103 protein-coding genes and 1 riboswitch (2 of these 104 cut by a window edge) are annotated in these 113288 nt (G+C 71.8%); of the genes, 54 read left to right on the top strand and 49 right to left on the bottom strand.

Annotated elements, in window-relative coordinates; genetic code table 11:
- The 3 genes from IEZ27_RS20565 to IEZ27_RS20555 all read right to left on the bottom strand — a co-directional run.
- On the bottom strand, window positions 1–846 hold the 5' portion of the coding sequence (locus tag IEZ27_RS20565; protein ID WP_189648716.1) for an acyl-CoA dehydrogenase family protein. Its footprint begins 318 nt before the window's first position; 846 of the gene's 1164 nt are visible here — the first part of the coding sequence; its start codon is at window positions 844–846; its stop codon lies off the left edge, out of view.
- A gap of 73 nt (window positions 847–919) precedes the next feature.
- A complete protein-coding gene (locus IEZ27_RS20560) occupies window positions 920–1510 on the bottom strand; it encodes an ACT domain-containing protein (RefSeq protein ID WP_229824159.1) in 591 nt (196 codons plus the stop codon).
- 213 nt (window positions 1511–1723) lie between these two features.
- Window positions 1724–4834: a bifunctional cytochrome P450/NADPH--P450 reductase gene (locus IEZ27_RS20555; protein ID WP_189648714.1), complete on the bottom strand. Its 3111-nt coding sequence runs from the start codon at window positions 4832–4834 to the stop codon at window positions 1724–1726.
- 54 nt (window positions 4835–4888) lie between these two features.
- On the opposite strand from IEZ27_RS20555, the gene IEZ27_RS20550 reads away from it, so the two are divergent.
- Window positions 4889–5446 carry a TetR/AcrR family transcriptional regulator gene (locus tag IEZ27_RS20550; RefSeq protein WP_189648713.1) on the top strand — a complete coding sequence of 186 codons (558 nt, stop codon included), beginning with the start codon at window positions 4889–4891 and terminating at the stop codon, window positions 5444–5446.
- A gap of 71 nt (window positions 5447–5517) precedes the next feature.
- A complete protein-coding gene (locus IEZ27_RS20545) occupies window positions 5518–6678 on the top strand; it encodes a thiolase family protein (protein WP_189648712.1) in 1161 nt (386 codons plus the stop codon).
- A gap of 19 nt (window positions 6679–6697) precedes the next feature.
- Here IEZ27_RS20545 and IEZ27_RS20540 read toward each other — a convergent pair whose 3' ends face one another.
- The 6 genes from IEZ27_RS20540 to IEZ27_RS20515 are packed head-to-tail and all read right to left on the bottom strand — an operon-like array spanning window position 6698 to window position 13791.
- Window positions 6698–6994 carry a hypothetical protein gene (locus tag IEZ27_RS20540; RefSeq protein WP_189648711.1) on the bottom strand — a complete coding sequence of 99 codons (297 nt, stop codon included), beginning with the start codon at window positions 6992–6994 and terminating at the stop codon, window positions 6698–6700.
- Window positions 6995–7012: 18 nt separating this feature from the next.
- On the bottom strand, window positions 7013–8263 hold the full coding sequence (locus IEZ27_RS20535) for a right-handed parallel beta-helix repeat-containing protein (protein ID WP_229824158.1): 1251 nt from the start codon (window positions 8261–8263) through the stop codon (window positions 7013–7015).
- Window positions 8264–8321: 58 nt separating this feature from the next.
- Complete coding sequence (locus IEZ27_RS20530) at window positions 8322–10106, bottom strand: glycoside hydrolase family 13 protein (protein WP_189648710.1); 1785 nt, start codon at window positions 10104–10106, stop codon at window positions 8322–8324.
- Window positions 10107–10110: 4 nt separating this feature from the next.
- Window positions 10111–10950, bottom strand: a complete 840-nt coding sequence (locus IEZ27_RS20525) for a sugar ABC transporter permease (RefSeq protein ID WP_229824157.1) — start codon at window positions 10948–10950, stop codon at window positions 10111–10113.
- Window positions 10947–12515: an ABC transporter permease subunit gene (locus IEZ27_RS20520; protein ID WP_189648709.1), complete on the bottom strand. Its 1569-nt coding sequence runs from the start codon at window positions 12513–12515 to the stop codon at window positions 10947–10949. Before IEZ27_RS20520 ends, IEZ27_RS20525 begins: the two co-directional genes overlap by 4 nt.
- Before the next feature lies 1 nt (window position 12516).
- Window positions 12517–13791 (bottom strand): sugar ABC transporter substrate-binding protein, encoded by a 1275-nt coding sequence (locus IEZ27_RS20515; RefSeq protein ID WP_189648708.1) that lies wholly within the window; start codon window positions 13789–13791, stop codon window positions 12517–12519.
- Window positions 13792–14093: 302 nt separating this feature from the next.
- Between IEZ27_RS20515 and IEZ27_RS20510 the strand changes: the two genes are divergently transcribed.
- The 3 genes from IEZ27_RS20510 (at window position 14094) to IEZ27_RS20500 (ending at window position 17872) form a co-directional block, all read left to right on the top strand.
- Window positions 14094–15587: a glycoside hydrolase family 13 protein gene (locus tag IEZ27_RS20510; RefSeq protein WP_189648707.1), complete on the top strand. Its 1494-nt coding sequence runs from the start codon at window positions 14094–14096 to the stop codon at window positions 15585–15587.
- A gap of 63 nt (window positions 15588–15650) precedes the next feature.
- A complete protein-coding gene (locus tag IEZ27_RS20505) occupies window positions 15651–17006 on the top strand; it encodes a HAMP domain-containing sensor histidine kinase (protein WP_229824156.1) in 1356 nt (451 codons plus the stop codon).
- Window positions 17007–17053: 47 nt separating this feature from the next.
- Window positions 17054–17872 (top strand): SAM-dependent methyltransferase, encoded by an 819-nt coding sequence (locus IEZ27_RS20500; protein WP_189648706.1) that lies wholly within the window; start codon window positions 17054–17056, stop codon window positions 17870–17872.
- On the opposite strand, the gene IEZ27_RS20495 is transcribed toward IEZ27_RS20500, so the two are convergent.
- Window positions 17869–19191: a cation:dicarboxylate symporter family transporter gene (locus tag IEZ27_RS20495; RefSeq protein WP_189648705.1), complete on the bottom strand. Its 1323-nt coding sequence runs from the start codon at window positions 19189–19191 to the stop codon at window positions 17869–17871. The genes IEZ27_RS20500 and IEZ27_RS20495 overlap by 4 nt on opposite strands.
- Window positions 19192–19298: 107 nt before the next feature.
- On the opposite strand from IEZ27_RS20495, the gene IEZ27_RS20490 reads away from it, so the two are divergent.
- The 5 genes from IEZ27_RS20490 (at window position 19299) to IEZ27_RS20470 (ending at window position 25827) form a co-directional block, all read left to right on the top strand.
- On the top strand, window positions 19299–20792 hold the full coding sequence (locus tag IEZ27_RS20490; RefSeq protein WP_189648704.1) for a sensor histidine kinase: 1494 nt from the start codon (window positions 19299–19301) through the stop codon (window positions 20790–20792).
- A gap of 34 nt (window positions 20793–20826) precedes the next feature.
- A complete protein-coding gene (locus tag IEZ27_RS20485) occupies window positions 20827–21492 on the top strand; it encodes a response regulator (RefSeq protein ID WP_189648703.1) in 666 nt (221 codons plus the stop codon).
- 82 nt (window positions 21493–21574) lie between these two features.
- Window positions 21575–23602 carry an N-acetylneuraminate synthase family protein gene (locus IEZ27_RS20480; RefSeq protein ID WP_229824155.1) on the top strand — a complete coding sequence of 676 codons (2028 nt, stop codon included), beginning with the start codon at window positions 21575–21577 and terminating at the stop codon, window positions 23600–23602.
- A 3-nt stretch (window positions 23603–23605) separates the two neighbouring features.
- A complete protein-coding gene (locus IEZ27_RS20475; protein ID WP_189648701.1) occupies window positions 23606–24592 on the top strand; it encodes a glycosyltransferase family 2 protein in 987 nt (328 codons plus the stop codon).
- Window positions 24592–25827: an alpha-2,8-polysialyltransferase family protein gene (locus IEZ27_RS20470; protein WP_189648700.1), complete on the top strand. Its 1236-nt coding sequence runs from the start codon at window positions 24592–24594 to the stop codon at window positions 25825–25827. Before IEZ27_RS20475 ends, IEZ27_RS20470 begins: the two co-directional genes overlap by 1 nt.
- On the opposite strand, the gene IEZ27_RS20465 is transcribed toward IEZ27_RS20470, so the two are convergent.
- Complete coding sequence (locus tag IEZ27_RS20465) at window positions 25811–26977, bottom strand: DUF6716 putative glycosyltransferase (protein WP_189648699.1); 1167 nt, start codon at window positions 26975–26977, stop codon at window positions 25811–25813. The genes IEZ27_RS20470 and IEZ27_RS20465 overlap by 17 nt on opposite strands.
- Window positions 26974–27918, bottom strand: coding sequence for a hypothetical protein (locus tag IEZ27_RS20460; protein ID WP_125639120.1), 945 nt, complete (start codon window positions 27916–27918; stop codon window positions 26974–26976). Before IEZ27_RS20460 ends, IEZ27_RS20465 begins: the two co-directional genes overlap by 4 nt.
- Before the next feature lie 97 nt (window positions 27919–28015).
- On the opposite strand from IEZ27_RS20460, the gene IEZ27_RS20455 reads away from it, so the two are divergent.
- The 3 genes from IEZ27_RS20455 (at window position 28016) to IEZ27_RS20445 (ending at window position 30774) form a co-directional block, all read left to right on the top strand.
- Window positions 28016–28837, top strand: a complete 822-nt coding sequence (locus IEZ27_RS20455; RefSeq protein WP_229824154.1) for an aldo/keto reductase — start codon at window positions 28016–28018, stop codon at window positions 28835–28837.
- Between the two features lie 19 nt (window positions 28838–28856).
- Entirely contained in the window at window positions 28857–29810 is a 954-nt protein-coding gene (locus IEZ27_RS20450; protein WP_189648697.1) for a Gfo/Idh/MocA family protein, read from the top strand.
- Between the two features lie 117 nt (window positions 29811–29927).
- A riboswitch (cyclic di-AMP (ydaO/yuaA leader) is annotated at window positions 29928–30065 on the top strand.
- Between the two features lie 13 nt (window positions 30066–30078).
- A complete protein-coding gene (locus IEZ27_RS20445; RefSeq protein ID WP_189648696.1) occupies window positions 30079–30774 on the top strand; it encodes a CHAP domain-containing protein in 696 nt (231 codons plus the stop codon).
- Between the two features lie 52 nt (window positions 30775–30826).
- Here the strand turns inward: IEZ27_RS20445 and IEZ27_RS20440 are convergent, their stop codons facing one another.
- Window positions 30827–31645: a class I SAM-dependent methyltransferase gene (locus IEZ27_RS20440; protein ID WP_189648695.1), complete on the bottom strand. Its 819-nt coding sequence runs from the start codon at window positions 31643–31645 to the stop codon at window positions 30827–30829.
- A 167-nt stretch (window positions 31646–31812) separates the two neighbouring features.
- Between IEZ27_RS20440 and IEZ27_RS20435 the strand changes: the two genes are divergently transcribed.
- From IEZ27_RS20435 to IEZ27_RS20395, 9 genes are all read left to right on the top strand, one after another.
- A complete protein-coding gene (locus IEZ27_RS20435) occupies window positions 31813–32241 on the top strand; it encodes a YciI family protein (protein ID WP_229824166.1) in 429 nt (142 codons plus the stop codon).
- Between the two features lie 46 nt (window positions 32242–32287).
- Window positions 32288–33526 carry an RNA polymerase sigma factor gene (locus tag IEZ27_RS20430; RefSeq protein WP_189648750.1) on the top strand — a complete coding sequence of 413 codons (1239 nt, stop codon included), beginning with the start codon at window positions 32288–32290 and terminating at the stop codon, window positions 33524–33526.
- 342 nt (window positions 33527–33868) lie between these two features.
- Window positions 33869–35209 (top strand): ABC transporter substrate-binding protein, encoded by a 1341-nt coding sequence (locus IEZ27_RS20425; RefSeq protein ID WP_189648693.1) that lies wholly within the window; start codon window positions 33869–33871, stop codon window positions 35207–35209.
- A 55-nt stretch (window positions 35210–35264) separates the two neighbouring features.
- Window positions 35265–36221 (top strand): carbohydrate ABC transporter permease, encoded by a 957-nt coding sequence (locus tag IEZ27_RS20420; protein WP_189648692.1) that lies wholly within the window; start codon window positions 35265–35267, stop codon window positions 36219–36221.
- A 20-nt stretch (window positions 36222–36241) separates the two neighbouring features.
- A complete protein-coding gene (locus tag IEZ27_RS20415; RefSeq protein WP_229824153.1) occupies window positions 36242–37048 on the top strand; it encodes a carbohydrate ABC transporter permease in 807 nt (268 codons plus the stop codon).
- Window positions 37045–38454: a GH1 family beta-glucosidase gene (locus tag IEZ27_RS20410; protein ID WP_189648690.1), complete on the top strand. Its 1410-nt coding sequence runs from the start codon at window positions 37045–37047 to the stop codon at window positions 38452–38454. Before IEZ27_RS20415 ends, IEZ27_RS20410 begins: the two co-directional genes overlap by 4 nt.
- The gene (locus IEZ27_RS20405) at window positions 38435–39433 is read left to right on the top strand and encodes a LacI family DNA-binding transcriptional regulator (protein WP_189648689.1); all 999 of its coding nucleotides are present in this window, start codon (window positions 38435–38437) and stop codon (window positions 39431–39433) included. Before IEZ27_RS20410 ends, IEZ27_RS20405 begins: the two co-directional genes overlap by 20 nt.
- A 64-nt stretch (window positions 39434–39497) precedes the next feature.
- Window positions 39498–40325 carry an aldose 1-epimerase family protein gene (locus IEZ27_RS20400; RefSeq protein ID WP_229824152.1) on the top strand — a complete coding sequence of 276 codons (828 nt, stop codon included), beginning with the start codon at window positions 39498–39500 and terminating at the stop codon, window positions 40323–40325.
- 17 nt (window positions 40326–40342) lie between these two features.
- On the top strand, window positions 40343–41335 hold the full coding sequence (locus tag IEZ27_RS20395; protein WP_189648687.1) for a phosphotransferase family protein: 993 nt from the start codon (window positions 40343–40345) through the stop codon (window positions 41333–41335).
- Here IEZ27_RS20395 and IEZ27_RS20390 read toward each other — a convergent pair.
- Window positions 41282–43522: a M64 family metallopeptidase gene (locus tag IEZ27_RS20390; RefSeq protein ID WP_189648686.1), complete on the bottom strand. Its 2241-nt coding sequence runs from the start codon at window positions 43520–43522 to the stop codon at window positions 41282–41284. The two genes, IEZ27_RS20395 and IEZ27_RS20390, sit on opposite strands and share 54 nt — an antisense overlap.
- Window positions 43523–43599: 77 nt before the next feature.
- Between IEZ27_RS20390 and IEZ27_RS20385 the strand changes: the two genes are divergently transcribed.
- Entirely contained in the window at window positions 43600–44547 is a 948-nt protein-coding gene (locus IEZ27_RS20385; RefSeq protein ID WP_125639081.1) for a LysR family transcriptional regulator, read from the top strand.
- 68 nt (window positions 44548–44615) lie between these two features.
- Here IEZ27_RS20385 and IEZ27_RS55580 read toward each other — a convergent pair whose 3' ends face one another.
- Window positions 44616–45083: an anti-sigma factor gene (locus IEZ27_RS55580; protein WP_407672844.1), complete on the bottom strand. Its 468-nt coding sequence runs from the start codon at window positions 45081–45083 to the stop codon at window positions 44616–44618.
- A gap of 722 nt (window positions 45084–45805) precedes the next feature.
- Here IEZ27_RS55580 and IEZ27_RS20375 point away from each other — a divergent pair.
- The 3 genes from IEZ27_RS20375 (at window position 45806) to IEZ27_RS20365 (ending at window position 49373) form a co-directional block, all read left to right on the top strand.
- Complete coding sequence (locus IEZ27_RS20375; protein WP_189648684.1) at window positions 45806–47002, top strand: FAD-dependent oxidoreductase; 1197 nt, start codon at window positions 45806–45808, stop codon at window positions 47000–47002.
- A 68-nt stretch (window positions 47003–47070) separates the two neighbouring features.
- Complete coding sequence (locus IEZ27_RS20370; RefSeq protein WP_189648683.1) at window positions 47071–48408, top strand: class II 3-deoxy-7-phosphoheptulonate synthase; 1338 nt, start codon at window positions 47071–47073, stop codon at window positions 48406–48408.
- A gap of 197 nt (window positions 48409–48605) precedes the next feature.
- Entirely contained in the window at window positions 48606–49373 is a 768-nt protein-coding gene (locus tag IEZ27_RS20365; RefSeq protein ID WP_229824150.1) for an SAM-dependent methyltransferase, read from the top strand.
- A 34-nt stretch (window positions 49374–49407) separates the two neighbouring features.
- Here IEZ27_RS20365 and IEZ27_RS20360 read toward each other — a convergent pair whose 3' ends face one another.
- Window positions 49408–50259: a LysR family transcriptional regulator gene (locus IEZ27_RS20360; protein ID WP_189648681.1), complete on the bottom strand. Its 852-nt coding sequence runs from the start codon at window positions 50257–50259 to the stop codon at window positions 49408–49410.
- 26 nt (window positions 50260–50285) lie between these two features.
- Here IEZ27_RS20360 and IEZ27_RS20355 point away from each other — a divergent pair, with 26 nt between their 5' ends.
- Window positions 50286–51707: an MFS transporter gene (locus IEZ27_RS20355; protein ID WP_229824149.1), complete on the top strand. Its 1422-nt coding sequence runs from the start codon at window positions 50286–50288 to the stop codon at window positions 51705–51707.
- Here the strand turns inward: IEZ27_RS20355 and IEZ27_RS20350 are convergent.
- Window positions 51673–52047 (bottom strand): thioredoxin family protein, encoded by a 375-nt coding sequence (locus IEZ27_RS20350; protein ID WP_189648680.1) that lies wholly within the window; start codon window positions 52045–52047, stop codon window positions 51673–51675. The two genes, IEZ27_RS20355 and IEZ27_RS20350, sit on opposite strands and share 35 nt — an antisense overlap.
- Before the next feature lie 165 nt (window positions 52048–52212).
- Window positions 52213–53916, bottom strand: a complete 1704-nt coding sequence (locus tag IEZ27_RS20345; protein WP_189648679.1) for an ExeM/NucH family extracellular endonuclease — start codon at window positions 53914–53916, stop codon at window positions 52213–52215.
- A gap of 174 nt (window positions 53917–54090) precedes the next feature.
- On the opposite strand from IEZ27_RS20345, the gene IEZ27_RS20340 reads away from it, so the two are divergent.
- Entirely contained in the window at window positions 54091–55392 is a 1302-nt protein-coding gene (locus IEZ27_RS20340) for a pentapeptide repeat-containing protein (protein WP_189648678.1), read from the top strand.
- A gap of 82 nt (window positions 55393–55474) precedes the next feature.
- Window positions 55475–56623 carry a DEAD/DEAH box helicase family protein gene (locus IEZ27_RS20335; protein WP_189648677.1) on the top strand — a complete coding sequence of 383 codons (1149 nt, stop codon included), beginning with the start codon at window positions 55475–55477 and terminating at the stop codon, window positions 56621–56623.
- Between the two features lie 42 nt (window positions 56624–56665).
- Here the strand turns inward: IEZ27_RS20335 and IEZ27_RS20330 are convergent, their stop codons facing one another.
- Genes IEZ27_RS20330 through IEZ27_RS20320 form a run of 3 tightly spaced genes read right to left on the bottom strand, consistent with a single transcriptional unit; the run spans window position 56666 to window position 57766 of the window.
- Window positions 56666–57097: an SRPBCC family protein gene (locus IEZ27_RS20330; RefSeq protein ID WP_189648676.1), complete on the bottom strand. Its 432-nt coding sequence runs from the start codon at window positions 57095–57097 to the stop codon at window positions 56666–56668.
- A complete protein-coding gene (locus IEZ27_RS20325; protein ID WP_189648675.1) occupies window positions 57090–57416 on the bottom strand; it encodes an ArsR/SmtB family transcription factor in 327 nt (108 codons plus the stop codon). Before IEZ27_RS20325 ends, IEZ27_RS20330 begins: the two co-directional genes overlap by 8 nt.
- Entirely contained in the window at window positions 57413–57766 is a 354-nt protein-coding gene (locus IEZ27_RS20320; protein ID WP_189648674.1) for a VOC family protein, read from the bottom strand. Before IEZ27_RS20320 ends, IEZ27_RS20325 begins: the two co-directional genes overlap by 4 nt.
- A 105-nt stretch (window positions 57767–57871) precedes the next feature.
- Between IEZ27_RS20320 and IEZ27_RS20315 the strand changes: the two genes are divergently transcribed.
- The gene (locus IEZ27_RS20315) at window positions 57872–58531 is read left to right on the top strand and encodes a permease prefix domain 1-containing protein (protein WP_189648673.1); all 660 of its coding nucleotides are present in this window, start codon (window positions 57872–57874) and stop codon (window positions 58529–58531) included.
- Between the two features lie 36 nt (window positions 58532–58567).
- Here the strand turns inward: IEZ27_RS20315 and IEZ27_RS20310 are convergent, their stop codons facing one another.
- Window positions 58568–58903: a helix-turn-helix transcriptional regulator gene (locus IEZ27_RS20310; RefSeq protein ID WP_189648672.1), complete on the bottom strand. Its 336-nt coding sequence runs from the start codon at window positions 58901–58903 to the stop codon at window positions 58568–58570.
- Between the two features lie 89 nt (window positions 58904–58992).
- Here IEZ27_RS20310 and IEZ27_RS20305 point away from each other — a divergent pair, with 89 nt between their 5' ends.
- From IEZ27_RS20305 to IEZ27_RS20270, 8 genes are all read left to right on the top strand, one after another.
- The gene (locus tag IEZ27_RS20305; protein ID WP_189648671.1) at window positions 58993–60162 is read left to right on the top strand and encodes a cytochrome ubiquinol oxidase subunit I; all 1170 of its coding nucleotides are present in this window, start codon (window positions 58993–58995) and stop codon (window positions 60160–60162) included.
- Between the two features lie 10 nt (window positions 60163–60172).
- Entirely contained in the window at window positions 60173–60937 is a 765-nt protein-coding gene (locus IEZ27_RS20300; RefSeq protein WP_125639032.1) for a cytochrome d ubiquinol oxidase subunit II, read from the top strand.
- Between the two features lie 7 nt (window positions 60938–60944).
- Window positions 60945–62672, top strand: coding sequence for a thiol reductant ABC exporter subunit CydD (cydD, locus tag IEZ27_RS20295; protein ID WP_229824148.1), 1728 nt, complete (start codon window positions 60945–60947; stop codon window positions 62670–62672).
- On the top strand, window positions 62669–64348 hold the full coding sequence (gene cydC, locus IEZ27_RS20290) for a thiol reductant ABC exporter subunit CydC (protein ID WP_229824147.1): 1680 nt from the start codon (window positions 62669–62671) through the stop codon (window positions 64346–64348). The genes cydD and cydC overlap by 4 nt, the downstream gene beginning before the upstream one ends.
- Window positions 64349–64431: 83 nt before the next feature.
- Window positions 64432–65052 (top strand): transporter, encoded by a 621-nt coding sequence (locus IEZ27_RS20285; protein WP_189648670.1) that lies wholly within the window; start codon window positions 64432–64434, stop codon window positions 65050–65052.
- Complete coding sequence (locus IEZ27_RS20280) at window positions 65049–65372, top strand: winged helix-turn-helix domain-containing protein (protein WP_229824146.1); 324 nt, start codon at window positions 65049–65051, stop codon at window positions 65370–65372. Before IEZ27_RS20285 ends, IEZ27_RS20280 begins: the two co-directional genes overlap by 4 nt.
- Window positions 65369–66250, top strand: a complete 882-nt coding sequence (locus IEZ27_RS20275) for an ABC transporter ATP-binding protein (RefSeq protein WP_189648669.1) — start codon at window positions 65369–65371, stop codon at window positions 66248–66250. Before IEZ27_RS20280 ends, IEZ27_RS20275 begins: the two co-directional genes overlap by 4 nt.
- Complete coding sequence (locus IEZ27_RS20270; RefSeq protein WP_189648668.1) at window positions 66243–66983, top strand: ABC transporter permease; 741 nt, start codon at window positions 66243–66245, stop codon at window positions 66981–66983. Before IEZ27_RS20275 ends, IEZ27_RS20270 begins: the two co-directional genes overlap by 8 nt.
- An 82-nt stretch (window positions 66984–67065) precedes the next feature.
- Here the strand turns inward: IEZ27_RS20270 and IEZ27_RS20265 are convergent, their stop codons facing one another.
- From IEZ27_RS20265 to IEZ27_RS20240, 6 genes are all read right to left on the bottom strand, one after another.
- Entirely contained in the window at window positions 67066–68304 is a 1239-nt protein-coding gene (locus IEZ27_RS20265; protein ID WP_189648667.1) for a S1C family serine protease, read from the bottom strand.
- Between the two features lie 745 nt (window positions 68305–69049).
- Entirely contained in the window at window positions 69050–70585 is a 1536-nt protein-coding gene (locus tag IEZ27_RS20260) for an AMP-binding protein (RefSeq protein ID WP_189648666.1), read from the bottom strand.
- Window positions 70586–70714: 129 nt separating this feature from the next.
- Complete coding sequence (locus IEZ27_RS20255) at window positions 70715–71542, bottom strand: MetQ/NlpA family ABC transporter substrate-binding protein (protein ID WP_189648665.1); 828 nt, start codon at window positions 71540–71542, stop codon at window positions 70715–70717.
- Between the two features lie 9 nt (window positions 71543–71551).
- Entirely contained in the window at window positions 71552–72208 is a 657-nt protein-coding gene (locus IEZ27_RS20250) for a methionine ABC transporter permease (RefSeq protein ID WP_125639011.1), read from the bottom strand.
- Window positions 72205–73167 carry a methionine ABC transporter ATP-binding protein gene (locus IEZ27_RS20245; protein WP_189648664.1) on the bottom strand — a complete coding sequence of 321 codons (963 nt, stop codon included), beginning with the start codon at window positions 73165–73167 and terminating at the stop codon, window positions 72205–72207. The genes IEZ27_RS20250 and IEZ27_RS20245 overlap by 4 nt, the downstream gene beginning before the upstream one ends.
- A gap of 296 nt (window positions 73168–73463) precedes the next feature.
- A complete protein-coding gene (locus IEZ27_RS20240) occupies window positions 73464–74261 on the bottom strand; it encodes an SAM-dependent methyltransferase (protein ID WP_125639005.1) in 798 nt (265 codons plus the stop codon).
- Window positions 74262–74300: 39 nt separating this feature from the next.
- Between IEZ27_RS20240 and IEZ27_RS20235 the strand changes: the two genes are divergently transcribed.
- Complete coding sequence (locus IEZ27_RS20235) at window positions 74301–74717, top strand: MarR family winged helix-turn-helix transcriptional regulator (RefSeq protein ID WP_189648663.1); 417 nt, start codon at window positions 74301–74303, stop codon at window positions 74715–74717.
- 86 nt (window positions 74718–74803) lie between these two features.
- Here IEZ27_RS20235 and lon read toward each other — a convergent pair whose 3' ends face one another.
- Window positions 74804–77164 (bottom strand): endopeptidase La, encoded by a 2361-nt coding sequence (gene lon, locus IEZ27_RS20230; RefSeq protein WP_189648662.1) that lies wholly within the window; start codon window positions 77162–77164, stop codon window positions 74804–74806.
- 302 nt (window positions 77165–77466) lie between these two features.
- On the opposite strand from lon, the gene IEZ27_RS20225 reads away from it, so the two are divergent.
- From IEZ27_RS20225 to IEZ27_RS20215, 3 genes are all read left to right on the top strand, one after another.
- The gene (locus tag IEZ27_RS20225) at window positions 77467–78870 is read left to right on the top strand and encodes a sensor histidine kinase (protein WP_189648661.1); all 1404 of its coding nucleotides are present in this window, start codon (window positions 77467–77469) and stop codon (window positions 78868–78870) included.
- Window positions 78867–79523, top strand: coding sequence for a response regulator (locus IEZ27_RS20220; protein WP_189648660.1), 657 nt, complete (start codon window positions 78867–78869; stop codon window positions 79521–79523). The genes IEZ27_RS20225 and IEZ27_RS20220 overlap by 4 nt, the downstream gene beginning before the upstream one ends.
- A 227-nt stretch (window positions 79524–79750) precedes the next feature.
- Window positions 79751–81112 carry a phenylacetate--CoA ligase family protein gene (locus IEZ27_RS20215; protein WP_189648659.1) on the top strand — a complete coding sequence of 454 codons (1362 nt, stop codon included), beginning with the start codon at window positions 79751–79753 and terminating at the stop codon, window positions 81110–81112.
- A 9-nt stretch (window positions 81113–81121) separates the two neighbouring features.
- On the opposite strand, the gene IEZ27_RS20210 is transcribed toward IEZ27_RS20215, so the two are convergent.
- From IEZ27_RS20210 to IEZ27_RS20185, 6 genes are read right to left on the bottom strand one after another with little or no spacing between them, the layout of a single operon-like run.
- Window positions 81122–82693, bottom strand: a complete 1572-nt coding sequence (locus tag IEZ27_RS20210; protein WP_189648658.1) for a fused response regulator/phosphatase — start codon at window positions 82691–82693, stop codon at window positions 81122–81124.
- On the bottom strand, window positions 82686–84371 hold the full coding sequence (locus IEZ27_RS20205; RefSeq protein WP_189648657.1) for an ATP-binding response regulator: 1686 nt from the start codon (window positions 84369–84371) through the stop codon (window positions 82686–82688). The genes IEZ27_RS20210 and IEZ27_RS20205 overlap by 8 nt, the downstream gene beginning before the upstream one ends.
- Complete coding sequence (locus IEZ27_RS20200; RefSeq protein ID WP_229824145.1) at window positions 84358–85350, bottom strand: ATP-binding SpoIIE family protein phosphatase; 993 nt, start codon at window positions 85348–85350, stop codon at window positions 84358–84360. The genes IEZ27_RS20205 and IEZ27_RS20200 overlap by 14 nt, the downstream gene beginning before the upstream one ends.
- Window positions 85347–85742: an anti-sigma regulatory factor gene (locus IEZ27_RS20195; RefSeq protein ID WP_125638978.1), complete on the bottom strand. Its 396-nt coding sequence runs from the start codon at window positions 85740–85742 to the stop codon at window positions 85347–85349. Before IEZ27_RS20195 ends, IEZ27_RS20200 begins: the two co-directional genes overlap by 4 nt.
- Window positions 85739–86104, bottom strand: a complete 366-nt coding sequence (locus IEZ27_RS20190) for an STAS domain-containing protein (RefSeq protein ID WP_221762408.1) — start codon at window positions 86102–86104, stop codon at window positions 85739–85741. The genes IEZ27_RS20195 and IEZ27_RS20190 overlap by 4 nt, the downstream gene beginning before the upstream one ends.
- Entirely contained in the window at window positions 86104–86946 is an 843-nt protein-coding gene (locus IEZ27_RS20185; RefSeq protein ID WP_229824144.1) for an STAS domain-containing protein, read from the bottom strand. The genes IEZ27_RS20190 and IEZ27_RS20185 overlap by 1 nt, the downstream gene beginning before the upstream one ends.
- Window positions 86947–87203: 257 nt before the next feature.
- Here IEZ27_RS20185 and IEZ27_RS20180 point away from each other — a divergent pair, with 257 nt between their 5' ends.
- Window positions 87204–87854: a biliverdin-producing heme oxygenase gene (locus IEZ27_RS20180; protein WP_189648654.1), complete on the top strand. Its 651-nt coding sequence runs from the start codon at window positions 87204–87206 to the stop codon at window positions 87852–87854.
- On the opposite strand, the gene IEZ27_RS20175 is transcribed toward IEZ27_RS20180, so the two are convergent.
- From IEZ27_RS20175 to IEZ27_RS20160, 4 genes are read right to left on the bottom strand one after another with little or no spacing between them, the layout of a single operon-like run.
- Window positions 87851–89851 (bottom strand): APC family permease, encoded by a 2001-nt coding sequence (locus IEZ27_RS20175; RefSeq protein WP_189648653.1) that lies wholly within the window; start codon window positions 89849–89851, stop codon window positions 87851–87853. The two genes, IEZ27_RS20180 and IEZ27_RS20175, sit on opposite strands and share 4 nt — an antisense overlap.
- A gap of 22 nt (window positions 89852–89873) precedes the next feature.
- Window positions 89874–90251, bottom strand: coding sequence for a fluoride efflux transporter CrcB (crcB, locus tag IEZ27_RS20170; RefSeq protein ID WP_189648652.1), 378 nt, complete (start codon window positions 90249–90251; stop codon window positions 89874–89876).
- Window positions 90248–90640: a fluoride efflux transporter CrcB gene (gene crcB, locus IEZ27_RS20165; RefSeq protein WP_189648651.1), complete on the bottom strand. Its 393-nt coding sequence runs from the start codon at window positions 90638–90640 to the stop codon at window positions 90248–90250. Before crcB (IEZ27_RS20165) ends, crcB (IEZ27_RS20170) begins: the two co-directional genes overlap by 4 nt.
- A complete protein-coding gene (locus IEZ27_RS20160; protein ID WP_189648650.1) occupies window positions 90640–91857 on the bottom strand; it encodes an ammonium transporter in 1218 nt (405 codons plus the stop codon). Before IEZ27_RS20160 ends, crcB (IEZ27_RS20165) begins: the two co-directional genes overlap by 1 nt.
- A gap of 226 nt (window positions 91858–92083) precedes the next feature.
- On the opposite strand from IEZ27_RS20160, the gene IEZ27_RS20155 reads away from it, so the two are divergent.
- From IEZ27_RS20155 to IEZ27_RS20115, 9 genes are all read left to right on the top strand, one after another.
- Window positions 92084–93016: an urea transporter gene (locus IEZ27_RS20155; protein WP_189648649.1), complete on the top strand. Its 933-nt coding sequence runs from the start codon at window positions 92084–92086 to the stop codon at window positions 93014–93016.
- Window positions 93017–93025: 9 nt separating this feature from the next.
- Window positions 93026–93331, top strand: a complete 306-nt coding sequence (locus IEZ27_RS20150) for an urease subunit gamma (protein ID WP_189648648.1) — start codon at window positions 93026–93028, stop codon at window positions 93329–93331.
- 31 nt (window positions 93332–93362) lie between these two features.
- The gene (locus tag IEZ27_RS55815) at window positions 93363–93842 is read left to right on the top strand and encodes an urease subunit beta (RefSeq protein ID WP_125638952.1); all 480 of its coding nucleotides are present in this window, start codon (window positions 93363–93365) and stop codon (window positions 93840–93842) included.
- 4 nt (window positions 93843–93846) lie between these two features.
- Window positions 93847–95571, top strand: a complete 1725-nt coding sequence (gene ureC, locus IEZ27_RS20140; RefSeq protein ID WP_189648647.1) for an urease subunit alpha — start codon at window positions 93847–93849, stop codon at window positions 95569–95571.
- A complete protein-coding gene (locus tag IEZ27_RS20135) occupies window positions 95568–96239 on the top strand; it encodes an urease accessory protein UreF (RefSeq protein ID WP_189648646.1) in 672 nt (223 codons plus the stop codon). Before ureC ends, IEZ27_RS20135 begins: the two co-directional genes overlap by 4 nt.
- 27 nt (window positions 96240–96266) lie before the next feature.
- A complete protein-coding gene (gene ureG / locus IEZ27_RS20130; protein ID WP_189648645.1) occupies window positions 96267–96947 on the top strand; it encodes an urease accessory protein UreG in 681 nt (226 codons plus the stop codon).
- On the top strand, window positions 96929–97870 hold the full coding sequence (locus tag IEZ27_RS20125; protein WP_189648644.1) for an urease accessory protein UreD: 942 nt from the start codon (window positions 96929–96931) through the stop codon (window positions 97868–97870). The genes ureG and IEZ27_RS20125 overlap by 19 nt, the downstream gene beginning before the upstream one ends.
- A gap of 132 nt (window positions 97871–98002) precedes the next feature.
- The gene (locus IEZ27_RS20120) at window positions 98003–98602 is read left to right on the top strand and encodes a TetR/AcrR family transcriptional regulator (RefSeq protein WP_189648643.1); all 600 of its coding nucleotides are present in this window, start codon (window positions 98003–98005) and stop codon (window positions 98600–98602) included.
- A gap of 57 nt (window positions 98603–98659) precedes the next feature.
- Window positions 98660–100066 carry an MFS transporter gene (locus IEZ27_RS20115; RefSeq protein ID WP_189648642.1) on the top strand — a complete coding sequence of 469 codons (1407 nt, stop codon included), beginning with the start codon at window positions 98660–98662 and terminating at the stop codon, window positions 100064–100066.
- On the opposite strand, the gene IEZ27_RS20110 is transcribed toward IEZ27_RS20115, so the two are convergent.
- Entirely contained in the window at window positions 100056–101285 is a 1230-nt protein-coding gene (locus tag IEZ27_RS20110) for a cytochrome P450 (RefSeq protein ID WP_189648641.1), read from the bottom strand. The genes IEZ27_RS20115 and IEZ27_RS20110 overlap by 11 nt on opposite strands.
- 136 nt (window positions 101286–101421) lie before the next feature.
- On the opposite strand from IEZ27_RS20110, the gene IEZ27_RS20105 reads away from it, so the two are divergent.
- Window positions 101422–102801, top strand: a complete 1380-nt coding sequence (locus IEZ27_RS20105) for an FG-GAP and VCBS repeat-containing protein (protein WP_189648640.1) — start codon at window positions 101422–101424, stop codon at window positions 102799–102801.
- Window positions 102802–102868: 67 nt separating this feature from the next.
- Here IEZ27_RS20105 and IEZ27_RS20100 read toward each other — a convergent pair whose 3' ends face one another.
- Genes IEZ27_RS20100 through IEZ27_RS20075 form a run of 6 tightly spaced genes read right to left on the bottom strand, consistent with a single transcriptional unit; the run spans window position 102869 to window position 108579 of the window.
- Window positions 102869–104326 carry a sensor histidine kinase gene (locus tag IEZ27_RS20100; protein WP_189648639.1) on the bottom strand — a complete coding sequence of 486 codons (1458 nt, stop codon included), beginning with the start codon at window positions 104324–104326 and terminating at the stop codon, window positions 102869–102871.
- Entirely contained in the window at window positions 104323–105015 is a 693-nt protein-coding gene (locus IEZ27_RS20095; protein ID WP_125638925.1) for a response regulator transcription factor, read from the bottom strand. Before IEZ27_RS20095 ends, IEZ27_RS20100 begins: the two co-directional genes overlap by 4 nt.
- Entirely contained in the window at window positions 105012–105491 is a 480-nt protein-coding gene (locus IEZ27_RS20090) for a single stranded DNA-binding domain-containing protein (protein WP_189648638.1), read from the bottom strand. The genes IEZ27_RS20095 and IEZ27_RS20090 overlap by 4 nt, the downstream gene beginning before the upstream one ends.
- Window positions 105492–105501: 10 nt before the next feature.
- Complete coding sequence (locus IEZ27_RS20085; protein WP_189648637.1) at window positions 105502–106761, bottom strand: ABC transporter permease; 1260 nt, start codon at window positions 106759–106761, stop codon at window positions 105502–105504.
- Entirely contained in the window at window positions 106748–107488 is a 741-nt protein-coding gene (locus tag IEZ27_RS20080) for an ABC transporter ATP-binding protein (protein WP_189648636.1), read from the bottom strand. The genes IEZ27_RS20085 and IEZ27_RS20080 overlap by 14 nt, the downstream gene beginning before the upstream one ends.
- The gene (locus IEZ27_RS20075) at window positions 107485–108579 is read right to left on the bottom strand and encodes an efflux RND transporter periplasmic adaptor subunit (RefSeq protein ID WP_189648635.1); all 1095 of its coding nucleotides are present in this window, start codon (window positions 108577–108579) and stop codon (window positions 107485–107487) included. The genes IEZ27_RS20080 and IEZ27_RS20075 overlap by 4 nt, the downstream gene beginning before the upstream one ends.
- A gap of 176 nt (window positions 108580–108755) precedes the next feature.
- Between IEZ27_RS20075 and IEZ27_RS55000 the strand changes: the two genes are divergently transcribed.
- The gene (locus IEZ27_RS55000; protein ID WP_189648634.1) at window positions 108756–110642 is read left to right on the top strand and encodes an efflux RND transporter periplasmic adaptor subunit; all 1887 of its coding nucleotides are present in this window, start codon (window positions 108756–108758) and stop codon (window positions 110640–110642) included.
- 70 nt (window positions 110643–110712) lie between these two features.
- Here the strand turns inward: IEZ27_RS55000 and IEZ27_RS20065 are convergent, their stop codons facing one another.
- From IEZ27_RS20065 to IEZ27_RS20055, 3 genes are all read right to left on the bottom strand, one after another.
- Entirely contained in the window at window positions 110713–112302 is a 1590-nt protein-coding gene (locus IEZ27_RS20065) for an alkaline phosphatase D family protein (RefSeq protein WP_189648633.1), read from the bottom strand.
- An 85-nt stretch (window positions 112303–112387) separates the two neighbouring features.
- On the bottom strand, window positions 112388–112978 hold the full coding sequence (locus IEZ27_RS20060) for an HAD family hydrolase (protein ID WP_189648632.1): 591 nt from the start codon (window positions 112976–112978) through the stop codon (window positions 112388–112390).
- Window positions 112975–113288 carry the final stretch of a hypothetical protein gene (locus IEZ27_RS20055; protein WP_125638901.1) on the bottom strand. Its footprint extends 508 nt past the window's final position, so the window shows 314 of its 822 coding nt (coding positions 509–822); the start codon falls outside the window, past its right edge; the stop codon is at window positions 112975–112977. Before IEZ27_RS20055 ends, IEZ27_RS20060 begins: the two co-directional genes overlap by 4 nt.

The following is a 113288-nucleotide window of genomic DNA, read 5'->3' as shown; positions in this document are numbered from 1 at the left end:
GACGGCCTGGAAGTCGGCGATGGGCTGCCCGAACGCGGTGCGCCCCCGGGCGTACTCCAGGGCGGCGTCGTAGGCGGCCTGGGCGACGCCCACGGCGCGGGCGGCGATGTTGACGCGGCCGATCTCCAGCCCGCCGAGCACCTGCTGCATGCCGCGCCCCTCGACGCCGCCGAGCAGCGCCGATACCGGCACGCGTACCTCGTCGAGCACGACCTCGCAGGTCTCGGTGCCCTTGTAGCCGAGCTTGGGCAGGTCGCGGCTGACGCCGAAGCCGGGCGAGGCCGGATCGACGAGCAGCACGGACATGCCCTTGTGGGCGGGCTCGGTGATCGAGGTCTTGACCAGGACGGGCAGCGGGTCGGCGTGGCGGGCGTTGGTGATCCAGGTCTTGGTGCCGGTCACCACGTAGTGGTCGCCGTCGCGTACGGCGCGGGTCTGGATGCCCTGGAGGTCGGTGCCGGCGCCGGGCTCGGTGAGCGCGATGGCGGTGCGGCGGGCGCCGGTGGCCAGGTCGAGGAGGTGGCGGCGCTTCTGCTCGTCGGTGCCGTGCTTGGCGATCATCCAGCAGGCCAGCGAGTGGGAGCCGATCGTGCCGGCCACGCCCATCCAGCCGCGGGCGATCTCCTCGAAGACCAGCGCGAAGGAGACCATGTCGGCGGCCAGCCCGCCGTACTCCTCGGGGACGGTCAGCCCGAACAGCCCCATCTGCTTCATCTTCTCGACGATCTCGGTGGGGTAGCGGCCCGAGTGCTCCCACTCGGTGGCCACCGGCAGGATCTCCTTCTCCACGAAGGCGCGCAGGGTCTCGCGGAAGGCCTTCTGCTCGTCGGACAGCTCGAAATCCATGGCCTCACGTCCTCTGCGCGGGAGGGGCGGTCGAGGCTCACGTTATTCGTCTGATGTTTCGAAGGTCAATCGGCTAGGCGCGGGCGGCCAGCTTGGCGACCACGTCCACGATGCGGACCGCGCGTTCCAGCTCGGCCCGGTGGAAGACCGGCCCGCCGGCGCGGGCGACCACGACGTGCAGGCCCTGCGGCACCACGGGCAGCAACATCAGGCGCAGGTCCGCCGAGTCCAGGGCGATCGCGCGCGGCGGCGGCTCGGGCAGGTTCACGACCTCGGGCGCCGCCATCGAGGCATGCCGTACGGCGCCGTCCTCGACCGCGACCGACCATTCGGCGCCGCACAACCCGGGCAGGGCGTCCACCAGCGTGGCCAGCCCGCGGGCCGGTTCCGTCGCCACGTGCATGAGCAGGTCGTAGTCGGGGGCGGAGCCGGGCATGTCGCGGGTGGGCCAGACGCCCTCGACGCGTACGCCCGGCGTCGCCGACAGCCGTTCGCACACCTCCGTCGCGCTGACCGGGCCCGGCCAGGACACGATGAAGTCGTCCACGGCCCGGCCGGTCTCGCGTTCGAGCACGGTGACCTGCAGGATGTCGGCGCCGAGCGTCCCCAGCGCCTTCGCGACCTGGCCGAGGCCGCCCGGCCGGTCCGGCAGCGAAATCCTCACTCGCAGCAGCATTGCCCGTCCCCTTCCACGAAGGCTCCCACAGTGCCGTGGAAAGGTTTCACGCACGTTCCACGGATATGTCGCGCATGCTCCGCCTATATCCCAGAATGAAGCGCTAAGTCCGGGTTGTCGAACTTGGGGGACGGTTTGAGCTGGGGTTTTCCCAGGATCGACCAAGGGTCGACCAGGGATCGACCAGGGATCATTCAAGGATCACGCGAACACATCCTGCTGGTAGCGTCCGTCCGCCTCCAGGGCGGCCAGCCAGGCCGTGCCGTCCTCGCCTGTACGCCGCCGGTGGAGATCAAGCAGCGCCTGGCGCACCGCCGGGGCCATCCGCAGGCCGTCGCCGCAGACGTAGACGTGGGCGCCCTGCTCCAGCAGCTCCCACACCTCCTCGGCGTGCCCGGCGACGGCGTCCTGGACGTAGCGGTACGGATGCCCGGCCACGGCCGAGAACGCGGTGTGCACGTTCACCTCCTCGCGCTCGCCCCAGGCGGTCACCTCCTCGCGGTACAGCCAGTCGTGGTCGGGGTGGCGGCAGCCGGTGAACACCTCGGCCCGGCCGCTCGCCCCGCTCAGCGCCCGCTCCTCCAGGAAGCCGCGCAGCGGCGCGAAGCCCGTGCCGGGGCCGACCAGGATCACCGGGGTGGCCGGGTCGGCGGGCAGCCGGAACGGCGGCGCGGGCACCCGTACGTACCCGAAGAACACCTCGCCGGGCCGCAGACCGGCCAGGTACGCCGAGCACATGCCCTGGTAGGTGCCGCTGCCGGACCAGGCGGGCCCCTCGACCAGCCCGACGGTGAGCCGTACCAGGCCGGGATCGGCCAGCGGCGAGGAGGAGACCGAGTAGTAGCGCGGCCTGATCGGCCCGGCCATCTCCAGGAACGCCGGCAGCGGCAGCTCGACCGCCGGGAACCGTTCCAGCAGGGCGAGCGGTGAGACCCGCTTGGCCAGGATCTCGTCGGCGTAGTTCGCCGTCAGCTCGGCGAGCTGGCCGCGCGTCCACGGGCAGCCGGTGTGCGCGGCCAGGGCCTCCAGGTCGGACCTGGTGGCCACCTCCTGGAGCTCGGCGAACTCGGTCAGCAGCAGTCCGGCCGTCACCGGCGTGTCCACGGGCAGGTGGGTGGCCCCGGCGGCGCGCAGCCGCACCACCTGCTCGCGCGGGACGCGCAGGCAGCGCAGGGCCCACTCGACCAGCTCGGGGTCGTTCTTGGCGAAGACGGCGACGTGGTCGCCCGCCGCGTACGTGACGCCCTCGGGCAGGCGGGCCACGACGGAACGCACGCCGGGCCTCGGGGCCTCGGCCGAGAAGTCCCACAACCCGGCCGGGTCGCCGGTCAGCTCCTCGTTGGACACCACGGTCAGCGGGACGGCCCGCTCGGAGACGACGGCCGGCCTGACCTCGCTCTCACTGAGCACGTCCATCTCGTAGCGCGGCCCGGCCGCCGCCGCCGGGGCGCTGTACTCCTCGGCCAGCGCCGCCCACAGCCGGGCCGTCCACGCCGTCACGTCGCCGTCGAAGTCGCCGTCGGCGTCGGCCTCGCCGCGCTCGACGAGCGGCACCGCACCGGCGGCGGTCAGCTTCTCGCCGGCCCGGCGCGGGAAGTCCTGGTACGTCGGCCACTGCGAGTTGCCGCACCCCAGCACCGCCAGCCGTACGCCGGACAGGTCGGGCAGCTCCTCCAGGGCGTCGAAACGCTGGGCGTTGTCGGGCGCCTTGCCGTTGTAGGAGGAGGCGACCACGACGAGCAGGCCGCCCGCCGGCGGGGTCAGGTCGTCCAGGGTGGTCAGGGTGGTGGCGAAGCCGGACCGGCCGGCCCGCTCGGCCAGCCGCTCGGCGATGTCGGCGGCGGTGCCCAGGTTGGAGCCGTAGGCGACGGTGAGTGGCACGCCGGTGACCGCGAGGTCGTGCTGCTCGCCCTCCCCGTCCCGCTGGACGGCGGCGGCGGTGCGCTCGTGGGCGCGGCGCTCGCGCACCCGCAGGGTGAAGCCGTCGGGCTTGAGGGTGAGCGTCTGCTTGACCTTCATCCGGTAGGCGTCCGGGTCGGAGACCGCGAAGCGGCGCAGGATCATCGCCAGGGCCAGCCGGGCCTCGGTCAGCGCGAACTGGCGGCCGATGCAGGCCCGCTCACCGTTGCCGAACGGCTTGTACGCGGCCGGGTGGTGGGCCTTCTTGTTCTCCGGCAGCCAGCGGTCGATGTCGAACTCCTCCGGCCGCTCCCACGCCTTGGGGTGGCGGTGCAACGACGGCAGCAGCACGGCGACGCCCTGACCGGCCTCGATCTCGTACTCGCCGATCGTGGTGGGCTCGACGGCGCTGACGGTGAAGGCGGGGATCGGCGACCAGACGCGCAGCGTCTCCTCCAGGATGCGGGGGATGACGTCGAGCTTCATGATCGTCTCGTAGGTGGGCGGCTCGTCGCCGGGCAGCAGCCGGTCGACCTCGTCGTAGGCCCTGGCCAGGGTGTGGGGGTCGCGCAGCAGGTTGTACAGGGCGAAGGAGAGCAGGCCGCTGGTGGTCTCGTGCCCGGCGATGAGGAAGGTGAGCACCTGGTTGCGGATGTTCTCGTCGGACAGCCGGCCGCCGGTCTGCGGGTCGGACGCCTCCAGCATGAGCCCGAGCAGGTCCTTAGTGCCGCCCGAGCCGTCGGCGCGGCGCTGCCTGATCACGTCGTCCACCAGGGCGCGCATGGTGTCGATGTCGCGCCGGTAGGCCTCCTCGTGACCGCGCCTGAGCTTGGTGACGAACGGCAGTTGCTGGTTGCGCAGCATGGCCTCGGTCAGCGCGCCGCCCATGGCCTTCAGGAACGGGTGCAGCTCGGGCGAGGAGAAGGAGTCGAAGTGGAAGCCGAAGCCGGTCAGCGAGATCGTGTCCAGCGTGAGCCGGGTCATGTCGTCGGCCACGGGCAGGTCCTGCCCCTGGCGGCCGGCCCATGACGTGACGAGCTGCTCGGCGACCTCCAGCATCTGCGGGTAGTACGCCTTCATCGAGCGCTGGCTGAAGGCGGGCATCAGGATGCGGTGCGCCTGCCCCCACACCGGCTCGTGCGGCTCGGCCGTGAACAGGCCGTCGCCGCCGAAGTCGCGCACGATCGACAGCGGCGGGGTGATGCGCTTGACGAACCTGCTCTCGTCGCACACCTCCGCGACCAGGTCGGGGTCGTAGACCAGCACGATCGTGCGACCGGCGACCTCCAGCCGGAAGATGCCCTCGTCGTACCGCTCGGCGACCTTGACGAAGTGCTCCACGGGCGAGTGGGCGGGGATCTGCAGCGTGTTGCCCACGACGGGCAGGCCCTGCGGGGCGGGGATACGCCTCATGAGTGCTCCCTTCGGGTAGCCATACACCGTATGGCTGACGCTACCATACGCCGTATGGCAGTGAGTGCGCGCAGGGGAGCCCCCCTGAGTCTTGACGAGATCCGCTCCACGGCGCTGCGCCTGATCGACGAGGGCGGCGTCGAGGGGCTGTCGATGCGGAAACTGGCCGCCGAGCTGGACGTCAACCCCATGTCCCTCTACCACCACGTCGCGAGCAAAGAGGCGCTGCTGGCCCGCATCTGCGAGACGATCACCGTCCGGCTGCCGCTGCCGCCCGACGACGACACTCCCTGGGAGGAACAGCTCCGGGCCCTGGCCCTGTCCTACCACCGGCACGCCCAGCAACATCCGGCCATGTGGAGCTATGTGCACAACCATCCCGAGTTCGTCGAGGACCGGCAGCTTCCGCTCTGGCAGGCGCTCTACCGCATCCTGCGCGCGTCCGGGGTGCCCGAGGAGGAGCTGCGGCGTACGAGCGAGGTGCTGCACGCGTTCGTGTCGGGGTTCGTCTTCGCCGAGACGCGCGGGCACGTGACGGGCGCGCCCGAGGAGATCGAGCACACCTTCGACATCGCCCTCGACATGATCATCAACGGCCTGGCCGCCCGGTGACCCCTGCATTGGAAACTCCAACTCGCTCGCGTTAGAGTGAGTTGGAATTTCCAACGGACAGGAGGGCCGCGATGCGCGACGCCGTCATCGTGCAAGCCGTACGCACCCCGATCGGCAAGGGCAAACCGGGCGGCGGGCTGCACGGGACCCATCCCGTCGACCTGCTCGCCCACGCCCTGCGCTCCCTGATCGAACGCAGCGGCGTGGACCCGTCGCTGGTCGACGACGTCATCGGCGGCTGCGTCGACCAGGTGGGCGAGCAGGCCATGAACACCACCCGCTACGCCTGGCTGGCCGCCGGCTTCCCCGACTCGGTGCCCGCGGTCACGGTCGACCGGCAGTGCGGCTCCTCCCAGCAGGCCGTGCACTTCGCCGCGCAGGGTGTCATGTCCGGCGCCTACGACCTGGTCGTGGCCTGCGGTGTGGAGTCGATGAGCCGCGTGCCTATGTGGTCGAACGTGCCGCCGGGCGCGGACCCGTTCGGGCCCTCGGTGGCCGCCCGCTACCCCGAGGGGCTGGTCCCGCAGGGCATCAGCGCCGAGCTGATCGCCGCCAAGTGGTCGCTGAGCCGCGAGCAGATGGACGCCTTCTCCGTGGCCTCCCACACCAAGGCCGCCGCCGCCGACTTCACCGCCGAGACGGCCCCGATCGCCGGCCTGGACCGGGACGAGTCGATCCGCCCCGCCACCACGCCGGAGATCCTGGCCGGGCTGCGGCCCGCCTTCACCGACCCCGGCTACGCCCGGCGTTTCCCGCAGATCACCTGGTCGGTCACCGCGGGCAACACCAGCCCGATCAACGACGGCGCGGCCGCCGTGCTCATCACCAGCTCCGAGACCGCCGCCCGGCTCGGCCTGCGCCCGCTGGCCCGCCTGCACAGCTTCGCCGTCACGGGCTCCGACCCGCTGCTCATGCTCACCGGCGTGATCCCGGCCACGGAGAAGGTGTTGCGCCGCGCCGGGCTCTCACTGTCCGACATCGAGCTGTTCGAGGTGAACGAGGCCTTCGCGAGCGTCGTGCTCGCCTGGCTCCAGGAGACGGGGGCCGACCCGGCCAAGGTCAACGTCAACGGCGGCGCCATCGCCCTCGGCCACCCGCTCGGCGCCAGCGGCGCCCGCATCACCACCACGCTCGTGCACGCCATGCGTGACCGCGGCGCGCGCTACGCCCTGCAGACCATGTGTGAGGCGGGCGGCCTGGCCAACGCCCTCGTCCTGGAACGCACCCCCTGACGCCGCGCCGACGACCCGGTCAGGCGGCGTCCCATACGGCTTCGAAGGCCGCGCGGGTGATCTCGGTCAGCTCCCAGATCTCCAGCGGCTGGTCGGTGAGGAACCCGTGTTCGTCCTGGAGCCGTTCCCACCAGTAGCGGTGGGCGACGCGCTCGGCGTCGACCTCGATCTGCCTGATCGCCCAGTGGTCGCCATCGCCCTCGACGCTCTCGAACAGCCAGACGCGCCCGCCGGGGCCGGCGGTGTGCCAGAAGCGGTGGGGCACGTCGGCCTCGGCGAGCTGCCTGACCAGCGGCAGGCGAAGATCCGGAACCATGCCCGGTAGGCTACACCGCTATCGCTGGTAGGCCCCGGCGTCGGGCGACGCGGGCACCGGCCTGCCCAGGATGTCCTGGCCGGGCGCGGTGCCGCCGTACCAGGTGGGCGACAGCGGCAGGCCGCGGCCCAGCGCCGGGGAGCCGGGCCGCAGGCGCAGGTCGGTGCGGGAGACGAACAGCGGGTCGGCCTTGACCGACTTCGGGCCCAGTTTGAAGACCAGCTTGCGCCCGAAGTAGACGCTGCCGCCGTCGTCGGCGCCCTTGCCGTCCTCCCAGCCCGCCTCGCCGCCGACCGCGATCACGTTGTTGCGCAGTCTCAGGATGGACGGCGAGCAGCCGTCGTGACAGGACCAGCCGATGGTGTCCTTGGCCGGCAGGTAGACCGAGTTCTGGACCGCGATCGTGCCCTTGACCGGGCCGACGACGTGGCCGGGGCCGCGGGTGATGAGGAAGGAGCCGCGGCTGCGGCTGGAGGTGACGACGTTGAAGGCGAAGATGTTGCCGGTGGCGGTCTTGCCCTTCTGGGCGCCGAGTTCGGTGAAGGTCTCGTTGTCGCGCGAGATGTTGTGGGTGATCCGGTTGCGGTCGCCGTTGAAGATCTCGACCGCGGCGCCGTCGGTGCCGTAGTCGTGGCTCTTGGCGTAGCTGCCGGTGATGGTGTTGTGGGTCACCAGGTTGTCGTCGCCGTTGAGCAGCACGCCGAACGCGCCGGAGTCGTTGTCGCCGCCCTCGTCGTTGACGCTCATCCTGTTGTTGCCGGTCAGCGTGCTGTCGCGCACGGTGTTGTGCGAGCCGGACGGCGTGACCCACACGCCCGCGACGTTGCCGTCGGACTGCACGCCGGTCAGCACGATGTGGTGGCCGCGCAGCGCGAACCCGGCCCACCGGCAGCGGGAGGCGCGCAGGCCGCTGATGCGCCAGTAGGCGCCCTTGGCGACCACGCAGTCGCCTTCGTCGCCGCTGATCCTGGCCATGGCGCCGGCGCCGTGGGAGGTGATGACGATGGGCCGGTTGGCGGTGCCGTTGGCCGTGAGCATGAGCGGGCCGGTGAAGCTGCTGCCCCGCTTGAAGCTGACGGTGTCGCCCGGCTTGAGGTCGGCGGCGTTGACCTTCTCCAGCGTCTTCCAGGGCTTGTCGGCGCTGGTGCCGGCCGCGCCGTCGTCACCGGCCCTGGAATCGACGTAGTAGATCGTGCCCGCCCTGGCCTGCGCGGCGGTCGGTACGGCGGCCAGGAACGAGACCGCGACGGCTACGGAGAGCAACCTCATGCGCGCACACCACTATCTTGATGAAGACGGAACGGGGCCGAGGCATACCGTAGCGTGATCAGCGTGTGATGCGCCACACACTCAGTGAAGGACCGTCCCCCGGGATCACGTCGCCGTCTGGAGCGTTGTAAACGCCCTGGGCCTGCGCGCCCATGGACAGCGCCGGACCGGGCGCCCGCCGTACGCACACCAGCAGCGACTCCTCGTACGTCTCGCGCGCGAAGACCAGGCAGTCGGCGTCGGCGTGCAGCCAGCGCAACCCGCCGTGCCGCAGCGCGGGCTCGGCGCGGCGCAGCCCGAGCAGGTCCCGGTAGGCCGCCAGCGTGTCCAGGTCCTGGTCGTGCGGCCGGTTCCAGGGCATCGGGGTGCGCGAGTGCTCCCCGTTGATCCCGGTCAGGCCGAACTCGCTGCCGGCGAAGACCATGGGCGTGCCGGGCAGCGTGGCCTGGAGGCCGAGGGCCAGCAGGTGGCGTTCGCGGGAGCCGGTCACCGTGCGTATGCGCGGGGAGTCGTGGGAGTCCAGGAGCTGCCAGGAGTGGGTGAGCGAGCGCCAGGACATGTGCGAGGCGAAGGCCCTGAACGTGGCCACGGTGTCCAGGCCGTCGCGCTCGGGCACGCCGCCCGGCACGCCGAGGAAGTGCGGCAGGTCCAGCTCCGGGCCGCGCAGCCAGGCCCACACCGGGCGGGTGAAGCCGCCGTAGTTCATGGTGCCGTGCCAGCCGTCGCGGTCGAGGTCGTGGGAGGCGTCGTGGTTGTGCTCGGCGATGAAGGCCGCCTGCGCGCCGAGCTGCTCGCGCAGCATGGCGGCGACCTCGTGGTTGTGATCGTCGCGGCCGAGCCGACCGGTCATGTTGGCGACGTCGACGCGCCAGCCGTCCAGGGGGCCGAGCCACTTCTTCAGCACCGCGCGCATGCTGGAGCGGACCAGCTCGCTGCCCCAGTTGAGCTTGGGCAGCGACTTGACGCCCCACCAGGACTCGTAGTCGCCGGTGTGGGGGTCGAAGTAGAACATCTCCCGTTCGAGGGCGTTGACGTCGGAGACGGCGGCGGTGAACCATTCGTGCGCGTCGCCGCAGTGGTTGGTGGTGATGTCGCCGAGCAGGCGCATGCCGCGCGCGTGCAGCGCGCCCGCGAGCCGGTGCAGGGCCTCGTCGCCGCCGAGCAGCGGATCGACGTGCTCGAAGCTCGCGGCGTCGTAGCGGTGGTTGGAGCGGGCCGGGAAGATCGGCGTCAGGTAGACGGTGTCGGCGCCGAGGCCCTGGATGTGGTCGAGGCGGCGGGTGATGCCGTCGAGGTCGCCGCCGTAGAACTGCTGGGCGGTGCCGGGGCCGCTGGGGATCACCGGGTCGCGGTCCCAGTCGCGCGGCAGCGCCCAGTCGGGCAGGTCCGGCATCGGCCCGGAGCGCTCGAACCGGTCGGGGAAGATCTGGTAGACGATCGCGTCGGACATCCACGAGGGCGGCGCCTGGTGGCAGACCAGGCGGAAGTCGCCCGCGTCGGTCACGTCGTGGGCGACCGGCCCGGCCGCGGTCAGCCAGAACTGGCCGCGGCCGGTGTGCAGCAGGAAGCGGTACGGGGTGACCGGGTTGACCGCGGTGACCTCCGCGTGCCACCACACGTCGTCCGCGCCGTATCCGCCGACGCGGGCGCCGGTCCTGGACTCGTCGACGCGGGCCTCGGTGTAGCGGGGCTCGCCGTCGCAGACGGTACGGACGTGCACGCCGGTGATCCCGGCGGCCCGCGGCGCCCGCAGCCAGAGGGTCACCCGCGAGCCGAGCGCCGGTTCCCGGCTGGAGACGTAGAGAGCTGAGCCGTCGTGATGCGGCTCGCCGACAAAACGCATGAACCTATCCCTTGACAGCCCCGGCCGTGAGCCCGGAGACGATGTACTTCTGCAGCCATAGGAACACGCTCACCGTGGGTACGGCGGTGAGCAACGTCGCCGCGGCGAACATCCCGAAGTTGGCGTTGCGGTGGTCGCCGGCGATCATGCCGTACATGCCGACGGCGAGGGTCTTGCTCTCGGGGTCGCGCAGGAACACGTTGGCCATGAGGAACTCGCTCATGACGCCGATGAAGGCCAGCAGAGCGGTGACCGCCAGGATCGGCGTGACCAGCGGCATGATGACCCGCCAGAAGATCTGCGCGTGCGTGGCGCCGTCCACGGTGGCGGCCTCGTCGAGCTCCTTGGGCACGGTGTCGAGGAAGCCCTTCATCAGCCAGGTGTTCACGCCGAGCGCGCCGCCCAGGTAGAGCAGCAGCAGTCCCCAGACGGTGTTGAAGCCGAACGCCGGGTACAGCTCGGTCACCCTGGTGAAGATCATGAAGATCGTCACGATGGCCAGGAACTGCGGGAACATCTGGATGAGCAGCAGCGCCAGCAGCCCGACCCGGCGGCCGGCGAAACGCATGCGGCTGAAGGCGTAGGCGGCCAGCATCGACAGCAGCAGGCTCGCGAACGACGAGACCAGCGCGATGAACACCGAGTTGAAGAACCACCGGCCGAACGGATAGCTGTCGGAGGTGAGCAGGTTGACGAAGTTGTTCGGGCTCGCCCCCGACGGCAGCAGGTCGGTGGAGGCCAGCGTGCCCATCGGGTTGATCGCGGCCGAGACCACGAACAGGATCGGGAACAGCGCGAACGCGCACACCAGCAGCACGAACACGTGCCGGAGCGCCATCCTCATGCGTAGACCTCCTCCTGCCTGCGGGTCCGCCGGAAGGCCACGGCCGAGATGACCGCCACGATCGCGAAGATGAACACCGAGATCGCCGCCGCGAACCCGAACTGCGCCCCGCCCGCGCCGAACGCCAGCCGGAAGGTGTAGGTGATCAGCAGGTCGGTGGCCCCGACCTGGGGGCTCTCGGCCGGGAACGGCCCGCCGTCGGTGGTGAGCGCGATGGCGTTGAAGTTGTTGAAGTTGAACGCGAACGACGAGATCAGCAGCGGCGTCAGCGCGACCAGCAGCAGCGGCAGCGTCACCCGGCGGAATGCCTTCCACGGCGTGGCGCCGTCGATGGAGGCCGCCTCGGTCAGTTCGCGCGGGATCGCCTGGAGCGCGCCGGTGGTGACCAGGAACATGTACGGGAAGCCGAGCCACACGTTGACCAGGATCACCGCGAAGCGGGCGGTGGCGGGTTCGCCGAGCCAGTCGACGCTCAGCCCGAAGAACTGGTTGATCAGGCCGAAGTCGCGGTTGAACATGTCGCGCCAGACCAGCAGCATGGCGAAGGCCGGCATCGCGTACGGCAGGATCAGCGCGATCCGGTAGGCCTTCGTGCCGCGCATGCGCGGGTGGTGCAGCGCCAGAGCGACGGCCATGCCGAGCGCGAACGTGCCGGCCACGGAGGCCAGCGCGAACACCAGGTTCCAGCCCAGCACCCCCGCGAAGTAGCCGGAGATGGTGGGATTGGTCAGGACGCGGGTGAAGTTGTCGAGGCCGACGTTCACCTGCCAGCCCTGTGCCAGGTGGTCGCCGTCGGCGTTGACGAAGTAGCCCTGGGCCTCGTCGGCCTTCCAGGTGCCGCCGTCGCCCTGGACGCAGTCGCAGGCGGCGTCGTAGACCAGCGCCGCCTTGCCCTCCACGGCCCGGCTCAGGCCGTTGGCCTTGATCACGCCGCCGGGCGTCGGCACGGACAGCGCGGAGATCTCCGGGCCGCGGGCGGCCGCCTCGGGGGCCTTCAGCACGGTCACGCCGGGGGCCGACACCACCTTGCCGGTGACGCCGACCTGGGCGCCTTCCAGCGGGGTGAGCCCTTCGGGGGTGCCGAGGCGTACCTGCTTGGTCTTCGGGTCGACCAGCAGGAACACCAGTTCGTCGCCGCGCAGCGCGGCGGTCAGGCCGTACTCGGGCGAGCCGGGGGCCTGGCGGACCGAGCCGGTCTCGATGGCGGTGACGGCGGCGGCCTTGTCGCCGCGGTGCCCGTCGCCGAAGTTCGTGAACGCCGTGGTCACCGTGTAGAGCACGGGCAGCACCTGGAAGGCGATCAGGAAAACGGTGCCGGGGACGAGGTACTTGCCCGGGACGAAGCGGCGGGTCAGGTAGAGGCCGGCGATGGCCGCCGAGGCCAGCCCCAGCAGGGTGAGCGAGACCCACGAGCGCGTGGCGACCAGCGGCGGCACGGCGTAGAGCAGGATCGCGGCGGCCACGGCGAGCACCGCGATCCTGCTCACCACGAACGCCGTGGTGAGCTCCCGGCGAGGCCGCGGGGACGGGGTGGTCCCCACGGCCTCGTGCATGTCCAGTGACATGTCAGTTCTTGAGCGCGCCGTCGATGGCCTTCTGCGCGGCCGCGGCGGCCTTGGCCGCGTCGCCGCCCTTGACCACGGCCGTCTCGGCGATGCCGAACGGCTCCCAGATCGCGGCCATCTCGGGGATGGCGGGCATCGGCATGCCGTTCTTGCCGGCGTCCATGAACTTGACGGCGTCGGGGTCGGTGGCCTGGACCTCCTGGAGCGCGGCGGTCAGCGCCGGGGGCCGGGGGTCGGCCTCGTACAGGGCCTTGGCGACGTCCTTGTTGGTCACGTAGTTGGCGACGAACTCCTGGGCCAGGGCCTTGCTCTTGCCCTTGGCCGCCACGAAGAAGGACTGGACGCCGACGAACGGCGTGGCCGGCTTGCCGTCCTTGAACGCCGGGACGGGCGTGATGTCGTAGGAGATGCCGCCCTTCTTGACCTCGCTCATGGCCCACGGGCCGGAGATCAGGTAGGCGCACTTGCCGGCGGCGAAGTTGACGATGTAGTTCTCGTTGGTGATCGACGTCTTCAGTGCGCCGTCACCCTTCTCGCCCAGGTCCTTCAGCTTGCCGAACGCCTTGACCGAGTCGTCCGAGCCGAGCAGCACCTGCTTGGGGTCGGGGTCGCCGGCCGGGGTCGCGCCGAACAGCGCGCCGCCGCCGGAGGCGAAGATCGGGTAGACGTGGAAGGCGTCGCCCTTCTGGCCGACGGGCAGGCAGAGCACCTCCTTGACCTTGCCGGCCTTCTTCAGCTCGGCGCCCTTCTCGATCATCTCGTCGAGGGTGGCGGGGGCGTCGGGGGCGAGCTTGGTGTTGCGGATGAGGGCGATGTTCTCCACCGCGTACGGGGCGCCGTACACCTGGCCGTTGAAGGTAACCGCCTTCATGGCGATTTCGGGGAAGGCGGCCTTCTGCTCGTCGGTCAGGGTGACCGGGTCGATGGCGCCGTTCTGGACCAGGTTGCCGATCCAGTCGTGGGCGCCGATCATGATGTCCGGGCCGCTGCCCTGCTGCGAGGCGGTCAGGAAGGTCTGCTGGTTGTCCTTGCTGATCTCCTTCACCTCGACGGTCACGCCGTTCTCGGTGCCGAACTGGTCGGCGAAGGGCTTGAGTGGCTTGACCCGGTTGGTGTCGGCCCAGATCACGAGGGTGCCGCCGCTGGTCGCGGGGGCGGACGACGAGGCCGGGCCGCTCGGCTGAGCCGCCGGTGCGGGCGCGCCGGAGTCACCACAAGCCGTAGCGGCGAACGCGAGGGTGGAGAGGGCGGCCACTCCCAGAACCCGTACTCGCATGAGACCTCCCGAGGTCATGGAGGAGCGGCGGCGCCTGCGTGCGCCGCCGCCAAAGAAGATCGTTATTAACCGCTTTCACGGCTTACGTTTCCGGGACGTTAGCGGCTCTTTGCAAGAATTGGAAGAACTTGCGAAAGAGCGTTACCGGAACCACATCCGACCCGTGACCCGCTGACCTCGTCCCCACGGGTGATCACGGCCTGACGAGCAGTTTGCAACTTTCCGAAACTTGCACTTGACCTGTCGCAAGCGCGCGCGACATCCTGCACCAGACATCACGGACATCCGGGGGAAGGAAAGCCATGCTCGGCAACGACGACTGGTGGCGGGACGCCGTCGTGTATCAGGTCTACCCCCGGAGCTTCGCCGACGCCGACGGCGACGGCACCGGCGACCTCAAGGGTGTGCGGGAGCGCCTGGGCTACCTCGCCGGGCTGGGCGTGGACGCGATCTGGCTGAGCCCCTTCTACACCTCCCCCATGGCCGACGGCGGCTACGACGTGGCCGACTACCGCGACGTGGACCCGATGTTCGGCTCACTGGCCGACTTCGACGCGCTGGTCGCCGAGGCGCACGACCGCGGCGTACGGGTGATCGTGGACCTGGTCCCCAACCACTCCTCCGACCGGCACCCCTGGTTCCAGGCCGGCCTGCGCGACCGCTACGTCTTCCGCGACCGCCCCAACGACTGGGAGTCCATCTTCGGCGGCCCGGCCTGGACCCAGGTCGAGGACGGCCAGTGGTACCTGCACCTGTTCGCGCCCGAGCAGCCCGACCTCAACTGGGACAACCCCGAGGTACGCGCCGAGTTCCGCGACATCCTGCGTTTCTGGCTGGACCGGGGCGTGGACGGCTTCCGCGTGGACGTGGCACACGGCATGGTCAAGGCCGAGGGGCTGCCCGACGTGGGCCCCAAGGAGGGCCGGCAGGCCGAGATGCTGGGCGACGAGCGCGTGCCCTACTTCGACCAGGACGGCGTGCACGACATCTACCGCGAGTGGCGGCCGATCCTCGACTCCTATCCCGGCGGGCGCATGGCCGTGGCCGAGGCGTGGGTGTCCTCGCCCGAGCGGCTGGCCCGGTACGTGGGGCCCGACGAGCTGCACCAGGCGTTCAACTTCGAGTTCATGATGGCCGACTTCCACGCCAAGTCGTTCCGTACGGTGATCGAGAAGTCGCTGGCGGAGGCCGAGCTGGTCGGCGCGCCCACCACCTGGGTGTTGTCCAACCACGACAAGCCCCGCCACGTCACCCGGCACGGCGGCCTGGCCCGCGCCCGCGCGGCGACGCTGCTCATGCTGGCACTGCCCGGCTCGGCCTACCTCTACAACGGCGAGGAGCTGGGCCTGCCCGAGGTGCTCGACCTGCCCGACGAGCTGCGGCAGGACCCGGCCTTCCGGCGCACCGGGGAGAGCCGCGACGGCTGCCGGGTGCCGGTGCCGTGGACGAGCGCCCCGGGCTGCGGCTGGAACGACCCGTGGCTGCCGATCCCGGAGTCGTGGACGTCGCTGTCGGCCGAGGCCCAGGAGCACGACCCCGGCTCCACGCTGAACCTCTACCGCGCCGCGCTGCGGCTGCGCAAGGAGCACCCGGCGCTCGGCGGCGGCACGCTGAGATGGCTGGAGGCCCCCAAGGACGTGCTGGCCATCGAGCGCGACCCGGGCCTGGTCGTGGTCCTGAACACCGGCGAGGAGCCGATCGCCCCGGTCGTTCCCGGTACGGTGCTGCTCGCCAGCGGCCCGCTCGCCGCCGACGGCTCGATCCCGCCGGACACCGCCGTCTGGATCCAGCGCTGACGTTGGGGGAACCTTTCCCTTAACGCGGCATTTGGCGGCAATTACGGTTAGTAGTCTCGGGGAGTGTCACCCCTGTGGGCCCGCTCCCTGCGCGGACGCGTCACCCTCATCGCGACGGCGGTAGCCGCCCTCGTGCTGATCCCCGTGGGCATCGCCGGGTGCATCGTCTCGCGGTCCCTGGTGACGGCCGGCGTCTACCGGGACACGCGGGACACCGCCGAGCGCGTGGCCTCCGAGATGCGCGCCGGCGGCCTGCCGCAGGGCTCCACGATCCCGGTGCCCAATCCGTCCATCGACCTGATCCAGGTCGTCGGCGCCGACGGCCGCGTCCTGGCCAGCAGTGACGCGGCCAGGAACCTGCCGCCGCTCAGCGACGTGCGGCCCACCGCCGAGAGCCGGGTCGTCAACACCACCAACTGCCTGCCGACCGAGTGCATCCACCTGTCGGCGGTCAAGGCCGGCACGTCCCCGGACTCCCCCATCGTCTACGCCGGGCGCAGCACCCCCGAAGTGCTGGCCTCGCAGACGCTGGAGGTGATCGTGTTCTCCCAGGTGGCGGCGCTGATCGCGCTCACCTCCTGGGCGACCTGGCTGGTCACGGGACGCGCGATGCGCCCGGTGGCCACCATGCGCGCCGAGCTGGACGCCGTCAGCGCCGGCGACCTGAGCCACCGCGTCAGCCAGCCGGGCGGCGAGGACGAGGTCGCCATGCTGGCCAAGGCGATCAACAACACGCTGGCCCGGTTGGAACGTTCCGCGTTGCAGCAACGCCAGTTCGCCTCCGACGCCTCGCACGAGCTGCGCACCCCGATCGCCGGGCTGCGCGCCCAGCTGGAGAGCGCCCAGCTCTACCCGGAGGACACCGACGTCGAGGCGCTGGTGGACAGCGCGCTGCGCGACACCGACCGGCTGGAGGCGATCATGACCGACCTGCTCCTGCTGGCCAGGATCGGCTCCCGCGTGGACGTGGCCAGGGAGCCGGTGGACCTGGCCGACCTGGTACGTCAGGAGCTGGCCGTACGCAGCGACAAGCTGCCCACGCGCCTGGAGCTGACCGAGGGCGTGGTCGTCGAGGGCGTGCGTCTGCAACTGGCCAGGGTGCTGACCAACCTGCTGGACAACGCCCAGCGGCACGCCGAGACCCTGGTGAAGGTCGTGGTGACCAGGGAGGCGGGCCCGGCCAGGGGCGGCACGGCCGTCCTGGCGGTGGAGAACGACGGGCAGGAGATCCGCGAGGCCGACCGCGAGCGCATCTTCGAGCGCTTCACCCGCCTGGACGCCGCCCGCAGCCGCGACTCCGGCGGCACCGGGCTCGGCCTGGCCATCGCCAGGGACGTGGCGATGGCCCACCGGGGCAGCGTCCGCGTGGAGGACCGCCGGGGCGGGGCGCGGTTCGTCCTCAGGCTTCCGGCCATCTGATGCCAGAAGCGTAGATTTCCGGCGACCGATTAGTGGATCATGCTCGCATGACGCGAGAAGCGCCCCGCGGCGTGGACCCCCACATCCCCAACTCCGCGCGCATGTACGACTACTTCCTGGGCGGGAAGAACAACTTCCCGGCCGACAGGGAGCTGGCCGAGCTGGTGCTGAGCGCCATGCCGGAGGTCAGGGACGGCACGCGGGAGAACCGGCTGCTGATCGGCCGGGTGGTCCGCTACCTGTGCGACCGGGGCGTCACCCAGTTCCTCGACCTCGGCTCCGGCCTGCCCGCCGCGGAGAACGTGCACGAGGTGGCCCTGCGGCTCGTACCGGAGGCCCGGGTGGTCTACGTGGACAACGACCCGGTGGTGGCCGCCCACGGGCGGGCGCTGCTGGCCGGGCCCGAACGGGTGGTGATGCTGCACGGCGACGTCCGGCGCCCGCAGGAGGTGCTGGACAGCCCCGAGGTGCGCGGGCTGCTGGACCTCGACCGGCCGGTCGCCGTGCTCATGATGTTCCTGCTGCACCTGATCCCCGACAAGGACGACCCGTACGGCGTCGTGGCCGCCTACCGCGACGCGCTCGCGCCGGGCAGCTACCTGGCCATTTCGCACGCGGGCAGCGACCACGCCCCCGAGCGGGTGGCCCGCGTCCGCGACTTCTACCGCCGGGCCAGCACGCCGTTCTGCCCGCGGCCCGGTGAGAAGATCGCCGCCTTCTTCGGCGACTTCGAGCTGATCCCGCCCGGTCTGACCACGGGCAAGGGGCCGGAGATCGGTTTCCCGTTCACCGACCCCGCGAGCCCGGCCTTCTACGACGAGGACTTCGCCCGCATGGGCTACGCGGGCGTCGGCCGCAAACCCTAGACGCGTACGACCTCCCGTTCCGCCTCGGGCTCGGGGCGGTCGTCGTCGAGCAGCGTGGACTCGTCGAACGGCGCCCGCCCGGCCAGCACCTCGGCGGCGCGCTCCCGGTCGAACTCGCCGGTCCAGGTGCCGACCACGACGGTGGCCACGGCGTTGCCCGCGAAGTTGGTCAGCGCCCTGGCCTCGGACATGAACCGGTCGATGCCGACGATCAGGCCGACGCCGTCCACGAGTTCGGGGCGGTGCGACTGCAGGCCGCCGGCCAGCGTGGCCAGGCCCGCGCCGGTCACGCCCGCGGCGCCCTTGGAGGCCACCATCATGAACAGCAGCAACGAGATCTGCTCGCCCACCTGGAGCGGCGAGCCGGTCGCCGAGGCGATGAACAGCGTGGCCATGGTGAGGTAGATGGCGGTGCCGTCGAGGTTGAAGGAGTAGCCGGTCGGCACAGTGATGCCGGCCACGGTCCGGCTCACGCCGAAGTGCTCCATCTTGGCGATCAGCCGCGGCAGCGCCGTCTCCGACGAGGACGTCGACAGGATCAGCAGGAACTCCCGGCCGAGGTAGCGCAGCAGCGACCACAGGTTGATCCGGGCCACCAGCCACAGCAGCGCGCCCAGCACCACGCCCACGAACAGCAGGCAGGTGACGTAGAAGGCGATCATGATGATGGCCAGGCTCTTCAGCGCCTCGATCCCGGTGGCGCCGACGACGGCCGCGATCGCCCCGAACGCGCCCACCGGCGCCGCCCACATGACCATGGCGAGGATTCGGAACACGAGCCGCTGGACGTGCTCGACGCCGCGCAGGATCGGCGTCCCCCGCTCTCCCATGGCCTGCAGCGCGAACCCGGCCAGCAGCGCCACCAGCAGCGTCTGCAGGACCGAGCCCTCGGTGAAGGCCGAGACCAGGGTGACGGGGATGATGCCGAGCAGGAAGTCCACGCCGCCGGTGGCCTCGCCCTTGGCCGCCTCGGCCTCGGCGGCCTGTTTGGCGGCGTCGGTCAGGTGCAGGCCGGAGCCGGGGTCGATGACGTTGCCGACCAGCAGCCCGATGACCAGGGCCACGGTGGACATCACCAGGAAGTAGCCGAGCGCGAGGCCGCCGACCTTGCCGACCTTGGCGGCCTGGCGTACCGAGCCGATGCCGAGCACGATCGTGCAGAAGATGATGGGGCTGATCAGCATCTTGATCAGGGCCACGAACCCGGTGCCGAGGGGCTTGAGCTCCTTGCCCGCGTCCGGCCAGACGAATCCGACCAGGATGCCGAGCAGGACCGCGCCGATGACGGCCAGGTACAGGTAACGAGTGTGATCACGCATGGGGGGTTCTCTCCACCGCTTTGGAAAAAGGGGCTGGCCGTGCGACTATGCGCCTCACTGTGACCCACGTCACGATTGAGTTCGTTTCGTTCACGCAAGGGGGCCTCATGCGCCGCTGGAGCCTGGCGGGCCAGATGCTGGTCCTGCAGCTGCTCGTGGTCGCGGTCGCCGTGACGGGCTGCGCGGTGCTCGCGCTCGTGCAGGCCCAACGCCTGCTCACCGAGGAGGCCGGCGCCACGGCCAGGGCCGTGGCGGTCGGTGTGGCGGCCGCGCCCGGCGTGGCGGCGGCCCTGGACGACCCGGAGCCGACGCTCGCGCTGCAGCCGTACGCCGAGCGCGTACGCGAGCGGACGGGCGTCGACTTCGTCACCATCATGAAACCGGACGGCACCCGCTACACCCATCCGAACCCGGCCGAGATCGGCCGGCGCTTCCTCGGCCACACCGGGCGGGCGCTGGCCGGGGAGACCTTCATCGAGACCTACACCGGCACGCTCGGCCCCTCCGAGCGGGCCGTGACGCCCGTGTGGTCCGGCGGCCGGGTGCGGGCCCTGGTCAGCGCGGGCATCACGATCGACCGGATCAGCGCCAGGCTGCGCGGGCAACTCGTGTGGGGCGGCCTGATCGCCGCGCTCACGCTCGGCCTGGGCGCGGCCGGGACGTGGCTGGTCACCGTACGGCTGCGCCGCCAGACCCACGGGCTCGGCCCGGTGGAGCTGGGCCGCATCCACGACCACCACGACGCCGTCCTGCACGCCGTACGGGAGGGCCTGCTGCTGGTCGGCCTGGACGGCACGCTGACGCTCTGCAACGACGCCGCCAGGCAGCTCCTGGACCTGCCGCCGGACGCCGAGGGCCGGCACGTGGCCGAGCTGGGCCTGTCCGGGCTGCTGGAGGGCCACGAGGAACGCGTGCACCTGGCCGGCGACCGGGTGCTGGCCGTCAACAGCGCGGCCAGCAGACTCGGCACGGTGGTGACCGTACGCGACCACACCGAGCTGCAGGCGCTGGCCGGGCAGCTCGACGCCGAGCGCGGCTTCGCCGACTCGCTGCGCTCGGCCGCGCACGAGGCCGCCAACCGGCTGCACACCGTGATCACGCTGGTCGAGCTGGGACGCACCGAGCAGGCGGTCGCGCTGGGCACGGCCGAGCTGCGCGCCGCGCAGGAGCTGACCGACCGGGTGGTCGGCGCGGTACGCGAGCCGGTGCTGGCCGCGCTGCTGCTCGGCAAGAGCGCCGAGGCGGCCGAGCGCGGCGGCGAGCTGCTGCTCACGCGCGACAGCGACCTGGACGACCTGGGCCTGGACCCGCGTGACCTGGTGACGATCGTCGGCAACCTGGTCGACAACGCCCTCGACGCGGCCACCAGGGTCGAGGTGCACCTGAGCGCGGGCGAGGAGGGGGTGGTGATCAGGGTGGCCGACGACGGGCCGGGGCTGACCGCGCCGGAGGCGTTCGCGAAGGGCTGGACCACCAAGGGCGACGGCCACGGGCTCGGGCTGGCGCTGGTCGGGCAGGCGGTGCGACGGCTGGGCGGCACGATCGAGGTGGCCGGGTCGGCGTTCACCGTCCGGCTCCCGGTCCCGGAGCGGGTGCGATGAGCCGGGCGGGCGCGCCGATCCGGGAGCGGGTGCGATGATCTCCGTGCTGATCGTGGAGGACGAGGAGATCACGGCCGCGGCCAACCGGGTCTATGTCGGGCGGGTGCCCGGCTTCGAGGTGGCCGGGGTGACGCGCTCCGGCGGCGAGGCGCTGCGGTTCCTGCGCGGGCGGCCGGTCGATCTCATCCTGCTCGACCTGTACCTGCCCGACATGCACGGCCTGGAGGTGTGCCGCGCGGTGCGGGCCGGCGGGCTGCTGTGCGACGTCATCGCCGTCACCTCCGCGCGCGACCTGGCGATGGTGCGCTCGGCGGTGTCGCTGGGCGTCTCCCAGTACCTTCTCAAGCCGTTCACCTACGCGACCCTGGCCGAGAAGCTGGCGCGTTACGCCCGGTTCAGGCAGGACACCGGCACGATCGTCGCGCAGGGCGACGTCGACCGGGTGCTCGGCACCCTGCGCGGCACCTCCGAGCTGCCCAAAGGACTGGCCCGCGACACCCTCGACGCCGTCTCGGCGCGGCTGCGGGAACGGCCCGGCGGCAGCTCCGCGCAGAACGTGGCCGAGGCGGTCGGGGTGTCCCGGGTGACCGCCCGCCGCTACCTGGAACACCTGGTGGAGCAGGGGATGGCGGTCCGCGTCCCGCAGTACGGCGGGGTGGGCCGGCCAGAGTTGCTCTACCGGATCCCCATGGAAAGTTAATGGCGGTGACGCTGCCCGTTCAATCCGGCCCTCTAGCTTCTGGGTGCGATCCGATGCACTGAGGAGAAGACACTTGCGAGTCTTGGCCGTTGTTCCCGCCCGCGGAGGTTCGGCGGGCGTACCCCTGAAGAACCTCGCCCTGGTCGGGGGCGTCCCGCTGGTCACCCGCGCGGTACGGGCGTGCCTGCGGGCCGAGCTCGTCGACCAGGTCGTGGTCAGCACCGACCACCCGCAGATCGCCGAGACCGCCCGCAAGGCGGGGGCGTCCGTGGTGGAGCGGCCCGAGGAGCTGAGCGGCGCGACCGCCTCCAGCGAGTCGGCCGTGCTGCACGCGCTCGACGCGCTCGGCGAGGACCCCGAGGTGGTCGTGCTCGTGCAGTGCACCAGCGCGTTCATCGACCCGGCCGACCTGTCGGCCGCCGTGCGCAAGGTCCTGGACGGCGAGGCCGACTCGGTCGTGTCCGGGCTGCCGACGCACGAGTTCCTGTGGACCGCCGCCGGCGCGGGCGTCAACCACGACCCCGCCGTACGGCAGCGCAGGCAGGACCGCGAGCCCGAGTTCCGCGAGAACGGCGCCTTCTACGTCATGCGCACCGCCGGCCTGCGCGAGCACGGTCACCGCTTCTTCGGCGAGGTCGCCGTGCAGCCGGTGCCGCCGCAGCACGCCATCGAGGTCGACAACCCCGAGGACCTGGAGCTGGTCCGCGCCCTCGCGCCGTTCATCGACCAGCCCGAGCCGATCGACGTGGACGCGGTCATCACCGACTTCGACGGCGTGCACACCGACGACCGCGCCTACATCGACTCCGACGGCCGCGAGATGGTGCTGGTCAGCCGCTCGGACGGGATGGGCGTCTCGCTGCTGCGCCGCTCCGGGGTCAAGGTGCTGGTGATGTCCACCGAGCAGAACCCGGTCGTGGCCGCCCGCGCCCGCAAGCTGGGCGTGCCCGTCCTCCAGGGCCTGGCCGAGAAGCGCACGGTGCTGCGCGACTGGCTGACCATCGAGGGCCTGGACCCGGCGCGCGTGGCCTACGTCGGCAACGACGTCAACGACCTGGGCCCGATGGCCGAGGTCGGCTGGCCGATCGCCACCCCGGACGCGCACCCGCGCGTGCGCGCCGCCGCCCGCGTGGTGCTGACCAGGCCCGGCGGCTCCGGCGCGGTGCGCGAGCTGTGCGACCTGGTCGTGGCCGCCCGGCCCGAGGCGCCGGTCGCCGAGGCCAAGGTCCGGCCGCGGCTCGGCCCGGTCGCGATCGGCGACGTGCTGGTCGGCAACGGCGAGCCCGTGTACGTGATCGGCGAGATCGGCATCAACCACAACGGCGACCTCGACATCGCCCGCCGCCTGATCGACGTGGCGGCCGACGCGGGTTGCCAGGCGGTCAAGTTCCAGAAGCGCACCCCCGCGATCTGCGTGCCCGAGGAGCAGAAGGGCCAGATCAGGCAGACGCCGTGGGGCGAGATGACGTACCTGGAGTACAAGGAGCGCACCGAGTTCGGCCACGACGAGTACCGGCAGATCGCGAAGTACTGCGACGAGCGCGGGCTGCACTGGTTCGCCTCGCCCTGGGACGTTCCGTCGGTGGAGTTCCTGGAGAGCATGGACGTGCTCACCCACAAGATCGCCTCGGCCAGCGTCGCCGACCACCAACTGCTGCGTGCCCTGGCCGCCACCGGCAAGCCGCTCATCCTGTCCACCGGCATGTCCACGCTGTCGGAGATCGACCAGGCGGTCGAGATCCTGGGCACCGACCGGCTGATCATGATGCACGCCACCTCCACGTACCCGCTGCCGCCGGAGGAGGCCAACCTGCGCACGATCACCACGCTGAAGGAGCGCTACGGCGTGCCCGTCGGCTACTCCGGGCACGAGCGCGGCCTGCAGATCTCCCTGGCCGCGGTCACCCTCGGCGCCGTGTGCGTGGAGCGGCACATCACGCTCGACCGCACCATGTGGGGCTCCGACCACGCCGCCTCCCTGGAGCCGTCCGGCCTTGAGCACCTGGTACGCGACATCCGCATCATCGAGCAGGCCATGGGCGACGGCGTCAAGCGCGTCTTCCCCGGCGAGGAGGCGCCCAAGGCCCGGCTGCGCCGGGTGACCGTCTGAGTCATGACGCCGACCACTCTCTCCGTCGTCGTGCCGGTGCGTGACGGTGAGCGCTTCATCGCCGACGCGCTCACCTCACTCGGCCGCAACGCCCGGCGCGACTTCGAGTTCATCGTCGTGGACGACGGTTCCGTGGACGCCACCCCGGACATCATCGCCGACTTCGCCCGCGACCTGCCCGGCCTGACCGTGCTGCGCAACCCCGCCCCCGTGGGGCTGGCCGACGCCCGCAACACCGGGCTGTCGGCCGCCTCGGGGCGGTACGTCACGTTCATGGACGGCGACGACTGGCTGGCGCCCGGCTACCTGGCCGGGCTGGTGGCGGCCATCGACGGGCTCGGCTGCGACTTCGTCCGCGTCGACCACGTCCAGGTGGAGGGCCGCAAACGGGTGGTGCACCGGGCCCCGCTGTCGCGGCGCGGCGTGGTGCTCGACCCCCGCGGGGCGATCCTGCCCGCGGGGATGCGGACCATGGTGGACTACCCGTACGCGTGGGCCGGGGTCTACCGGCGTTCGCTGCGGGACCTGCTGCACTTCCCCGGCTCGCTGCACACCGCCGAGGACCGGCCGTGGATCTGGCGGCTGCACCGGGAGGCGGCCACGTTCGCGGTGGTGTCGCTGGCCGGGGTGTTCTACCGGCGCCTGGTGTCCGGCTCGCTAACGCAGGTCGGCGACGAGCGGCAACTGCACTTCTTCGACGCCTTCGAGCTGGTCCTGAAGGACCTGGAGCCGGAGTTCCTGCCCAAGGCGGCGCGGAACTTCTGCGCGCTGCTCGCCCACCACCTGGAGCTGGCCGGCCGGTTCACGCCCGCGCTGCGCGCCCGCTTCGAGGAGCGCGGCGCGCAGATGGTCCGCGGCCTGCCCGCCGAGCTGGTGGCCGACGCGGTGTCGCGGATGGCCGTCGAGCGGGAGGCCGCGCTGCGGGCCCTGGTGCCCGACATTCCCCCCAGCCCCCACGTCCGGATCCGCCGGGATCGGGAGGACTCCTGATGAAGGTCTTCTACGCCTCGACGCTGTTCGGCGCGATGTCGCTGGCCGCGGCCATCGACGACGGCCGCTTCGGCGACGGCCGGCGCGTGCTCCTCGTGTCGAACAACGCGGCGATCCCCGAGGTGTCGGTGCCGCTCGACAACACGCCGGGCTTCGCCGTGTTGCGCTCGCGCTTCGACGAGGTGCACTCCTGGAACGAGCTGATCGCGCCGCTGCACCCCTCCGACTGGCGGGCGCGGGTCATCGAGGTGCCGATGTTCGAGCGGCTGATCCGCTCGTACCTGGCCCTGGACGAGGTCGAGGAGCTGGTGCTGGAGTCGATCGCGGTGCCGCCCGCGCGGACGATCGCCGGTCTGGTGCGCGACTGCCCGATCACCGTCTACTCCGACGGGCTGATGAGCTACGGGCCGACCCGCGACCCGCTGCCGGCCGAGATCTCCCGCCGCATCGAGCGCCTGCTCCACCTGGACCTGGTGCCGGGCCTGACCCCGCTGCTGCTCAGCGAGTACGGCGTGCCGCCCGTCGTCCTGCCGGGCGAACGCTTCCTCTCGGTCGTACGCGAGGTGGCCTCCACCGCGCCCGACATGCTCGCCGGGCAGGCGGTCATCCTCGGCCAGTACCTGTCGGCGCTGGAGATCGTCACGCCGGAGGAGGAGGCCGAGCTGCACACCGCGATGCTGCGCGCGCTGGTCGCCCGGGGCCACACCAGCGTGGTGTTCAAGCCGCACCCGGCGGCCGGACGCCGGCACGCGCAACTGCTGCGCGCGGCGGCCGAGCCTCTGGGCGTACGGCTGACGGTCGCCGGGGAGAGCGTGCCCGCCGAGGTGTGCTTCGCGGCGCTGCGGCCCGAGCTGGTCGTGGGCTGCTTCTCCACCGGCCTGATGACCGCCCGCCGCTACTTCGACCTGCCGGTCGCCTCCTTCGGCGCGGACCTGGTGCTGGACCGGCTCACGCCGTACGAGAACAGCAACAGGATCCCGGCCACGATCGTGGACGCGCTGCTGCCCCGGCTGGGCGCCGACGGCGTGATCGACCAGCCGCCGCGGACCGACCTGGCCGCGCTGGTACGGGCGGTCGGCTACTGCATGCAGGCCGACGCCTATCCGGAGCTGCGCCCGTCGGGCCTGGCCTTCGACGGGCGCTACTTCAAGCGCAAGCGCCTGGAGACGCTGGGGCTGGCCGAGCCGCCCTCGGCGCTCTCCAGGCTGCGCAGGAAGATCAGGTCAGCGATCTGAGGTAGCGGCGCACCCGCCGCTTGGCCCGGTAGCCCGCCCGCAACATCGTGGGCGGCACCTCGACCCGCAACCGGGCCCGGCGGCGGGCGGCGGCGTGCTCGGGACCGTCCAGCAGCGAGCGGGCGGGCTCCCGTTCCCCGGCCGCGGCCAGGCCGGTCAGCAGCCGCGCCCAGTCGTCGCGTCCGGCCGGGTGGAAGTAGTTGGCCTCGCACCAGCCCGGCTCGGCCGTACGGAAGTCGCCCAGGGCCAGCTCGTCGAGGGTGCCGAGCAGGCCGCTGCCCTCGAACACCAGATTGATCATCTCGGCGTTGACGCCGAAGTCGCCGAGCACCAGCGACGGCACGCCCATGGCGATGGCCTCCAGCGCGGCCGTCGAGCTGACCGTGACGAACCCGGCCGCCCGCGAGAGCTGCTCGTGCATCGACCCGGCCGCGAAGGACAGCCGGCCCGGCTCGCCCATCTCGCGCCACAACCGCTGGTAGTGGTGGCGTTCGTTGTGGGTCTGCCGCTCGTGCTCCAGCGCGCGCAGCTTGACCACGACCTCCAGGCCGGGCCGGCGTGCGGCCAGCTCGGCCAGCGACAGCAGCACCCGCTCGCGCTCCTCGCGCGCCCGCGGCACCTTGGCCTGGGTGGCGAACACGATCCGGTCGCCGATGCCGGCCGCCGCGCCCGGCCGCAGGAACGGCAGCCGGGCCAGCCCGACCGCCCCTCCCCCGCCGAGCCGGGCGGCGAGGCCGGAGAACTCGGCCACCTCGCGTTCGCTGTGCACCACGAACAGGTCGCAGCCGCTGCGGAACAACCACGCCTTCTCCGTCGCCGGCACCGAGATGCCCGGTAGCCCGCTGACGAACACCGGCCGCGGCCGCAGCCCGGCCAGCACGTCGGCCACCAGCACGTCCACGACCGGGCCGGTGCAGCCGACGAGGATCGCGTCGGGCCGGGTGCGCTCGGCCAGGCGGCGCAGCGACCGCGCCGACAACACCGGGGGCGCCGCGCGCCCGCCCACCGCCGCCGCGATCTGCTCCGCCGAGGGCGCGATCGGGGTACGCACCACCACCAGCTCCGTCTCGCAGCCCGCGGGCAGGTCGTCGAGCAGGCAGGCCGCCCACTTCAGATACGAGTCGGAGTCGGCTACCGCCAGCACCCTCACCTGGAAGCTCCTGTCAAATGCGATCGCAGGTCGGGGGCCGCCCTGCTGGTCCACCAATCGTCGGGCACCTCGACGGGCTCGACCTCGACACCGCGCGGGCCGAGCAGCACCCGCAGCGAGGTGATCGCGGTCGAGGGGAGGCTGAGCACCCGCTGCCCGGCGTCGAGGCCGCGCAGCGTCAGCTCGGCCGGCACACCCGCGTCGTGCACGGTGATGCCGGGGCGCTCCCTGATCAGCGCGAGGTCGACGGGGTCCTCGCGGCGGTGCGGGTAGTAGGCCAGCGGCTCGCGGCCGGCCAGCTCGGTCAGCCAGCGCAGGTAGTGGTCGCGGTGCACCAGGCCGTTGCGGACCAGGGAGGTGCCGAGGACGACCGTGCGCTCGGCGGGGCCGTGGACGCTGGGCGGCTGGGCGCGCAGCCAGGCGAAGTCGTGGCGTACGAGGTCGACGCCCGCCTCGCGGACGGCGGCGGCCAGCTCGTCGGGGACGGGCAACGCGGTGAAGACCGACACGCGGCTCATCCGCAGCCGCAGCGCGGCGGCCAGGCCGAGCAGCGCGCGCGTCCGCGACGGCGTCGCCCGCGCCCGCAGCAGCGGCCGGTACGGCCCGGCGGCCAGCAGTTCGAGCAGCCTGAGCGTGGCCAGGCCGTCGTCCACGATGACGATGCGGCCGGGGTTGGAGGTCAGCCAGCGCATCTGGACCTTGCCGGAGAAGGCGTCGCCGACGGCCTGGACGCGGCGCGGCATGCCCTCGCGCGGCTCGTCCAGCACCAGGCCGGCGGGCAGGTCGAGGCGGCGCAGCTCCTTGCGGGTGGCCCGCAGCGGACGCAGCCCGGCCCGCGGCACGACGAGGGTCTGCGGACCGAGGAGCCCGGCATGGTGGGCCTCGACGGCGCACAGCATCTGGAGCGGAGACTCCACCCAGGCCGACGCCTGTCTGACCACTCTGTTTCCCCCAGCCGGTGGATGGCCTTGCACGACCCGCTTCAAGGTAGCCCGGCCTGCTTAAGCCGCAAGAAACGACACGTGAACAATGGAGGGTATGAACTCGCTGATGCTCAACACAGACGGTGTGCAGATCCCGCAGCTCGGCTTCGGCGTCTGGCAGGTCCCGGCCGACGAGGCCGAGCGGGCCGTCACGACCGCGCTGCGCGCCGGATACCGGCATATCGACACCGCCGCCGCCTACGAGAACGAGGAGGGCGTCGGCCGGGCCGTGCGCGCCGCCGGGGTTCCCCGGGAGAAGGTGTTCGTCACCACCAAGCTGTGGAACGGCGACCACGGCCGGGCCGAGCAGGCCTTCGACGAGAGCCTGGCCCGGCTGGGCCTCGACTACGTAGATCTTTTCCTGATCCACTGGCCGGTGCCCGAGCAGGACAAGTACGTACAGGCGTGGCGCGCGATCGAGAAGATCTACCGGGACGGCCGGGCCAAGGCCATCGGGGTCTCCAACTTCACCGTCGCCACCCTGACCCGGCTGATGAACGAGACCGACATCACGCCCTCGATCAACCAGATCGAGCTGCACCCGTACTTCCAGCAGCGCGAGATGCGGGCCTTCCACGAGGCCAACGGCATCCTGACCGAGGCGTGGAGCCCGCTCGGGCAGGGCAAGGGGCTGCTGGCCGACCCGGCGCTCGGCGTGTTGTCGGAGAAGTACGGCAGGACGCCCGCGCAGATCGTGTTGCGCTGGCACCTCCAGCTCGGCAACGTGGCGATCCCCAAGTCGGTCACCCCGGCGCGGATCGAGGAGAACCTCGACGTGTTCGGCTTCATCCTCGACGCCGAGGACATGGCGGCCATCGGCGCGATGAACGCGGGGCGGCGCATCGGGCCCGACCCCGACTCGTTCAACCTGACCTGAGCGCTCTACGATCTCGGGCGTGCGAGATTTCACGTGGGGGATAGCGGCGACCGGCGGCATCGCGCGTACCGTGGGGGCGGCCATCGTGGCCGAGCCGGGCATGCGGGTGGCCGCCGTCGGCTCGCGGAGCCTGGTCAGGGCGCGGGCGCTGGCCGACGAGCTGGGCGCCGAGTCGGCCTACGACTCCTACGAGGCCCTGTGCGCCGATCCGGCCGTCGACGCGGTCTACGTCGCCACCCCGCACGCCCAGCACCTGGAGGTGGCCGAGGCCGCCATCGCGGCGGGCAAGTCGGTGTTGTGCGAGAAGCCGCTGGCGGCCGGCGTGGCCGACGCCGAGCGCATGGTGGCGCTGGCGCGCGCGGCCGGGGTCTTCCTCATGGAGGCCATGTGGATGCGCTTCAACCCGCTCATCCAGCGGGTGGCGGCCGATCCGCGCTTCGGTGAGATCCGTTCGGTGCGGGCCTCGTTCGGGTTCGCGCTGCCCTACGATCCCGCCCACCGGTTGTGGGCGCCGGAGCTGGGCGGCGGGGCCCTGCTCGACTTGGGGATCTACCCGTTCGGGCTGGCTCAGCTCCTGCTCGGCATGCCGGAGGGGCCGCGGGTGACCGGCTCGCTGGCGCCGAGCGGGGTCGACGCCGAGGCGGGTGGGGTGCTGCTCTACCCGGGCGGACGGCGGGCGCTGGTGGACGTGTCGCTGCTCGCGCACCACCCCAACGACGCGAGCGTGGTGGGTACGTCGATGCGGGCCGACATCCGGGCGCCGTTCTGGGCGCCGGAGCGGGTGTTGTTGTCGGGGCCGTCGATGGAGCCGGAGGAGCTGGTGCTCGATCCGGCGGACAACGGCTACGCCGGGGAGCTGCGCGAGGTACGCGCGGCCACGGCCGAGGGTCGTACCGAGAGCACGATCATGCCGCTTGACGAATCCCTTGCCATGATGGGACTTCTGGCCGACGCGCGCGGACAACTCTCCTAGCTGGACCTTTAGGCACTTGCCACACTCTTGCCCGATGTATTACCTTGTGGGGCATCTCGCGGCAGACGTCCGGTTTGTCCGACTTTGTCCAACCATCGCATGACATTTCACAGGATCGTCCTGTGACCGCTGAATCCGCCTCCGGGCGGAACCGGGGACCCACGTCCTTTGGGGTGAATCGGCACTTCGGTGCCGTAGGGCAGCTTCCACGTCCGAACCCGTCAGCTAACCCGGTAAGCGGCATGGAAGCAAGGAGTTAATGCCCTCGATGGCCATACACCGTCTCTCTCGTGCCCCGAAGATCAACTACGCCCGCGCCGCGCTCGGCGTGACCGTCATCGCCTCCGCGCTCGGCGCCCACGCCACCGCCGCGAGCGCCGACACCACCGACCCGGCCGCCGCCTCCGCCCAGGCGGCCGTCGCGCCCGAGGCCGCCACCCAGGCCCGCATCCCCACCGAGACCACGGTCAACGTGACCGCAGCCCAGGTGCTGGCCATGGCCAAGGCCCAGGTCGGCACCTCGGAGAACGCCTACGGCGGCGGCACCAAGTTCCAGAAGTGGTACGCCGACTCCCAGCGCGCCGCCGAGACCATCGCCCGCGACGGCGGCAGCCGCCAGGACTACATCAACGCCCCCTGGTGCTCGATGTTCGTCTCCTGGGTCGGCGCGGAGACCGGCGCCCGCCCGCAGGTCGGCTGGGACGCCTGGACCGTCGCCCACGCCAAGTGGTTCGCCGCCAACAAGCGCTGGGGCAGCGAGGCCAAGCCCGGCGCCGTGGTCTTCTTCTCCTGGAGCGGCAGCAAGAACCTGGGCGCCATCCAGCACGTCGGCTTCGTCGTCAAGGACAACCACGACGGCACGATCTCCACGATCGAGGGCAACACCGGCAACGGCAAGGTCGAGGAGCGCGTCCGTCCGAAGTCGCAGGTCGTCGGCTACGGCTACCCGCAGTACGCGGGCTGACCTCCCGGCTTTCGAGCGCGCGTCCCCGTGGGGGACGCGCGCTCGCCGCGTCTCAGGGCCGCACCGCGAGCAGCGAGTACAGGATCGGCAGGTTCGTCCCGTCGACGGGGAACCGGTGGAGGCCGTCGGCGCCCGCGGCCAGCAGCCCGCGCGGGTCGATCTCGGTCGCGACGTGTTCGCCCAGCTCGGCCACGGTGAGCCCGGCCCGCGCCGCCGCGGTGACGATCTCCCCCACCGAGTACGGGTACTGCACCGACTCCTGGGCCTCGGTCACCACCCCGGCGTCGGCGTACGTGCCGGTCACCGTCTCCCGGTGGGCCTCGCCGCCGCCGTAGGGCCAGTCGGCGACCAGCGGGTCGACCGAGGCCACGGTCTGGTACGCCGGATGCAGGTCGACCAGCACCAGCCGCCCGCCGGGCCGCAGCGCCATGGCCGCGCCGCGCATCCACGCGCCGAGGTCGCCGATCCAGCACAACACGCCGTACGTGGCCACCACCACGTCGAAGCCGCCGGCCAGCTCCTCGGGCAGCCGCTGCGTGTCGGCCTCCACGAACGTCGCCGCCAGCCCGGCCCGCGCGGCCAGGTCGCGGGCCCGCGCGACCGCCACCGGGGAGAAGTCGACGCCGGTGACCCGCGCCCCGAGACGCGCCCAGTTCAGCGTGTCCATGCCGAAGTGGCACTGCAGGTGGAGCAGGTCCTGGCCGGCGACGTCGCCGGCCAGACGGCGTTCGAGCGCGTAGAGGGTCTGGTGGCCGGCGAGGAAGGCGCCGACGTCGTAGAACCTGTCGGCGGCGGTGGAGCCGTGGATCCGGGCGCGTTCGTCCCACAGGGCTCGGTTGGGGGCGAGGACGTCCCCGGCGGGTTCGGACATGGGTCGAGAATGGCACATCCCGGGCCTGCCTTTCACCGGCGTTTCCCGTACCGTGCCCTGAGACGGGACGGCCCGCGTGTCGATCCGGCCGGCGCCCGTTCGACGCGCATACGGGACCGGCCCCGGAGCGGGGGCCGTGCGACGGAAGGGACCGCAGCGTGAAATTCATGATCGTCGGCAAGGCGAATCCGGCGACCGAGGCCGGGGAACTGCCCAGCCAGGAGATCGTCGACAACATGCACGCCTACAACGAGGCGCTGGCCAAGGCGGGCGTGCTGCTGGCCGCCGAAGGGCTCTACCCCAGCTCGCAGGGTGCGCAGATCGCCTACAGCGCCGGCGGGGCGAGCGTGATCGACGGGCCGTTCGCCGAGGCCAAGGAGCTGATCGCCGGGTTCTGGCTGATCCAGGTGAAGTCCAGGGAGGAGGCCATCGAGTGGGCGCTGCGCCTGCCCGTACCCGGTGGCCATGAGGGCATCGGGCTCGACGTGTGGCGGGTGCACGACCCCTCCGACGCGCCCGACGCGGGCTCCTCCGACCCGGCGGAGATCGAACGGGAGAAGGCCATGCGCCGGCGTCTGGGCGGACGGGAGCACTGACCTCCGCTTGCGGGCCGCGGGCGCGGGCTGGTGTCATGGGCCGGTGATGGCTTCCGACACCCACCGCGCGATCGAGGCGGTCTGGCGGATCGAGGCGGCCCGGCTCATCGCCGGGCTCGCCGGGCTGGTCCGCGACGTCGGCCTCGCCGAGGAGCTGGCCCAGGACGCGCTGGTCGCGGCCCTGGAGCAGTGGCCGGAGTCCGGCGTGCCGCGCAACCCCGGCGCCTGGCTGATGACGGTGTCCAAGCGCCGCGCCATCGACCTGATCCGCCGCAACGAACGGATGGCGCGCAACCTGGCCGAGCTGGGCCACCGGCTGGAGAGCGCCGGGGACGAGCCGCCCGAGGCCGACGAGATCGAGGACGACCTGCTGCGGCTGGTCTTCACCGCCTGCCATCCGGCGTTGTCGACGGAGGCGCGGGTGGCGCTGACGTTGCGGGTGCTCGGCGGGCTGAGCACCGGCGAGATCGCCCGCGCGTTCCTGATCCCCGAATCGACGGCGGCCCAGCGGATCGTGCGTGCCAAGCGCACCCTGGCCGAGCGGCGGGTGCCGTTCGAGGTGCCGCAGGGGGCGGAGCTGGCGGGGCGGTTGTCGTCCGTGCTGGAGGTCATCTACCTGATCTTCAACGAGGGTTACTCGGCGACCGCGGGCGACGACTGGATGCGGCCCGCCCTGTGCGAGGACGCGCTGCGGCTGGGCCGGGTGCTGGCCGGGCTGATGCCCGCCGAGCCCGAGGTGCACGGGCTGGTCGCGCTCATGGAGATCCAGGCGTCCAGGGCGGCGGCGCGCGTGGGGTCGTCCGGCGAGCCGGTGCTGCTGCTGGAGCAGGATCGCAGCGTATGGGACCGGCTGCTCATCGGCCGCGGGCTCGCGGCTCTGGCGCGGGCGGAGGAGCTGGGCGGCGGCACGGACGGCCCGTACGTGTTGCAGGCCGCCATCGCCGCCTGCCACGCCCGCGCGGTCGATCCCGGCGACACCGACTGGGTACGCATCGCGGCCCTGTACGAGTCGCTGGCCCGGCTGGCGCGCTCCCCCGTCGTCGAGCTCAACCGCGCGGTCGCGCTGTCGATGGCCTACGGCCCGGCGGTCGGCCTGGAGCTGCTCGACCAGATCGTGGACGAGCCGTCGCTCAAGGGCTACCACCTGCTGCCGAGCGTCCGCGGCGACCTGCTGTTCAAGCTGGGCCGGCGCGGCGAGGCGCGGGCCGAGTTCGAGCGGGCGGCCTCGATGACGCGCAACGCCCGCGAGCGGGCCCTGCTGGGCGAGCGCGCCGCCGCCTGCTGAGGCGGGCGGGAGGTTTGGAACGTGCCAGACGGCCGTCACACAGGGTGACAGCGGGGCGCAACCGGGAGCAAGGCCAGGCTGTCCGGGCGACATGCCCTTGATGCGGCACAAAAGATGTCTCTTGAGGTGGGAGCGCTCCCAAGCAGCCCTTTACACCCTTCATGCCGATAAATCCTGATTAGGGGTGGCAAATCGCACGGTTGGTAACGGTTCCGTTTCGGCGGATTGACGGAGACAGCCGGTAAGTGCACCCTTTGTGGGAGCGCTCCCAAACACTCCCACCGCGGCGGAGCGCGTGCCGCGGTGCACCTCCCCACCATTCACCCGAGAAGGGGTCCCACCATGATGATCAGCAAGCGTCGCGGTCTGGCCGCGGCCTCAGCCCTGGCCGCGGCGGCGCTGACCGTCGCGTCGTGCGGCAGCGGCGGCGACACGCCGGCCGCCAGCAACGCCCCCGCCTCCTCCGCGGCCGCCGAGCCCGTCACGATCCGGGTGCAGACCTTCGGCGGCGGCTCCAACTTCGGCTACAAGAACGCCATCGAGAAGTGGAACGCCGAGCACAAGGACATCCAGATCAAGGAAGAGCACCTGACCGACCAGTTCGAGCAGCAGTACTGGCCGCAGATGATCCAGTGGTTGCAGTCCGGCAACGGCGCGGGCGACGTCGTCGGCATCGACGAGGGCGGCATGGGCCTGGCCAAGGCGCACCCCGAGTGGTGGGCCGACCTGAAGGAGTACGGCCTTGAGGGCCGCAAGGCCGACTTCCCGGCCTGGAAGTGGGAGAACGGCGTCACGGCCGACGGCAAGATCTTCGGCCTCGGCACCGACATCGGCGGCATGAGCCTCTGCTACCGCGCGGACCTGTTCAAGAAGGCCGGGCTGCCCACGGACCGCGAGAAGGTCGCGGCGCTGTGGCCGACGTGGGACGACTTCATGAAGGTCGGCCAGCAGTTCCAGGCGAAGGTGAAGGACACCAAGTTCACCGACGGCACGAACACGCTCTACAACGTGGTGCTGTACCAGGAGGCGGCCAAGAACGGCAACGTCGCCTACTTCGACAAGGACAACAACCTCATCGTCGACAAGAACCCGGCGGTGAAGGCGGGCTTCGACTTCGCCTCGAAGCTCAGCCAGTCCGGCCTGACGGCCAAGCTGCGCAACTTCACCGACGAGTGGGCCGCGGGCACCCAGAAGGGCGCCTTCGCCACGGTCGGCTGCCCGTCCTGGATGCTCGGCGTGGTCTCCGGCAACGCCGGCGACGGCATGAAGGGCAAGTGGGACGTCGCCTCGGTGCCCGGCGGCGGCGGCAACTGGGGCGGCTCGTGGCTGGCCGTGCCCAAGCAGTCCAAGCACCCGAAGGAGGCCGCGCAGGTCGCCGACTACCTGACCGGCGCGCAGACCGAGGCGAGCATCTTCACCGACTTCGGCAACATGCCGAGCAACAGCAAGGCGCAGGCCGACACCGCCGTGCAGGGCGCGAAGAACGAGTTCTTCAGCGACGCCCCGATCGGTGAGATCTTCGCCAAGTCCGCGGAGAGCCTGCAGCCGGTCTTCCTGGGCGTGAAGCACGCGCAGGTCAAGAACGCGGTCGAGTCGGTCGTCCAGGGCATGGACGACGGCTCGGTCCCCTACGACAAGGCCTGGCAGCAACTGGTCGACGACGCGGTGAAGGCCGCGGGCTGATCTTCCCCCGCCCGGCCCGCGAGCGCGGGCCGGGCTTGCCGCTGAAAGGTCTGTTATGAGCCTCGACACCCTTCCGCGGGCGGCGCGGAACAACCATCGCCGCGACCGCCCGCCCGGCCGCCTCTGGCGTTCTCGACTCGACGTCAAGGCCATGCCGTACGCCCTGGTGTCCCCGTACTTCCTGCTGTTCGCCGCCTTCGGGCTGTTCCCGCTGGCCTTCACGCTCTACTACTCGCTCTACGACTACGACCTGGCCGGCGACACCGAGTGGGCCGGCCTGGGCAACTACACCGCGCTGCTGACCGACGAGGACTTCTGGAACGCCGTCACCAACACCGTCGGCATCTTCCTGCTGGCCACGATCCCGCAGATGCTGATGGCGCTGTTCCTGGCCAACGCGCTGAACAAGAAGTTCCGCTGGCGCCTGCCGATCCGCATGAGCGTGCTGCTGCCGCTGGTCACCTCGGTGGTCGCGGTCGCGGTGGTGTTCACCCAGCTGTTCGCGCGCGACTGGGGCCTGGTCAACTGGGTCCTCGGCATGTTCGGCGTCGAGAAGATCAACTGGCGGGCCGAGCGCCTCCCGTCCTGGCTGGCCATCGCCGCGATGGTCGACTGGCGCTGGACGGGCTACAACGCCATCATCTTCCTGGCCGGCATGCAGACGATCCCCAAGGACCTGTACGAGGCGGCCGCCATCGACGGCGCCTCCCGGCGGCGGCAGTTCTGGCAGATCACCCTGCCGATGTTGCGCCCGACCATGATCTTCGTGGTGCTCAACTCCACGATCGGCGGCCTGACGCTGTTCTCCGAGCCGACCACCTTCTACAACGGCAACGTGGACGGCGGCTCGCAGGGCCAGTTCCAGACGGTGGCGATGTTCGTCGTCAAGCAGGGCTTCCGCGAGTTCGACTACGGCTACGCCGCGGCGGCCGCCTGGCTGCTGTTCCTGCTGATCCTCATCGGCGCGGCCGTCAACTTCCTGTTCGTCCGGCGGATCGGAGGCGCCAAGTGACCGGCTGGAAACCGACCGTCATGACACGGGTCATGCTGGGGCTGGCCATCTTCCTGTCGGCGTTCCCGCTGTACTGGATGCTGGTCATCGCCTCGCGCACGAACTCCGACGCCGTGTCGGTGCCGCCGAAGTTCCTGCCCGGCGGCAACCTGGGCGAGAACATCGTCGCGGTGCTCGAGAACGAGGACGCGCACTTCCTGCTCGGCCTGACCAACTCCTTCTTCAGCGCGGCGATCGTCACCGTCTCCGTGGTGATCATCTCCACCCTGGCCGGGTTCGCCTTCGCCAGCCTGCGGTTCAAGGGCCGCAACATCCTGCTGCTGCTCGTGCTGCTGACGATGGCGGTGCCGCTCCAGCAGATGGGCGTGGTCCCGCTCTACCGCATGATGGTGAGCCTGGAGTGGACCGGCACGCTCAAGGCGATCATCCTGCCGTACCTGCTCAACGGGTTCGGCGTGTTCCTGATGACGCAGTACACCCGTCAGGCCGTGCCGAACGAACTGGTCGAGGCGGCCAGGGTCGACGGCGCGGCGACGCTGCGGATCTGGTGGAACGTCGTGCTGCCGGCCGTGCGTCCGGGCATGGCGGTGCTGGGCATCAACACCTTCATGCTCATGTGGAACGACTACATGTGGCCGCTGATCGTGCTGACCCCCGACAACCCGACCGTGCAGATCGCCATCAACTCGCTCAACGCGCGTTACTCCACCAGCTACTCGCTGATCTTCGCGGGTACCGCGCTGTCCATCATTCCGCTCATCGCGGTATTCGTCGCATTCGGCCGCCAGATCGTCGGCGGACTCATGGAAGGTGCGGTCAAGGCGTGACGACTCAAGAGGAACAGACTCGTGCCGGGCTGCGCTTCCCCGCCGGCTTCGCGTTCGGGGCGGCGACGTCGGCGTACCAGATCGAGGGCGCGGTCACCGAGGACGGGCGCGGCCCCTCCATCTGGGACACCTTCACCAAGACCCCGGGCCGGGTGCTCAACGGGCACCACGGCGACGTGGCCATGGACCACTACCACCGCTACCGGCAGGACGTCGCCATCATGGCGGACCTGGGCCTGACGGCCTACCGCTTCTCGGTGTCCTGGCCCCGGGTGCAGCCGACCGGCTCGGGCGCGGTCAACCAGAAGGGCCTGGACTTCTACAAGCGGCTGACCGACGAGCTCAGGCGGCACGACATCGACCCCTGGCTGACCCTCTACCACTGGGACCTGCCCCAGGAGCTGGAGGACAAGGGGGGCTGGCCCAACCGCGACACGGCCTACCGCTTCGCCGAGTACGCCGCGATCGTGCACGAGGCGCTGAAGGACCACGTGCACACCTTCAGCACCGTCAACGAGCCATGGTGCGCCGCGTTCCTCGGCTACGCCTCGGGCGAGCACGCCCCGGGGCGGCGTGAGCCGCGCAACGCGATCAGGGGCGCGCATCACCTCAACCTCGCCCACGGCCTGGCCGTCCAGGCGATGGACGCCCGCCGCGTCGGCGGCTGCGTCAACCTGTACGCGATCTCCCCCGCGACCGGCAGCGAGGCGGACCTGGAGGCGGCCCGCCGCATCGACGGCCTGCAGAACAGGTTCTTCCTGGACGCGCTGCTGACCGGCCGCTACCCCGAGGACGTCCTGAACGACCTCCCGTTCGACGACGACCTCGTGCAGCCGGGCGACATGAAGATCGTCAACGCTCCGATCGACGTGCTGCTGGTGAACTACTACAGCCGTTTCACGGTCTCCGGCGAGCCCGGCGGCAAGGCGTCGGCGGCGGCGGCCCCCACGGACACGGCCTCGCCGTGGGTGGGCAGCGAGCACGTGTCGTTCGTCAACGGCGGCCGGCCGGTCACCGCGATGGGCTGGGAGATCGACGAGGGCGGCCTGGTCGAGGTCCTCACCCGGGTGGCGCGGGACTACCCGCCGATCCCGATGGTGGTCTCCGAGAACGGCGCCGCCTTCGACGACGTGCCGGCCGACGGCCGGATCCACGACGCCGAGCGGCGGGCGTACGTGGAGGCGCACCTCGGCGCGTGCCGGCAGGCGATCGACGCGGGCGTGCCCCTTCAGGGGTATTTCGCCTGGTCGCTGATGGACAACTTCGAATGGGCCTGGGGCTACGGCAAGCGCTTCGGCCTGGTCCACGTCGACTTCGAGACCCAGGAGCGGGTGCTCAAGGACAGCGCGCTCTGGTACTCGGAGATCATCCGGCAGAATAGGCGACATGAACCGACCGACTCTTGAGGCAGTCGCGGCTCGGGCCGGTGTGGGCCGGGGCACGGTGTCGAGAGTCATCAACGGCTCGCCCAACGTCAGCGCCAAGGCCCGCGAGGCCGTCGAGCTGGCCATCCGCGAGCTGGGCTACGTCCCCAACAGGGCGGCGCGTGCCCTTGTCACGCGCCGCACCGACACGGTGGCCCTGGTGGTGTCCGAGTCCCAGTTCCGGGTCTTCGACGAGCCGTACTTCGCGGGCACGATCCGCGGCATCGGCTCGGCGCTGGCCGAGACCGGGCTGCAGCTCATCCTGGCGATGGCGCGCTCCCCCGAGGAGCACGAGCGGCTGGAGACCTACCTGACGGGGCAGCACGTCGACGGCGTGCTGCTGCTGTCGCTGCACGGCGCCGACCCGCTGCCGGGCAGGCTTGAGGAGATGGGCGTGCCGACCGTGCTCGGCGGCAGGCCCGTCGGCCTCGACCCCTACAGCTACGTGGACATGGACAACAGGGCAGGGGCCCGGCAGGCGGTCAAGCACCTGCTGGGCCTCGGCCGTTCCGCGATCGCCACGATCGCCGGCCCCCAGGACATGGGCGTGGGCGTCGACCGTCTGGCCGGCTACCGCGACGCGCTGCTGCCCTCGGGCCTGCCGGAGATCGTGGCGTTCGGGGACTTCTCCGAGGAGAGCGGCGCCACCGCGATGCACGAGCTGATGGAGAGCCGTCCCGACCTCGACGCGGTGTTCGCCGCCTCCGACCCGATGGCCCTGGGCGCGATGCGCGTGCTCAAGGCCGCGGGCAAGGCGATCCCGGGCGACGTCGCCGTGATCGGCTTCGACGACTCCAAGGCCGCGCTGCACGCCGACCCGCCGCTGACCACGGTCCACCAGCCGACCGAGGCCATGGGCCGCCAGATGGCCCAGCTCCTCGTGGCCCGCATCAACGGCGAGGAGCTGCGCCAGCCCGTGGTGATCCTCGACACGCACCTGGTTCGCCGGGAGTCCGCCTGACCATCCGTCTGACCAGGGGATATCCTGGCCCGGCCCGATCATGCCCGACGAAAGGACCTGCTCCGTGCCCCAGCTCGAAGGCGGCGGCTACACCGCGCAGATCAGCCCGCGCGGCGCCGCGCTCAGGATGCTCCGGCACGGCGGGCGTGACCTGGTGACGACCTGGCCCGAGCAGGGCCCGGTCCCCTACTTCGCGGGCACCGTCCTCGCTCCCTGGCCCAACCGGGTGGGCGGCGCCCGCTACACCTTCCAGGGGCGCGAGCATCGGCTTGAGGTGACCGAGCCCGAACGCGGCCACGCGCTGCACGGCCTGGTCGCCGTCGTCGACTGGAAGGTCGCCGAGGCCGGGCCCGATCGGGCGCGGCTGACGTACGAGATCGCCACGGCGCCCGGCTACCCGTTCGCGCTGGGCCTGTCGGTGGAGCACCGCCTCGGCGAGGGCGGCCTGACCACGACGGTCACGGCCCGCAACACCGGCGAGGCCGAGGCCCCCTACGGCTGCGGGCCACACCCGTGGCTGCTCGGCGAGGAGCTGGAGCTGCCTGCCGCCCGTTACCTGAGGAGCGACGACCGGCTGCTGCCCGCCGGCCCGGCCGACGTCGCCGGCTCCCCGTACGACTTCAGGAAGCCGCGCCCGGTCCGCGACACCGTGATCGACCACGCCTTCACCGATCTCGACCGCGGCGAGGTGCGGGTGGGCGGCGTACGCATCTCCTGGGACGCGGCCGTGCTGCCCTGGGTGCAGGTCTGCACGAGCCGGCAGCTCGGCTACGAGGGCGTCGCGGTCGAGCCGATGATCTGCCCGCCCGACGCCTTCAACTCCGGCACCGACCTGGTCGTGCTGCGGCCGGGCGACGAACACGTGGCGAGCTGGACGATCAGCGCCGCCTGAACCCGGAAGGGGCCCGCGTGGACAGTAGGACCAAGCGCCGCTTATCGCCGGCCGAGCTCGACGCGCTGGCCCGGCGGGCCGTGGGGGCGGGCGTCTTCACGGCCACCGAGCTGACCGACGGCTACGCCAACGCCGTGTGGCGGCTGACCCTGGAGGACGGCCGCGAGGTGGTGCTCAAGCTGTCACCCTCGCCCGACCTCGACCAGCTCAGCTACGAACGCAACCTGCTGCGCATGGAGGCCGCCGCCTACGAGCTGGCGGCCGCGGCGGGCGTGCCGATGGCCGAGCTGCTGGTGGCCGGGTTCGACGATCCGGTGCTCGGCGGCGACTACCTGATGCTGACCGCGCTCGACGGCGTCTCCTGGAACGACGTCAAGCCCGAGGGCGAGCAGGCGCTGCGCCGGGAGCTCGGCCGCCATCTGGCCGCGTTCAACGCGGTGACCGGCGAGGTGTTCGGCTACCCGCACGCCGGGATCGTCGGCGCGACCTGGCGGGAGGCGTTCCTGGCCATGGCGGGCGCGCTGCTGGGCGACACCGAGCGTTACCCGGCGCCGCTGCCGCGCCCGGCGGCCGAGATCATGGCGGTGTTCGAGCGGGCCGCGCCGGTGCTGGACGAGGTGACGACGCCGTGCCTGGTGCATTTCGACGTGTGGGCGGGCAACGTCTTCCTCGACCTGACCGGCGAGCCGCGCATCCAGGCGATCATCGACCACGAGCGGGCGTTCTGGGGTGACCCGATCGCCGAGTTCGTCACCCCGACGATCTTCGGTGAGCTGCGCGAGGACGACCCGCTGCTGGCCGGCTACCGCGAGGTGACGCCGCTGGAGCTCACCCCCTCGGCCCGCGCCCGGCTCGACCTCTACCGCGCCTACCTCTACCTGATCCTGCTGGTCGAGAACGGACCCCGGCAGTACCCCGAGTCGGAGTACGCCAGGGTCCGCGATCTGGCCGTCAGCTCACTGGCGGAGGTCCTGGACCGCCTCGTACGGCTTGCCCTTGACGCCCGCTGAGAGCTTGCCGCACTGACCTGCGCCCGCGCCGGTGACCTGGTTCGGCACGCCGAGGTCGGCCGGCGCCGGGCTGTTGCCGGTGCAGGCGAGCGCGCCCTTGACCGTGGCGCCCGACAGGATCGGGGCGGTGTTGCCGGTGAGCACCGCCGCGCCGCGCAGCTCGGCGCCCACGACGGTGAGCTGCCGCGCGCCCGTGACGCTGAGCGCGCCGTCCACCCGGGTCCTGATCAGGTGTACGGCGGCGGGCCCGGCCGCGGTGAGCGTGCCGCTGATGCGGCCGCCGTCGGTCACGAGCGAGGCGCCCGCCTTGACCGTGACCGGGCCGGTGACCTGGGCGTCCTTCAGGCAGGTGACGCCGTTGGCGACGGTGAGCGGGCCCCGGTGCGCGCCGGTGACCGTGCGGTCGCAGGCGGGCGGCGGGGCGATGGTGGTGACGGTGAAGCTCTTGGCCTGCCCGTAGTTGCCGGCGGCGTCGATCGAGCGGTACTCGACCGTGTGCCGGCCGCGCGGCAGCTTGCCGTAGACGAGGGAGTCGATGACCGTGCCCTCCTCGGTGAACGTCCAGGGCAGTTCGGAGGAGGTGGGCCAGCCGAAGTAGTTGAACCAGCCGTCGCCGTCCACCCGGGACTCCGAGACCACGTACCCGTCGCGGTCGTCGTCGCCGGTGAGCTTCATGGTGAAGGGGGCGTTGTAGACGTAGGTGTCGCCGGAGCGGGCGAGCGGTTCGGACAGCTCGTAGCCGGTGGCGGGCGCGGTGGCGTCCACCTGCCAGGTCAGCGTCGTGGACCCGAGCGTGGCGGTGAGGGTGTGCGAGCCGGCCGGCAGGTCGGCCGCGCCCAGGTCGAAGTCCGTGCCGGTGCCCGCCTGCCGGCCGTCCACGGCCCAGGTGACGGCGGGGACGGCCGCCGCGGGGTGGGTGGTCTCGACGTAGGCGACGTCGGCGCGCCCGAGCGGGCGGTCCGTCGGCGTGGAGGACACGACGCCGGCCTCGACGCCGTCGGGCGGGGTGGTCAGCGCGGTGTCCACGGTCCAGGTACGCGACCTGGTCATGGCGGTCCGGATCGCCGGGTCGCGGACGAACGCGGTCGGGTCGGCGACCGTGGCCGTGACCGTGTGCGTGCCCGGCGTGAGGCCGAGGGTGCGCAGGTCGAGGGCGTCGGCGTCGCCCGGCAGGTCCTTGCCGTCCACGGTCCAGGTGGTGGTCAGCGCGTGCCCGACCGGGCGCATCGGCTCGATCCAGAGCACCCGGTCGGCCCCGACGGGCGCGGACGTGGGCGCCGAGTCCTGGATCAGCGTCGTCTTGGCGGTGATGCGCTGGGTCATGACCTCGCGGCTGGGCTGGTCGAAGTAGTAGCCGAGGGTCTTCATCATGGAGTGACGGCTCGGCCGCCACACGCCGGCGGTGTAGTACATGCCGCCCTCGTAGCGGGCGATCGGGCCACCCGACTCGCTGTCCTCGCCCAGCCATCGCCACCACTTCCTGCGCTGGTCGAGCATCTGCTGCTCGGTCAGCAGGCTGTGGTGCGCGCTGGAGGGCTCGGACCCGGTGTAGGTGCCGCCGGGGACGCCGCGCTGGTAGTAGTCGTACTCGTCCTGGAGGCCGCCCAGGGAGTGGCCGAGCTCGTGCGGGCTGATCAGGGCGGACATGGAGTTGCTGCCGGAGGCGGTGGCGTAGCTGCCGCCCGCGCCGCCGTACGTGCCGCTGTTGGCCAGGGCGAGGATCTGCCGGTTGCCCGAGGCGGTGCCGGTGACCAGGTTCGCGAATCGGTTGGCGGCGGCGTTGTCCATGGTGATCAGGCGCTGGACGCTGCCCGGGTTGCAGCCGCCCCAGAAGCCCATGCTGAGCGGCGTCGTACGGCGGGGCGCGTCCAGGCCGGGGTCGCAGCTCACGCCGGACTCGCCGGAGACGATGTCGATCCGGTAGACGTTGATGTAGTTCCGGTAGGTCTTGAACGGCTCGATCGACCACATCACGTTGAGGTGCCGGTCCACGTCGGCCCGGAACTTCGCCTGGTCGGCCTCGGTGTAGCCGTCGCCCATGACGATCAGGTTGAACCGCTTGGCCGGGGCGCCGGTGACCTGGACCGGCGCGACCGTGGCCGTACCGGGCGCGGCGGCCGCGCTCGCGTGGGCGGATGGGACATATAAGACGGCGGCGGCCAGCACCAGGGCCGCGAATTTACGCATGTCATGCACTATCGGCCCCCTAGATCCGGCAGTCTCATCCCATAAGGGCATAACTCCGGAGTGATACCTTCAGCGGGATGCAGCTCGAACTGCGACATCTCCGGACACTCAGGGCCATTGCCGACCAGGGCAGCGTGACCCGGGCCGCGGCTGCGCTCGGCGTCTCGCAGCCCGCGCTGACCGCCCAGCTCGGCCGGATCGAACGCCTGCTCGGCGGCGCGGTCTTCACCCGGGACCACCGCGGGGTGGCGCCGACCGCGTTCGGGGAGTTCGTGCTGGCCAGGGCGCGGGTGGTGCTCGCGGGGGTGGACGACCTGCTGGCGGCGGGGCCGTACGAGCTGGCCGGGCAGGCGATCCGGGTGGGCAGCTTCGAGAACCCCGTCGTCGTGCCCCTCGTCGCGAACCTGGCCGGCGCGCTGCCCGAGGCGCGCATCACGCTGCAGACCGAGCACTTCGTCCGGGTCCTGGTGGACATGGTGGCCAACGGGCGGCTCGACGTGGCACTCGTGGCCGACTACCCCGACCACGAGCTGCGGCCCGGCCCGTCGATGGGGATGGGGGTGGTGGCGGTCGAGCCGGTGTTCGTGGCGCTGCCCGCCGCCCATCCGCTGGCCGGGCGTACGGAGGTGGAGCTGGCCGAGCTGGCCGGCGAGCCGTGGGTGTTGCCGCCGCCCGACGGGATGGGCTGGCCGGAGCACCTGCTGGAGGCGTGCGGGCGGGCCGGCTTCACGCCGCGCGGACGGTACCAGCTCGTCGAGGCCGGGGTACGGCGGGAGCTGATCGCGGCCGGGCACGCGGTGTCGGCCTGCCAGGCGCTCTACGACCCGGGCGAGCGGGTGGCGGTGTTGTCGCTGCGCGGGAACCCGCTGTGGATGCGGCAGGTGCTCATCTGGCGGTCGTCGTTCGCGGCGCACGCGCCGGCGCTGCTGGAGAGCGCGCGGGCCGCGCACGCCGCGGTCGCGTCCCGGAGCCCGGCCTACACCACCTGGACCACCCGCTACGGCCGCCCGCCTCTCCCCTCCTGACCCCGCCTCGGTCAGGCGGACCCGGCTCGTTCAGGCGGACCCGGCTCGTTCAGGCGGACCCGGTTCGTTCAGGTGGAGGGGAGGGCGGCGAGCAGGATCGGGGTGGTCGTGGGGCGGGGCGAGCCCGTGGCGGGCTCGATGGTGAGCGCGATCCGGTCATCCGCGCGGCCGGGCGCGGCCAGGACCGGCGCGGTGATCCCGCCCGGCGTCCGTTCCAGCAACCCGGCCGGACGCGCGCCGTCCGGGCCCATCAGCCACAGCTCGTATCTTCTCGACCGGGGCAGTTCGGGCAGGCCCGAGGAGGTGAACACCATTCGCCCCCTGGCCCGGGAGACCACCAGGGTGCCGGTCCCGCCCGGGGTGGCCGGCTCGCGTACCGTCTCGGCGTCGGGGGCGGCGAGCACGGCCGTCAGGTCGGCCTGCCGTACGCGCAGCTCGGCCAGGTCCCGGCGGGCCGCGTAGGCGACCACCCCGAAGGCGCACGCCACCGCCACCGCCACAGCCACCACCCCGGCCGCCCCCCGCCCGCCTTTCACCACCCCAGACATCCTTCGCCCGTCTTTCACCACCTCCGCCGTTCCCCGCGCCCACTCGGTTGCTCCGGCCTCGGCAGCCGCCGTGCCGCGCCCCGCCGCAGCGCCCCGGGCCGTCCTCTTGCCCCGGCGCATCCGCTTGCCCTCGCCCGTGCCGGGCCTCCCCCTCCGCCGGCGCGCGCCCTCAACGACCCCGGGCGGAAGGACCAGAGTCCCCGGCTCGCCCTCCGACACACCGCCCCCGGAGGAACCCGGTGCCGGGAGAACCGCGCCGGGCGGGTGCGGCGCGGCGGGAGCCGTCCCGACGGAGGGCGGCGCGTCGGGGAGGGGCGGATGGGAGCGGGGGCTGTGAGGAGGGAGGAGGGGTGGTTGGGCGGGGGCAGGGGGCCGGTGGCGGGTGGCGGTGGTGAGGAGGCGGGGGCGGAGGGCTGGGGGTGGGGCTTCGGCCACGGCCTCGGCGAGCCTGGCGGCCGTCTCGCGCAGCCGCCGCACCTCCGCCGCGCACCCCTCGCACCCACGCAGATGCCTCTCGAACAGCATCCACTCCCCGTACGGCAGCGCGTGCACGGCGTAGGCCCCGGAAAGGGGATGGAGGTCGTCGTCCATCGTCGACTCCCGCGGTGACAGGCGGCTCACGCCATTACTTCGGCCGTTCGGGCACCCCGGATGGCCCCCGCGCTTGCCCAATTCCGCAGATGTGCAACAATCTCATTGGGTGATGAATTATGACTTGTGTAATAGCCGGGGGTGGCCCGGCGGGCGCTGTGCTCGCACTACTGCTGGCCAGGGCCGGCGTCGAGGTGACGCTGCTGGAGAAGCACGCCGACTTCCTGCGTGACTTCCGCGGCGACACGATCCATCCCTCCACCCTGCGCGTGCTCGACGAGCTCGGGCTGGTGGAGGAGTTCCTGAAACTGCCCCATCGCAAGACCCACGAGCTGAGGCTGGCGACCGACGTCGGCGACATCCGGCTCGCGAGCCTGCGCGACCTGCCGGGCGGTTACGACTACATCGCGTTCGTGCCCCAATGGGACTTCCTCAAGCTCGTCACGACGGCCGCGAGCGCCTACCCGAACTTCCGGCTGCTGATGAACGCCGAGGCCCACGACCTGATCCGCGAGGACGGCGTCGTACGCGGGGTGCGCTACCGCGACCCGTCCGGCGAGCACGAGATCAGGGCGGACCTCACCGTGGCGGCCGACGGGCGGCACTCGACGCTGCGGGCCGGCGCCGGCCTGGTGCCCCAGGACCTGGGCGCGCCGATGGACGTGGTCTGGTTCCGGCTGCCGCGGCACGACGACGACCCCGGCGACACGTTCCTGCGCATCTCCAGCGGCCACATGATGGTGGCCATCAACCGGGAGACCTACTGGCAGCTCGCGTACCTGATCCCCAAGGGCGGGTTCGGGCGGCTGACCGAGCAGGGCATCGACGCGCTCAGGCAGCCGGTGGCCACGCTGCTGCCGTTCCTGCGGGATCGGGTCGGGGAGATCGACGGCTTCGACGACGTCAGCGTGCTCACGGTCGCGCTCAACCGGCTGCGCCGCTGGCACCGTCCGGGGTTCCTGTGCATCGGGGACGCGGCGCACGCCATGTCGCCGGTGTTCGGGGTGGGCATCAACCTGGCCGTGCAGGACGCGGTGGCCGCCGCCAACCTGCTGGCCGCGCCGCTCGCGGCGGGCGTGCCGATCCCGGAGTCCACGCTGCACCGGTTGCAGCGCCGGCGCATGCTGCCCACGCGGATCACACAGGCGGCCCAAAGGCTGGTGCAGAACCGGGTGATCACCCCGGCGCTGGGCCGCGGGTTCAACGCCTCCCGGATGCCTCGGGACGTGACCAAAATTCCGCTGTTCAACCGGCTGCCGAGGCGTTTCATCGGCTTGGGAGTGCTGCCTGAGCATGTGAAGTCTCCCGAAGCCTGATAAATGCATTCTCACAACGTGGACAAGAGGGTCGGTGGGGCCGACCCGATGAAATACCCTCGTATCTCGTGAGCAGCAATCTCGTGGATCTCGATTCCTGGCGAGCACTTCCCGCGGCGCAGCAGCCCGACTGGCCCGACCGCGGCGAGCTCGACAAGGTCGTCGCCGAGCTCGGCGGCCTGCCTCCGCTGGTCTTCGCCGGTGAGTGCGACCAGCTCAAGAGGCAGCTGGCCGCCGTCTCGCGCGGCGAGGCGTTCGTCCTGCAAGGCGGCGACTGCGCCGAGACCTTCTCCGGCGCGACCGCCGACAACGTGCGCAACAAGCTCAAGACGTTGTTGCAGATGGCGATCGTGCTGACCTACGCGGCGAAGGTGCCGGTCGTGAAGATCGGGCGCGTGGCGGGCCAGTTCGCCAAGCCTCGGTCGAAGGGCACCGAGGTCCGTGACGACGTGGAGCTGCCGGCCTACCGGGGCGACATGGTCAACGGGTTCGAGTTCACCCCCGAGTCGCGCAATCCCGACCCGTGGCGGCTGCTCAAGGCGTACCACTCCTCGGCGGTGACGCTCAACCTGGCGCGGGCCTTCACCAAGGGCGGCTACGCCGACCTGCGCCAGGTGCACGCCTGGAACCAGGACTTCGTGGCCGAGTCGCCCGCCGGGCGCCGCTACGAGCAGCTCGCCAGGGAGATCGACCAGGCGCTGGCCTTCATGCGGGCCTGCGGGGCCGAGCCCGAGGAGTTCCACACGGTCGAGTTCTACTCCTCCCACGAGGCGCTCATCCTCGACTACGACCGGGCGCTCACCCGCATCGACTCCCGTACGGGCCTGCCGTACGACGTCTCGGCGCACATGGTCTGGATCGGCGAGCGCACCCGCCAGCTCGACGGCGCGCACGTCGACTTCTTCGCCGGCATCCGCAACCCGATCGGCGTCAAGCTCGGGCCGACGACCTCGCCCGACGAGGCGCTCGCGCTGATCCAGCGGCTCAATCCGGACAACGAGCCCGGCAGGCTCACCTTCATCACCCGGATGGGGGCGTCCAAGATCCGCGAGCACCTGCCCGCGCTGGTCAAGGAGGTCACCGCCTCCGGCGCGCAGGTGGCCTGGATCTGCGACCCGATGCACGGCAACACCTTCGAGGCGCCGAGCGGCCACAAGACGCGCCACTTCGACGACGTGCTCGACGAGGTGGCGGGCTTCTTCGAGGTGCACCGCGCGCTCGGCACGCACCCGGGCGGCATCCACATCGAGTTCACCGGCGACGACGTGACCGAGTGCGTGGGCGGCGGCCACGAGATCGTCGAGGGCGACCTCGGCACCCGCTACGAGACCGCGTGCGACCCGCGCCTCAACCGCGGCCAGTCCCTCGACCTCGCCTTCCGCGTGGCCGAGCTCTACCGGGGCTGAGCTCTACCGGGGCTGAGCATCGTCGGGGAGCTTCATCGGGGGAGCTTCGTCGGGGCTGTGCGCCACCGGCGCTGAGCCCTTCCGCGCGGCGCGTCCTCCGGGGCGCGCCGCGGCGGGAAGCAACCGAACGGAATTCCGGTGCGGGTGACCCCGGCAAGGCTATGATCTCCCGAAAGACCGAAATTTCGGGAGAAAACGTGGACACTGCCCCCGAGGGGGTCGACCCTAACGTCCCCAACGTCGCGCGAATGTACGACTACTACCTCGACGGCAAGGACAACTTCGCCGCCGACCGCGCGGCGGCGGAGCAGATCCTCAAGGTGTTCCCCAACACCAAGGAGGCGGCCCGCTCCAACCGGGCGTTCCTGCAGCGTGCCGTCCGGCACGTCGTGGACTCGGGCGTACGGCAGATCGTCGACCTCGGGGCCGGGCTGCCGACCCAGGGCAACACCCACGAGATCGCCCCCGAGGCGCGCGTGGTCTACGTGGACTACGACCCGGTGGTGTGCGTGCACGGCCGGGCGCTGCTGGCCCGGGCGGCGGACGTCGACTTCCTCCAGGCCGACATCCGCGAGGTCGACGTCCTGCTGGACAAGCTGGGCGACCTGGTGGACCTCAGCCGGCCGGTCGCCTTCCTGATGCTGGCGATCCTGCACTTCATCCCCGACGAGCAGGCCGACCCCATCGTGGCCGGGCTGCGCGAGGCCAGTGTGCCCGGCAGCCACCTGGTGATCAGCCACGCCATCGACGCCAGGCCCGACACCACACCGCAGGCCATGCGGGTCTACAACCAGGCCACGGCCGCGCTCAGCCTCAGGACCGACAAGGAGATCCTGCGCTTCTTCGACGGCTACGAGCTGGCCGCGCCCGGCCTGGTGTTCCCGCAGGACTGGCGGCCCACCGAGCCGTCCGCCCTGACGAACGGCACCGACGTCGGCTACGTCGGCGTGGGCCGCAGGCCCTGATGCAGGCCCTGACGCAGGCCCTGACAACCCGCGATCACGGCAGGGCCGCGAGGAGCTGCCTGATCCGCGGCGTCGGCGGCCCGGCCGGCACCGCGAGGTACGTGGCCACCTCCGGCTCGGCCAGTACGGCGTAGGCCACCCCGCGCACCGGCGGCAACTCGTCGAAGACCGGGTAGAACAACGTCCACGACGGCGGCCCGGCGGCCAGGTCGATGAGCGTGTCGTGCAGGCCGGTGAAGGCCGGGCCGCGCGGCGGGTCCACACCCGCCCGCGCCAGGGCCCCGGTGACCAGGTCGTGGAAGGGCGGGTTGCGCTCGCGGAGGGCGAGCCGTACGGGCAGGTCGCCGAGATCACCGAGGTTGAGCGGTCCGGCCGTGGCGAGCGGGTGGTCCGCGGGCAGGGCCACGACCAGCGGCTCGGTCCAGGCGGGGAAGAACTCCAGGCCGGGCGCGGCGTCCACGAGACGGACCAGGGCGGCGTCCAGGTCGCCCGAGCGCACCGCCGCCAGCCGTTCGGCCAGCCCTTGTTTGCTGAGCCGGACCCGCAGGCCGGGGTCGAGCCGGTCGAGCATCGGGTACAGGCGCGTGCCGGGCGCGGAGGACACGCCGAGGCGCAACGTGGCCTCGGCCAGGTGGCCGGTGACCGCGCGGCGGGCCCGGTCGGCGGCGGCGAGCACCTCGCGCGCCTCGGGCAGCAGCCGCTCCCCCGCCTCCGTCAGCCGTACGTGCCGGGTCGAACGGTCGAACAGCCGCGCGCCCAGCTCCCGTTCCAGCCGGCTCACCTGCTGGCTGACCGCGGGCTGCACGATGTGCAGCCGCTCCGCGGCCCGGCCGAAGCCGCCCTCGTCGGCGACGGCGACGAAGTAGGCGAGCTGGCGCAGCTCCACTGGGTCTCCATTCATCATGATTCGTGATGGCTGTCCAGGAGAACGTCTCCTGGTTCGCCCGCTCTTCCCGCGATGGACTGGCCCGCATGAACGGGAGTGGATTCATCGGGATCAGGCTGGGCGCGTTGTTCGGCCCGGCCGTGTTCGGCGTCACGGCGGCCGGGGTCGCCCTGCCCGACGTCGCCGCCGACCTGGAGGCGCGTCCGGGCGCGGTGGTGTGGGTGCTGACCGCGCACGCGCTGGCGCTGGGGATCGGGACGGCGTTGTTCGGGCGATTGTCGGACGCTTGGGGGGTGCGCCGCACGCTGCTGCTCGGCTCGGCCGTGCTGGCGGCGGGGGCGCTGGCCTGTCTGGTGGCGCCGTCGCTGGGCGCGCTCGTGGCGGCGCGGGCGTTGCTGGCGGCCGGGTCGGGGGCGTTGTCGGCGGTCGCGCTGAGCCTGGCGGCCACGGCCGAGCCGGAGCGGCGTCCGGCGGTGCTGGCCTGGTTCGGCAGCGCGATGGCGGTCTTCTCGGCGGGCGCGACGCTGGCCGGCGGGCTGGTCACCCAGGCGCTGTCGTGGCGGCTCACGCTGGCGCTGCCCGCGCTGGCGCTGGTGGCGATGCCGTTCTGCCTGCCGCTGGCGCGCCGGGCGGGCTCGCGCGGGCGGGTGGACGTCGTGGGGGCCGGGCTGCTGGCGGCGGCGGTGTCGGCGTTCCTGGTGCTGGTGCAGGCGGCGAACCTGGGCCTGACCTGGCCGGTCGCGGCGCCGGCCGGGGTGGTGGCGGCGCTCGCCGGGGCGGCGCTGGTCCGGCGCGGGCGTACGACCCCTGACGGGTTCGTCCCGCGCGACCTGCCCGCCGACCGCGTCTTCCGCAGGGCCGCCCTGATCGGCGTCGGTGTGTACGGCGGCCTGTTCGCCACCATGTGGGCCGCCCCGCAGCTCCTGGCCGGCGTGCACGGGTGGAGCGTGCTGACGATCGGCGCCTGGCTGCTGCCCGGGGCGCTGGTGGGCGTGGTGCTGGCCAGGGTCGCGGGCACCCGCGCCTGGCTGCTGCCGGCGGTGGCCGCGGTCTTCGCCGGCAGCCTGGTCACGGCCGGGATCGCCGGTGTGCTGGGCGACGGGCGGGCGGTCGCGGCGGTGGTGCTCGTGGTGGCCGCCTCGCTCGGATTCCCGGCGTTCTCGCTGGCTCAGGTGGTGATCACGGCCCGGATGTCGGCGAGTTTCCCGGTGGAGCGGCGCGGCGGCGCGATGGGCCTGCTGAACCTGACGTTCTTCGTCGGCGGCGGGATCGGGCTCGGTGTGGCGGGGGCGTTGTCACGCGGGCTGGGGCTGCCCGGCACGCTCGTGGTGATCGCGGCGTTCCCGCTGGTCGCCGCGCTGGCGGGGGTCGCGGGACGCGAAGGCCCCGCCGTGCCGGCGGGGCCCGCCAGGGTCAGGACTGCTCGGCGTTCTTCAGCTCCTCGCTGAGCTCGGCCCTGATCGCGTCCATGTCGAGGGCCCGGACCTGACGGATGAGGTCTTCGAGCGCCGGGCTCGGGATCGCGCCGGCCTGGGCGAAGACGACGATGCCGTCGCGGATCGCCATCAGCGTGGGGATCGAGGTGATGTCGAAGCCCTGGGCGAGCGCCTGCTCCGCATCGGTGTCGATCTTGCCGAAGGTGATGTCCTCGTGTTTGTCGGAGGCCGTCTCGAAGATCGGCCCGAACTTCTTGCAGGGCGGGCACCACGTCGCCCAGAAGTCGAGCAGCACGATGCCCTTGTCGGCGATGTCGTTGAAGTTCTTCTCTGTTACTTCGATGGTCGCCACAAGTGGCTCCTCGCTCTTCGGTGAAATTGCAACCGTGTCAACCACGTACCCGTCATCAGCATTCCATGCCCTGGGCGCCCTCAAGCCCCGTCCCGCAGGCGATTCTGGAACGCCCGAAGGCGCGGCCGGAAGGCCGCGCCTTCGGCTGGAGATCGGTGCCGGAGGTCAGTGACCACCGGGCAGGGTCAGGCCGATGACCACAGGGTCGTGGTCGGAGGAGCGGTAGGCGTCCGGCTGGTAGAGGCCGGGCGGGTTGAACTCGGTGTTGTAGTCGCGGATGCGCGGCTCGTCGGAGTTGATGTGCCAGATAGTGGTGCTGGTGACCCGCTTGAGCAGCTGCTTTCCGGCGAAGGCGTGGTCGAGCTCGCCGGCCAGGCCGTCGAACAGGTAGCTGTAGCGCTGCCGCTCGGGCACGAACCGCTTGGTGAGGCTGGTCAGGCCGCCGGCCTCCAGCGTGTCGATCGGGTCCTCCTCGCCGTAGGCGTTGAGGTCGCCGAGCACGAGCGGGTTGGGCAGGTCCTGGTCGCCGATGACGTCCAGCAGGGTCTGGGCCTGCTTGACGCGGGTGGGGTTCCAGCAGCTCTGGCCGTCGCCCTGGTCGGCGTCGGGGCCGTCGGCCGGGCAGCTGCCCTTCGACTTGAGGTGGTTGACGATCATGGTGAACGGCTGGCCGCCGCCCTTCCTGCGGAAGGTCTGGATCAGCGGCGGGCGGCTGAAGACGGGGTCCTGGGAGGCCTTCGTCTCGCCGACCGGGGTGAGCTTGCCCGGCTTGTAGATCAGGCCGACCTGGATGAGGTCCGTGCCGGGGTAGGGGTGGGTGAGGGCCGCGTACGTGCCGGCGCCGACCTCGGCGTTGACCGCGTCCACGAGCGCCTGCAGCGCGGTCTGGCCGTTGTTCTCGACCTCCATCAGGGCGACCGCGTCGGCGTCCAGGCCCTTCAGCGCGGCGACCAGCTTGGCCAGCTGCCGCTGCTGCTCGTTCGCGTTGCTCGCGCCGCGCGAGCCGATCGTGGTGAACCAGTTCAGGGTGTTGAACGAGGCCACCTTCACGTTGCCGACCACCGGGAACGGGCGCGGCGTGCGCGGGTTGGCGTCCAGGTAGGCGATCGGCCGGGTGGGCTGGAGGCGGTACTCGCCGAAGCCGTACCCGAGGATGCCGGTGATGCCGGCGGCCACGGCGCCCGCGCGCGTGACGGGCGGCAGGGTGGCCGGGTTCTCCCGGTTGGAGCCGTCGTCGATGAGCAGCGAACGGCGCAGGTCCTGGGCGGGGTCCACGCCGGGCCGGTCGGTGGGCTGGTAGAGCCGCCCGTGCGCCGACACCGTGACCTCGCCGAAGCGGCCCAGGTTGTAGTTGTCGTCCACGGTGAGCGGCTGCGGGAAGGTGAGCAACATGTTCTCGACGGGCTCCAGCCCGTCCGCGGACCCGGCGGGCGGCAGCGTGTACGGCTGCGCCGCGACGTTCCCGGTGCCGCAGACGTCCACGGCGGTGACCGGGGACAACTCGGTCCAGCCGTTGTACTCGACGGCCTTCCCGGTGACCAGGACGCGGTCGCCGACCTTGACGTCCTTGAAGGACTCGCGGGCGAAGACGAACAGGCCCTCGGAGGTGCCCGGGTCGTCGTCCGGGTTCGGGTCCTGGAGGAAGAAGCCGCTGAGCTGGTCGGTCCGCTGGAAGTCGCCGGTCACGACGCCTTCGACCCGTACGGTCTGGCCGGCCAGGGGGCTGGCCGCGCCGCTGCCCTGCACCTCGGCGACGCGGCGGTCGGCCGGGGTGTCACAGGGCGCCGCCGCCGTCTCGGCGATGGCCGGGGTGGCGGTCAGGGTGCCCGCCACGAGGGCGGCGAGTGCTGCTCGGGATAAAACGCGCATGACCGGCACTTTAGAGGGATTATTGACCGCATATTTCCACACAAAAGTGGATAGAACATTAAATCATCGAACCTTGACATCCGCGCGCGCGGGTATGACCAGTGCATGGACTGGGTCACCTGCGCGTTTTCTGCTGCCTGCCCCGGAATCGCCCAACAGCCGTCCGGCGTATGCATGGCACACCTGCCGGCCGAGGATCTGCCCGCCGTCCTCACCCGGCTGTCCCCCGGCAGGCTGCTCGACCTCCGCGGCACGACCGTCACCGCCGACCTGCTGTCGCGGGTCCTGGAGGCGACGGGCTGCAGACCGGGCCGTACCCGGCTCGACCGGGTCAGGTTCACCGGCGACGTCCGGCTGTCGGGCGTGACGTTCGCCGGTGACGTGTCGCTCGACGGGGCCAGGTTCGAACGGCTGGCCTCGTTCTTCGGGGCGCTCTTCGAGGGGAACGTGTCTCTGGCGGGGGCCAGGTTCACCCGCGAGCTGTCCTTCCACGGCGTACGCGCCCGGGGGCACGTCTCGCTCGACCGGGCCGTGATGTCCCGCGACGCGCTGTTCGGCCAGGCCGTCTTCGAGCGCGGGTTGTCGTGCGAGGGCGCCCGCTTCGACGGGTACGCCACCTTCGACGACGCGCGTATGGGCACGGGTGGCACGTTCCGGGGGGCCAGGTTCGGCCGTACCGTCTCCTTCCGCAAGGTGCGCGGGCAGGCCGGGTTCGAGTACGCGCACTTCGCCGGTGACGCGTACCTGTCGGCCACCGGAAGGCTCTCGGTCGCGCGAGCCCGCGCGGACGGCCTGCTCGACGTGACCGTCGCGCGCTGCGGCGTGGACCTGCGGCGGGTCGAGGTGACGGGGGCCACCACGGTGCGGCTGACCGACTCCAGCGCCGACGTGGAGGGCGCCGTGCTGCACGGGCCCGCGTCGGTGACCGGCAAGGGCCTGTCGACGCTGAGCTCCCTTCGCCAGGTGGACGCCGAAAGCCTCACGCTGACCGGCCTCGACCTGTCGGGATGCGGCTTCGCCGGGCTCACCCACCCGGCCGGGGTACGGGTCAGGGACTGCACGTTCGCGCTCACGCCGCGCGGCGTGCGGGTCAGCCTGCGCCGCCCGATGGTGCGCTGGTTCTCCCGGCGCAGCGCGCTGGCCGACGAGCGCGCCCTGCGCGGCTGGGACGACTCCGGCGGCTCGGCCACCACCCCCGACCGGCTGGCCACCCTCTACGCCGAGCTCCGCGGCCGGGTGGAGGACCGCGACACCTCGGCGGACTTCGCCTTCGCCGCCATGGAGATGCGCCGCCAGGCCGGTGAGCACTGGTGGTTGTCCCTGTCGTGGCTGTTGTGGGGGTACGGGATGCGGCTCGGGCGAGCGGTCGCCTGGTTCACGCTGCTGGCGGCGCTGACGGTGGCGGCGGTGTTGTGGAGCTCCGCCTCCCACGCCGCCCGCCAGGCCGACCAGCACAACCCGGTCATCCACCAGTAGCCGCGCCGGCCTCGGGGTTTGTGGCTCCGGGGCCGGAAATGTGGTGGCGGGCGACGGAGCGGGCTCGCTAGGGTCGCGGCCGATGCGTACTGATCGCGTGCCGTTGCTCTGGTTGTCGGGGCCCACCGGCGTCGGGAAGTCCTCGCTCGGCTGGGAGATCTTCGATCGGCTCGGTCGTGGCGGGGTCAAGGCGGCGTTCGTCGACGCCGATCAGATCAGCCTGTGCCATCCCGAGCCGGAGGGCGGCACCCACCGCGTCCGGGCGCGCAACCTGGCGGCCCTGTGGCCCGGGTTCCTGCGCGAGGGGATGCGGTGCCTGGTGCTGGCGGGGTTCGTGGACACGCCGGAGGAGGTGCGCGAGTACACCGAGCTGCTGCCTGGCGCGGCGTTCACCGTGTGCCGGCTGCGGGTCCCGTCCGAGGAGCTGCGGGAACGGTTCCTGGGGCGGGGGTGGCGTCCTGACCTGGTGGAGGCGGCCGTGGCCGAGGCCGCGGCGCAGGAGGGCAGCCGGTACGCCGACCTGTGCGTGGACACCGGCGGCCGTACGGTGGCGGAGGCGGCCCAGCTGGTGCTCGGACGGCTCGGCGCCGCGTTCGGAACCGCCGCGCCCGCCCCCGGACGCGTGCCCGTCGTTCAGGGCGGTGGTGTCGCCGCCGCCGGGCGGGCGCGGGTGCCTCTGTTGTGGTTCTCGGGTGCGACGGCGTCCGGGAAGTCGACGGTCGGTTACGAGGTGTTCAGCCGTATCCACCGGTCGGGCGTACGGGCCGCCTACGTCGATCTCCGGCAGATCGCCGCGCTGCGCCCGTCCAGTGCGGACGAGGGCCGCCGGCTCAAGGCCCGCGGGCTCGCCGCGCTGTGGGCCGGTTACCGGGCGGACGGGGCCGCGTACCTGGTCGTCTCGGGCGAGGCGGACTCCGACGAGACGGTCCGCGCGTACGCCCGCCTGCTCCCGGATCTGGCGCCGACCGTCTTCCGGCTGCACGCCTCCCCGGCCACGCTGCTCGAACGGGTCCTGCTGCGCGGCCGGGGCGGCGGGCCCGCGACGCCCGGCGACGAGCTGAGAGGGCTGGGCCGGGACGCCCTGCGCACCGTGGCGGCGAGGGCGGCGCGTGAGGCCGCGGCCCTCGACCGGGCGGGAGCGGGCGACCTGCGCGTGGACACCGACGACCGGCCGCCGCCCGAGCTGGCCGCACAAGTGCTGTCCCACCTCGGCCTCCCGACCGGCACCTGACCCCGCCCGCCCGTGGCGCGCCGGGCCCGGGGCGGGTCAGGGTCAGAGGGATTCGGCGAGGGTGGCGATGGTGGTGAAGTGGCGGGGCCAGCCGCCGCCCATGATCTTGCGGGAGAGCTGCTGCACGGGGTCGTCGGGATCGAAGCCCTCGTGGTCGAGGAACAGCCGGGTCCCCCGCCCCTCCGGGACCAGCCGCCAGGTGACCGTCCAGTCGGCCTGCTTGCGGTCGCTCCAGCTGATCCGCAGCAGCTTCTCCGTCTCGAACTCCAGCACCTCGCAGTGGACCACCCCGTCGAACCCCACCGCCTTCTTCGGCTGCGTGGTGAACGTGAACCGGTGCCCCACCTCCAGCCGGAAGTCGTTGGGCATCAGCCAGCGGGCCATCAGCTCCGGATCGGTCAGCGCCCGCCACACCTTGGCCGGCGGGTGCGCGAGGAACTCGTCCAGCCGGATCGCGCTCCGGTCCTCAGCCATCGTCCTCCTCCATCTCGTCCAGCAGCGAGGAGAGGCCGGCCAGCTTCTCGCGCCAGAACCTCTCGTACGGGGTGAGCCAGTCGCGGATCTCCATGAGCGGCTCCGCCTCCAGGTGGTAGTGGCGTTCCCGGCCCTTGCGGGCCTCGGCCACCAGCCCGGCGTCCCTGAGCACCTTGAGATGCTCGGATACGCTTGGCCGGCTCATGTCGAACCGCTCGGCCAGCCGCCCGGCGGGCTGGGGCCCCTCCTGGAGCAGCAGCCGCAGCAGCTCGCGCCTGGCCGGGCTGGCCAGCGCGGTGAAGACGTGGTCGGCGGTCATGCCTGGCTGACCACGTACCCGTTGCCGAACGGGTCCTGGAAGAGGAGCTGGCGGCCCCACGCCTCCTCGCTCGGCCCTTCGTGGGCGACCTCGTTCGCGGCGAGCCGGGCGGCCAGCGCGTCGAGGTCGGGCGCGGACACGACGAGGCCGCCGATCGGGGCCATGCCGGGGAACCAGGAGGCCAGCAGCAGCGTGGTCGCCGCCCCCTTGGGCGCGACGGTGAGCCAGCGGCCCATCGGGAACGGGTTGTCGGTGCGTACCTCGAAGTCGAGCACGCCGGTGTAGAAGTCGAGCGCCCGCGCCTGGTCGGCGACGGGCACGGTGACAGTGAGGATCCCAGAAATCAGCACGTCAGCCACTATACGTAGGATTTTTCCGACATATCAAGTCGCCGGGCGAAATATCGGGGATATCCCCGATAGGCCACGGGCGGCGTTCTCCGTAGACTGGGGATCATGCGTATCGACGACTACGTGGCCGACCTCGATCGCGCACTGTCCGGGCCGTCGGGCCCCAAGCGCGACCTGGTCGTCGAAGCGCGGGACAGCCTGTCCGACACCGCCGACGCCCTGGAGGCCGACGGCCTCGAACGCGCCGAGGCCGAACGGCTGGCGGTCGCGGAGTTCGGCCCGGTCGCCGAGATCGCGCCGAGCTACCAGACCGAGCTCACCGCCGTGGCCGGCCGCCGGCTCGGACTGCTGCTGTTCATCAGCGTCCCGCTGACCGCGCTCATGTGGTCGGTGGTGTGGCGCGTCTACCCCACCGACCCGTCGGTCTGGGTGGGCCGGCCCGCCTGGTACCACGTGGTCTCGCGGCTGCTCGACATCTGCCAGCTCGCGACCGGCCTCTACGGCGGCGTCGCCCTGCTGGCGCTGGGCCGGGGCGCCCGCTGGATCCGCCGCCCGCGCCTGGTCACCCGGTCGCTGGGCGTCGTCGTGTGGGGCATGTTGCCGATCGCGGGCGCCATGAGCCTGGCGTTGTCCTACGGCCCCTCCGGGCCGGGCACGATGACCAGCTACCTGCCCGCGTTCCTGGCCAATCTGGTCACGACCGCGTTCTGGGGTCTGCAGATCTACGGCGCGACCCGCTGCCTGCGGGTCACCCGCGCCCGCTGACCCGTCACCGACCCCGTCAGCCCTGAGGCCCGCACTTCACCCTGAGGCGCGCGCCTCGCCCTGGAGCACGCTGCCGATCACGCTGGCGAACTCCCGCCAGGCCGACCGCTCCCCTTCGAGCTGTTTCCTGCCCGAGTCCGTCAGCCGGTACGTGCGCCGCTTGCGCCCGCCCACCGTCGCCCACTCGCTGGCCAGGTAGCCGATGCGCTCCAGCCGCCGCAGCGCCGGATAGACGGTGCCGGTGGGCACGCTCAGCGCACCCCCGCTGCGCTCCTGGAGCGCCTCGATGATCGCGTAGCCGTGCAGCGGCTCCCGCTCCAGCACCGAGAGCAGCAACGCGTCCATGTGCCCGCGCAGCGCGTCTGGATTCATGCCCTAGATCCTAGACAACCGGTTCGCATGTAGCCAGTCTACATGTAGGCTGCCTATATGTAGGTAGACACAACAACGGAGTCGATGGAATGGACGTACTCGAACTCGCCCGCACGCAGTTCGCCGTGACGGGAAGCCTGCACTTCCTGTTCGTCGTGCTCACGCTCGGGCTGGCGCCGATCGTGGCGCTCATGCACACCCGCCACGTCATCTCAGGCAGCGCGCTGCACGGAGGCATGACCAGGTTCTGGGGGCAGGTCTACGTCATCAACTACGCCCTGGGCATCGTCACCGGACTGGTGATGGAGTTCCAGTTCGGGTTGTCGTGGAGCGGGCTGTCCGACTACGCCGGAGACGTGTTCGGCGCGCCGCTGGCCATGGAGACGCTGGTGGCCTTCTTCCTGGAGTCCACCTTCCTCGGACTGTGGATCTTCGGCTGGGGACGCCTGCCCAAGTGGCTGCACCTGGCCTGCATCTGGCTGGTGACGCTGACCGCGTACGCCAGCGCGTTCTTCATCATGGTCGCCAACTCCTTCCTGCAGAACCCGGCGGGCTCGGTGGTCAGGAACGGACGGCTGGAGCTGGTCGACTTCGGCGCCCTGCTGACCAACAAGACGCTGGTCTTCTCCTTCCCCCACGTCATCGGCGCGGGACTGCTCACCGGCGGCCTGGTGCTGGCCGGGGCGAGCGCGTACCGGCTGCGGCGCCGTACGCAGGACACGCTCTTCTTCGGCAAGTCGCTGCGCACCGGGGTCGGCGTGGCGGCGCTCGGCGCCTTCCTGGCCATGGGCTTCGGATACGCGCAGTTCGGCGGCATCCAGGAGGGCAAGTTCGACGGCGGCGGCGGAGGGGCGGTGCCGCTCGGTCTCATGATCGAGATCGGCCAGCTCCTGGCGTTCGTGTTGTTGTTCCTGATCCTGCCGATCATCTACTGGCTGCCGCGCTGGCGCTGGACGCATCCGGTACTGATGATCATGACGCCGCTGCCGTTCGTGCTGGCGATCCTGGGCTGGATGGCCAGGGAGATCGGCCGCCAGCCGTGGATGGTGTGGCACAAGCTCACCGTGGCCGACGCGCTGACGCCGGGGCTGACCTCGGGCATGGTCACGGCCTCGCTGATCGGGTTCGCCACCGTGCTGGGGCTGCTCGCGGTCGTCGACTACGTCCTCATCGCCCGGGTGATCCGGCGGGGCCCGTACGGCCTCGACCTCGGGGCGTCACCCGCCGGCGCCGAGCCCGCCCCGGCGCTGAGCCACTAGGAGTGCTGACATGGAAGTGATCTGGTTCCTGTTCTTCGCGGTGCTGCTGACCGGGTATTTCGCCCTGGAGGGCTTCGACCTCGGCGTCGGCCTGCTGCTGCCGGTGCTGGGCAGGACACGCGAGAGCCGCGACCGCATGGTGGCCGCGATGGCGCCGTTCGTGCTGGCCAACGAGGTGTGGCTGGTGGCGGTGGCCGGGACGCTGTTCGGGGTGTACCCGCGGCTGGAGGGCGAGGTGCTGTTCGGGCTCTACCCGCTGGTCGTGGCCATGCTGCTGAGCTGGATCGTGCGCGACGCCGGGCTGTGGTTCCGGCGCCGGCTGGACGGCGGTGGCTGGCGCGGGTTCTGGGACGCGCTGATCGCGTTCGGGTCGCTGGGGTTGTCGTTCGGATGGGGGATGACGCTGTACGCGGCCGCCACGGGGTTCACCTCCTCGCCGGTGAATCCGGTCGGGGTGCTGCTGGGCGTGCTGGTGACCCTGCTGTTCGCCTTCCACGGGTGGACGTTCCTGGCCTGGCGCACGCCGGGCGCGTTCGGGGCCGTACGGTCGGGGCGGGCGTTGCTGCTCTCGGGCCTGGTCTCGGCGCTGCCGGCGGCCGGGCTGCTCGTGGGGGCGATGCCGTACCTGCTGGAGCACAGCGCTCCTGCGGCTACGTTGAATGTGCTCAGTGTCATGGCGTTGCCGTTCGCGCCGGTCATGCTGGGCGCGCAAGTATGGGTATGGCGGACTTTCCGGCCAGGTAAGGGCGCCGTCCCACTCCCCTCGTTCTTCTGAAGGCCACGTGCACAAGGATCTCCTGCGGCTCATGCGGGCCGAGCGCTCGGTACGCCGCCACCTGACCGTCACCATGGTGGCGGCCGTACTGGCCGGGCTGCTCGTGCTCGCGCAGGCCGAGTTGCTCGCCGGCGTGCTGTCCGGCCGGTTCACCGCCGCCGCGCTGGGCGCGCTCGCCGCCGTGGTGGGCGTACGGGCGCTGCTCGCCTGGACGCAGGGCGTCTTCGCCGGGCGCACCGCGACGGGCGTGAAGTCCGCGCTGCGCCACCGGCTGCTGGCCCGCCTGGGCGAGCTGGGCCCGTCCAGGCTGACCGGCCACCGGTCGGGCGAGCTGGTCACCCTGACCGGCCGGGGCCTGGACGGCCTGGACGCCTACCTGACCGGCTACCTGCCCTCGATCGCCGTGGCGGCGGTGGTGCCGGTGGCGGTGCTGGTCCGGCTGTTCACCGCCGACCTGGGGAGCGCGGTGATCGTGCTGATCACGCTGCCGCTGATCCCGGTCTTCGGCGCGCTGGTCGGCATGACGACCAAGACCGTGACCGAGCGGCAGTTCCACGCGCTGTCGCGGCTCGGCGGGCACTTCCTCGACGTCGTGCGCGGGCTGCCGACGCTGCGCGCCTTCGGGCGGGCCCGCTATCAGGCGACGGTCATCCGGCAGGTCGCCGACGCCCACCGGAGCGCGACCATGCGCACGTTGCGGGTGGCGTTCCTGTCGTCGCTGGTGCTGGAGTTGTGCGCGTCGTTGTCGCTGGCGCTGGTGGCGGTGCCCATCGGGCTGCGGCTGCTCGGCGGGTCGCTGGACCTGACGACGGCGCTGCTGGTGCTGCTGCTGGCGCCGGAGGCGTACCTGCCGCTGCGGGCCATGGGGACCCGGTTCCACGCCTCCATGGAGGGGGTGGCCGCCGCCGACGCGGCCTTCTCCGTCCTGGACGGCGAGGCCGGGGACGCCCCCGGCGCCGCGCGCCCGTACGAGGGCCACGGCGCCCCCGAGATCCGCCTGGAGAACGTGACCGTCCGCTACCCCGGCAGGGACGAGGCCGCCCTGGAGAACGTCACCCTCACCATCGCCCCCGGCGAACGGGTGGCGCTGGTCGGCGAGAGCGGCGGCGGCAAGAGCACGCTGCTGAGCCTCGTCCTCGGCTTCGTACGCCCGCAGGAGGGGCGCGTCCTGGTCGGCGGCACGGACCTGCGCGAGCTGGACCTGGAGAGCTGGCGCGCCGCCCTGGCGTACGTGCCGCAGCGGCCCCACCTGTTCACCACGTCCGTGGCCGACAACATCCGGCTCGGCGCGCCCAGGGCCACCGAGGAGCAGGTCAGGAAGGCGGCGGCGGACGCGCACGCCGACTTCGTGGACGGCCTGCCCGAGGGCTTCGGCACCGTGGTCGGCGAGCGCGGCGCGAACCTGTCGGCGGGCCAGCGGCAGCGGGTGGCGCTGGCGCGCGCCTTCTGCCGCCCGGACGCCACGGCGCTGCTGCTGGACGAGCCCACCGCCCGCCTCGACGGACGCAGCGAGGCCGCCGTCGTGGCCGCCACCGCGGACCTGGCACGGGGACGCACCGCCGTCATCGTCGCGCACCGGCCCGCCATGATCGACCTGGCCGACCGGGTCGTACGGGTGCACGAGGGCCGCATCGTCGCCGACACCACCCGCGACCGGCCACCCGCCGACCCGGACGGCGGCACGATGAGGGAGCCGCAGGGCGTGGCCTCCCTTCCTGAGGGGAGCGGGCGATGAGCCGGCGCATGGGCACGCGGCTGGCCTGGGCGGTGCTGGCCGGCGCCGCCGCCGACCTGGCCGGGCTGGGGCTCATCGCGGCCGCCGCCTGGCTGATCACCAGGGCCGCGCAGCAGCCGTCCCTGGCCGCGCTGAGCGTGGCCATCGTGGCGACCAGGGCGTTCGCGACGGGCAAGGGCGTCTTCCGCTATGCCGAGCGGCTCACCGGGCACGACGTGGCCCTGCGCGCCCAGGCGGGCACCCGCGAACGGCTCTACGAGGCGCTGATCCCGCCCCAGCGTCCCCGCCACGGCGGCGCCGACCTGCTCAGCCGCATGGTGGACGACACCGAGGCCGTCCAGGACCTGCTGGTGCGCGCGCTGCTCCCGGCCGCCGCGGCCCTCCTGACCGGACTGGCCGCGGTCGTCATCGGGCTGACCGTGCTGCCGGTGACGGCACTCGTACTGCTGGCCGGGCTCGTGGTGGCGGGGGTGCTGCTGCCCGCCGCGACCGCCGCCGCCGCGCGCCGCTGGTCGGCGCGGATCGCCCCGGCCAGGGCCGCGCTGGCGGCCCGCGTGGCCGACCTCGTGCACGGCTCGGCCGACCTGGCCGCCTACGGCGCGGGCGAGCGGGCCCTGACCGGCGCGCTGGCCGCCGACGAGACGCTGGCCGCGCTGGAGCGCCGCCAGTCGCGCGTGCACGCCGCCGCCCTGGCGGTCGGCACGCTGACGCAGGGCCTGACGGTGGCGGCCATCGTGCTGCTCGCCCAGGGGGCGGGCGCGGGCTCGGTCGCCACGGCGGTGCTCGCTCTCACCGCGCTGGTGTCGTTCGAGCCGGTGTTGCCGCTGGCGGCGGCGGGCGAGCGTATGGCCGGGATCACCGCGGCGATCCGGCGGCTGCGCGAGGTGCGCGCCGCCGCCCCGGCCGTCGCCGAGCCCGCCGCGCCCGCGCCCGTGCCCTCCGCTCCCCTGACGGTCGAGGTCGACGACCTCGTCGTACGGCACCCCGGCGCCGCCAGGCCGGCCCTCGACGGCGTCTCCCTGCGTCTGACGCCCGGCCGCCGGGTCGCGATCGTGGGCCCGAGCGGCGCGGGCAAGAGCACGCTGCTGGCCGCGCTGATGCGCCTGGCCGAGCCGGAGTCGGGCAACATCCGCGTCAACGGCGCCGACCTGCGTGATCTGTCGGGCGACGACGTCCGCACCCTGATGACCGGCCTGACCCAGGACCCGTACATCTTCCGCACCACCCTGCGTGACAACCTCCGCCTGGCCGGGCCGGAGGCCGACGACGAACGGCTGGGCGCGGCCGTACGGGAGGCCAGGCTCGGCCCGTGGGTCGAGCGCACCGGCTGGGACGCCGAGCTCGGCGAGGACGGCAGGACCGTCTCCGGCGGCCAGCTCCAGCGCCTGGCCCTGGCCAGGGCACTGCTGTACGACCCGCCCGTCCTCCTGCTGGACGAGCCCGCCGAGGCGCTGGACGAGGAGACCGCCGACCGCCTGATGGCCGACCTGCTGGACGTCATCAGGGACCGCACCACCGTGCTGGTGACCCACCGGCTCAAGGGCCTGGAGTCCGTCGACGAGGTCGTGGTGCTCGACGAGGGCCGCGTCGTCCAGCGGGGCCGCCACGACGAGCTCGTGGCCGTGCCGGGCTACTACCGCGATCTTTGGGAGTCCGAAGCCCTCACCAGGCGGTAAGCGTCTGTCGATCGACCACTCCTTGGGTTTGCTTTGCCATCAGGTTTACGATACAAACCTGTTTGCGAGTAAGAGGAGTTGGCATGGTTGAGGATGATCACGCGCGTACCCCCGAGGAGACGCTGCGGCTCATCGAGCAGCAGCGCACCGCCACGGTCAAGCGGCTGCACGGCGACCCTCTGCTGCTCTACACGCCCTGGGGTGTGGCGTGGGCCCTCGGCTTCACGGCGCTGTTCCTGCACTACGGCCTCGACGGCGTCCCCTACGCGCCGATCTCCAGCGCGCAGGCCCTGACGGTCTTGTTCGCGGGCATGTCGCTGGCCGGGGCGATCGCCGTCTTCGGCATGGTGAAGATGGGCGCGCAGGTCCGCGGCGAGACCTCGGCCAAGGGCATGATGTACGGCTACGCCTGGTCCGCGGGCATCGTCTCCATGACGGTGATCGCCATCCGGATCAGCCCCCAGCTCCCGCCCGGCGAGAGCGGCCTGCTGTGGGGCGGCGGCTTCATGATGCTGGTCGCGCTGCTCTACATGGCCGGCGGCGCGATCTGGACGTACTGGCCGATGTTCTTCGTCGGCGTGTGGACGGCGGTCGTCAACGGGGTGGGCGTCATGCTCGGGGCCGGCTGGCACGCGCTGTTGACGGCCGTGCTCACCGGCGGCGGCTACATCGCGGCCGGCATCGTGCTGCGGCGGCGGATGTGAGCCCCGACGGCGCCGTGCCCGAGCTCGACCCGGTGATCCACGCGCAGGCCAGGCTGCGGGTGGTCGCCACGCTCAACACCCTCGGCGAGCGCGACGAGATCGCGTTCCCGTCGCTGAAGGACCTGCTCGGGATGACGGCCGGCAACCTCTCGGTGCACCTGACCAAGCTGGAGGACGCCGGTTACGTCCGCATCACCAAGACGCACAAGGGCCGCACCCCCGTCACGTACGTGGCGCTCACCCGGCGCGGACGCCTGGCATTCGAGGACTACACCAAGGCGATCCGCGCCTTGCTCGACAACGCTGGAGGAACCTTATGACGGCCCTCGCCAGAACGGTGGAGGTCACCCGCCGCTACGGGGACGTGCTCGCGCTCGATCGCGTCTCGCTCGACATCCGGGCGGGCGAGCTGGTCGGCCTGCTCGGCCCGAACGGGGCGGGCAAGTCCACCCTGATCAACCTGTTCGTCGGGCTGCGCCGCCCGACCTCCGGCACGGTCGAGCTGCTCGGCGGCTCGCCGCAGAATCCCGTGGTACGCCGCGGCATCGGCGTGACCCCGCAGGAGACCGGTCTGCCGGACTCGCTGAAGGTCGGCGAGATCACCGACTTCGTACGCGCCCACTTCCCCGACGCGCTCGGCAAGGACGAGCTGCTCGACCGCTTCGGCCTGAGCGAGCTGGTCAAGCGCCAGGTCGGCAGCCTGTCCGGCGGTCAGAAGCGGCGCCTGGCCGTGGCGCTGGCCTTCGTCGGCCGGCCGCGCTTGGTGTTCCTGGACGAGCCCACGACCGGGCTCGACGTCGAGGCCAGGCGCACCCTCTGGGACGGCATCCAGGCCTTCCACAACGAGGGCGGCACGGTCGTCCTGACCAGCCATTACCTGGAGGAGATCGAGGCGCTGGCCCAGCGCGTGGTGGTCGTCGGCCAAGGACGGGTGCTGGCCGACGACACCGTGCGCGCCGTACGCGACATGGTGGGGGTACGGCGCGTCTCGCTCGACGCCGGCGACCTGCCCGATCTGCCCGGCGTGCTCAGCACCGAACGCCAGGACGGCCGCGTCAGCCTGCTGACCACCGACCCCGACCGGCTGGTGGTGGAGCTCGTGCGCAGCGGCACGCCGTTCTCGGGCCTGGAGGTCAGGCCGACCACGCTGGAGGAGGCCTTCCTCACCATCACCGCGAAGGAGAACGCGCATGTCTAGCCTGATCCTGGCCCACACCCGGCTGCGGCTCGTCGAGCAGTTCAGGGTGCCCATCGGGATCCTGGCCAGCTCACTGTTCCCGGCGATCTCGATGCTGGCGTTCGTGGTGCCGTTCGCGGGCGAGGACCCGGTGGCGGCGACGTCGGCGACGGGGTCGCTGATGTTCTTCGGCGCCATGTCGTCGGCGGTGATCGGGCTGAGCGCCACCGTCTCGCAGGACCGTGAGCAGCCGTGGGACCCCTACACCCGTACGCTGCCCGCCGGGCCGTTCCCGCGCCTGGCCGGGCGGATGATCTCGACCGTGGTGCTCATGCTGCTGTCGGTGGTGCCGGTGCTGGTGGTGGGGGCGCTGCTGACCGAGGCGGTCATCACGCCTGGGCGGCTGGTCCTCGGGCTGCTGGCGCTGATCGCCGGGGGTGTGCCGTTCATGCTGATCGGGCTGTTCATCGGCCTGACGCTGCCGTCGAAGGCGGCGCTCGCGGTGGCCCAGATCGTGTTCTTCCCCGTGGCCATCGTGGGCGGGCTGATCCTGCCGCCGCAGATCATGCCGGACATCGTCGAGAGCATCTCCCCGTACGTGCCCTCCAGGGGCGCGGCCGAGCTGATCTGGGCGGCGATCTCGGACGTGCGCCCCGACCCGGTGGCGCTGATCATGCTCGGCGTGTGGACGGTGATCGCGGCGGCGGCCGCCACGTGGGCCTACCGCCACGACGAAGGCCGCCGGTTCGCCTGAGGGTTCTCCTGATGGGGGGGTGTGCCGCCGAGTCCGCAGCGATCTCAACGGCACACCCGTCTCCGGGAGGGGGTCCTTGTGTTTACTTCTTCTCTTGGAGGGAGACGGTGGCCTCGGCCGACTGACCGTCCCTCATATATGTGATCTTGACCTGTTGGCCCGGTTTGAAACCTCTGACCTGTCCAACAACCGTATCGCCTGAGTCAACCGGCGTGTCGCCGATCTTGGTGATGAGGTCGCCTTCCTTCAGTCCGGCCTTGGCCGCCGGGCTGCCCGCGGTCACCTGCCTGATCAGGGCGCCGGGCACGTCGCCGGTGGCGTCGGTGACGCTCACGCCGAGGAAGGCGTGGCTGACCTTGCCGTTCTTGATGAGCTGCTCGGCGACCTGCTTGGCGGTGTTGACGGGGATCGCGAACCCGACGCCGCCCCCGGCCGCGTCGGAGGCGATGGCGGTGTTGATGCCGACGAGCTGGCCGGCCGCGTTCACCAGCGCGCCGCCGGAGTTGCCGGGGTTGATCGCGGCGTCGGTCTGGATGACGTCGCCGATCGTCGTGCCCTGCACCGGGCTCTGCTGCTGCTCGCCGCCGAAGCCGGGCGGCAACTGCTGACGCTGCTCGCCGCCGAGGTTGAGCGTACGGTTCAGGGCGCTGATGATGCCCCTGGTGACCGAACCGTCCAGGCCGAGCGGGCTGCCGATGGCCAGTACGTCGTCGCCGACCTTGAGCTGGTCGCTGTCGCCGAGATCGGCCTTGGTCAGCCCCGAGACGTCCTGCGCCCTGATGACCGCGAGGTCGGTGGGCGGGTCGGTGCCGACGACGGTGGCCTTGGCCGTCTTGCCGTCGCTGAACTTGACGGTCATCTGACCGCCGCCCTGCGCCGCGCCGACCACCACGTGGTTGTTGGTGAGGATGAGGCCGTCCTCGGAGAGCACGACGCCCGACCCCTCACCCGTCTGCCCCTGGATCATGACCACCGACGGCTGCACCCGCTCGGCCACCTCGGCGGTGGAGAGCTGGTTGGAGGCCTGCCGCAACTTCGGGCTCGGCGCGCTGACCACCTGCTGCGGCTGGGGCTGGAACGCGGTGGCGGCGGCGGCTCCCACGACCCCGCCGCCGATGGCCATCGCGGCCAGGGCGAGCCCGGCCACGGCCTTCTGCCCGGCGGTCAGACGCGGCTTGACGGGGGCGGACGGCGGAGGAGGAGGCGGCGGCTGCTCCATGGCGATCGTGTCCCGACGGGGGAAGCCCCCGGCGGCCGGAGGCGTGGCGCCGAACTGGCTCCACCCACCGGTGCCCTGCTCGTGAGGCTCGTTCGCGTTCATCTGTCATCTCCCTCAAGTCCCTATGCCTCAAGGGTGCCAAGACCGGCGTAAGAGCTGGTTAAGGCGTTGATCGGAACTCTGTGAGACGGCTCACTCACACCTTATCTCCGCTGCTCAACGGCCCAAGTTTGTCCGCACAAAAAGGAGAAAAAGATCTAAAGACGGTTCAGGCGCTTCCTCAGGTCCGCGCAGAAGCCATCCCTTCGACCGGAGGAGGCGCAGCCACAGGGACCCTCGATGCCCCGTGAGGCCGACTAGCCGGTGACGTTCCGCCTCCGCCTGCGGGTCAATACCAAGTACCAGGCCCACGTACTTGCGGTGAACATCAGAGCGCCGAGGCCGATCCGCAGCCATGGCTGGGTGTGACCAGACACTCCGATCAGCACCATCGCAGCGAGGAAGCAGAACAATCCGGCCGCGGAGATCGCGGCGGGAACCATCCAGCCGTTCCGGGTGGAGGCAAGTCCTGACGCGGACATGGCGCCGGAGGTCTTCGTCACAACCCCCATTCTTCAGCTTTCCGCGGCCCTGTGTGAAGGCTCCCTTGATCACGACCCGGGCGCGCCGCCCTCGTAACATTCCCACCATGCGAACGATCACAGGGTTGTTGGTCGCGGTGGGAACGCTGCTCATCGTCTGGGGCCTGATCAAGGGCCTGCTCTACACGCGGTCGCCGCGCTGGTCACCGAGCGGCTGAGCCGGCACTGACCCGGCGCCGCCGACGGCCGGCGCTGTTCGGCAGCCTTCAGGTGCTGGTGGGCCAGTATTCGTCTCTGAGGAGACGCTTGTAGAGCTTGCCCGTGGGGTGGCGTGGGAGCTCGTCGCGGAAGTCGACCGACTTCGGGCACTTGTAGTGCGCCAGCCGCTCCCGGCAGTACGCGATCAGCTCCGCCTCCAGCCCCGGCCCCGCCTCGGCCGCCGTCATCGGCTGGACCACGGCCTTGACCTGCTCCCCCATCTCCTCGTCCGGCACCCCGAACACGGCCACGTCGGCCACCTTGGGATGCACCGCCAGTACGTTCTCCGCCTCCTGCGGGTAGATGTTCACCCCACCCGAGATGATCATGTACGAGCGGCGGTCCGTGAGGTACAGGAAGCCGTCGGCGTCGAGGTGGCCGATGTCGCCGAGGGTAGTCCAGCCCCGGCCCTTCGGGTCCTGTGCCGAGCGGGTCTTGCCGGGGTCGCCGTGGTACTCGAAGCGGGCGCCGTTCTCGAAGTAGACCGTGCCGTGCTCGCCGGGCGGCAGGTCCTCGCCCTCCTCGTCGCAGATGTGCACGACGCCGAGCAACGAGCGGCCGACCGTGCCCTTGTGCTCCAGCCAGTCCCGGGAGCCGACGTAGAGGAAGCCGTTGCCCTCGGTGCCCGCGTAGTACTCGTGGACGATCGGCCCCCACCAGTCGATCATCTGCTCCTTGACCGGTACGGGACAGGGCGCGGCGGCGTGGATGGCGCAGGTCAGCGAGGACAGGTCGTACTTCTTACGGGCTTCCTCGGGCAGTTTGAGCATCTTGATGAACATCGTCGGCACGAGCTGCGAGTGCGTCACCCCGTACCGCTCGACCAGCCGCAGGTACTCCTCGGGGTCGAAGCGTTCCATCACCACCACCGTCGCGCCGAGCCGCTGGAAGGACAGGCAGTAGCGCAGCGGGGCGGCGTGGTAGAGCGGCGCGGGCGAGAGGTAGACGCTGTCCGCGGACGGCGCGAACAGCCCCTGGATGAGCTTGACCAGCGTGTTCGACTCGGTGAGCGGGGCCAGCGAGGCGGCCACCTTGACACCCTTCGGACGGCCGGTCGTGCCGGAGGAGTAGAGCATGTCGGCGCCCTGGCACTCGTCGGCGATCGGGGTGACCGGGCAGCCGGCCACGGTCTCCTCGTAGGAGGTGAAGCCCTCGGCGACGCCGTCGAGCATGAGCCGCAGCTCCACGCGCGGCGTGGCGCCGGTGATCGAGGTGGCCACCTCGGCCAGGTCCGCGCTGGAGATGAACGCCCGGGCGCCGCAGTTGTCCACGATGTAGGCCAGCTCGTCGGTGTGCAGCCGGGAGCTGATCGGCGTGTAGTACAGGCCCGCGCGGTGCGCGGCCCAGGCGACGGCCAGGAAGAGCGGGTGGTTGGCGAGCATGAAGGCGACGTGGTCGCCCGGTGCGAGCCCGGCCGCGCGGAAGGCGTGGGCCAGGCGGTTGGACTGCTCCTCCAGCTCGCGGTAGGTGATGACCTGCCCGGAGCCCGCCATGATCACAGCGGGCTTGTCGGGGGTGACGGCTGCGATGGCTCCCGGGTACATGACCAGAACAGTATTCGGTCGCCTGGCGGCGGCGCTAGGGCGCGCCGAAGCCGCGGTCCCGGCGCCGGGACCGCGGCTTCAGTGACGTACCGGAGGCACCGCTCCATGGCGGATCACACCGTGGCGGGATCACTCCGCGGGGATGACGGATCCCTCGTACTTCTGCTTGATGAAGTCCTTGACCTTCTGGTCCTGGAGGAGCTTGCCGAGGGTGACGACGGCGGCGTCCTTCTCGTGGCCGGTCTGCACGACCAGGCCGTTGACGTACGGGTTGCCCTCGGTCTTCTCCAGCGCCAGCGCCTGGCTCGCGGGCTTGAGCCCGGCCTCGATCGCGTAGTTGCCGTTGATCACCGCGGCGTCCACGTCGTCGAGCGAGCGCGGGAGCTGGGCCGCCTCAAGGGGCTTGAACTGGAGCTTCTTCGGGTTGTCGGTGACGTCGCGCTCGGTGGCCGCGGTGCCGGCGCCGTCCTTGAGCTTGACCAGGCCGTTGTCGGCGAGCAGCTTGAGCGCGCGGCCGAGGTTCGTGGCGTCGTTCGGCAGGGCGACCGTCGCCCCTTCGGCCAGCGCCGGCAGCGAGGTGATCTTCTTGGAGTACAGGCCGAGCGGCTCCAGGTGCACCGGGGTGACGAAGCTCAGCTTGGTGCCCTTGGAGGCGTTGAAGTCGTCCAGGTAGGGCTTGTGCTGGAAGAAGTTCGCGCCCAGCTGGCCCTCGTCGAGCTGCACGTTCGGCTGGACGTAGTCGGTGAACTCGACGATCTCCAGGTTCAGCCCGGCGGCCTGGGCCAGGTTGTCCTTGACGAACTTCAGGATCTCGCCGTGCGGGACGGGGCTCGCGCCCACCTTCAGCACGATGTCGGCCGACTCGGCCGCGGGGGTCGGGGTAGCGGACTGCGACGTACCGCATGCGGCGAGCAACAGGGACAGCGCAGCAGCACCCAATATCGAACGAATTTTCATGATTTTTCCTTACTTATGTGAAATACGCCGAGCGACCCAGTCGCCCAGACTCTGCAGAATTTGCACGATGACGATGAGCAGGACGACGGTCACGATCATCACGAGCGTCTCGAACCGCTGGTAGCCGTACCGCACGGCCAGGTCGCCGAGCCCGCCTCCGCCGACGGTGCCCGCCATGGCCGAGTACCCGATGAGCGCGACGATCGTGACGGTCAGCCCCGACACCAGGCCGGGCAGCGCCTCGGGCAGCAGGACCTTGCGCACGATGGCGGTCCGGCTCGCCCCCATGGCCTGCGCCGCCTGTACGACGTCCGTACCGACCTCGCGCAGCGCCGTCTCGACCAGCCGCGCGAAGAACGGCACGGCCCCCACGGTCAGCGGCACCACCACGGCGGCGGTCCCGATCGTGGTCCCGATCACGAGCCGGGTGAACGGGATGATCGCGATCATCAGCACGATGAACGGCAACGACCGCCCGATGTTGACGACGATCCCGAGCACGGACTTCAGCGCCGGCAACGGACGCAGCCCGCCCCGGTCGAAGGCCACGAGCGCCACGCCGAGCGGCAGCCCGAACAGCACGGTGAACAGCGTGGCCCAGCCCACCATCTGCGCGGTCTCCCACGTGGCCGGCCACAGCAGCGGAACGATCTCTTCCCAGGTCATGCGGCCTCCCCCGCGACTTCGACGAGCAGCCCCGACTCCCGCAGGAACGACAGCGCCGAGGACGACTCCGCGCCGGTCAGCGCCACGCGCAGGCGGCCGACCGAGCCGCCGGCCAGGTCCTCGATCGAGCCGCCGAGGATGTTGACGTCCACGTCGAACTTGCGCGCCATCTCCGAGACCAGCGGGCGGCCCGGGTCTCCGGTGAAGGTGAGCGTGACCGAGCCGGCCGGGGCGGGCTCGGGCAGCGGGAAGATCTCCCTGGTCAGGCGGGAGCCGGGGGTCCTGATGAGGTCGGCGATGGCGCCCGACTCCTCGATGCGGCCGCGCGCCATGATGGCGACCGAGTCGCAGACGCTCTTGACGACGTTCATCTCGTGGGTGATGAGCAGGATCGTCAGGCCCAGCTCGGCGTTGAGCCGCTTGAGCAGGGCCAGGATCGACTGGGTGGTGGCCGGGTCGAGCGCGGAGGTGGCCTCGTCGGACAGCAGCACCGACGGGTTGCCCGCCAGCGCCCTGGCGATGCCGACACGCTGCTTCTGGCCGCCGGAGAGCTGGTGGGGGCGGTCGCCGCCGCGTCCCGACAGGCCGACGAGGTCGAGCAGTTCGGCCACGCGCCGCTGCCGTTCGGCCCTGGGCACGCCCATGACCTCCAGCGGGAAGGCGACGTTGCCGGCGACCGTGCGCGAGGACAGCAGCGCGAAGTGCTGGTGGATCATGCCGATGCGCTGCCTGGCGCGGTTCAGCTCGCGGCCGGGCAGCGCGGTCAGGTCCTGCCCGGCGACGGTGACCGTGCCCGCGGTGGGGCGTTCGAGCAGGTTGACGCAGCGCAGCAGCGTGCTCTTGCCGGCGCCGCTCTGGCCGAGCACGCCGTAGATCTCGCCCTCGCGCACGTGCAGGTCGACGCCGTCGAGCGCGACGGTCTGGCCGTACTGCTTGCGCAGGCCGGAAGCCTGGATCACGGAAATTCCCCACGACTGAGAGCGGCCGGTACGCGGCCGCTTCTTGACACGAACATCACCGTCGGAGCGGTGGGATCTAGTGGCTGCCCGGAGGGAACGGCAGGTGACTCAGCCTGCGCAGCACGAAGCAAGGTGTGTGGATCATGGTGACCTTCGAGGAGAACGGGCGGGATCTGGTCTCTAACGGGCCGGCATTCGCCCCATACGCATGCGACAACACATGGCGTCCCGGTGGGCGCGGTGGTCGTTCGCGTATGCCTCGTTCACGCCGGTGCTAACGCCGCCTTTCCATACTCCTATTCCGGGGAATCGGGGTGATCTGCGTCACCTCGTACCGCGGTGAGGAAACCGCCGCCCTGGGCGGGGCGGCCGTACCGGGCGGCGAGGGCGGACAGCTCGACGACGTCGGCCCGCCAGCCGCGGGTGGTCAGCCAGGCGACGGCGTCCTCGCCGAGGCCGCCCTTCCACAGGGTGGCGACGCGGCGCAGCGCGGGCATCGTGCGCGCCCGCTCGATGAGCGCGGCGGCCGCGGCCCGGTCGTGCTCGAAGGCGAGTCTGCTGCCCGCCGCCGACAGCGCGCCGATCTCGCCGAGCAGCCGGCCGGCCTCGGCCGCGCTCAGGTAGATCAGCAGCCCCTCGACCAGCCAGGCCGTGGGCCGCGCCGGGTCGAACCCGGCGGCGCGCAACCTGCCCGGCCAGTCTTCGCGCAGGTCCACCGGCACCGGGACGCGCTCGCACCGCGCCGTCGCGCCCAGCTCCCGCAGCACGCCGTCCTTGAACGCCAGCAGCTCGGGCTGGTCGAGCTCGAACAGCCGGACCCCGGCCGGCCAGGCGAGCCGGTAGGCCCGGCTGTCGAGCCCGGCCGCCGGCAACACCACCTGGTCGCAGCCCGACTCCCGCAGGTAGTCGTCGAAGAACCTGGTCCTGAACGCCAGGTGGTCGCCGAAGACGCCGGCCGCCCCGCTCCCTTGCCCGGCGCCCGCCGCCGCCACGAAGGCGCCCGCGTACGGGTCGTCGAACAGCCGGTCGGGCCGCTCGCTCTCGCGCGCCCGTAACCAGGCCGCGCCCACCGCCGTCCTCGCCACTCCATTCATATCTCCAACGATACATCTCCAGCGATAAGATTGGCGACCATGAACGTGGCACGGATGCGAAGGCTCGGACGGCGGCTCGTGGAGCTGTCGAAGGCGGCGGCCGGCGAGACCAAGGGCCCGCCCCTGACCCCCGGCGAGGAGGCCGTCTTCGAGGACGTGCTGCGCCACCCGGGCAGCACCGTCGGCGAGATCCAGGCCAGGACGGGGTTCGTCCAGAGTCACGTGTCGGCCTCGGTGGCCAGGATGCGCGAGCGCGGCCTCGTCCAGGCGGCGCCCGATCCCGGCGACGGGCGGCGTACTCGGGTGACGGCGACGGACCTGGCCATGAACGCGGTCCACCGCCGCGCGGGCAGGCCGGTGGACGACGCGGTGCGCGCCGCGGTCGGCGACCCGGAACGCGCCGCCCGCGTCGTGGCGCTGCTGGAGGAGCTGGAGGCGCTCCTGATCACCGCCTGACCTCCTCAGTCGGACATGCGACCGCCCCGCCGCACCCGGAGGGGCCGGGTGCGGCGGGGCGGCGTAAGGGGCCGTGCCCTCTCGGGTCAGGCGGCTACCGTGGAGGCGACCTCGGCCGGGGCGAGCGCGATGTCGAGGACCTCGCGCACGTCGCTGACCGCGTGGATGGTCAGCTCGTTGCGGACCTCCTCGGGCACGTCGTCCAGGTCGGGCTCGTTGCGCGCCGGGATGAGCACCGTGGTGATGCCCGCCCGGTGGGCGGCCAGCAGCTTCTGCTTGACGCCGCCGATCGGCAGGACCCGCCCGGTCAGCGAGATCTCACCGGTCATGGCCACGTCGGCGCGGACCTGGCGGCCCGACAGGAGCGAGGCCAGCGCGGTGGTCAGCGTCACGCCCGCCGAGGGACCGTCCTTGGGAACGGCGCCCGCGGGGAAGTGCACGTGGACCGAGCGGTCCTTCAGCGCGGTGACCGGCAGCTCCAGCTCCGCGCCGTGCGAGCGCAGGTAGGACAGCGCGATCCGGGCCGACTCCTTCATCACGTCGCCGAGCTGGCCGGTCAGGGTCAGGCCGGTCTCGCCGGTCTCCGGGTCGGCCAGGGACGCCTCCACGTAGAGGACGTCGCCGCCGGCCCCGGTCACCGCCAGGCCCGTGGCCACGCCCGGCACCGAGGTGCGCTGGGTGGACTCGGGCAGCGACGACTCCGGCACGAACCGCGGCCGGCCGATGTAGCCGACCAGGTCGTCCGCGCCGACCGTGACGGGCAGCTCGTCCTTGGCCGCCACCTTGCGCAGGATCCTCGCGACCGCCCGCTCCAGCGAGCGCACGCCGGCCTCGCGGGTGTACTCGCCGGCCAGCCTCCGCAGCGCCGCGTCCTCGACCTTGACCTCCTCGGAGGTCAGCCCCGCGAGTTCGAGCTGCCTGGGCAGCAGGTGGTCGCGGGCGATCGAGACCTTCTCGTCCTCGGTGTAGCCGTCGAGGGTGACGACCTCCATCCGGTCGAGCAGCGGGCCGGGGATGGCCTCCAGCACGTTGGCCGTGGCCAGGAACAGCACGTCGGACAGGTCGAGCTCGACCTCCAGGTAGTGGTCGCGGAAGGTGTGGTTCTGGGCCGGGTCGAGGACCTCCAGCAGCGCCGCCGTGGGGTCGCCGCGGTAGTCGGCGCCGACCTTGTCGACCTCGTCGAGCAGGACGACCGGGTTCATCGAGCCGGCCTCGCGGATGGCCCGGACGACGCGGCCCGGCAGGGCGCCGACGTAGGTGCGCCGGTGTCCGCGGATCTCGGCCTCGTCGCGTACGCCGCCGAGCGCGACGCGGACGAACTTGCGGCCCATCGCGCGCGCCACGGACTCGCCCAGGGACGTCTTGCCGACCCCGGGAGGACCGGCGAGGGCCAGGACGGCGCCGCTGCGCCGGCCGCCCACCACTCCGACGCCCTTGTCCTGGCGGCGCTTGCGCACGGCCAGGTGCTCGATGATGCGGTCCTTGACGTCGTCGAGGCCCGTGTGGTCGGCGTCGAGCACGGCCCGCGCGCCGGTGATGTCGTAGTTGTCCTCGGTACGCTCGTTCCACGGGATGTCGAGCACGGTGTCCAGCCAGGTGCGGATCCAGCCGCCCTCGGGCGACTGGTCGGAGGTGCGCTCCAGCTTGTCGACCTCCTTGAGCGCGGCCTCGCGCACCTTCTCCGGCAGGTCGGCGGCCTCGACGCGGGCCCGGTAGTCCTCTTCCTCGCTCTCGGCGGTGTCGCCGTTGAGCTCCTTGAGCTCCTTGCGCACCGCGGCGAGCTGCTGGCGCAGCAGGAACTCGCGCTGCTGCTTCTCCATGCCCTCCTGGACGTCCTTGCGGATCGTCTCGGCGACGTCGAGCTCGGCGAGGTGCTCGCGGGACCACTCGATCAGCCTGGCGAGGCGGTCGGCCGGGTCGGCGGCCTCCAGCAGCTCGACCTTCTGCGCGGTGGTCAGCCAGGGGGTGTAGCCGGAGCTGTCGGCCAGCACCGAGGGGTCGTCGATCTGGTTGACCTGGTCGACGACCTGCCAGGCGCCGCGCTTCTGCAGGATGGTGGTGGCCAGGGCCTTGTACTCCTTGGCCAGCTCCTGGGCGCGTTCGCCGGCCGCCACGGTGTCGATCGTGTCGGCCTCGACCCACAGTGCGGCGCCGGGGCCGGTGGTGCCGGTGCCCACGCGGACGCGGTTGACACCCCGCACCACGGCGGCGGGCTCACCGCCCGGCAGCCTCCCGACCTGCTCGATCACGGCCTGGACGCCGACGGCGCCGTAACGGCCGTCGATCCGGGGAACGAGGAGGACCTGCGGCTTGTTACCACCGGACGCGCGGGCCGCGTCGATCGCAGCACGCACCTCGGAGTCGGACAGGTCCAGCGGAACCACCATGCCCGGCAGGACGACCTCGTCGTCGAGCGGCAGGACCGGGAGGATCAAGCTCTCACTCATGCGAACTCCAAAGGATTGAGTTATACCGACTCAATTCATCAGAGCGGGCCATTGTTCCCAACCTTGCCGATGTTCGCTCACGGCGATCGTAATGATGTAAGCGATACCTGAGAGTGAGGTCCGGATCAGACCTGGGGTTGACGCCGGACGGGCCGGCCTTCCGTATCCTTGACCAGGTGAATCACCGTGACCGGCGCTCCTCGCCCCCCGCCCCCGCGGGCAGCGCGCGTGCCGGCGCGTCCCCGTCCCCCGAACCGGTTGGTTCTCCCGAACCGGATGGCGTGAGCGGCGGGGCCGGGGCGGTGGCGTCGCGCCTCGCGGTCACGCTGGGGCGGGCTCTCCTGGCCGTGCTGCGGCCCTTCACGCTCGCGCTGCTCACCGGCAGCGCCGATCCCCCGCCACGGCCCCGTTCCCGGTGGCTGATGATGCCGGTGCCGCGGTGGCTCGCGCGGCTGGTCCCGGTCAAGACGTTCAGCCTGGTGCAGGTGGCCGAGCTCGTGCTGGCCGTGGAGCTGTTCGGCGTGACGCTGTCCACGGCCCAGGAGTGGAACGATCAGGCCGCGCTGACGCCGGGCGATCCGCTGCCGGTCTGGGGCGGGTTCGTCCTCCTGACGGGCCTGGCCGCCGGCCTGCCCGTGGCGTTGCGCAACCGGTGGCCGCTGGCGGCGTGGCGGGTCGCGATCGTCCTCGCCCCGGTCGCCGTATGCACCGACCTGACGATCGGCCGCGACGAGGGCTACGCGCCGTATCCGATGACGGTGGGGGTGGCGTTCCTGCTGGCGCTCTACTCCGTGGGCGTCCGCTGTGACCGGCGGATCGTGCTGGGGGCCGGGGTCGTCACGGCCCTGTTCCTGTGGGCCGCCGACGGCGACTCGATGCCGGTGGTGGGGGGCCTCGCGGCGGTCGTCCTGCTGTTCGGCCACAACGTGCGCGCCCGCCGCAACGCCACGGCGAGGCTCATCCAGGAGGAGCGGCGCACCCGGCAGGCCGAGGGCGCCCAGGCGGTGCTGGAGGAGCGCGCCCGCATCGCCCGCGAGTTGCACGACGTGGTCGCCCACCACATGTCGGTGATCGCCATCCAGGCGGAGGCGGTGCCGCTCAAGGCCGCGGGCGACCCGACGCAGCTGGAGGCCGGGCTGGCGGAGATCCGCGCGCTGTCCCTTGAGGCCATCACCGAGCTGCGGCAGGTCCTCGGCGTCCTGCGCGACAAGGACGGCCGCACCGACACCGCGCCGCAGCCCGGCCTCGACCGGCTGGAGGAGCTGGTGGCCAACGCCCGCAACGCGGGGCTCGCCGTCGTGGTCAGGCAGCGGCGGCCGGTCGGCGGGCTGCCGCCCGCGGTGGGGTTGTCGGCGTACCGGATCGTGCAGGAGTCGCTCAGCAACGCGATGCGGCACGCGCCGGGGTCGAGCGTCACCGTCGAGATCACGCGGGACGACGCCACGCTGCGCCTGCGCGTCGCCAACGGCCTCGGCCTGTCCCCCGCGGCCACGCCCGGGGCCGGGCAGGGGCTGGTGGGCATGCGCGAGCGCGCGGCGCTGCTCGGCGGCACGCTCGACGCCGGGCCCGCGAGGGGCGGCGGCTACCAGGTGAGCGCCGTGTTGCCGATCGAGGAACAGCCGACCGGGGAACAGCCGATCGAGAAGCAGCCGACCGGGAAGCAGCCGACCGGGAAGGCGGCCGAGGAGAGGGAGGGCCGCGCGTGATCCGCGTGCTGATCGCCGACGACCAGGGCATGGTGCGCACGGGCTTCACCGTGTTCCTGAGCGGGCAGCCGGACATCGAGGTCGTGGGCGAGGCGGCCGACGGCCGCGAGGCGGTGGCGCGCGCGGTCGAGCTGAGCCCCGACGTCGTGCTGATGGACATACGCATGCCGGTCATGAACGGGCTGGAGGCGACCCGGGAGGTGCTGGCGGCGAGCCCGGCCTCGAAGGTGCTCATCCTGACGACGTTCGACCTCGACGACTACGTCTACGAGGCGCTGCGGGCCGGGGCCAGCGGGTTCCTGCTCAAGGACGCCTCGGCGGCGCAGCTCGCGGAGGCCGTCCGGGTGGTCGCCGCCGGTGACGCGCTCATCGCCCCGGCGATCACCAAGCGGCTGATCCACGAGTTCGCCCGGCTGGGCGGCCCCCGTACCCCGACGGGCAGGCGGCCGGAGGAGTTGACCGAGCGCGAGACCGAGGTGCTCATCCTGGTCGCGCAGGCCATGTCCAACCAGGAGATCGCCCAGAAGCTGTTCGTGGCCGAGCAGACGGTCAAGACGCATGTGGGGCGGATGCTGACCAAGCTGGGGCTGCGCGACCGCGCCCAGGCCATCGTCTTCGCCTACGAATCCGGCCTCGTCCGCCCCGGCGAATGACCCGCCCTCCGAGGGGCCCACGTACACCCCGGGGGCGGCGGACGGGCGAACCGGGGGTAGGGGAACCGGCGCACACCCCGAGAGGCCGCGCGGGCCAGAGATGGGCGGGGGTGTGGGTGATGGGCTGGATGGGGTGGGGGTGTCACCATGGGGTGGAGTCGGCGTATTTCGGAGGGAGGAGGCGCGGGGCCGGTCTCCGGACGGGGGCGGGCGGACGCGCATAGCCCATGGAACCTCTAGAGCTTTTCCACCAGGTGGCCGAAACCGTGCCCGCCTACCGGACGTTCCTGGCCGAGCACGGTGTCGAGCCCGCGACCGTCACCACCCTGGAGCACTTCAGCCGCCTGCCGATGACGAGCAAGGACACCTACATCCGCCGCCACCCCCTCCCCGACCTGTGCAGGGACGGCGTGATCGGCGACCTCGTGGCCGTGTCCTCCGGCTCGACGGGCACGCCGTCGTTCTGGCCGCGTACGGTGGCCGACGAGCGGGTGATCGCCGCCCGGTTCGAAGAGGTCTTCAGGGACTCCTTCGGCGCCCGCGAACGCCGTACGCTGGCCGTGGTCTGCTTCGCCCTCGGCACCTGGGTCGGCGGCCTGTTCACCATCGACTGCTGCCGCCACCTGGCCGAACGCGGCTACCCGATCACCGTCGTCGCGCCCGGCACCGACCGCAGGGAGATCGCGCGGGTGCTGCCGGAGCTGGCGCCGCACTTCGACCAGGTGGTCCTGCTGGGCTATCCGCCGTTCCTGAAGAACGTCATCGACACCGAGCCGCTCCCCTGGGCCGACTGGGACGTCAAGCTGGTCACGGCGGGCGAGGTGTTCAGCGAGGAGTGGCGCACGCTGGTGGCCGGCCGCGCCGGGATGGCCGACCCGGTACGCGGCATCGCCTCCCTGTACGGCACCGCCGACGCCGGCGTGCTCGGCAACGAGACGCCGCTCTCGGTCGAGCTGCGCCGCTTCCTGTCCGCGCGGCCGGAGGCGGCCAGGGAGCTGTTCGGGGAGTCCCGGCTGCCGACCCTCGTGCAGTACGACCCCGGGGTGCGCTTCTTCGAGGCGCACGAGGGCACCCTGCTGTTCTCCGGCGACAACGGCGTCCCGCTGGTCAGGTACCACATCGCCGACGAGGGCGGCGTGATCCCGTACGAGCGCATGCTGGAGTTCGCGCAGCGGCGCGGCTTCAGTTCCACGGCGTCCGGCCCGCGGCACCCGTTCGTCTACGTCTTCGGCCGCAGCCACTTCACGTTGTCCTACTACGGCGCGAACGTCTACCCGGAGAACGTCGCGGTCGGGCTGGAGCAGCCGGAGGTCAGCGGGTCGGTGACGGGCAAGTTCGTGATGGAGGCGGCGGTGGACGCCGACCACGACCGGCATCTGACGGTCACGGTGGAGCTGATGCCCGGCGAGAAGCCGTCCGAGGAGGTGGCGCAGGCCGTGGGCACCTCGATCCTGGCCCAGCTCCTGCGGCTGAACAGCGAGTTCGCGAACTATGTGCCGGTGGCGCAGCAGACGCCGTTCATCCGGTTGCGGGAGGCCGGGGATCCGGAGTACTTCCCGCCGGGCGCCAAACATCGCTACACGCGGTAGGGCGCGGGGCTAGGCGGGCGTGCGGCGTACGACGACCAGCGCCACGTCGTCCTCGCGCGCCCCGAACGCCCCCAGCATGCGTTCGGCGAACTCCTCCAGATCGTCCTCGACGGTCTCGGCGAGCCGCCTGGCCCGCTCCATGCTGTCGTCGAGCAGGACGTGCCGGTCCTCCAGCAGTCCGTCGGTGAACAACATCATCGTGCCGCCGGGCGGCAGTTTCAGCCGGTCCACCTGGTACTCCTCGGGCACCGCGCCGAGCAGCAGGTTGCCCAGCGTGTGGTAGGAGCTGCCGGGCCCGGCGAACAGCGGCGGCATGTGCCCGGCGTTGGCCAGCTCGATCTCGCCGGTGGCCGGGTCGATGAGCATGAGGCAGACGGTGGCGGTCAGGCCCCGGTGGTAGCGCCGCATGAGCTGGTTGAGCAGGTCGAGCGACGCGCTCAGGTCCACCTGGGCGATGAGCGAGGCGCGCAGGGCGTGGCGCAGCTCGGCCATGACGGTCGCGGCGTGCAGCGAGTGACCCTCCACGTCGCCGATCGCGACCAGGACGCGCCCGTCGACCTGCAGCACCTCGTAGAAGTCGCCGCCCACCTCGACGTTGTCCACAGCGGGCTGGTAGCGCAGCGCGACCTGGAGGCCGGGCACCTCGGGGATGCGGCTGGGCAGCAGGCTGCGCTGCAGGGTCAGCGCGATGTCGTGCTCCTCGGTGTAGGCGCGCAGCGCGCCCAGCGCCAGTGCCAGTTGCTGGCCGAGCTGGCGCAGCAGGTTCACCTCGTCGGCGTCGAGCGGCGGTACGGCCTCGGCCCCCAGGTAGACCGGCGACGGGGAGTTCTTGGTACGGCAGAGCACGCCGGTCGCGGCGCCGTCGACGCGTACGTCCGGCAGCAGGCCCTGCCACTCGCCGGCGATCAGCGTGAACACCCGCGCCCTGGAGGCGTCCTTCAGCGCCAGCTCGGCGAGGCGGTCGAGCACGTCGGAGGCGGCGGGCTGGGCCTGGGCGGGCTCGCCGGGCCGGACCCGGTAGCGCCGCAGCCGTCCGTCGGGCGGCAGGGCGAGCGTGCCGCAGTAGCGGCCGAGCATCTCGGCCGTGCCCTCGACGGCGACGGTCAGCAGTTCGTCGAACGTCTCGGCCTCGTTCATCCGCAGCGTCACCTCGGCCAGCTTGGCCAGGCGTTCGGCCATCAGCTCGGCCCGCCAGCGCGCCCGGTAGTAGCGCAGCATGGCCTCGACGGTCGCGGCGAACTCGGTGGGCTCGATGGGCTCGGTCAGGTAGGCGTCGGCGCCGCGTTCCAGCCCTTCCGTACGGTCGGCGGGGGTGATCGCGTTGGCCGACACCTGGATGACGGGGATCGCGGCGGTGGCCGGGTCGGCCTTGATCAGCTCGCAGACCTCGTAGCCGCCGATGTCGGGCAGGCGGACGTCGAGGACGACGAGGTCGACCTCGTGCGCGGCGAGCATGCCCAGGGCCTCCTCGCCGCCGCTCGCCTCCAGCACCTGGTGCCCGGACCTGCGCAGCCAGCTCGACAGGATGTAACGCTTGGTGGGGGTGTCGTCGACGACCAGCACGCAGGCGGGCTCAGCCATCGCGGTTCTCTTCTCCCCCGCCGCCCTCCCCGCCCCCGCGGGCACTGCGGATGGCCTGGAGGAGTTGTTCCCTGCGCAGCCCGTGCTTGGACAACACCGGCCGGTTGCCCGGGGCCCGCTGCGGGGCGATGGTCACGACGACGACGGGGATGCCGCTCAGCCGCTCGTCCTCGGCCATCTCGTGCAGCAGCACGTTGCCGTCCACGCGGGGCATGAGCAGGTCGACGAGGATCACGTCGGGCGGGGTGGCGGCCATCAGGTCGAGCGCGGCGGCGCCGTCGGCGGCCTCGTCCACGTGCACGGTGAAGCCGTAGAGCATGCGGCGGGCGGCGGCGCGGAACACCTCGTCGTCGTCGGCGATCAGGACGCGTTCGACCTCTGGCGTGCCGATCTGGTGCGGCAGCCGCAGGGTGGCGGTGGTGCCCTCGCCCTGGGTGCTGGTCAGCTCCAGCGTGCCGGCGAGGGCTTCGGCGAGCCTGCGCGCGTACGGCAGCCCGAGTCCGGTGCCCTTCGCCTTGACCTGAAGCGAGCCGGGAACCTGGTAGAAGTCCTCGAACACGCGCCTCAAATGTTCCTCCGAGATGCCGATGCCGGTGTCGGTGACCGTGATGACGATCTCGCCTCTGGCTTCGTCGGCATGCGCGGCCAGCACTACCTGCCCGCTCTGGGTGAATTTGAGCGCGTTTGAGAGCAGATTCCGGAGGATTCTCAGCAACATGCTCTCGTCGGCGTACAGCTCGGCGGCCTCGGGCGCGATCTCGTGGCTCAGGGTCACACCGGCGCGCTCGCTGGTCGGGCGCATGGTGACGTGGAGCTGCCCGGCCATCCGCGCCAGGTCGACCAGCGTGGGCTGCGGGTCCAGGCGGCCCGATTCGGCCTTGGCCATGTCGAGCAGTTCGCTGACGAGTTCGAGCAGCGTCTGCGCGGAGTCGCCGATGAGGCCGACCTGGTGGCCCTGTTCCTGGGTCAGCGGCTCGCCGCCCGGGCCGGTCAGGAGCCTGACCAGGCCGATGACCGAGTTGAGCGGGGTGCGCAGCTCGTGGCTGACCGTGGCCCAGAACCGGTTGCGCGCCTCGATCGTCTCGCGGAGCTGGCCGGACTTCTCGTCCAGCTCGGCGTACAGGGCGACGACTCCCCTGTTGGTCTCCTCCAGCTCGGCCGAGAGCTGGTTGTACATGGCCAGCACGCCGGTGTTGGTCTCCTGCAGCTCGGAGTTGAGCCGCAGCACGTCCTCCAGGGTCTCGGCGAGCTCCCTGTTCTGCTCGCGCAACTCCTCCAACGCGCTGATCGGGGCCAGCTTCGCGAGGTCGGCGCGGATGACGTCCAGCGGGACTGTGGCGGGGCGCGGCCGGAGCCGTTTGGTGATGGTGACGCTGCCGTCGCCGACGGCGACGTCGTCCACGAGGCGGCCGGCCAGTTCCAGGCCCTCGGAGTGGTCCAGGCCGGAGGGCCGGGTGTGCCTGATGGTGATCACGAGCTGGTCGTGGCCGAGGGTGATCACGGCGGTCGCGCCCTGGCCGTACGCCTCCCGGCCCACCTCGCTGAGGGCGGTGGCCACCCTGATCTGGTCCTGCGACTCCATCCCGGCCAGCTCCGCGGCGGCGCGGCCGACGCGGCGCAGGACGAACACGTCCTGGTCGGTGTCGAGCCGGACGCGGATGAGCTCAGTTCCCGCCATCGCCGGGCCTCACCGTCACCACGCAGGCGTCGTCGCGCCTGCTGCCGGCCTCGCGCAGCAGGGTCGCGGCGATGACCGCGGGGGTGCGCGCGAACAGCCCCGGCACGCTCCCGGGGGCCCAGCGGTCGGTCAGCCCGTCGGAGTGCAGGACGACGGTGGCGTAGGAGGGGACCTGGTACTCGAACTGGCGCAGCGTGCGCCCCTGGTGGCCGGCGATGCCGGGGAGCGAGACCATGCCCTGCCGGCCCTCCGCGTCGGCGACCCAGCCGGAGACGTTGCCGAGCCCGGCGAAGGTGACGGCGCCCGGCCGCACGCGCGCCACCGCGACGGCGCCGCCGCGGGTCCGGTTCAGGCCGCGGTGCAGGTGTTCCAGGATGGAGACGGGCTCCTGCTCCAGCACCTGCTCGAACAGCTCGACGGCCGTCTGCGCCGCGACGGCGGCGATGTGGCCGTGGCCGAGACCGTCGCACAGCAGCACCGTCGTCGACTCGCCGTTCCTGGCGATGGCGAAGCCGTCCCCGCAGCTCACCTCGTCGCCGATCGGCCGGGTCAGGCCACTCGCGCGCAGCGGGGGGCCGGGTGTGTCGTCGGCGGTGAAGTGCATGACGAGCACGGTGCCCGTACCGGGCACCGAGTGGACGTCGTACCCGCTGGCGATGCGGGCGATGGCGCCCATGCCGATGCCGAGCGTGCCGGAGGTGGAGTAGCCGTCGCGCAGGGCGCGGGCCACGTCGGCCATGCCGGGCCCCTTGTCCACCGCGACGAGCTCCACGGTGGCGGGGGCCTCGGGGTGCGGACGGACCAGGACGACGCCCTCCACGGCGTGCTTGACCAGGTTGGACACGGCTTCACTGACGGCGACGGCCGTCTGCCCGATGCGGGTGGCGTCGAATCCGGCCTGCTCGGCCAGCTCGACGGCCCGCCGCCGGACGGCGCCGACGGCGCTGGGGTCCTCGGCGCGTACCCAGGCGGGGCTCACCTGACCCACTTGATCACCGTCACGGTCGTGCCCTTCCCGGGGGCGGAGATCAGGTCGAACTCGTCGACCAGCCGGCGGGAGCCGCCGAGGCCGAGGCCCATGCCGCCGCCCGTGGTGAACCCGTCGGTGAGCGCCTGGTCGAGGTCGGGGATGCCGGGGCCCTCGTCGCTGAAGACCAGCTTGAGTCCGCGTCTGCGGCCGTTCTCGACGTGGTCGATGCGCACGTCGCCGCCGCCGGCGTAGACGAGCGCGTTGCGGGCCAGCTCGCTGGCGGCAGTGACGATCTTGGTCTGGTCGACGAGGGACAGGCCGACCTCGATCGCGAGGGTGCGTACGATCTGGCGTACCGCCACGACGTCCCCGCTGCCCGCGATCGTGATCGCCCTGGTCACGTGGCGGCGCCCCTGACGTGGTCGAGGAGCGCCACTCCCTTCTCCAGGTTCAGTGCCGTTCGTACGCCGCCCAGCGACAGGCCCAGCTCGACCAGGGTGATCGCGACCGCGGGACGCATGCCGACCACCACGGTCTGGGCGTCCAGCATGCGGCACATGGTGGCGATCGTGGCCAGCATGCGGCCGATGAAGGAGTCGACGATCTCCACCGCGGTGATGTCGATGATCACGCCCCGGGCGCCGGTGGCGACGACCCGCTCGGCCAGGTCCTCCTGGAGGGCCAGCACGCTCTGGTCCTCCAGGTCGATCTGGATGGAGACGATCAGGATGTCGCCGAGCTTGAGGACGGGCACCCGGTCCATCAGATGCCCTCCGCCCTTACGGCGATGCGCGAGTTCCTGGACGCGGTCACCTGGACGCCGCTGCGCCTGAAGGCGTGGGCGAGCGCGTCGGCCAGCGACGCCTTGGTGACGATGTCGCCGAACTCGATGCCGAGCGTCACGATGGTGTGGGCGATCTGCGGGCGGATGCCGGAGATGACGCATTCGGCGCCCATCAGCCTGGCGGCCACCACGGTCTTGAGGAGATGCTGGGCCACCTGGGTGTCCACGGCGGGCACGCCGGTGATGTCGATCACGGCGTGCTCGGCCCCGGTGTCGACCAGGGTCTGCAGCAGCTTCTCCATCACGACCTGGGTCCGGGCGGAGTCGAGGGTGCCGATCAGCGGGACCGCGACGATGCCGTCCCAGAGCTTGACCACCGGGGTGGACAGTTCGAGCAGTTGCTCGGCCTGGTCCATGATGATCTTCTCGCGGGCGTCGGCGAAGATCTCGAAGGTGAGCAGACCGAGGTCGTCGATGAGCCGGGAGAACCAGATGAAGCCGCGCAGGGCCTCGGCCTCGCCGTCGGCCTCGACGACCTCGTACAGGGCCTCCTTGAGCCCGAACACGGCGCGGGCGGTGTCGGAGGGGGAGTGTCCCGCGCGGGCGCGGGTGCGGGAGAGCTCCGCCAGCAGGCCGCGGACGTCGGCGAGGTCTCCCTTGCCCTGGTCGAGCGCGGACCGAAGGGCCCGGTAGATGTCGAGGAGCTCGTCCGACGGGGCCTTGGCGATCTGCACCCAGCGGGCGATGACCTGCTCCTCGTGCTCCTGGAGCAGCTCTTCTACACGTCGCCTGGCGACATCGGAATGGACGGTCAAGATCACTCCTGGGTTGACGGGCGAGTGACGGTGTCAAGGTATGTTAAAGCGATTTTTCCAGGTAGCGGACCGTTTGGCGTCCGCCACTGTACGCGACGACACCCCCTCCACACCCGTCACCCGGGGGCCCCTTGAGGCCCTTCTCACGGGGTAGATGAAGGGCGAGGCGCGTTTTGCTGACATGCTGTCGCCATCACCTTGACGCGACCTCCAAGGGTTTGTGACACTGTGTCAGAAACGTACCCGCGAGTTGAGGAAGTGTTGTGACGACGTCGTTCTCCGCGACCCTGAGGGCCGCCACCTGGGGCGATCACGAGTCGGCCGAGTCCGAGGGCTACCTCGCCGAGCTCATGGGCGGCCGGTTGAGCGAGCACGAGTACGGCGAGATGGTCGCCCAGCACTACTTCGCCTACCTCGCCCTCGACGGGGTGTCCAAGGAACTGGCCGGCCACCCGGTCGCGGGCCGGTTCGTCTTCCCCGAGCTCTACCGCGAGCCCGCCCTCGAACGCGACCTGGCCACGATCTACGGCCCCGCCTGGCGCGAGCGCGTCGCCCCCTCCAAGGCCACCAGGACCCTCCAGGCCAGGATCCACCAGATGACCGACTGGCCCGGCGGCTACATCGCCCACCACTACACCCGTTACCTCGGCGACCTCTCCGGCGGCCAGTTCATCCGCATGGAGCTGCAGAAGATCTTCGGCTACCGGCCCGGCGGCGGCGTCGACTTCTACATCTTCGACGAGGTGGGCAGCCTGCCCCGGTTCAAGGACGACTACCGCGCCCGCCTCGACGCGCTCGGCGCGGAGCTGGACGAGCGCGAGCAGCGGCGGATCATCGGCGAGGTGCGGCTGGCCTACCAGCTCAACACCGAGGTCCTGGCCGAGCTGATGCACGTGGTCAGGGCCGCCGCCTAGTCCTCGACCGGCGTCCCCGCCTGGTCCCCGTCGTCGGCCGGCTGCCTGGCCAGGACGGCGAGGCGGGTGGCGTCGCGGGGCTGCCGTTCGGCCCGGAGCTCGCCCGAGGCCAGCCGGTACGGCACCAGGGTGACCAGCACGCCGGGAACCAGCAGCAGCCGGTCCCGCAGCCGCGCGGTCAGCCGGTTGTGCAGGGCCGGCTCCCACCATCGGCCGGTCACGTAGTCGACGATGTAGACGGTCACGATCTGGCCGGGGTGCAGCGCCAGCCAGTCCCGTACGTGCCGCAGGGCCGGGCCCACGCTGGTCCGGTACGGCGAGTCGATCATCGTCAGCGGCACGGAGGAGGGCGCGTAGCGCTCCCACCCCTCGCGCAGTTCGCGGCTGACGTTCTCGTCGGTGCACACGTGCACGGCCTCCAGCCCGGCCGGGCGGGTGGCCGCTGCGTAGGCGACCGCCTGGAGCGCGGGGCTGCCCAGCCGGGACACCAGCACCATGGCGTGCGCGCCGCCGGGCAGCTCGACGGGCGTGTCCGGCGTGGTCGCCGCCCGTACCTGGTCGTAGTGCCGCCTGATGCCCTTCATGAGGGCGAACAGCCCGGGGATGGCCAGGCAGACGAGCCAGGCGCCGTTCGCGAACTTGGTGATCAGGACGATCACCAGGACCGCGGCGGTCACCGTCGCGCCGAGCGCGTTGACGGCTTGGCGCCGCCGCACGCCGGGGGTGCGCGGGCCGGTGCGCTGCCAGTGGCGCACCATGCCGGCCTGGCTCAGCGTGAAGGAGATGAAGACGCCGATGATGTAGAGCTGGATGAGCCGGGAACTGTTGGCCTCGAAGACGACGAGCAGCACGGCCGCCGCCGTGGCGAGCAGCAGGATGCCGTTGCTGAAGACGAGCCGGTCGCCGCGTTTGTGGAGCTGGTTGGACAGGTAGGAGTCGGCGGACAGGATCGAGGCCAGCATGGGGAAGCCGTTGTAGGCGGTGTTGGCGGCCATGATCAGGATCGCCGCGGTGCTGGCCTGGAGGAGGGCGTACAGGAAGCCGTGGCCGAGCACCGCCTCGCCGATCTGGGCGAGCGCGGTGGGCTCGACGTACCCGGCGGGCATGCCGGCGAGCCTGCCGGGGTGGTCGGGGTCGGTCATCCGTACGTGGGTGAGCAGGGCCAGCACGGTGATGCCGGAGAACATGGTGATCGACAACACGCCCATGATGGCCAGCGTGTCGGCCGCGTTCCTGCTCTTGGGCCGGCGGAAGGCGGGCACGCCGTTGCTGACCGCCTCCACCCCGGTCAGCGCCGTGCAGCCGGAGGCGAACGCGCGCAGCACCAGGAAGACGGCCACCACGCCGACGGGCTGGTAGAGCGGTTCGATGGTGAAGTCGGCGCTGACCGCTCGGGGCCGCTCGCCGGACAGCAGCCGCCAGGCCGCGGCCAGGAACAACACGTAGACCGAGCCGATGAAGGCGTAGGTGGGCACCGCGAAGCCGCGGCCGGACTCGCGGCTGCCGCGCAGGTTGGCCAGGGTGAGCAGCACGATGCACAACACGCTCAGCGCCACCGACCAGCGCTCCAGGCCGGGCGCGTAGGAGGTGATGGCGTCCACGCCCGCGGCGACCGAGACGGCGACGGTCAGCACGTAGTCGACCAGCAGCGCGCTGGCCGCGACCAGGCTGGCGTTGACGCCCAGGTTCTCCCGGCTGACGACGTACGCGCCGCCGCCGCCCGGGTAGGCGTAGCAGGTCTGCCGGTAGGACACGATGATGATCACCAGCATGGCCACGATGGCCAGCGCGATCCAGCCGGTCACGTGCAGCAGGGCGAGCCCGCCCAGGGTGAGGGCCATGATGATCTGCTCGGTCGCGTACGCCACCGACGAGATCGGGTCGCTGCAGAAGACGGGCAGCGCCAGCCGTTTGGGCAGCAACTGCCGCTCCAGGCTCTTGGTCCGCAGCGGCCGGCCGACCAGGGTCCGCTTCACCCGCTCCCAGGGGGTGGTCATGGGCGTTCCAGCCTCCTTCCGGTCAGCCGGCGAGTGCCCTGCCGAGCAGGTAGCCGAGGCTGACGACGGCCAGGCCGAGCACGAGGTTCATGGCGATGTTGGCCAGCGCCCTGCCGGTGGACCCGGCGGCCAGCATCTTCCAGGTGTCGGTGCTGAACGTGCTGAACGTGGTGAGCGCGCCGCAGAACCCGGTGCCCACCAGCGACAACACGACCGCCGGCAGCATGCCGCGCGAGGCGATCCCCATCAGCACGCCGAGGATGGCCGAGCCGATGACGTTGACGGCCAGCGTGCCCCAGGGCATCGCCTTGCCGGCCCCTTTGGTCACGGCGGCGTCCACGAGGTAGCGGGCGGGCGCGCCGATCAGGCCGCCGACGAACACGACGAGGACGAGGATCATCGCCGGCCCCCCAGCGTGAGACCCGCCCAGACGGCCAGCAGGCCCAGGACGACGCTGAGCACGAGGTAGACCGCGGCCCAGCCGGCGGTGCCGTCCACGGTCAGCTCGCGGACGCCGTCCACCAGGTGGGAGAAGGTGGTGAAGCCGCCCAGGAAGCCGGTGCCGAGCAGCGCCTTGACCGGCATGCGGTGCAGCGGGTGCCGGGTCAGCTCGCCGGTGAGCAGGCCCATCAGCAGGCAGCCGACGACGTTGACCACCAGCGTGGGCCAGGGCAGCGGGTGGTCGGCGCCCATGAGGGTCTGGGTGAGCAGGTGCCGGGCGACCGCGCCGATCCCGCCGCCCACGGCGATGAGGGTGAGCGCGCGGGCCGGATGCCGCGGCTCGGCCATCATTCCTCCGTCCCGAGCTGGACGTCGGTGCCGGCGAGCTGCTCGGCCTCGGTCTCGCGCATCCGGCAGAGCCGGTCCACGACCCGGCCGATCAGGTAGGTGACGATGAAGGAGTAGAGCGCGACCACGATGATCGCGGCGAGCTGCTTGAGCAGCACCTGGATCGAGCCGCCGTAGAACAGGCCCTTGGTCGTGCTGGCGCCGACGCCGGTGGCGAGCAGGCCGATGAGGGCCGTGCCGACGATGCCGCCCGCGCCGTGCACGCCGACGACGTCCAGGGTGTCGTCGTAGCCGAGGACGAGCTTCCAGGTCACGGCGAACGACACCACGACGGCGGCCACGATGCCGATGATCAGGGCGCCCTCGGAGTTGACGTAGGCGCAGGACGGCGTGATGGCGACCAGCCCGGCCAGCGCGCCGGTGGCCGAGCCGAGCCGGGTGAAGTGCCGGTACCGGAACCATTCGATGACGAGCCAGGTGAGCATCCCGGCCGAGCCGGCGATCATGGTGGTCAGGAAGGCGTTGACGGCGATGCTCCCGTCGGCCATGGCCGAGCCGCCGTTGAAGCCGAACCAGCCGAACCACAGCAGGCCGAGGCCGAGCATGACGAACGGGACGTTGCTCGGCTGGGGCGGCTCCTTCCTGCGGAACCGTACGCCGGGGCCGAGCGCGAGGGCGAGGGCGAGGCCGGCCATGCCGGAGTTCAGCTCGACGACCAGGCCGCCGGCGAAGTCGAGCACGCCCCACTTGCTGATCCAGCCCTGCCGGTCGAACACCCAGTGGGCGACCGGGAAGTACACCAGTGTCACCCACACGACGGAGAACACGATCCACGGCCCGAGCCGGGTCCGGCCGGCCACGGACCCGCTGATCAGGGCCACCGTGATGATGGCGAAGGTGAGCTGGAACAGCGCGAAGGCGTAGGTGGGGACCCGGCCGTGCAGCATCGTGGGCGCGATGTCGGCGAAGCGCAGGTCGCCGAAGCCGATCACGCCGGCGCCGCCGACGTCGGGGCCGAAGACCAGGCCGTACCCGTAGCCGAACCACAGGATCGTCACCAGGGCGATCGAGACGAAGCTCATGAAGAGCATGCTGAGCACGTTCTGGGCGCGGACCATGCCGCCGTAGAAGAAGGCCAGCCCGGGGGTCATGAGCAGCACCATGGCGGCGCTCACGAGCACCCAGGCGGAGTCCCCGGTGTTGAGCCCTGGCGGCATCGCGCGACCTCGCTTCCTGTTCCCCACCAGAGATGATCGGCCGGAGCGGGAGCAAAACGCCCTGGTCACACGCCTTTGCCGGGCCTGTTCATTGTTGAGGCACTCTTAGTCTTCGACGGCATTCGCAAAGAATGTCCATGAACCTGCCGCCGCCGCGTGGCCCGCCGGCCGCTGGGGAATGTTGCCGCTCGTCGAACCCGATTCCCGGCGAGAGAGGCAGGCGGACATGCGCGCCGAGGTGCCCGACCTGCCGCTCGCCACGCTGCGCGGGGTCGGTCAGGTCGATCTGCAGAACAACATCTGGACCTCGGCCTGCTTCGTCGTCGCGCTGCTCGCCGCCGGATGGCGGTTCGCGCTCTTCGGCCTGCTCGGCGCCGCCGTGGGCACGGCCGCTGCCTGGTTCCTCGGCGCGGCGCGGGAGAGCGTCACCACGGGGCTCGAAGGATTCAACGGGACGCTGATCGGCGTCGCGCTGGTGTTGTACTTCGAGGCCCGCTGGATCACGGTGCTGCTGGTCGTCGTCGGCGCGATCATGGGCAGCGTCCTGACGTCGGCGCTCAAGACACTGCTCGGGCCGCACGACCTGCCGGGGCTCACCGCGCCGTTCTGCGTGGTGGCCACGATCATGGTGGTCGGCGGCCCGTCCTACGAGCGGGTCTGGCGGGGGCACACGCTGGCGGTGCCGCCGTCGGCCACCTCCCCGGGGACCACGGTGACCTTCACCGACCTGTGGCAGGGCCTGCTCAACGGCGTCGGCCAGATCTTCTTCCAGGGCAAGTGGTACGTCGGGCTGATCTTCCTGATCGGCCTGGCGATCGCCGGATGGCGGGTGGCGCTGGCCGCGGTGGCCTCCAGCGCCGCCGGGATCCTGGTGGCCGTCCTGCTCGGGGCGCCCGCCGCCGACATCGGCGCCGGCCTGTACGGCTACAACGCGGTGCTCACCGGCATCGCCCTGTGCGGCACGTTCGTCGCCCCGACCACCCTCGGGCTGCTGTACGCCCTGGCCGGCGTGGTGTCGGCGACCGTGTTGACGGCGTTCGTCGGCCACCTGTTCGAGCCGGTCGGCGGGCACACCCTGACCTGGCCGTTCGTCCTGGTCACCTGGATCTTCCTGGCGGCGGTCCCGGCGTTCTCCGGCGTCCGGCGCGCTTCCACCTAAGGAGAGCTCATGAACCTCGCACCACGCGAACTGGACAAGCTGCTGATCTACGTGGTCGCCGACCTGGCCGCCAAGCGCCGCGCCCGCGGGCTCAAGCTGAACTACAGCGAGGCGGTGTCGCTGATCAGCGTCGCGGTCCTGGAGGCCGCCCGCGACGGCAGGACCGTGGCCGAGTGCATGGAGCTCGGCAAGCAGGTGCTCGGCGCCGGGGACGTCATGCCCGGGGTGCGCGAAATGCTCAAGCTGATGCAGGTCGAGGCGTCGTTCAAGGACGGCTCCAAGCTCGTTTCCTGCCACGACCCCATCGGCGGCTGACACCGTCTCGACCAGAAAGGAGCGGTTCGACATGACGGACACGGACCGGATCATGTATGGGGACGACCCGATCGAGATCAACGCCGGCCGCGCCTCGGTCACCCTGACCGTGCGCAACACCGGGGACCGGGCCATCCAGGTGGGTTCGCACTTCCATTTCTTCGAGGCGAACCGGGCGCTCAGCTTCGACCGCGAGAAGGCGTACGGCATGCATCTCGACATCCCGGCCGGGACCGCCGTACGCATCGAGCCGGGTGACACCCACCAGGTCAACCTGGTCGAATTCGCCGGCGGCATGCGCGTCGTCGGCTTCGCGGGCCTGGTGGACGGCGGCCTGCGGGCCAGGGACAGCCGTACGCACGCGCTGCTGCGCCTGGCCGAGCTGGGCTACTCCGACCAGCCCGAGCCCTCGGCCACCGTCCGCGCACCGGGCGAGGAGAAGCCGGCGAAGAAGGCGCCCGCCAGGAAGGCCGCCGCGAAGAAGCCGGCCGCCAGGAAGAAGAAGGCCTGAACCGATGAGCACGATGAACCGCAAGCAGTACGTGTCCATGTTCGGCCCCACCGTGGGCGACCGGGTCCGGCTGGCCGACACCAACCTGGTGATCGAGATCGAGAAGGACCACTCGGCCGGCTACTACGGCGACGAGGCCGTCTACGGCGGCGGCAAGACCGCCCGCGACGGCATGGCGTCCGACCCCGGCTCCCAGAACGCCACGATCGCGCTCGACCTGGTGATCACCAACGCGGTCGTCCTGGACCCGGTGCTCGGCGTCGTCAAGGGCGACATCGGCATCAAGGACGGCCGGATCGTCGGGATCGGCAAGGCGGGCAACCCGCACACCCAGAACGGCGTGGACCGCCGGCTGGTCATCGGCGCCGGGACCGAGGTGCTGGCGGGCGAGAACATGATCGCCACCCCGGGGGCCATCGACCCGCACGTGCACCTGATCGCGCCGCAGCAGGCCCAGGCCGCGCTCACCAACGGCATCACGACGCTGATCGGCGGCGGCACCGGCCCCACCGACGGCACCCGTGGCACCACCTGCACGCCCGGCCCGTGGAACATCGGCCGCATGTTGCAGGCCGTCGAGGCGCTGCCGGTCAACATCGGCATCATGGCCAAGGGCAACGCGAGCCTGCCCGCCGCGCTCGCCGAGCAGATCGAGGCCGGGGCGTGCGCGCTGAAGGTGCACGAGGACTGGGGCTCCACCCCGGCGGTGGTGGACTGCGCGCTGCGGGTGGCCGACGAGTTCGACGTCCAGGTGGCGCTGCACGCCGACAGCCTCAACGAGGCCGGCTATCTGGAGGACACGATCAGCGCCATCAACGGCCGCGCGATCCACACCTTCCACACCGAGGGCGCGGGCGGCGGGCACGCGCCGGACATGATCCGCATCGCCGGCGAGCCGAACGCGCTGCCGTCCTCGACGAACCCGACGCTGCCGTACACGATCAACTCGGCGGACGAGCTGCTGGACATGGTGATGGTCTGCCACCACCTCAACCACGACATCCCCGAGGACGTCTCCTTCGCCGACAGCCGGGTGCGGGTGGAGACCATCGCCGCCGAGACCGTGTTGCAGGACATGGGCGTGATCAGCATGTTCTCCTCCGACTCCCAGGCGATGGGCCGGGTCGGGGAGACCTTCACCCGCGCCTTCCAGACCGCCCACCACTGCAAGGACCAGCGCGGCAGGCTGCCGGAGGACTCCGAGCGCAACGACAACGCCCGGGTGCTGCGCTACCTGGCCAAGCTGACCATCAACCCGGCCCGTACGACCGGCATCGCCGAGACCGTCGGCTCGCTGGAGGACGGCAAGCTGGCCGACATCGTGTTGTGGCCGTTCACCTCGTTCGCCGCCAAGCCCGCCCTCGTGGTCAAGGGCGGCCTGATCAACTGGTCGCAGATGGGCGACCCGAACGCCTCGCTGCCCACGCCGCAGCCCGTCTACTACCGGCCGATGTACGGCGCGATGGGGATGGCCCAGCGCAAGAGCAACGTGACGTTCCTGCCGGACGTCGCCATCGCCGCCGGGGTGCCGGAGCGGCTCGGCCTGCAACGGCTGATCGCCAAGGTGCGCCACACCCGTACGGTGGACAAGCGGCACATGATCCGCAACAACGCGCTGCCGAAGATCACCGTGGACCCGGAGACGTTCAAGGTCACGGTGGACGGCGAGCACGCGACGATCGCGCCGGCGCAGGAGCTGCCGCTGAACCACCTGTTCTTCCTGGCATGAGCCTGCTCGCCCAGCTCCAGCTCACCGACTCGGCCTTCCCGGGCGGCCTCTACACGCTCTCGCACGGGCTGGAGGCGTACGCGCAGGCCGGTCCGGTGGACGTCACCGCGCTGCTGGAGGACCTGCTGCTGCACGCGGCGGGTCCGGGCGACGCCACCGCGCTGGTGCTGGTGCACCGGGCGGTGACGGCGGGCGACTGGGACGCGGTCGTGGAGGTCGACCGGCGGCTGCACGCCGTCAAGCTCGGCCGGGAGATCCGGGCCGCGGCCACCAGGACCGGCAACCAGGTCCTGCGGACGGCCGCCCTGGTCTTCGCGACGCCGGAGCTGGCACGCCTGTCGGAGCTGGTCGAGGCCAGGACGACCCCGGGCAACCACGCCGTCGTGCTCGGCACGGCCTACGCCGGGCTCGGCGTCCCGGAGGGCGACGCGGTGACCGGCGACCTGTACGCCTTCGCCGCGAGCTGGGTCAGCGCCGCCGTACGACTGCGCCGGCTGGACTTCCGGCAGGCCCAGGCCACCCTGCACGGCGCGGCCGGCGCGATCGGGCGGGCCGCCGCGCACGCCCTGGCCGCCCGCGGCCCGCTCGACCTGCACGCCGCCACGCCGCTCGCGGACACGATGAGCGCCGCCCACGAACGGGCCGAGGCCCGGCTGTTCGCCACCTGAGAAAGACCCGAGGAAGAGGGCATCCGCATGCACCAGCACCACCACCCGCACACCACCGTGAGCGGGCCCACGGGCACCGCCCTGGACCACGTCTTCAAGATCGGCGTCGGCGGCCCGGTCGGGTCCGGCAAGACCGCGCTCATCGAGGCGCTGGTGCCCATCCTGCTCGAACGCGGCCGCGACGTGGCCGTCATCACCAACGACATCTACACCCAGGAGGACGCCGAGCACGTCCGGCGCACCCTGGACGGCGTGCTGGACCCCGCCCGGGTCGTGGGCGTCGAGACCGGCTCCTGCCCGCACACCGCCGTGCGCGACGACCCGACGATGAACCTGGCCGCCGGGGCCGAGCTGCTGGAACGTTTCCCCGACATCGACACCCTGCTGTACGAGAGCGGCGGCGACAACCTGACCCTCACCTTCAGCCCCGCCCTGGCCGACGTGTACGTGTTCGTCCTCGACACCGGCGAGGGCGACAAGATGCCGCGCAAGCGGGGGCCCGGCATCACCGACTCCGACCTGCTCGTCATCAACAAGATCGACATCGCCCCGTACGTGCGGGCCGACCTGGAGGTCATGGCGCGCGACGCCGACCGGGTCCGCCAGGGCCGGCCGGTCATCCTGACCGACTCCCTGAAGGGGACCGGCGTGCCCGAGGTGGCCGACTTCGTGCTCAGCGGCAGACCGGCATGCTCGCCGGCCCGGTAGACCGGCTGGCCGCCGGCCACTACACGATCGACTCGATCCCGGCGGACGTGGCCCGGCACGCCGGCGTGCCCGACACCCTGCCGGTGGGCAGCCCGGGCAAGGTCGGCGTGCTGGAGCTGGCCTTCGAGCGGCGCGGCGGGCGTACCGAGCTGACCGGCCACTACCAGAAGGCGCCGCTGCAGATCATGCGGCCGCACTACTACGACGCGGCCCGGCCCGACCTGCCGTACGTGATCGTGATGTCCACCGGCGGCGGGGTGCTCCAGGCGGACCGTCTCCGCCTCGACCTGACCTGCGGCCCCGGGGCGGCCGTGCACGTGACCACGCAGGCGGCCACCAAGCTCTACCGGATGGAGCAGGACTACGCCACCCAGCTCGTGTCCATCGCCGTGGAGCGGGACGGCTACCTGGAGTACCTGCCGGATCCGGTGATCCCGTTCGCCGGGTCCCGCTTCTACCAGCGGACCCGGGTGAGCGCGGGGCCAGGGGCGACGGTGATCCTCGGCGAGACCGTGATGGCCGGGCGGCTGGCCCGCGGCGAGCGGCACGCGTACACCGCGTTCTGCACCGACCTGGACGTCCACGGCGCCGACGGCGGGCTGCTGTTCGCCGACCCGATCAGGCTCGTGCCGGAACGGGCGCCGGTCACCGGCCCGGCCATGTTCGGCGGCCACGGCGTGTTGTCCACCCTGTACGTGATCACCTCCGCCGTGCCCGCCGACGAGCTGGCCGGGACGCTGCACGAGACGGCGGTCGGCAGCGGGCTGGCGGGCGGGGCCAGCACCCTGCCCAACGGCGCGGGCGCCTGGGTACGACTGCTCGGCCCGGAGTCGCCGCCCGTACTCGCCACCCTGGAGCGCCTGTGGGACCTCGCGCGCCGCGCCGTCACCGGCGCCCCGGCCCCGGACCGCCGCAAACCCTGACCCCCCGATCCTTTCGCCGGGCCTTCCGACGGGCCTGCCGGGACCGGCTCCGGGGCGGGTTCCGGGCCGTGGGCGCGGGCCTGCGGTGGCCGTCGCGGGCACGGGCGGGAGGATCCGGCCTACCATGGGCCCATGCCCCGCATCTCGGCCGCCACGATCGGCGAGCATCGTGCCCAGACGCGCGACCGCATCCTTCAGGCCGTCTCGCGCCTGTCCAGGGCCCAGGGCATCGACGCCATCTCCCTGACCGACGTGGCCCACGAGGCCGGCATCACCCGCACGGTCCTCTACAACTACTTCCCCGACAAGGCCGCGCTGCTGCTGGCCTTCACCGAGCGCGTGACCAGCTACTTCATCGAGAGCTACAAGCGGGAGCTGCCCGAGGAGGCCTCGCCCGCCGACCGGCTGCGCGCCTTCGTCCGGCTCCAGCTCGCGGGGCTGCTCGCCCACCCCCACCCGGGCGCGGCCGACCTCGGCGCGGCGCTCGGACCCGACGCCTACCAGCAGCTCGCCGAGCACGTCGCGCCCATGCAGCGGGTGCTGGTGGAGATCCTCGACAGCGGGGCGGAGTCGGGCGACTTCCAGGTTGCCGAGGTGGGGGCGACGGCCCGGATGGTGCTGGCCGTGATCGGGGCCGAGCGGGTGCCGCTGATCAGCGGCGAGGTCACGCCCGAGCAGGCCGAGGCGGCGGTGTCGGGTTTCGTGTTGCGGGCCCTCGGCGCCCGCCCGTAGGGCGCGAACGCCGGGGTGGCCGCCGGAGGGCGGCGGAACCGGTGACAAGATTGCCATATGGAGCAGAACGGTCACATCCAGGTCAAGTCCGCACGAGGGCGATGGATCCTGAGCGCGACCGTGCTCGGGTCGGGGCTGGCCCTGCTCGACAGCACCGTGGTCAACGTCGCGCTGCCCTTCCTGGGCAAGGAGCTGAACGCGGCCATGGACGGCCTGCAGTGGACCGTCAACGCCTACACACTCACGCTGGCCGGCCTGATCCTGCTGGGCGGCTCGCTGGGTGACCGCTACGGGCGGCGCAAGATCTTCCTCATCGGCACGGTGTGGTTCGCCGTGGCCTCGGCGCTGTGCGGCCTGTCGCCGAACATCGAGTTCCTCATCGGGGCGCGCGCGTTGCAGGGCATCGGCGGCGCGCTGCTCACGCCGGGGTCGCTGGCCATCATCCAGGCGTCGTTCGTCAAGCAGGACCGGCCGCGGGCCGTCGGGGTGTGGTCCGGGCTCGGGGGCGTGGCCAGCGCGATCGGGCCGCTGCTCGGCGGCTGGCTGGTGCAGACGGCGGGCTGGCGGTGGGCGTTCCTGATCAATCTGCCGTTCGCGCTGCTCGTGGTGCTGGTCACGCTGCGGCACGTGCCGGAGAGCCGGGACGAGCAGGCGGCCGGGCGCTTCGACGTGCTCGGCTCGGTGCTGGCCGCGCTGGCGCTGGCCGGGATCACGTACGGGCTGATCGAGAGGGGCGCGCCGGTGCCGCTGATCGCGGGCGCGCTGCTCGGGGTGGCGTTCGTGGTGACCGAGCGGCGCAGGTCGCCCGACGCGCTGGTGCCGGTCGCCATCTTCAGGAACCACGTCTTCACGGCGGTCAACGTCGTCACGCTCATCATGTACGCCGCCATGGGCGTGGTGTTCTTCCTGCTGGTGATCCAGCTCCAGGTGGTGTCCGGGTTCTCGCCCATCGCGGCGGGGCTGTCGATGTTGCCGACGACGATCCTCATGATGTTGTTGTCGTCGAGGGCCGGGGAGACGGCCCGGCGGTTCGGGCCACGCTGGCCGATGACGCTGGGGATCCTGCTGGCGGGGGCCGGGTTCGTGCTGATGAGCATGATCGGCCCGCACGCCTCCTACCCGCTGCTGGTGCTGCCCGCGGTGACCGTCTTCGGGCTGGGCCTGTCGGCGGCGGTCGCGCCGCTGACCGCGACGGTGCTGGCCACGGCCGACGAGCGGTACGCCGGCACGGCCAGCGGCGTCAACAACGCCGTGGCGCGCACCGGCAGCCTGCTGGCGGTGGCCGCCGTGCCGCCGCTGGTCGGGCTGGTGGGCGACGCGTTCGAGAACCCGCCGGTGTTCAACGCCGGGTTCCGGTCGGCCATGCTGATCAGCGCCGTGATGATGGCGGTCGCCGCGGCCATCACCTTCTTCACCATCAGGACGAACGTGCTGGCCGGAGAGCCCGAAGCCGTCAGTACGTGAACGCCTGGCCGCGCACGCTGTTGTCGAAGTTGGACAGCAGCAGGTCGGGCTCGCCCACCGAGCGGATGCCGGGCAGCCTGGTCAGCAGCTCCCTGAACATCGTGCGCATCTCCTGCCTGGCCAGGTTGGCGCCCAGGCAGAAGTGCGGGCCCGGCCCGCCGAACCCGACGTGGGGCTTGGTGTCGCGGGTGATGTCGAACGTGTCGGGGTCGGGGAAGACCGACTCGTCCCGGTTGGCGGAGCCGTAGAAGAGCACGACCTTGTCGCCCTGCTTCAGCTCCAGCCCGCGCAGCGTGTAGTCCTCGGTGACCGTGCGGCGGAACTGCATGATGGGCGAGACGTAGCGGACCATCTCCTCGATCGCGCCGTTGATGTGGGCGTCGAAGTCGGCGGTCAGCAGCTCGCGCTGGGCCGGGTTCTCCGTCAGCAGCCGGATGCCGTGGGCCATGGTGTTGCGGGCGGTCTCGTTGCCCGCGACCAGCAGCAGCGAGAAGAACGAGCCCAGCTCCTTGTCGGTCAGCTTCTCGCCGTCGGGGTTGGCGTTGACCAGGAGCGAGACCAGGTCGCCCTTGGGCTCGGCGACGCGCTCGTGGCCGAGCTTGATGACCATGCGCTGCAGGGCCAGCAGGGCCAGCATGTTCTGGCCGGCCATCTGGACGCTGCGGGCCAGGCTCGGGCGTACGCCGGTGTAGGCGGTGGAGATGTCGACGTGCTGGTGGACCTTGGCGCGCAGCTCCTGCGGGATGTCGAGCATGTCGCAGATGACGTGGATGGGCAGCCGGGCGGCCACCTGCGCGACGAAGTCGCGGGGGCCCTCGGCGACCACGTCGTCGACGATGCGGGCGCAGGCGGCCTCGATGTCGCCCTGGAGGCCCGCGAGCATCTTGGGGCTGAACGAGCGCGTCACGATGCGGCGCAGGCGGGCGTGGCGGGGGTCGTCCATGTTGACCATGGACTCGCCGAACACCTGCTTGACCCAGCCGGGCGGCTCCGGGTTGGTCACGGCGGGCTCGCTGGAGAAGATCTTGGCGTTGCGGCTGGCCTCGACGACGTCCGCGTGGCGGACGAGGGCGTAGAAGCCCTTGCCGGAGCGGAGGAGGGGCACCTTCTTCTCCGGGAAGAACACCGGGTGCTCCAGTTGCCGGAGCCGGGCGAAGGCCTCGTTCCGTTCTTTGAGCGGTTTGCGCCAGAAGTCCAGATCAGCGAGGTCGATGTCCACCCGTCTATCCTGGCACGTTCCCGCCGCCGGGCGGACGGGTCGAAAGTCCCTTCCGAAGCGGATGTGCATCATGCCCTCCTGGCCCGTTCTCGTGGTGTTAAGTCCGGGTTCGACCTGGACGGACATGACTGTCCGTATGAACGCGTTGCTCGCCGTCTGCCTGGTCGTCCCCCTCGTCTCCGGCACCGGACCCGCCGCCGCGCGCGCGTGCGGCGGGCACCCCCTCGACTTCGACGGCGACGGCCGCGCCGACCTCGCCGTCGCCGCCCCGTACGACGACTCCAGGGCCGGCTCGGTCACCGTCATGTACGGATCGGGCCGGACCGTCAAGCTCACCCAGCCCGGCGCGGAACCCGGGGACTCCTTCGGCTCGGCGCTGGCCGTGGGCGACTTCAACGGCGACCGCTGCGCCGATCTGGCGGTCGGCGTGTCGGAGGAGTTCACCGGGGCGCGGGTGCCGGGCGCGGACGGCAACGGCGTCGTGCAGATCTTCGACGGCTCCCCCGGCGGCCTGGTGGCGGGGAAGGAGCTGGCGCCGGCCAGGCGGGGCAGCGACCGGTTCGGCGCGGCGCTGGCAGCCGGGGACTTCGACGGCGACGGCGTGGACGAGCTGGCCGTGGGCTCGCCCAGCCATGCCTCGGGCGGGGCGGTCACCGTCTATGGGATGAAGGGGCGGAAGGCGTACCAGATCAGTCAGAAGACGCGGTGGGTGCGGCAGGCGGCGAACGTCACCGACCAGTGGGGCGCGGCGCTCGCGGCCGGGGACTTCGACGGCGACGGCAAGGACGAGCTGGCCGTCGGCGCGCCCGCCGACAGCGCGCCCCTGGACGGCCAGGGCTCGGTGACCGTGCTCGACCCGCGCGCCCGCCGGGCCCGGCAGCTCACGCAGAGCGCGCCCGGGATCGCCGGCGCCTCGGAGAAGTGGGACGCCTTCGGCGCCGCGCTGGCCGTGGGCGACTTCAACGGCGACGGACGCGACGACCTGGCGATCGGCGTCCCCGGCGAGGGCCTCAGCGAGAACCAGCGGGCCATGGACTACGGCGACGGCACCGTGGACGTCCTGTACGGCTCGCGCGCCGGCCTGCGCACCCACGGGAGCGAGGCGTGGTCGCAACGTTCACTGAAGGGCGAGCCGCGCTACTACGACCGGTTCGGCGCGGCGCTGGCCGCCGGGGACTTCACCGGCGACGGCCGGGACGAGCTGGCCATCGGGGTGCCCGGCGAGCACGCCGTCCAGGTGCTCCAGGGACGCGCGTCGGGCGGACTGACCCGGGTGGGGAACCTGCTGATCAAGGGCAAGGGACGCGATTTCGGCGCCTCGCTGGCCGCGCTGCCCGGCTGGGGCGGCCGCTACCGCACGCTGAACGCCGCACGCCCCCTGTACGGGCTCATGGTCGCCGCCCCCGACCAGGGCCTGGTCATGTACGCCCCCGGCGTCCGCGAGTCGGGCCTGCGCCTCGGCCGCCTCCGCGAGCTCTCCAAGGGCACCGGCCTGTACGGCTACACCTTCGGCTGACCCCCACCAGGCCCCCGCGCGCACGCGCCACGCGGCCCGGGGAGCGGGAGCGGGGAACGGGGATCGGCTACGGCCGGGGCGCGGCCGGGAGGAGCACGCGGAAGACGGCGCCCTTGCCCGGCGCGCCCTCCGCCATGATGATCCCGCCGTGCGCCTCCACCAGCGTCGCCGCGATCGACAACCCCAGCCCGGCCCCGCCCACGCCGCGCGCCGGGTCGGCCCGGTAGAAGCGCTCGAACACCCGCTCGGCCACCTCCGGCGGGAACCCCGGCCCCTCGTCGGCCACCTCCACCACGGCCCGCTCGCCGTCCAGCCCCACGCGCACCTCGAACGGCGTCCCGGGCGGCGTGTGGTGCAGCGCGTTGCTCACCAGGTTCCCGAGCACCTGGCCGAGCCGCGACTCGTCGCCGGTCACCGGCACCTCGCCCTCGCCGCCGTCCAGGCGTACCAGCTCGATCCGCCGGTCGGGGGCGAGCGTCTGGGCGTCGATCACGGCGGTCGCGGCCAGGCTGAGCAGGTCCACCTGCCGCCGTGCCAGCTCGCGCCGCTGGTCGAGCCTGGCCAGCAGCAACATGTCCTCCACCAGCAGTCCCATGCGCGCGGCCTGTCCCTCGATGCGGCTCAGCAGCCGTACGGCCTCGGTCAGGTCCTTCTCCTCCCCCAGCCGGAACAGCTCGGCGAACCCCCTGATCGAGGTCAGCGGCGTGCGCAGCTCGTGCGAGGCGTCGGCCATGAACCGGCGCATGACCTCCTCCGAACGCCGCGCCGCCGTCGCCGACTCGCGTGCCGACTCCGCCGCCGCCTCCCGTTCGCGCACCGCCGACTCGATCTGGGCCAGCATGCCGTTGAGCGAACGGCCGAGCTTGCCGACCTCGGTGGTGTTCGCCCACATCGGCACCCGGCGCGACAGGTCGCCGCCCGCGATGTCCTTGGCCGTACGGGCGATCTCGCGCAGCGGGCGCAGGCTCCGCCGGACCAGCCAATAGCAGGCGACGCCGAGCACGATCAGCGTGCCGCCGCCGGCGAAGGCCACGATCAGACCCAGCCTGCCCACGGTCCCCTCGACGTCGCCGAGGCTGATGGCGATCATCCGGCTGCCGCCGTCGCGGCCGGGCACGGCGACCACCCGCCAGTTCGGCCCGCCGGGCGCGATGGACTCGACGGTGAACGGCCGCCCGCCCCGCGCGGCGACGTCCGCGCTGGTCAGCCGGGGCAGCCTGGGCGTGTGCTGCTCGGTGGACTCGCTCATCACCCGTACCGTGGCGCCGCCCGCGTCCACCAGCACCGAGTGGAACAGCCCGAAGAAGCGCTGCGGCTGGTGCCCGGCCGGCCAGGCGTCGGGCGGCGGCGGGAGGTCGCGCGGCGCGCTGGCCGCCAGCAGTTGCCGGTCCACCCGCTCGACCAGGTACCCGCGCAGCAGCCGTACGGCGAACAGGCCGGTCAGCGTGATGGCGAGGGTGACCAGCAGCAGCGTGGCCGAGACCAGGCGCATCCAGAGGGGGGTGCGCGCGAGGTGCTTCCTCATATCCGGGGCGGGCGCAGGATGTAGCCCACTCCGCGCAGCGTGTGCAGGTACTTCCGGTCACCGGTGTCGATCTTGCGGCGCAGGTAGGACACGTACGACTCCACCAGGCCCACGTCGGTGCGCCAGTCGCCGTTCCAGACGTGGTCGAGGATCTGCGTCTTGGACAGCACCCGGCCGACGTTCAGCATGAAGTACCGCAGCAGCCGGAACTCCGTGGGCGACAACCGCACCGGGATGCCGTCGCGCCAGACCTCGTGGCTCTCCTCGTCCAGCTCCAGGTCGGCGATCCGCATCCGGTGGGGCGGCGGCGCGCCCCTGCGGGTCCTGCGCAGCACCGCCCGGATCCGGGCGATGACCTCCTCCAGGCTGAACGGCTTGGTCACGTAGTCCTCGCCGAGCCCGAGGCCGGCGAGTCTGTCCTCCGGCGTGTCCTTGGCCGTCACGAACAACACCGGGACCCGGCGGCCACGGGACCGCAGCCTTCCCGCGACCGCCAGGCCGTCGAGGTCGGGCAGCATCACGTCGAGCATCACCAGGTCAGGCGTGCTCTCCTCGGCCACCCGAAGTGCCTCCCGCCCGTCGGCGGCGGTCAGCACCTCGAACCCGGCCATCCGCAGGCTGGCCGAGAACAGCTCCCTGATGTTGGGTTCGTCGTCGACCACCAGCAGCCTGGCCTCGGGTTCGTTCATCGCGGGCCCCCTCCCTGCGTCCCCTGCGTGATCGCGGTCGCGGTGACCGTGCCGTCGCCGGACTGCTGCCCGCGCACCACGACCGTGGTGCCGGCGGCCAGGTCGGCCACCTTGCCCGGCTTGGAGATCTGGACCGTGGTCTGGTCGCTGGTGGTCACCGTGACCGTGGAGCCGTCCATCGTCTTGACGTAGACCTTGTCGCCGTCGACCTTCTCGACGGTGCCGACCGTTCCGCCGCCCATGCGCTGCCCGGAACCGCCGGGCTGCTGGCCGTTCGTACGTTGGAGCGGCGCGGCGGCGGGCGCGGCGGAGGACGTGCCGAACAGCTTGCCCGCCTGGATCCCGATCAGGACGCCCGCCACCAGCACGACGCCGGCGGCCAGCCCGAGCGTCAGCTTCGAGACGCCCTTGCGCGGCCGGACGGCGAGCTCCTCCCCGAGGTCGTCGGGGAAGGGCGAGGAGTCGAGCCGGTCCATGTCATTCTCCTTACTCATGCCGCAGGGCCTGGATCGGCCGGAGCTTGGCCGCCCTGTTGGCGGGATAACTGCCGAAGAAGAGCCCGATCCCCACCGAGACGCCCAGCGCCAGCGCGACGGACGACGGCACGAGGACCGGCTCGATGCCGGCCACGGTGAACCGGGTGCCGATGAAGGCCACCAGCACCCCCAGCAGCCCGCCGACCAGGCTGAGCAGCGTGGCCTCCATCAGGAACTGGCCCAGGATCGCGCCGCGCGGCGCGCCGATCGCCTTGCGGATGCCGATCTCCCGGGTCCGCTCGGTCACGGTGACCAGCATGATGTTGGTGATGCCGATGCCGCCCACCAGCAGCGAGATCGCCGCGACGGCGCCGAGCAGCACGGTGAAGGTGCCGGTCGCCTCGCTGACCGTCTCCTGCAACGTGGCCTGGTTGAGAATCCGGTAGTCGGGGTTGCCGCCGGTGATGCCGTGCCGCTGGTTGAGGATGGCGCTCACCTCCGACTGCGCCGCCGTGGTGGCCTGCGCGCCGGTGGCCTGCACCACGATCGAGCCGAGCGAGCCGAACCCGCTCAGGCTCTGCTGCACGGCCGGCAGCGGCGCGACGGCCACGTCGTCGGCGTCCTGCATGCCGGTGGAGCCGCTCTCCTTGAGCACCCCCACCACCGTGAACGGCACCCCGGACACGCTGACCTGCCTGCCGATCGGGTCGACCGTGCCGAACAGCTCCTCCACCACCGTCTGCCCCAGCACCACGACCTTCCGCGCGGCCAGCACGTCGTCGTTGAAGAAGTACGTGCCCTTGGCCACGGGCTTGTTCATGGCCTCGAAGTAGCTGGGGTAGGTGCCGACGAACTGCGCGATCGTGTGGCTGGCGGCGCCGTACGCGGCGGTCGAGGAGGAGGCGTTGACCATCGGCGAGACGGACTTGACCGACGGCGCGAGCGTCCGGTCGGTCAGCGCCTTGGCGTCGGCCAGGCTGAGCTGCCTGGCCTGCGTACGCGGCCCGGTGTTGCCGCCGCCGCCACCGGGCGCGCGCCCGCCGAAGCCGCCTCCGCCGCCCCCGCCCGAGAAGGACGGGGAGATCGTCAGCGTGTTGGCGCCGAGCCGCTGGATGTTCTTCTGGATGCTCTGCGAGGAGCCCTCGCCGACCGCCACCAGCAGGATGACCGCGGCGACGCCGATGAGGATGCCCAAGGTGGTCAGGGCGCTGCGCATCTTGTTGGCCAGCAGGCCGCGCAGCGCGAAGCGGAGGATCTCAAACTGGTTCACTGGCCGCCGCCCTCGGAGGGAGTCCGTCGACCGGCGACTGGCGGCGGTCCTCCACGATCTCGCCGTCCACCAGCCGGATCACCCGTTCGGCGTGCGCGGCCACGTCGTCCTCGTGGGTGATGAGCACGATCGTGCGTCCCGACTCGCTGAGCCGGTCCAGGATCTCCAGCACGTCGCGGGTGGAGGCGGTGTCCAGGTTGCCGGTGGGCTCGTCGGCGAGCAGCAGCGCGGGCGCGGTGACCAGCGCCCTGGCCACGGCCACGCGCTGCTGCTGGCCGCCGGAGAGCTGGTTCGGCTCGTGGTGCACGCGGTCGGTCAGCCCGACCTGATCCAGCGCGGCCAGGGCGCGCGAGCGCCGCTCGGCCTGGCCGACGCCGCCGTACACGAGCGGCAGTTCGACGTTGGCCAGCGCGCTCATGCGCGGGATCAGGTTGAAGGACTGGAACACGAACCCCACCCGGCGGTTGCGCAGGATCGCGAGCTGGTGCTCGTCCAGCCGTCCCACGTCCGCGCCGTCGATCAGGTACGTGCCCGAGCTGGGCACGTCCAGGCAACCGAGGATGTTCATCAGGGTGGACTTGCCGGAGCCGGAGGCGCCCATGATGGCGACGTAGTCGCCGCGTTCGACGTCCAGGCTGACGCCGCGCAGGGCGCGTACCCTGGCGTCGCCCTCGCCGTACTCCTTGACGAGGTTCCGTACGCGCAGGACCGGGGCGGGGGCCGTCATCGCCCGCCTCCCGGCATGCCGCCGCCGGGGAACCCGCCGCCGAGCCCGCCGCGCTGGTTGGTGCCGCCCTGCGTGCCGGTCTGCGTGCCGGTCGCCGGGGGGACGAGCTGGTCGCCCTCGGACACGCCCGACTTGATCTCGGTGAGCGCCGTGCCCCGGACGCCGACCTCCACCGTAGTCCTGACCTGGCGGCCGTTCTGGAGCAGGGTGACCGTGGTCTGGCCGCCGCTGGTGGAGACCGCGGTGGAGGGGACGGTGACGACGTCGTCCGCCCGGCCGACGACGACCTCGACGGTGGCGGTCTGCCCCAGCCTGACCTGGGCCGGGACCTTCGTGAACGTGACCGTGACCGGGTACTGGACGACGTTGTTGCTGGTGGAGGCCACCGGCTGGATCTGCGTGACCTTGCCGCTCGCGGTCACGCCGGGCAGGGCGTCGAAGGTCACGGTGGCGGCCTGGCCCTGGTCGAGCTTGCCGACGTCGGACTCGGTGAAGGTGCCCACGAGCTGGAGCCTGCCGGTGTCGGCCAGGTCGACGAAGCCGCCCGTACCCGCGGTGGTGCTCTGGGACTGGCCCTGGGACTGGCTCTGGCTGCCTCCGCCGCCCGAGCCGGAGGCGGTGCCGCCGACGGATCCGTTCACCGCCGTGACCGTGCCCTTGAACGGCGCCCGCAGGACGGTGGCCGCGACCGTGCGCTGGGCCTCGCGGTAGGCGTTGCGCGCCTTGACGTAGGAGGCGTAGAGCGCGGCCGTGCCGGTGCCGTCGTCGAGCGCGCTCTGGTACGTGGCCTTGGCCGCCGACAGGCTCTCCTGGGCGGCGGAGTCGTCCAGCCTGGCCAGGATGTCGCCCTTGTCTACCTTGTCCCCGGCCTTCACGTAGATCTGCTCGACCGTGCCGCTCGTGCCGAACGACAGGGCTCTGGTCTTCGAGCTGGCCACCGCGCCCGACGCGGACACCGTCGCGGTCACCGAGCCACGGCTCGCGCCCACCGTGCGTACGGTCGTCTCGCCGGCCGCCCGGTCCGTGCCGAGCTGGGTATAGGCGAGCACGGCACCGCCCAGCAGGAGCACGCCCAGTGCTCCGTTGGTCATCAGCGCTCTGCGCCTTGTCGACACCTTCACAGCCGGTGACCCTTGCACACCAGCCTGCGCCGCAGCCGTGACGTAGCTGAACGTTCGCTGACAACCTGGGCCCGTACGGGGTCACACAGGTAACTCTCAGGCTGCTCGCAGGCTGCCGCGAACCTGGTCGGCCAGGATGGACGCCCATGAGACCGACTTTCGCGCTGGGCGGGCTCGCCCTCGCCGTGCTCGTCGCCGGGTCGGGCCTGGCGCTGGCACTCCGCGACGACGCCCCTCCCGCCGTCCGGGTACGGCTCGCCGCCGCCCAGCGCGGCCAGGTCACGGCCCTGGTCAGCGCCGCCGGCAACACGGTGGACGGGGCCCGGCGGGACCTGGCGTTCGGCTCGTCCGGCCCGCTGACCAAGGTGTACGTCAAGGTCGGTACCAAGGTCACCAAGGGCCAGGTGCTGGCCAGGATCGACGGGCGTTCGGCACGCGAGACGTACACAGCCGCCAAGGCCGACCTCGCCGCCGCCCGATCAGCCCTCACCACCGCCACAAGCACCCCCGCCACCGGCCCCACCGCTGCCACGGGCACCGGCACCAGCAGCGGGACCGGGACCGCGACCGCCACGGGGACCGGCACCCGCAGCGGCAGCACCACCTCCAGTGGGACCGGGACAGGGACCGGGACCCGCAGCGGCGGCACCTCCTCCAGTGGGACCGGCCAGAGCCGTGCGGGCGGCACCGCCACCTGCCCGCCCGCGACCTCCCCCACCGGCGCCCGTTCCCCGGCCGCCTCCTCCCCCACCGCCACGCCCGCGGGCACCCCGACCGGCACCCCGACCGGGACCCCGGCAGGGACCCCGGCAGGGACCCCGGCGGGGAGCCCGGCGACGCCCACTGCCACCCCCACCATCACCGCGCCCACCGGCACGGTCCCGGGCCCGGACAGTCGCGGGTCCACGGGTCAAGGCGTCCTCGGCCCGACCGTCCCCCCTGGCACGGGCACCGACGCGCCTCTCAACGGGCCCGCCACTCCCACCCCTACGCCCACCCCGACCGCCACCCCCAGCAGGACCCGCACCTCACCCCCGACTCACCACACCCCCGAGCCCCAGCCCACCGTGACCGTCACCGTGACGGCCACGGTCACCGTGACGGCCACCCCACCCGGCGACGGCAACCCCCCTGGAGGCGGCCACACCTCCTCCCCCGGCACGCCGTCCACCTCCCCTGCCAAGCCGCCTGCCACGGCCGAGCCCTCCACCACCCCGTCCACCAGCACCAAGCCCAGCACCAAGCCAGCCGCCAAGCCCACCTCCAAGACCCCGGCCAAGCCCCGGACGACGGGCTCCCCCCGCCCCACCCAGGGCACCGGCGCCTGCGCACCCGCGAAGACCTCCTCCCGCACCACCACCACCGCCCCCAAGACCGGCGGGCTCGGCGAGGACCAGGCCGCCGCGAACGTGGACCGTGCCGAAGCCGCCCTGGAGCAGGCCGCCGACGCCGTACGCGCCACCCGCATCGTGGCTCCCACCTCGGGCACCGTCCTGTCGGTGGCGGGCACGGTCGGCGACACCGCCGGCACCGGGACCTTCATCAGCCTCGGCAACCTGAACGAGCTCCAGGTCCAGGCCATGGTCACCGAATCCGACGTCAACCGCCTCAAACTAGGTCAGAAGGCCGGCATCACCCTCGCCACCCGCCCCGGCGAGCGCCACGACGGCACGGTCACCGCCATCGCCCCGACCGCCACCGTCGAGAACCAGCTCGTCCGCTATTCCGTCACCCTGGCCTTCGACGAGCCGCCCAAGGGCCTCATGCTCGGCCAGACCGCCACGGTCTCGGTGACGACCGGCGAGGCCAGGGACACGATCTTCATCCCCGCCGCCGCCGTACGCAGCCGCTCCGACGGCGCCCAGGTGGTCACCGTACGCTCCGGCGGGCACGACGCCGCGAAGGTGGTCAGCACCGGCGTCCGCGGCGACCAGTACGTGGAGATCACCTCCGGCCTCGGCGAACGCGACCAGGTCGTCATGACCGGCACCGCCACCGGCGAGTTCCCCGACGGCACCTGGCCCGGCGCCTGACCCACCGGCCGCCGCCCAACGCCCCCGCCCGCCGTTCCCGGCGGACCCTCAGCCCGTTCCCAGCGAACGTTCAGCCAACGACGGGCGGGCGGGCGGCGGCGCGGGCGGCCGAGCGGTCGGGGTCGGCCGGGACGGTGATGCGGTGGGCGGTGCGGGCCGGGGCGCCGCGGCGGGAGATGTAGTCGAGCGTCCGGAAGTCCACCGACAGCTCGTCCCTGGTCAGCCGGGCCATGAGGTACCCGCGCCGCTGGTCGATGAAGGAGATGTGCGGGTTCTCCTGGAGGGCCTCGGCGATCCACGTCCGGTCCCGGTACCCGTCGCCGTCGCTCGCGATGGACGACGTCACCAGCTCCCTCGCCACCACCGGCGAGTCCGGGTCGTCGAAGTCGGCCTTGAGATCGGCCAGGTGGTGCATGTGGGCGTCCCCGGTCAGCACCACCGGGTTCGAGGTGGTGGACAGCGACCCGAGCAGGCGGGTGCGCTCGGCGGCGTAGCCGTCCCAGGAGTCCAGGTTCACCTCGCGGCCCGGCCCGATCTTGTAGTCGCGCTGTGCCATGAGGATCTGCTGGCCCAGCAGGTTCCAGCGGGTGTCCGAGCCGCTCAGTCCCTCCTCCAGCCAGCGCCACTGGCCGGACCCGAGCAGCGTGCGCCGGTCGGACAGCCGTTCGTCGCATCCGGCCCGTACCCCGTCCAGGCATGCCTGGTCGTCGCGGAACTGGCGGGTGTCCAGGAGGTGGAAGCGGGCCAGGGTGCCCCAGGAGATGCGCCGGTTGATGCGCAGCACCGCGCCCTGGAGGCTGGCGCGGCGCAGCGGCATGTTCTCGTAGTAGGCGCGGAAGGCGTCGGCGCGGCGCCGCGCGAAGCCGGGTGCGCCGGTGCTGGAGACGGGGCCGGCCCAGTTGTTCTCGATCTCGTGGTCGTCGAAGGCCACCAGCCAGGGCGCGACCGCGTGCGCGGCCTGGAGGTCGTGGTCGCTCTTGTACTGGGCGTGCCGCAGCCGGTAGTCGGCGAGCGTGGCGCACTTGCCCGGCGTGTGCGTACGCACCCGGCCGGCCAGCGCGGTGTAGCCGCTGGGGCCGTACTCGTACATGTAGTCGCCGAGGAAGACGACCAGGTCGGGTTCCTGCTCGGCCAGGCGGCGGTAGGCGGTGTAGTAGCCGTGCTCGTAGTGGGCGCAGGCGGCCACGGCGAAGGTGAGCGGCCGCTCCCCCGCCGGCGTCGTCCTGGTACGCGCGACGGGCGAGAGCCTGCCCTCGCTCCTGAACCGGTAGAAGTAGTCGCGGCCGGGATCCAGCCCGTTCAGCTCGACGTGCACGCTGTGGGCGTCCCGCGACCGGGCGGTGGCGGTGCCGGACCGTACGACGGAGGAGAAACGTTCGTCGGTGGCGACCTGCCAGTCGACCTCGACGTCGCGCGCGGGCATGCCGCCGTGGCCGTCGCCGCTGAGCGGTTCGACGGCCAGCCGGGTCCACAGGACGAACCCGTCGGCGGCGGGGTCGCCGGAGGCCACGCCGAGCGTGAACGGGTCGGATCTGAGGGTCCTGGCCGCGGCGGGCCGGACGGCGGACAGAGTGGGGGACGGGGTGATGGCGGACGGGGTGGCGGCTTGGGGCGCGAGGAGGCCGGCTGCCGCCGCTGTCAGGAACGTTCTGCGGTCCACGCTCCAGGTATGTCCGCCCGCGCTGACCCCGTCGTGACAGTGGAGTCAAGCGTGGGTGAACAGCGGCGGTCGTCCCGGCGGGAGGTCAGCGCGGCAGCTCGCGCAGGGACTTGCGGAGGGCGGCCGCGGTGGTGAAGAGCACGCCGGTCATGCCCGCGCGCTCGGCGCCCTCGACGTTCTCGGCGCGGTCGTCGATGAAGACGATCTCGGACGGGTCGGCGGCCAGCTCGCGGGCGACCGCGTCGAAGATCTCCCGGTCGGGTTTGACCAGGCCCATCCGGCCGCTGTAGAAGCGGTGGCCGATCGCGGCGATCCAGGGCAGCTCGTCGAGGCCGTCGGCGATGCAGACGGGCGCGTTGGACAGCAGCGCCACGCCGTCGCCAGCGTCGAGGATCTCGCCGAGGACGGCGATCGTGCCCTCGTCAGGGTAGGCCCAGCTCGCGACGTCCATCGCCACGAGGCGGGCGACCTCCGACGGGGTGACGGGCCGGCCCAGCACGGCCGCCCAGTAGTCGACGGGTGACAGGCTCGCCCGGTCGAACTCCAGGCGGTGCTCCCAGTAGCCGCGCGCGAACGTCTCCGGCTCGGCGCCGACGGCCCGCGCCATGGCCTCGGCGTCGGACTCGGACTGAGGCAGGGACAGGACATTGCCGTAGTCGAACACAATCCACGTCATGCAAGGAATGGTCGCAGATGCGGGTCGAGCGCCGGGCAGCCTAGGTATTTCTCGGCCGTGTGGAAGTCGATCCAGTCGAGGTTGACCAGCTCCTCGACGTCCACGCCGGTGAAGCTGGCGCGCAGGGCGGGCGGGATGGCGGCGATGTCGTCCTTGTCGGCGATGTTCACCCAGCGGGCGACGTTCTTCGGACGCTCGCCGCGGCCGTTGACGGGGGCGGGCAAGAGGCGTTCGAAGACGACGTTGCGCATGCCGAGCGGGCTGCCGAGCGTCAGGAGCAGGTCGACGGGCAGGTCGGGGTTGGCCCACA

The organism is Nonomuraea spiralis (assembly GCF_014648435.1).
Taxonomy (GTDB): domain Bacteria; phylum Actinomycetota; class Actinomycetes; order Streptosporangiales; family Streptosporangiaceae; genus Nonomuraea; species Nonomuraea spiralis.
This window is presented reverse-complemented; position numbering and strand designations above follow the sequence as displayed.

Bases quoted from the DNA above. Each gene is read 5' to 3' on its own strand.
- IEZ27_RS20525 (WP_229824157.1), bottom strand. From the start codon at position 10,950: ATGAGGATGGCGCTCCGGCACGTGTTCGTGCTGCTGGTGTGCGCGTTC.
- IEZ27_RS20405 (WP_189648689.1), top strand. From the start codon at position 38,435: ATGAACCGACCGACTCTTGAGGCAGTCGCGGCTCGGGCCGGTGTGGGC.
- IEZ27_RS20375 (WP_189648684.1), top strand. From the start codon at position 45,806: ATGACTTGTGTAATAGCCGGGGGTGGCCCGGCGGGCGCTGTGCTCGCA.
- IEZ27_RS20545 (WP_189648712.1), top strand. From the start codon at position 5,518: ATGCGCGACGCCGTCATCGTGCAAGCCGTACGCACCCCGATCGGCAAG.
- ureC (WP_189648647.1), top strand. From the start codon at position 93,847: ATGAGCACGATGAACCGCAAGCAGTACGTGTCCATGTTCGGCCCCACC.
- IEZ27_RS20490 (WP_189648704.1), top strand. From the start codon at position 19,299: ATGCGCCGCTGGAGCCTGGCGGGCCAGATGCTGGTCCTGCAGCTGCTC.
- IEZ27_RS20240 (WP_125639005.1), bottom strand. From the start codon at position 74,261: ATGAATGGAGTGGCGAGGACGGCGGTGGGCGCGGCCTGGTTACGGGCG.
- IEZ27_RS20255 (WP_189648665.1), bottom strand. From the start codon at position 71,542: ATGAAAATTCGTTCGATATTGGGTGCTGCTGCGCTGTCCCTGTTGCTC.
- IEZ27_RS20435 (WP_229824166.1), top strand. From the start codon at position 31,813: ATGATCGTCGGCAAGGCGAATCCGGCGACCGAGGCCGGGGAACTGCCC.
- IEZ27_RS20340 (WP_189648678.1), top strand. From the start codon at position 54,091: ATGGCACACCTGCCGGCCGAGGATCTGCCCGCCGTCCTCACCCGGCTG.
- IEZ27_RS20060 (WP_189648632.1), bottom strand. From the start codon at position 112,978: ATGACGTGGATTGTGTTCGACTACGGCAATGTCCTGTCCCTGCCTCAG.
- IEZ27_RS20190 (WP_221762408.1), bottom strand. From the start codon at position 86,104: ATGGACCGGGTGCCCGTCCTCAAGCTCGGCGACATCCTGATCGTCTCC.
- IEZ27_RS20515 (WP_189648708.1), bottom strand. From the start codon at position 13,791: ATGCGAGTACGGGTTCTGGGAGTGGCCGCCCTCTCCACCCTCGCGTTC.
- IEZ27_RS20135 (WP_189648646.1), top strand. From the start codon at position 95,568: ATGAGCCTGCTCGCCCAGCTCCAGCTCACCGACTCGGCCTTCCCGGGC.
- IEZ27_RS20155 (WP_189648649.1), top strand. From the start codon at position 92,084: ATGCGCGCCGAGGTGCCCGACCTGCCGCTCGCCACGCTGCGCGGGGTC.
- IEZ27_RS20550 (WP_189648713.1), top strand. From the start codon at position 4,889: ATGGCAGTGAGTGCGCGCAGGGGAGCCCCCCTGAGTCTTGACGAGATC.
- IEZ27_RS20160 (WP_189648650.1), bottom strand. From the start codon at position 91,857: ATGCCGCCAGGGCTCAACACCGGGGACTCCGCCTGGGTGCTCGTGAGC.
- IEZ27_RS20485 (WP_189648703.1), top strand. From the start codon at position 20,827: ATGATCTCCGTGCTGATCGTGGAGGACGAGGAGATCACGGCCGCGGCC.
- IEZ27_RS20535 (WP_229824158.1), bottom strand. From the start codon at position 8,263: ATGAGGTTGCTCTCCGTAGCCGTCGCGGTCTCGTTCCTGGCCGCCGTA.
- IEZ27_RS20175 (WP_189648653.1), bottom strand. From the start codon at position 89,851: ATGACCACCCCCTGGGAGCGGGTGAAGCGGACCCTGGTCGGCCGGCCG.
- IEZ27_RS20205 (WP_189648657.1), bottom strand. From the start codon at position 84,371: ATGGCGGGAACTGAGCTCATCCGCGTCCGGCTCGACACCGACCAGGAC.
- IEZ27_RS20210 (WP_189648658.1), bottom strand. From the start codon at position 82,693: ATGGCTGAGCCCGCCTGCGTGCTGGTCGTCGACGACACCCCCACCAAG.
- IEZ27_RS20250 (WP_125639011.1), bottom strand. From the start codon at position 72,208: ATGACCTGGGAAGAGATCGTTCCGCTGCTGTGGCCGGCCACGTGGGAG.
- IEZ27_RS20445 (WP_189648696.1), top strand. From the start codon at position 30,079: ATGGCCATACACCGTCTCTCTCGTGCCCCGAAGATCAACTACGCCCGC.
- IEZ27_RS20090 (WP_189648638.1), bottom strand. From the start codon at position 105,491: ATGGACCGGCTCGACTCCTCGCCCTTCCCCGACGACCTCGGGGAGGAG.
- IEZ27_RS20265 (WP_189648667.1), bottom strand. From the start codon at position 68,304: ATGAACGCGAACGAGCCTCACGAGCAGGGCACCGGTGGGTGGAGCCAG.
- IEZ27_RS20510 (WP_189648707.1), top strand. From the start codon at position 14,094: ATGCTCGGCAACGACGACTGGTGGCGGGACGCCGTCGTGTATCAGGTC.
- IEZ27_RS55815 (WP_125638952.1), top strand. From the start codon at position 93,363: ATGACGGACACGGACCGGATCATGTATGGGGACGACCCGATCGAGATC.
- IEZ27_RS20430 (WP_189648750.1), top strand. From the start codon at position 32,288: ATGGCTTCCGACACCCACCGCGCGATCGAGGCGGTCTGGCGGATCGAG.
- lon (WP_189648662.1), bottom strand. From the start codon at position 77,164: ATGAGTGAGAGCTTGATCCTCCCGGTCCTGCCGCTCGACGACGAGGTC.
- IEZ27_RS20420 (WP_189648692.1), top strand. From the start codon at position 35,265: ATGAGCCTCGACACCCTTCCGCGGGCGGCGCGGAACAACCATCGCCGC.
- IEZ27_RS20260 (WP_189648666.1), bottom strand. From the start codon at position 70,585: ATGTACCCGGGAGCCATCGCAGCCGTCACCCCCGACAAGCCCGCTGTG.
- IEZ27_RS20105 (WP_189648640.1), top strand. From the start codon at position 101,422: ATGAACGCGTTGCTCGCCGTCTGCCTGGTCGTCCCCCTCGTCTCCGGC.
- IEZ27_RS20495 (WP_189648705.1), bottom strand. From the start codon at position 19,191: ATGCGTGATCACACTCGTTACCTGTACCTGGCCGTCATCGGCGCGGTC.
- IEZ27_RS20385 (WP_125639081.1), top strand. From the start codon at position 43,600: ATGCAGCTCGAACTGCGACATCTCCGGACACTCAGGGCCATTGCCGAC.
- IEZ27_RS20315 (WP_189648673.1), top strand. From the start codon at position 57,872: ATGCGTATCGACGACTACGTGGCCGACCTCGATCGCGCACTGTCCGGG.
- IEZ27_RS20300 (WP_125639032.1), top strand. From the start codon at position 60,173: ATGGAAGTGATCTGGTTCCTGTTCTTCGCGGTGCTGCTGACCGGGTAT.
- IEZ27_RS20275 (WP_189648669.1), top strand. From the start codon at position 65,369: ATGACGGCCCTCGCCAGAACGGTGGAGGTCACCCGCCGCTACGGGGAC.
- IEZ27_RS20335 (WP_189648677.1), top strand. From the start codon at position 55,475: ATGCGTACTGATCGCGTGCCGTTGCTCTGGTTGTCGGGGCCCACCGGC.
- IEZ27_RS20390 (WP_189648686.1), bottom strand. From the start codon at position 43,522: ATGCGTAAATTCGCGGCCCTGGTGCTGGCCGCCGCCGTCTTATATGTC.
- IEZ27_RS20310 (WP_189648672.1), bottom strand. From the start codon at position 58,903: ATGAATCCAGACGCGCTGCGCGGGCACATGGACGCGTTGCTGCTCTCG.
- IEZ27_RS20120 (WP_189648643.1), top strand. From the start codon at position 98,003: ATGCCCCGCATCTCGGCCGCCACGATCGGCGAGCATCGTGCCCAGACG.
- IEZ27_RS20530 (WP_189648710.1), bottom strand. From the start codon at position 10,106: ATGCGTTTTGTCGGCGAGCCGCATCACGACGGCTCAGCTCTCTACGTC.
- IEZ27_RS55000 (WP_189648634.1), top strand. From the start codon at position 108,756: ATGAGACCGACTTTCGCGCTGGGCGGGCTCGCCCTCGCCGTGCTCGTC.
- IEZ27_RS20440 (WP_189648695.1), bottom strand. From the start codon at position 31,645: ATGTCCGAACCCGCCGGGGACGTCCTCGCCCCCAACCGAGCCCTGTGG.
- IEZ27_RS20425 (WP_189648693.1), top strand. From the start codon at position 33,869: ATGATGATCAGCAAGCGTCGCGGTCTGGCCGCGGCCTCAGCCCTGGCC.
- IEZ27_RS20540 (WP_189648711.1), bottom strand. From the start codon at position 6,994: ATGGTTCCGGATCTTCGCCTGCCGCTGGTCAGGCAGCTCGCCGAGGCC.
- IEZ27_RS20235 (WP_189648663.1), top strand. From the start codon at position 74,301: ATGAACGTGGCACGGATGCGAAGGCTCGGACGGCGGCTCGTGGAGCTG.
- IEZ27_RS20470 (WP_189648700.1), top strand. From the start codon at position 24,592: ATGAAGGTCTTCTACGCCTCGACGCTGTTCGGCGCGATGTCGCTGGCC.
- IEZ27_RS20555 (WP_189648714.1), bottom strand. From the start codon at position 4,834: ATGAGGCGTATCCCCGCCCCGCAGGGCCTGCCCGTCGTGGGCAACACG.
- IEZ27_RS20415 (WP_229824153.1), top strand. From the start codon at position 36,242: ATGACACGGGTCATGCTGGGGCTGGCCATCTTCCTGTCGGCGTTCCCG.
- IEZ27_RS20330 (WP_189648676.1), bottom strand. From the start codon at position 57,097: ATGGCTGAGGACCGGAGCGCGATCCGGCTGGACGAGTTCCTCGCGCAC.
- IEZ27_RS20285 (WP_189648670.1), top strand. From the start codon at position 64,432: ATGGTTGAGGATGATCACGCGCGTACCCCCGAGGAGACGCTGCGGCTC.
- crcB (WP_189648652.1), bottom strand. From the start codon at position 90,251: ATGATCCTCGTCCTCGTCGTGTTCGTCGGCGGCCTGATCGGCGCGCCC.
- IEZ27_RS20270 (WP_189648668.1), top strand. From the start codon at position 66,243: ATGTCTAGCCTGATCCTGGCCCACACCCGGCTGCGGCTCGTCGAGCAG.
- IEZ27_RS20520 (WP_189648709.1), bottom strand. From the start codon at position 12,515: ATGTCACTGGACATGCACGAGGCCGTGGGGACCACCCCGTCCCCGCGG.
- IEZ27_RS20125 (WP_189648644.1), top strand. From the start codon at position 96,929: ATGCTCGCCGGCCCGGTAGACCGGCTGGCCGCCGGCCACTACACGATC.
- IEZ27_RS20305 (WP_189648671.1), top strand. From the start codon at position 58,993: ATGGACGTACTCGAACTCGCCCGCACGCAGTTCGCCGTGACGGGAAGC.
- IEZ27_RS20455 (WP_229824154.1), top strand. From the start codon at position 28,016: ATGAACTCGCTGATGCTCAACACAGACGGTGTGCAGATCCCGCAGCTC.
- IEZ27_RS20325 (WP_189648675.1), bottom strand. From the start codon at position 57,416: ATGACCGCCGACCACGTCTTCACCGCGCTGGCCAGCCCGGCCAGGCGC.
- cydC (WP_229824147.1), top strand. From the start codon at position 62,669: ATGAGCCGGCGCATGGGCACGCGGCTGGCCTGGGCGGTGCTGGCCGGC.
- IEZ27_RS20080 (WP_189648636.1), bottom strand. From the start codon at position 107,488: ATGACGGCCCCCGCCCCGGTCCTGCGCGTACGGAACCTCGTCAAGGAG.
- IEZ27_RS20075 (WP_189648635.1), bottom strand. From the start codon at position 108,579: ATGACCAACGGAGCACTGGGCGTGCTCCTGCTGGGCGGTGCCGTGCTC.
- IEZ27_RS20100 (WP_189648639.1), bottom strand. From the start codon at position 104,326: ATGAGGAAGCACCTCGCGCGCACCCCCCTCTGGATGCGCCTGGTCTCG.
- crcB (WP_189648651.1), bottom strand. From the start codon at position 90,640: ATGGCCGAGCCGCGGCATCCGGCCCGCGCGCTCACCCTCATCGCCGTG.
- IEZ27_RS20095 (WP_125638925.1), bottom strand. From the start codon at position 105,015: ATGAACGAACCCGAGGCCAGGCTGCTGGTGGTCGACGACGAACCCAAC.
- IEZ27_RS20355 (WP_229824149.1), top strand. From the start codon at position 50,286: ATGGCTGTCCAGGAGAACGTCTCCTGGTTCGCCCGCTCTTCCCGCGAT.
- IEZ27_RS20475 (WP_189648701.1), top strand. From the start codon at position 23,606: ATGACGCCGACCACTCTCTCCGTCGTCGTGCCGGTGCGTGACGGTGAG.
- IEZ27_RS20115 (WP_189648642.1), top strand. From the start codon at position 98,660: ATGGAGCAGAACGGTCACATCCAGGTCAAGTCCGCACGAGGGCGATGG.
- IEZ27_RS20150 (WP_189648648.1), top strand. From the start codon at position 93,026: ATGAACCTCGCACCACGCGAACTGGACAAGCTGCTGATCTACGTGGTC.
- IEZ27_RS20500 (WP_189648706.1), top strand. From the start codon at position 17,054: ATGACGCGAGAAGCGCCCCGCGGCGTGGACCCCCACATCCCCAACTCC.
- ureG (WP_189648645.1), top strand. From the start codon at position 96,267: ATGCACCAGCACCACCACCCGCACACCACCGTGAGCGGGCCCACGGGC.
- IEZ27_RS20345 (WP_189648679.1), bottom strand. From the start codon at position 53,916: ATGCGCGTTTTATCCCGAGCAGCACTCGCCGCCCTCGTGGCGGGCACC.
- IEZ27_RS20215 (WP_189648659.1), top strand. From the start codon at position 79,751: ATGGAACCTCTAGAGCTTTTCCACCAGGTGGCCGAAACCGTGCCCGCC.